General features: G+C 50.7%; 111 protein-coding genes, 1 tRNA gene and 4 pseudogenes (1 of these 116 running past the window's edge). 72 read left to right on the forward strand and 44 right to left on the reverse strand.

The window, feature by feature from the left end; translation table 11 throughout:
• Positions 1–557: 557 nt before the first annotated feature.
• Positions 558–1,683, forward strand: a pseudogene (gene torT / locus C7B16_RS08595) (TMAO reductase system periplasmic protein TorT).
• Here torT and torR read toward each other — a convergent pair.
• A complete protein-coding gene (torR, locus tag C7B16_RS08600) occupies positions 1,656–2,348 on the reverse strand; it encodes a two-component system response regulator TorR (RefSeq protein WP_001120100.1) in 693 nt (230 codons plus the stop codon). The pseudogene torT and the gene torR sit on opposite strands and share 28 nt — an antisense overlap.
• Before the next feature lie 129 nt (positions 2,349–2,477).
• On the opposite strand from torR, the gene torC reads away from it, so the two are divergent.
• Genes torC through torD form a run of 3 tightly spaced genes read left to right on the forward strand, consistent with a single transcriptional unit; the run spans position 2,478 to position 6,792 of the window.
• Positions 2,478–3,650 (forward strand): pentaheme c-type cytochrome TorC, encoded by a 1,173-nt coding sequence (torC, locus tag C7B16_RS08605; protein ID WP_107179577.1) that lies wholly within the window; start codon positions 2,478–2,480, stop codon positions 3,648–3,650.
• On the forward strand, positions 3,650–6,196 hold the full coding sequence (gene torA / locus C7B16_RS08610; RefSeq protein ID WP_016248572.1) for a trimethylamine-N-oxide reductase TorA: 2,547 nt from the start codon (positions 3,650–3,652) through the stop codon (positions 6,194–6,196). Before torC ends, torA begins: the two co-directional genes overlap by 1 nt.
• Complete coding sequence (torD, locus tag C7B16_RS08615; RefSeq protein WP_016248573.1) at positions 6,193–6,792, forward strand: molecular chaperone TorD; 600 nt, start codon at positions 6,193–6,195, stop codon at positions 6,790–6,792. Before torA ends, torD begins: the two co-directional genes overlap by 4 nt.
• Positions 6,793–7,244: 452 nt before the next feature.
• Here the strand turns inward: torD and cbpM are convergent, their stop codons facing one another.
• The 5 genes from cbpM to C7B16_RS08640 form a co-directional block, all read right to left on the reverse strand.
• Positions 7,245–7,550, reverse strand: coding sequence for a chaperone modulator CbpM (gene cbpM, locus C7B16_RS08620; RefSeq protein WP_000024563.1), 306 nt, complete (start codon positions 7,548–7,550; stop codon positions 7,245–7,247).
• On the reverse strand, positions 7,550–8,470 hold the full coding sequence (cbpA, locus tag C7B16_RS08625) for a curved DNA-binding protein (RefSeq protein ID WP_107179578.1): 921 nt from the start codon (positions 8,468–8,470) through the stop codon (positions 7,550–7,552). Before cbpA ends, cbpM begins: the two co-directional genes overlap by 1 nt.
• A gap of 214 nt (positions 8,471–8,684) precedes the next feature.
• On the reverse strand, positions 8,685–9,041 hold the full coding sequence (locus C7B16_RS08630) for a RidA family protein (RefSeq protein WP_024191856.1): 357 nt from the start codon (positions 9,039–9,041) through the stop codon (positions 8,685–8,687).
• Complete coding sequence (locus tag C7B16_RS08635) at positions 9,038–10,291, reverse strand: D-amino acid dehydrogenase (protein ID WP_001516153.1); 1,254 nt, start codon at positions 10,289–10,291, stop codon at positions 9,038–9,040. The genes C7B16_RS08630 and C7B16_RS08635 overlap by 4 nt, the downstream gene beginning before the upstream one ends.
• 50 nt (positions 10,292–10,341) lie before the next feature.
• Entirely contained in the window at positions 10,342–11,256 is a 915-nt protein-coding gene (locus tag C7B16_RS08640) for a LysR family transcriptional regulator (protein ID WP_000776564.1), read from the reverse strand.
• A 273-nt stretch (positions 11,257–11,529) separates the two neighbouring features.
• Here C7B16_RS08640 and C7B16_RS08645 point away from each other — a divergent pair.
• Both C7B16_RS08645 and agp read left to right on the forward strand, forming a co-directional pair.
• Positions 11,530–12,954 (forward strand): annotated as a pseudogene (locus C7B16_RS08645) (gluconate:proton symporter).
• A gap of 149 nt (positions 12,955–13,103) precedes the next feature.
• Positions 13,104–14,345, forward strand: a complete 1,242-nt coding sequence (gene agp, locus C7B16_RS08650) for a bifunctional glucose-1-phosphatase/inositol phosphatase (RefSeq protein ID WP_001516155.1) — start codon at positions 13,104–13,106, stop codon at positions 14,343–14,345.
• Positions 14,346–14,564: 219 nt separating this feature from the next.
• Here the strand turns inward: agp and C7B16_RS08655 are convergent, their stop codons facing one another.
• A complete protein-coding gene (locus C7B16_RS08655) occupies positions 14,565–14,792 on the reverse strand; it encodes a YccJ family protein (protein WP_107179579.1) in 228 nt (75 codons plus the stop codon).
• 20 nt (positions 14,793–14,812) lie between these two features.
• Positions 14,813–15,409 (reverse strand): NAD(P)H:quinone oxidoreductase, encoded by a 597-nt coding sequence (gene wrbA, locus C7B16_RS08660; protein WP_107179580.1) that lies wholly within the window; start codon positions 15,407–15,409, stop codon positions 14,813–14,815.
• A 361-nt stretch (positions 15,410–15,770) separates the two neighbouring features.
• On the opposite strand from wrbA, the gene C7B16_RS08670 reads away from it, so the two are divergent.
• Positions 15,771–15,944: a general stress protein gene (locus C7B16_RS08670; protein ID WP_001273657.1), complete on the forward strand. Its 174-nt coding sequence runs from the start codon at positions 15,771–15,773 to the stop codon at positions 15,942–15,944.
• Between the two features lie 212 nt (positions 15,945–16,156).
• Positions 16,157–16,795 (forward strand): HTH-type transcriptional regulator RutR, encoded by a 639-nt coding sequence (gene rutR, locus C7B16_RS08675; RefSeq protein ID WP_000191701.1) that lies wholly within the window; start codon positions 16,157–16,159, stop codon positions 16,793–16,795.
• A gap of 39 nt (positions 16,796–16,834) precedes the next feature.
• Here rutR and putA read toward each other — a convergent pair whose 3' ends face one another.
• On the reverse strand, positions 16,835–20,797 hold the full coding sequence (putA, locus tag C7B16_RS08680) for a trifunctional transcriptional regulator/proline dehydrogenase/L-glutamate gamma-semialdehyde dehydrogenase (protein ID WP_107179581.1): 3,963 nt from the start codon (positions 20,795–20,797) through the stop codon (positions 16,835–16,837).
• A gap of 421 nt (positions 20,798–21,218) precedes the next feature.
• On the opposite strand from putA, the gene putP reads away from it, so the two are divergent.
• The 5 genes and pseudogenes from putP (at position 21,219) to phoH (ending at position 27,580) form a co-directional block, all read left to right on the forward strand.
• Complete coding sequence (gene putP, locus C7B16_RS08690) at positions 21,219–22,727, forward strand: sodium/proline symporter PutP (RefSeq protein ID WP_001018482.1); 1,509 nt, start codon at positions 21,219–21,221, stop codon at positions 22,725–22,727.
• Between the two features lie 210 nt (positions 22,728–22,937).
• Positions 22,938–23,769 (forward strand): annotated as a pseudogene (gene efeU, locus C7B16_RS08695) (iron uptake transporter permease EfeU).
• Between the two features lie 57 nt (positions 23,770–23,826).
• A complete protein-coding gene (efeO, locus tag C7B16_RS08700) occupies positions 23,827–24,954 on the forward strand; it encodes an iron uptake system protein EfeO (RefSeq protein ID WP_016248579.1) in 1,128 nt (375 codons plus the stop codon).
• 5 nt (positions 24,955–24,959) lie between these two features.
• Positions 24,960–26,231, forward strand: coding sequence for an iron uptake transporter deferrochelatase/peroxidase subunit (gene efeB / locus C7B16_RS08705; RefSeq protein ID WP_061091118.1), 1,272 nt, complete (start codon positions 24,960–24,962; stop codon positions 26,229–26,231).
• 560 nt (positions 26,232–26,791) lie between these two features.
• Positions 26,792–27,580, forward strand: a complete 789-nt coding sequence (gene phoH, locus C7B16_RS08710; RefSeq protein WP_000533531.1) for a phosphate starvation-inducible protein PhoH — start codon at positions 26,792–26,794, stop codon at positions 27,578–27,580.
• Between the two features lie 279 nt (positions 27,581–27,859).
• On the opposite strand, the gene C7B16_RS08715 is transcribed toward phoH, so the two are convergent.
• Positions 27,860–27,947: transfer RNA gene (locus tag C7B16_RS08715), tRNA-Ser, on the reverse strand.
• A 232-nt stretch (positions 27,948–28,179) separates the two neighbouring features.
• Here C7B16_RS08715 and ghrA point away from each other — a divergent pair.
• The 4 genes from ghrA (at position 28,180) to C7B16_RS08735 (ending at position 31,081) form a co-directional block, all read left to right on the forward strand.
• Entirely contained in the window at positions 28,180–29,118 is a 939-nt protein-coding gene (gene ghrA / locus C7B16_RS08720; protein WP_000351274.1) for a glyoxylate/hydroxypyruvate reductase GhrA, read from the forward strand.
• Positions 29,119–29,172: 54 nt separating this feature from the next.
• Positions 29,173–29,910, forward strand: coding sequence for a zinc-binding phosphatase (ycdX, locus tag C7B16_RS08725; protein WP_000283676.1), 738 nt, complete (start codon positions 29,173–29,175; stop codon positions 29,908–29,910).
• Positions 29,911–29,933: 23 nt separating this feature from the next.
• A complete protein-coding gene (gene ycdY, locus C7B16_RS08730; RefSeq protein ID WP_001516162.1) occupies positions 29,934–30,488 on the forward strand; it encodes a molecular chaperone YcdY in 555 nt (184 codons plus the stop codon).
• A 101-nt stretch (positions 30,489–30,589) separates the two neighbouring features.
• Positions 30,590–31,081, forward strand: a complete 492-nt coding sequence (locus C7B16_RS08735; protein WP_010377210.1) for a DUF1097 domain-containing protein — start codon at positions 30,590–30,592, stop codon at positions 31,079–31,081.
• Positions 31,082–31,131: 50 nt separating this feature from the next.
• Here C7B16_RS08735 and csgG read toward each other — a convergent pair whose 3' ends face one another.
• From csgG to csgD, 4 genes are read right to left on the reverse strand one after another with little or no spacing between them, the layout of a single operon-like run.
• A complete protein-coding gene (csgG, locus tag C7B16_RS08740; protein ID WP_001189334.1) occupies positions 31,132–31,965 on the reverse strand; it encodes a curli production assembly/transport protein CsgG in 834 nt (277 codons plus the stop codon).
• Positions 31,966–31,991: 26 nt separating this feature from the next.
• On the reverse strand, positions 31,992–32,408 hold the full coding sequence (gene csgF, locus C7B16_RS08745) for a curli production assembly/transport protein CsgF (RefSeq protein ID WP_001264092.1): 417 nt from the start codon (positions 32,406–32,408) through the stop codon (positions 31,992–31,994).
• A gap of 25 nt (positions 32,409–32,433) precedes the next feature.
• Positions 32,434–32,823, reverse strand: a complete 390-nt coding sequence (gene csgE / locus C7B16_RS08750; RefSeq protein WP_000833232.1) for a curli production assembly/transport protein CsgE — start codon at positions 32,821–32,823, stop codon at positions 32,434–32,436.
• A 4-nt stretch (positions 32,824–32,827) separates the two neighbouring features.
• Positions 32,828–33,478: a biofilm master transcriptional regulator CsgD gene (gene csgD, locus C7B16_RS08755; RefSeq protein WP_000481523.1), complete on the reverse strand. Its 651-nt coding sequence runs from the start codon at positions 33,476–33,478 to the stop codon at positions 32,828–32,830.
• Positions 33,479–34,235: 757 nt separating this feature from the next.
• On the opposite strand from csgD, the gene csgB reads away from it, so the two are divergent.
• From csgB to clsC, 6 genes are all read left to right on the forward strand, one after another.
• Positions 34,236–34,691 carry a curli minor subunit CsgB gene (csgB, locus tag C7B16_RS08760; protein ID WP_001516164.1) on the forward strand — a complete coding sequence of 152 codons (456 nt, stop codon included), beginning with the start codon at positions 34,236–34,238 and terminating at the stop codon, positions 34,689–34,691.
• 40 nt (positions 34,692–34,731) lie between these two features.
• Positions 34,732–35,193: a curli major subunit CsgA gene (gene csgA / locus C7B16_RS08765; protein WP_000771420.1), complete on the forward strand. Its 462-nt coding sequence runs from the start codon at positions 34,732–34,734 to the stop codon at positions 35,191–35,193.
• Positions 35,194–35,251: 58 nt separating this feature from the next.
• The gene (csgC, locus tag C7B16_RS08770; RefSeq protein WP_000992824.1) at positions 35,252–35,584 is read left to right on the forward strand and encodes a curli assembly chaperone CsgC; all 333 of its coding nucleotides are present in this window, start codon (positions 35,252–35,254) and stop codon (positions 35,582–35,584) included.
• A gap of 121 nt (positions 35,585–35,705) precedes the next feature.
• The gene (locus tag C7B16_RS08775; RefSeq protein ID WP_107179583.1) at positions 35,706–36,017 is read left to right on the forward strand and encodes a type 1 fimbrial protein; all 312 of its coding nucleotides are present in this window, start codon (positions 35,706–35,708) and stop codon (positions 36,015–36,017) included.
• A gap of 94 nt (positions 36,018–36,111) precedes the next feature.
• Complete coding sequence (ymdB, locus tag C7B16_RS08780; protein WP_016261898.1) at positions 36,112–36,645, forward strand: O-acetyl-ADP-ribose deacetylase; 534 nt, start codon at positions 36,112–36,114, stop codon at positions 36,643–36,645.
• A complete protein-coding gene (gene clsC, locus C7B16_RS08785; RefSeq protein WP_001516165.1) occupies positions 36,587–38,068 on the forward strand; it encodes a cardiolipin synthase ClsC in 1,482 nt (493 codons plus the stop codon). The genes ymdB and clsC overlap by 59 nt, the downstream gene beginning before the upstream one ends.
• Before the next feature lie 7 nt (positions 38,069–38,075).
• Here clsC and mdoC read toward each other — a convergent pair whose 3' ends face one another.
• The gene (mdoC, locus tag C7B16_RS08790) at positions 38,076–39,233 is read right to left on the reverse strand and encodes a glucans biosynthesis protein MdoC (protein ID WP_001516166.1); all 1,158 of its coding nucleotides are present in this window, start codon (positions 39,231–39,233) and stop codon (positions 38,076–38,078) included.
• A gap of 393 nt (positions 39,234–39,626) precedes the next feature.
• Between mdoC and mdoG the strand changes: the two genes are divergently transcribed.
• From mdoG to C7B16_RS08810, 3 genes are all read left to right on the forward strand, one after another.
• On the forward strand, positions 39,627–41,162 hold the full coding sequence (gene mdoG / locus C7B16_RS08800) for a glucans biosynthesis protein MdoG (protein WP_010377222.1): 1,536 nt from the start codon (positions 39,627–39,629) through the stop codon (positions 41,160–41,162).
• A complete protein-coding gene (gene mdoH, locus C7B16_RS08805; protein ID WP_010377224.1) occupies positions 41,155–43,698 on the forward strand; it encodes a glucans biosynthesis glucosyltransferase MdoH in 2,544 nt (847 codons plus the stop codon). Before mdoG ends, mdoH begins: the two co-directional genes overlap by 8 nt.
• Positions 43,699–43,835: 137 nt before the next feature.
• Entirely contained in the window at positions 43,836–44,063 is a 228-nt protein-coding gene (locus C7B16_RS08810) for a YceK/YidQ family lipoprotein (protein WP_001211026.1), read from the forward strand.
• Here the strand turns inward: C7B16_RS08810 and C7B16_RS08815 are convergent, their stop codons facing one another.
• From C7B16_RS08815 to lpxL, 3 genes are all read right to left on the reverse strand, one after another.
• Positions 44,064–44,438, reverse strand: coding sequence for a MysB family protein (locus tag C7B16_RS08815; RefSeq protein ID WP_001516169.1), 375 nt, complete (start codon positions 44,436–44,438; stop codon positions 44,064–44,066).
• An 82-nt stretch (positions 44,439–44,520) separates the two neighbouring features.
• Complete coding sequence (gene mdtG / locus C7B16_RS08820) at positions 44,521–45,747, reverse strand: multidrug efflux MFS transporter MdtG (RefSeq protein ID WP_107179584.1); 1,227 nt, start codon at positions 45,745–45,747, stop codon at positions 44,521–44,523.
• Between the two features lie 177 nt (positions 45,748–45,924).
• Positions 45,925–46,845 (reverse strand): kdo(2)-lipid IV(A) lauroyltransferase, encoded by a 921-nt coding sequence (lpxL, locus tag C7B16_RS08825; protein WP_001516170.1) that lies wholly within the window; start codon positions 46,843–46,845, stop codon positions 45,925–45,927.
• 223 nt (positions 46,846–47,068) lie between these two features.
• Here lpxL and C7B16_RS08830 point away from each other — a divergent pair, with 223 nt between their 5' ends.
• The gene (locus C7B16_RS08830; protein WP_105267718.1) at positions 47,069–48,121 is read left to right on the forward strand and encodes a rhodanese-related sulfurtransferase; all 1,053 of its coding nucleotides are present in this window, start codon (positions 47,069–47,071) and stop codon (positions 48,119–48,121) included.
• 41 nt (positions 48,122–48,162) lie between these two features.
• Here the strand turns inward: C7B16_RS08830 and C7B16_RS08835 are convergent, their stop codons facing one another.
• The 9 genes from C7B16_RS08835 to mdtH form a co-directional block, all read right to left on the reverse strand.
• Positions 48,163–48,738, reverse strand: a complete 576-nt coding sequence (locus tag C7B16_RS08835; protein ID WP_000749251.1) for a YceI family protein — start codon at positions 48,736–48,738, stop codon at positions 48,163–48,165.
• Between the two features lie 3 nt (positions 48,739–48,741).
• A complete protein-coding gene (locus C7B16_RS08840) occupies positions 48,742–49,308 on the reverse strand; it encodes a cytochrome b (protein ID WP_010377234.1) in 567 nt (188 codons plus the stop codon).
• 261 nt (positions 49,309–49,569) lie between these two features.
• Positions 49,570–49,683 (reverse strand): YceO family protein, encoded by a 114-nt coding sequence (locus tag C7B16_RS08845; RefSeq protein ID WP_001253738.1) that lies wholly within the window; start codon positions 49,681–49,683, stop codon positions 49,570–49,572.
• 48 nt (positions 49,684–49,731) lie between these two features.
• The gene (solA, locus tag C7B16_RS08850) at positions 49,732–50,850 is read right to left on the reverse strand and encodes an N-methyl-L-tryptophan oxidase (protein ID WP_107179585.1); all 1,119 of its coding nucleotides are present in this window, start codon (positions 50,848–50,850) and stop codon (positions 49,732–49,734) included.
• A 114-nt stretch (positions 50,851–50,964) separates the two neighbouring features.
• A complete protein-coding gene (gene bssS, locus C7B16_RS08855; RefSeq protein WP_000414435.1) occupies positions 50,965–51,219 on the reverse strand; it encodes a biofilm formation regulator BssS in 255 nt (84 codons plus the stop codon).
• 275 nt (positions 51,220–51,494) lie between these two features.
• Positions 51,495–51,740, reverse strand: coding sequence for a DNA damage-inducible protein I (dinI, locus tag C7B16_RS08860; protein ID WP_001217758.1), 246 nt, complete (start codon positions 51,738–51,740; stop codon positions 51,495–51,497).
• A 74-nt stretch (positions 51,741–51,814) separates the two neighbouring features.
• A complete protein-coding gene (pyrC, locus tag C7B16_RS08865) occupies positions 51,815–52,861 on the reverse strand; it encodes a dihydroorotase (protein WP_000126569.1) in 1,047 nt (348 codons plus the stop codon).
• 106 nt (positions 52,862–52,967) lie between these two features.
• Positions 52,968–53,528 carry a lipoprotein gene (locus C7B16_RS08870; RefSeq protein WP_001516173.1) on the reverse strand — a complete coding sequence of 187 codons (561 nt, stop codon included), beginning with the start codon at positions 53,526–53,528 and terminating at the stop codon, positions 52,968–52,970.
• Between the two features lie 170 nt (positions 53,529–53,698).
• On the reverse strand, positions 53,699–54,907 hold the full coding sequence (gene mdtH, locus C7B16_RS08875; protein ID WP_000092221.1) for a multidrug efflux MFS transporter MdtH: 1,209 nt from the start codon (positions 54,905–54,907) through the stop codon (positions 53,699–53,701).
• A gap of 235 nt (positions 54,908–55,142) precedes the next feature.
• On the opposite strand from mdtH, the gene rimJ reads away from it, so the two are divergent.
• The 4 genes from rimJ (at position 55,143) to murJ (ending at position 58,955) form a co-directional block, all read left to right on the forward strand.
• Positions 55,143–55,727, forward strand: coding sequence for a ribosomal protein S5-alanine N-acetyltransferase (gene rimJ / locus C7B16_RS08880; RefSeq protein WP_000468210.1), 585 nt, complete (start codon positions 55,143–55,145; stop codon positions 55,725–55,727).
• A gap of 10 nt (positions 55,728–55,737) precedes the next feature.
• Positions 55,738–56,385: a YceH family protein gene (locus C7B16_RS08885; protein ID WP_000877132.1), complete on the forward strand. Its 648-nt coding sequence runs from the start codon at positions 55,738–55,740 to the stop codon at positions 56,383–56,385.
• Between the two features lies 1 nt (position 56,386).
• Positions 56,387–57,310 carry a Gfo/Idh/MocA family protein gene (locus tag C7B16_RS08890; protein WP_000736170.1) on the forward strand — a complete coding sequence of 308 codons (924 nt, stop codon included), beginning with the start codon at positions 56,387–56,389 and terminating at the stop codon, positions 57,308–57,310.
• Between the two features lie 109 nt (positions 57,311–57,419).
• Entirely contained in the window at positions 57,420–58,955 is a 1,536-nt protein-coding gene (murJ, locus tag C7B16_RS08895) for a murein biosynthesis integral membrane protein MurJ (protein ID WP_001050690.1), read from the forward strand.
• 39 nt (positions 58,956–58,994) lie between these two features.
• On the opposite strand, the gene flgN is transcribed toward murJ, so the two are convergent.
• The 3 genes from flgN to flgA all read right to left on the reverse strand — a co-directional run bounded on the left by flgN (position 58,995) and on the right by flgA (position 60,444).
• A complete protein-coding gene (gene flgN, locus C7B16_RS08900) occupies positions 58,995–59,411 on the reverse strand; it encodes a flagella biosynthesis chaperone FlgN (RefSeq protein WP_001516175.1) in 417 nt (138 codons plus the stop codon).
• 4 nt (positions 59,412–59,415) lie between these two features.
• Complete coding sequence (gene flgM / locus C7B16_RS08905) at positions 59,416–59,709, reverse strand: flagellar biosynthesis anti-sigma factor FlgM (RefSeq protein ID WP_000020864.1); 294 nt, start codon at positions 59,707–59,709, stop codon at positions 59,416–59,418.
• A 75-nt stretch (positions 59,710–59,784) separates the two neighbouring features.
• Positions 59,785–60,444, reverse strand: a complete 660-nt coding sequence (gene flgA / locus C7B16_RS08910) for a flagellar basal body P-ring formation chaperone FlgA (protein ID WP_001166613.1) — start codon at positions 60,442–60,444, stop codon at positions 59,785–59,787.
• Between the two features lie 153 nt (positions 60,445–60,597).
• Between flgA and flgB the strand changes: the two genes are divergently transcribed.
• From flgB to flgL, 11 genes are all read left to right on the forward strand, one after another.
• Complete coding sequence (gene flgB / locus C7B16_RS08915) at positions 60,598–61,014, forward strand: flagellar basal body rod protein FlgB (protein WP_107179586.1); 417 nt, start codon at positions 60,598–60,600, stop codon at positions 61,012–61,014.
• A gap of 3 nt (positions 61,015–61,017) precedes the next feature.
• Entirely contained in the window at positions 61,018–61,422 is a 405-nt protein-coding gene (gene flgC, locus C7B16_RS08920) for a flagellar basal body rod protein FlgC (protein WP_001196470.1), read from the forward strand.
• Positions 61,423–61,433: 11 nt separating this feature from the next.
• Entirely contained in the window at positions 61,434–62,129 is a 696-nt protein-coding gene (flgD, locus tag C7B16_RS08925) for a flagellar hook assembly protein FlgD (protein ID WP_000020468.1), read from the forward strand.
• Positions 62,130–62,153: 24 nt separating this feature from the next.
• Entirely contained in the window at positions 62,154–63,359 is a 1,206-nt protein-coding gene (flgE, locus tag C7B16_RS08930) for a flagellar hook protein FlgE (RefSeq protein WP_000885838.1), read from the forward strand.
• A 19-nt stretch (positions 63,360–63,378) separates the two neighbouring features.
• Complete coding sequence (gene flgF, locus C7B16_RS08935) at positions 63,379–64,134, forward strand: flagellar basal-body rod protein FlgF (RefSeq protein WP_000349270.1); 756 nt, start codon at positions 63,379–63,381, stop codon at positions 64,132–64,134.
• A gap of 171 nt (positions 64,135–64,305) precedes the next feature.
• Positions 64,306–65,088: a flagellar basal-body rod protein FlgG gene (gene flgG, locus C7B16_RS08940; protein ID WP_000625823.1), complete on the forward strand. Its 783-nt coding sequence runs from the start codon at positions 64,306–64,308 to the stop codon at positions 65,086–65,088.
• A 52-nt stretch (positions 65,089–65,140) separates the two neighbouring features.
• Positions 65,141–65,839 (forward strand): flagellar basal body L-ring protein FlgH, encoded by a 699-nt coding sequence (gene flgH, locus C7B16_RS08945; RefSeq protein ID WP_016248589.1) that lies wholly within the window; start codon positions 65,141–65,143, stop codon positions 65,837–65,839.
• Positions 65,840–65,850: 11 nt separating this feature from the next.
• Positions 65,851–66,948, forward strand: coding sequence for a flagellar basal body P-ring protein FlgI (gene flgI / locus C7B16_RS08950; RefSeq protein ID WP_001516179.1), 1,098 nt, complete (start codon positions 65,851–65,853; stop codon positions 66,946–66,948).
• Entirely contained in the window at positions 66,948–67,889 is a 942-nt protein-coding gene (gene flgJ / locus C7B16_RS08955) for a flagellar assembly peptidoglycan hydrolase FlgJ (RefSeq protein ID WP_001516180.1), read from the forward strand. Before flgI ends, flgJ begins: the two co-directional genes overlap by 1 nt.
• 65 nt (positions 67,890–67,954) lie before the next feature.
• Positions 67,955–69,598 (forward strand): flagellar hook-associated protein FlgK, encoded by a 1,644-nt coding sequence (gene flgK, locus C7B16_RS08960; protein WP_016261911.1) that lies wholly within the window; start codon positions 67,955–67,957, stop codon positions 69,596–69,598.
• Positions 69,599–69,610: 12 nt separating this feature from the next.
• Positions 69,611–70,564 carry a flagellar hook-associated protein FlgL gene (gene flgL / locus C7B16_RS08965; RefSeq protein ID WP_001212793.1) on the forward strand — a complete coding sequence of 318 codons (954 nt, stop codon included), beginning with the start codon at positions 69,611–69,613 and terminating at the stop codon, positions 70,562–70,564.
• A 195-nt stretch (positions 70,565–70,759) separates the two neighbouring features.
• Here flgL and rne read toward each other — a convergent pair whose 3' ends face one another.
• Positions 70,760–73,939: a ribonuclease E gene (gene rne / locus C7B16_RS08970; protein ID WP_107179587.1), complete on the reverse strand. Its 3,180-nt coding sequence runs from the start codon at positions 73,937–73,939 to the stop codon at positions 70,760–70,762.
• Positions 73,940–74,511: 572 nt separating this feature from the next.
• Here rne and rluC point away from each other — a divergent pair.
• Positions 74,512–75,471 (forward strand): 23S rRNA pseudouridine(955/2504/2580) synthase RluC, encoded by a 960-nt coding sequence (rluC, locus tag C7B16_RS08980; protein WP_024191859.1) that lies wholly within the window; start codon positions 74,512–74,514, stop codon positions 75,469–75,471.
• A 111-nt stretch (positions 75,472–75,582) separates the two neighbouring features.
• On the opposite strand, the gene yceF is transcribed toward rluC, so the two are convergent.
• Entirely contained in the window at positions 75,583–76,167 is a 585-nt protein-coding gene (gene yceF, locus C7B16_RS08985; RefSeq protein WP_001516185.1) for a 7-methyl-GTP pyrophosphatase, read from the reverse strand.
• Between the two features lie 198 nt (positions 76,168–76,365).
• On the opposite strand from yceF, the gene yceD reads away from it, so the two are divergent.
• The 14 genes from yceD (at position 76,366) to ptsG (ending at position 88,875) form a co-directional block, all read left to right on the forward strand.
• Entirely contained in the window at positions 76,366–76,887 is a 522-nt protein-coding gene (yceD, locus tag C7B16_RS08990; protein ID WP_001174477.1) for a 23S rRNA accumulation protein YceD, read from the forward strand.
• A gap of 51 nt (positions 76,888–76,938) precedes the next feature.
• Positions 76,939–77,112 (forward strand): 50S ribosomal protein L32, encoded by a 174-nt coding sequence (gene rpmF / locus C7B16_RS08995; RefSeq protein WP_000290727.1) that lies wholly within the window; start codon positions 76,939–76,941, stop codon positions 77,110–77,112.
• 80 nt (positions 77,113–77,192) lie between these two features.
• The gene (gene plsX / locus C7B16_RS09000) at positions 77,193–78,263 is read left to right on the forward strand and encodes a phosphate acyltransferase PlsX (RefSeq protein WP_000197582.1); all 1,071 of its coding nucleotides are present in this window, start codon (positions 77,193–77,195) and stop codon (positions 78,261–78,263) included.
• A gap of 67 nt (positions 78,264–78,330) precedes the next feature.
• A complete protein-coding gene (fabH, locus tag C7B16_RS09005) occupies positions 78,331–79,284 on the forward strand; it encodes a beta-ketoacyl-ACP synthase III (RefSeq protein ID WP_032225423.1) in 954 nt (317 codons plus the stop codon).
• Between the two features lie 15 nt (positions 79,285–79,299).
• Complete coding sequence (gene fabD, locus C7B16_RS09010; RefSeq protein WP_001516187.1) at positions 79,300–80,229, forward strand: ACP S-malonyltransferase; 930 nt, start codon at positions 79,300–79,302, stop codon at positions 80,227–80,229.
• A 12-nt stretch (positions 80,230–80,241) separates the two neighbouring features.
• The gene (fabG, locus tag C7B16_RS09015) at positions 80,242–80,976 is read left to right on the forward strand and encodes a 3-oxoacyl-ACP reductase FabG (RefSeq protein ID WP_001008542.1); all 735 of its coding nucleotides are present in this window, start codon (positions 80,242–80,244) and stop codon (positions 80,974–80,976) included.
• Between the two features lie 210 nt (positions 80,977–81,186).
• Positions 81,187–81,423 (forward strand): acyl carrier protein, encoded by a 237-nt coding sequence (gene acpP, locus C7B16_RS09020; protein WP_000103754.1) that lies wholly within the window; start codon positions 81,187–81,189, stop codon positions 81,421–81,423.
• Positions 81,424–81,511: 88 nt separating this feature from the next.
• On the forward strand, positions 81,512–82,753 hold the full coding sequence (fabF, locus tag C7B16_RS09025; RefSeq protein ID WP_000044679.1) for a beta-ketoacyl-ACP synthase II: 1,242 nt from the start codon (positions 81,512–81,514) through the stop codon (positions 82,751–82,753).
• Between the two features lie 119 nt (positions 82,754–82,872).
• A complete protein-coding gene (gene pabC, locus C7B16_RS09030) occupies positions 82,873–83,682 on the forward strand; it encodes an aminodeoxychorismate lyase (RefSeq protein WP_016248592.1) in 810 nt (269 codons plus the stop codon).
• A 2-nt stretch (positions 83,683–83,684) separates the two neighbouring features.
• Positions 83,685–84,707: a cell division protein YceG gene (gene yceG / locus C7B16_RS09035; protein WP_016248593.1), complete on the forward strand. Its 1,023-nt coding sequence runs from the start codon at positions 83,685–83,687 to the stop codon at positions 84,705–84,707.
• On the forward strand, positions 84,697–85,338 hold the full coding sequence (tmk, locus tag C7B16_RS09040; RefSeq protein ID WP_001257001.1) for a dTMP kinase: 642 nt from the start codon (positions 84,697–84,699) through the stop codon (positions 85,336–85,338). The genes yceG and tmk overlap by 11 nt, the downstream gene beginning before the upstream one ends.
• A complete protein-coding gene (gene holB / locus C7B16_RS09045) occupies positions 85,335–86,339 on the forward strand; it encodes a DNA polymerase III subunit delta' (RefSeq protein WP_001267909.1) in 1,005 nt (334 codons plus the stop codon). The genes tmk and holB overlap by 4 nt, the downstream gene beginning before the upstream one ends.
• Positions 86,340–86,349: 10 nt before the next feature.
• The gene (locus C7B16_RS09050; protein WP_000480281.1) at positions 86,350–87,147 is read left to right on the forward strand and encodes a metal-dependent hydrolase; all 798 of its coding nucleotides are present in this window, start codon (positions 86,350–86,352) and stop codon (positions 87,145–87,147) included.
• A gap of 294 nt (positions 87,148–87,441) precedes the next feature.
• Positions 87,442–88,875, forward strand: a complete 1,434-nt coding sequence (ptsG, locus tag C7B16_RS09055) for a PTS glucose transporter subunit IIBC (protein WP_034167088.1) — start codon at positions 87,442–87,444, stop codon at positions 88,873–88,875.
• A gap of 59 nt (positions 88,876–88,934) precedes the next feature.
• On the opposite strand, the pseudogene C7B16_RS09060 reads toward ptsG, so the two are convergent.
• Positions 88,935–89,090, reverse strand: a pseudogene (locus C7B16_RS09060) (TonB-dependent siderophore receptor); the annotation flags it as partial.
• Between the two features lie 286 nt (positions 89,091–89,376).
• Here C7B16_RS09060 and hinT point away from each other — a divergent pair.
• The 8 genes from hinT to C7B16_RS09100 all read left to right on the forward strand — a co-directional run bounded on the left by hinT (position 89,377) and on the right by C7B16_RS09100 (position 95,636).
• A complete protein-coding gene (hinT, locus tag C7B16_RS09065) occupies positions 89,377–89,736 on the forward strand; it encodes a purine nucleoside phosphoramidase (RefSeq protein WP_107179595.1) in 360 nt (119 codons plus the stop codon).
• Positions 89,737–89,738: 2 nt separating this feature from the next.
• Entirely contained in the window at positions 89,739–90,116 is a 378-nt protein-coding gene (locus C7B16_RS09070) for a YcfL family protein (protein WP_001225274.1), read from the forward strand.
• A gap of 13 nt (positions 90,117–90,129) precedes the next feature.
• Positions 90,130–90,771 carry a penicillin-binding protein activator LpoB gene (gene lpoB / locus C7B16_RS09075; protein WP_001516192.1) on the forward strand — a complete coding sequence of 214 codons (642 nt, stop codon included), beginning with the start codon at positions 90,130–90,132 and terminating at the stop codon, positions 90,769–90,771.
• A complete protein-coding gene (gene thiK, locus C7B16_RS09080) occupies positions 90,752–91,576 on the forward strand; it encodes a thiamine kinase (protein WP_001516193.1) in 825 nt (274 codons plus the stop codon). Before lpoB ends, thiK begins: the two co-directional genes overlap by 20 nt.
• A gap of 10 nt (positions 91,577–91,586) precedes the next feature.
• A complete protein-coding gene (gene nagZ, locus C7B16_RS09085) occupies positions 91,587–92,612 on the forward strand; it encodes a beta-N-acetylhexosaminidase (protein WP_107179588.1) in 1,026 nt (341 codons plus the stop codon).
• A 22-nt stretch (positions 92,613–92,634) separates the two neighbouring features.
• Entirely contained in the window at positions 92,635–93,177 is a 543-nt protein-coding gene (gene ycfP, locus C7B16_RS09090) for an alpha/beta hydrolase YcfP (RefSeq protein ID WP_000587920.1), read from the forward strand.
• A gap of 387 nt (positions 93,178–93,564) precedes the next feature.
• Positions 93,565–94,869 (forward strand): NADH-quinone dehydrogenase, encoded by a 1,305-nt coding sequence (gene ndh, locus C7B16_RS09095; protein WP_001516194.1) that lies wholly within the window; start codon positions 93,565–93,567, stop codon positions 94,867–94,869.
• Between the two features lie 227 nt (positions 94,870–95,096).
• The gene (locus C7B16_RS09100) at positions 95,097–95,636 is read left to right on the forward strand and encodes a glycine zipper 2TM domain-containing protein (RefSeq protein WP_001516195.1); all 540 of its coding nucleotides are present in this window, start codon (positions 95,097–95,099) and stop codon (positions 95,634–95,636) included.
• A gap of 61 nt (positions 95,637–95,697) precedes the next feature.
• On the opposite strand, the gene comR is transcribed toward C7B16_RS09100, so the two are convergent.
• Positions 95,698–96,330: a TetR family copper-responsive transcriptional repressor ComR gene (gene comR / locus C7B16_RS09105; protein ID WP_000179798.1), complete on the reverse strand. Its 633-nt coding sequence runs from the start codon at positions 96,328–96,330 to the stop codon at positions 95,698–95,700.
• Between the two features lie 240 nt (positions 96,331–96,570).
• Here comR and bhsA point away from each other — a divergent pair, with 240 nt between their 5' ends.
• Positions 96,571–96,828: a multiple stress resistance protein BhsA gene (gene bhsA, locus C7B16_RS09110; RefSeq protein WP_001516196.1), complete on the forward strand. Its 258-nt coding sequence runs from the start codon at positions 96,571–96,573 to the stop codon at positions 96,826–96,828.
• Between the two features lie 82 nt (positions 96,829–96,910).
• Here the strand turns inward: bhsA and ldtC are convergent, their stop codons facing one another.
• The 3 genes from ldtC to C7B16_RS09125 all read right to left on the reverse strand — a co-directional run bounded on the left by ldtC (position 96,911) and on the right by C7B16_RS09125 (position 102,767).
• Complete coding sequence (gene ldtC, locus C7B16_RS09115; protein ID WP_105267724.1) at positions 96,911–97,873, reverse strand: L,D-transpeptidase LdtC; 963 nt, start codon at positions 97,871–97,873, stop codon at positions 96,911–96,913.
• A 249-nt stretch (positions 97,874–98,122) separates the two neighbouring features.
• On the reverse strand, positions 98,123–101,569 hold the full coding sequence (gene mfd / locus C7B16_RS09120; RefSeq protein WP_107179589.1) for a transcription-repair coupling factor: 3,447 nt from the start codon (positions 101,567–101,569) through the stop codon (positions 98,123–98,125).
• A gap of 127 nt (positions 101,570–101,696) precedes the next feature.
• A complete protein-coding gene (locus C7B16_RS09125; RefSeq protein ID WP_000810305.1) occupies positions 101,697–102,767 on the reverse strand; it encodes an acyltransferase family protein in 1,071 nt (356 codons plus the stop codon).
• 261 nt (positions 102,768–103,028) lie between these two features.
• Between C7B16_RS09125 and lolC the strand changes: the two genes are divergently transcribed.
• Genes lolC through cobB form a run of 5 tightly spaced genes read left to right on the forward strand, consistent with a single transcriptional unit; the run spans position 103,029 to position 107,942 of the window.
• Positions 103,029–104,228, forward strand: a complete 1,200-nt coding sequence (lolC, locus tag C7B16_RS09130; RefSeq protein WP_000284703.1) for a lipoprotein-releasing ABC transporter permease subunit LolC — start codon at positions 103,029–103,031, stop codon at positions 104,226–104,228.
• Positions 104,221–104,922: a lipoprotein-releasing ABC transporter ATP-binding protein LolD gene (gene lolD, locus C7B16_RS09135; protein ID WP_001033706.1), complete on the forward strand. Its 702-nt coding sequence runs from the start codon at positions 104,221–104,223 to the stop codon at positions 104,920–104,922. The genes lolC and lolD overlap by 8 nt, the downstream gene beginning before the upstream one ends.
• A complete protein-coding gene (lolE, locus tag C7B16_RS09140; protein ID WP_107179590.1) occupies positions 104,922–106,166 on the forward strand; it encodes a lipoprotein-releasing ABC transporter permease subunit LolE in 1,245 nt (414 codons plus the stop codon). Before lolD ends, lolE begins: the two co-directional genes overlap by 1 nt.
• Positions 106,167–106,193: 27 nt before the next feature.
• Positions 106,194–107,105 carry an N-acetylglucosamine kinase gene (gene nagK / locus C7B16_RS09145; protein WP_107179591.1) on the forward strand — a complete coding sequence of 304 codons (912 nt, stop codon included), beginning with the start codon at positions 106,194–106,196 and terminating at the stop codon, positions 107,103–107,105.
• 15 nt (positions 107,106–107,120) lie between these two features.
• On the forward strand, positions 107,121–107,942 hold the full coding sequence (cobB, locus tag C7B16_RS09150; protein WP_016248601.1) for a Sir2 family NAD+-dependent deacetylase: 822 nt from the start codon (positions 107,121–107,123) through the stop codon (positions 107,940–107,942).
• Between the two features lie 138 nt (positions 107,943–108,080).
• On the opposite strand, the gene C7B16_RS09155 is transcribed toward cobB, so the two are convergent.
• Genes C7B16_RS09155 through potA form a run of 6 tightly spaced genes read right to left on the reverse strand, consistent with a single transcriptional unit; the run spans position 108,081 to position 113,188 of the window.
• On the reverse strand, positions 108,081–108,866 hold the full coding sequence (locus C7B16_RS09155; protein WP_105263269.1) for a TPM domain-containing protein: 786 nt from the start codon (positions 108,864–108,866) through the stop codon (positions 108,081–108,083).
• Positions 108,863–109,318 (reverse strand): DUF3592 domain-containing protein, encoded by a 456-nt coding sequence (locus tag C7B16_RS09160; protein ID WP_001516204.1) that lies wholly within the window; start codon positions 109,316–109,318, stop codon positions 108,863–108,865. The genes C7B16_RS09155 and C7B16_RS09160 overlap by 4 nt, the downstream gene beginning before the upstream one ends.
• 58 nt (positions 109,319–109,376) lie before the next feature.
• A complete protein-coding gene (potD, locus tag C7B16_RS09165) occupies positions 109,377–110,423 on the reverse strand; it encodes a spermidine/putrescine ABC transporter substrate-binding protein PotD (protein ID WP_000759322.1) in 1,047 nt (348 codons plus the stop codon).
• Positions 110,420–111,214: a spermidine/putrescine ABC transporter permease PotC gene (potC, locus tag C7B16_RS09170; protein ID WP_000580316.1), complete on the reverse strand. Its 795-nt coding sequence runs from the start codon at positions 111,212–111,214 to the stop codon at positions 110,420–110,422. Before potC ends, potD begins: the two co-directional genes overlap by 4 nt.
• Positions 111,211–112,068 (reverse strand): spermidine/putrescine ABC transporter permease PotB, encoded by an 858-nt coding sequence (gene potB, locus C7B16_RS09175; protein WP_000799418.1) that lies wholly within the window; start codon positions 112,066–112,068, stop codon positions 111,211–111,213. The genes potC and potB overlap by 4 nt, the downstream gene beginning before the upstream one ends.
• Complete coding sequence (potA, locus tag C7B16_RS09180; RefSeq protein ID WP_000531593.1) at positions 112,052–113,188, reverse strand: spermidine/putrescine ABC transporter ATP-binding protein PotA; 1,137 nt, start codon at positions 113,186–113,188, stop codon at positions 112,052–112,054. The genes potB and potA overlap by 17 nt, the downstream gene beginning before the upstream one ends.
• A 249-nt stretch (positions 113,189–113,437) precedes the next feature.
• Between potA and pepT the strand changes: the two genes are divergently transcribed.
• Positions 113,438–114,664: a peptidase T gene (gene pepT, locus C7B16_RS09190; RefSeq protein ID WP_016248603.1), complete on the forward strand. Its 1,227-nt coding sequence runs from the start codon at positions 113,438–113,440 to the stop codon at positions 114,662–114,664.
• 48 nt (positions 114,665–114,712) lie between these two features.
• Here pepT and roxA read toward each other — a convergent pair whose 3' ends face one another.
• On the reverse strand, positions 114,713–115,343 hold the 3' portion of the coding sequence (gene roxA / locus C7B16_RS09195) for a [50S ribosomal protein L16]-arginine 3-hydroxylase (protein WP_000456528.1). 491 nt of this gene lie beyond the right edge of the window; the window shows 631 of its 1,122 coding nt (coding positions 492–1,122); the start codon falls outside the window, past its right edge; the stop codon is at positions 114,713–114,715.

Below are 115,343 nucleotides of genomic sequence, written 5' to 3' on the forward strand. Positions count from 1 at the left end.
ACAGTCGGGCTTTTAGCTTTTGAGAATTGCAAGTTCTAATATGGAGGTCTTCCGTGCTCAATTTTAGCGGAGGAGACTGGATAGTGAAAGCCCTTAAACTACTGGCAAGAAGCAGAAGACTACGCCAAGTTTATTATTCAACGTTAGTTGCTGTACTGTATATGCCCTGATACGCTCCCCCGCTTTAGTTGAGTTGGTAAAACTATGCGGGAATTAGGCGGACTGTCGCGGACTGATGAGTGGGAAGCATCGCCCAACAGGGCGGGGAGTCTCCTTCTTGGTGTGGCGGTGTTCAACAAAAAATTAGCGCAAGAAGACGAAAAATCACCTTGCGCTAATACTCTGTCTCAGGTCACTAATCACATCTAACTCATTGATTAATAGTGACTCTAAATGTAGTGTTTTGTCGCGTTTTGTAGTCTATTATTTAACCATAGATACATGTAACCGTATGATTTTTAAATAATTTATATGATTTTATCATCCTTTAGGTGAAAAAGGTTGAGTCGCAAAGTGGAATGCATCTAGCATAAAGCCTTATTATTGATGAGGCTATCATGCGCATACTGCTTTTGTTACTTCTTCCCTTTTTCGTGTTACCCGTTTTTGCGGGCGATAACCTGTTGCGCTGGCATTATGCGCAACATTTTACGGAGCAGCCTGTTACATCACTTAAAGTCAAACGCTCGTGGAAATTGTGTGCGCTCTATCCCAGTCTGAAGGATTCATACTGGTTATCGTTGAACTATGGTATGCAGAAAGCAGCCCGCCGAAGTCAAACGCTCGTGGAAATTGTGTGCGCTCTATCCCAGTCTGAAGGATTCATACTGGTTATCGTTGAACTATGGTATGCAGAAAGCAGCCCGCCGCTATGGTGTGGATTTAAAAGTGCTGGAGGCCGGTGGCTACGGTCAGTTGGCTACTCAGCAGGCGCAAATTGAGCAGTGTAAACAATGGGGCGCAGAAGCGATTTTGCTCGGTAGCAGCACGACGTCATTTCCCGAATTGCAAAAGCAGGTAGAAAGTCTGCCAGTGATCGAGCTGGTGAATGCCATTGACGACTCACAGGTAACAAGCCGCGTTGGCGTGCCCTGGTTTCAGATGGGCTATCAGCCGGGGCGGTATCTGGTGCAATGGAGCAACGGAAAACCTCTCAATGTATTGTTGATGCCCGGCCCGGACAACGCCGGGGGTAGTAAGGAGATGGTAGCGGGGTTCCGCGCAGCCATTGCCGGAAGCCCGGTGCGTATTGTTGATATTGCGCTCGGAGATAACGATATTGAAATCCAGCGTAACCTGTTGCAGGAGATGCTGGAGCGTCATCCAGAAATCGACGTTGTTGCCGGAACGGCCATTGCCGCAGAGGCGGCGATGGGCGAAGGGCGCAACCTGAAAACGCCGCTCACCGTAGTGTCATTTTATCTTTCACACCAGGTTTATCGTGGCCTGAAGCGGGGAAGAGTGATTATGGCTGCCAGCGATCAAATGGTCTGGCAGGGGGAACTGGCTGTTGAGCAGGCTATCAGACAATTACAGGGACAATCGGTGTCTGATAATATCAGCCCACCGATTTTAATCCTGACGCCGAAAAATGCCGACCGTAAACATATTCGCCGCTCGCTGTCGCCAGGAGGATTTCGTCCGGTCTATTTTTATCAGCACACATCAGCGGCTAGGAAATAGCCCTCGCCATGTTGAGTCACCAGTAAATCCGCGCTGAGTTTATGGCGTAAACGACGAATTAACACATCGACGGTACGCAGGTCGGGGTTTTCCACCCGACGGGCAGAGAGCATACGCAGCAGACGTTCGCGACTGAGAATTTTGCCGGGATTGGTCACAAACGCCACCAACATTTCATACTCTGCGCGGGTCAGTTTAATCGGCTCGCCATCCAGCTCCAGCGTATGGCGCGACACATTTAGGCAATAACCAGCAAAGCAATAACAGTTGTCCTGAGTAAGTGGTTGCACCTGCCGCGCGAGGTCGATGCGCCAGAGCAGATTTTTCACCCGCACCACCAGTTCGCGCAATTCCAGCGGCTTGGTTACGTAATCGTCCGCGCCCATCTCCAGCCCGACAATGCGGTCAATCTGATCGCTGCGTCCGGTAACCAGAATAATGCCTACCGTCGAACGTTCCCGCAACGCGCGGGTTAACATCAGGCCATTTTCATCAGGTAAATTAATATCCAACAGAATTAAATCGACCGGCTGATTCTGCATAATTTCCCGCAGCCCGGCACCGCTCGCCGTAACGGAAACGGTATACCCCTCTTGGGTAAAGTAGGTTTGTAAGCGTGCCTGGGTAATCGGCTCATCTTCAACAATAACAATATGATGTGGCATCAGGGGGGATTACTCATTCTGTTCATATCTGTTCATATTTTGCCGTAAGCCGTTCATCCTGACCAGTGCCGCTGTTCATATTTGCTCATTAAGATCACTTCACTAAACCTTAATTTTACAGGGGCTATTATGCGGAAACTCTGGAATGCGCTACGCCGACCCAGTGCTCGTTGGTCGGTGCTGGCGCTGGTCGCTATTGGGATTGTGATTGGCGTCGCGCTGATTGTGTTGCCTCACGTTGGGATTAAAGTCACCAGCACAACCGAATTTTGTGTCAGTTGCCACAGTATGCAACCGGTGTATGAAGAATATAAACACTCGGTGCATTTCCAGAACGCCTCTGGCGTGCGTGCCGAATGCCATGACTGCCATATTCCGCCGGATATTCCGGGCATGGTGAAGCGTAAACTGGAAGCGAGCAACGACATTTACCAAACCTTTATTGCCCACTCCATTGATACACCTGAGAAATTCGAAGCCAAACGAGCGGAACTTGCCGAGCGTGAATGGGCGCGAATGAAAGAAAACAACTCGGCAACCTGCCGTTCCTGTCATAACTACGATGCGATGGATCATGCGAAGCAGCATCCGGAAGCGGCGCGTCAGATGAAGGTGGCAGCGAAAGATAACCAATCCTGCATCGACTGTCATAAAGGTATTGCCCACCAGTTGCCGGATATGAGTAGCGGTTTCCGTAAGCAGTTCGACGAGCTGCGCGCCAGTGCTGATGACAGTGGTGACACGCTGTACTCCATTGATATCAAGCCGATTTATGCGGCGAAAGGCGATAAAGAGGCGTCTGGTTCTCTGCTGCCTGCCTCAGAAGTGAAAGTCCTTAAACGTGACGGCGACTGGCTGCAAATTGAAATTACCGGCTGGACGGAAAGTGCCGGACGTCAGCGTGTACTCACCCAGTTCCCAGGCAAACGCATCTTTGTTGCCTCGATTCGTGGTGATGTTCAGCAGCAGGTGAAAACGCTGGAGAAAACCACCGTGACCGATACCAATACCGAGTGGAGCAAGTTGCAGGCCACTGCGTGGATGAAGAAAGGCGACATGGTGAACAACATCAAACCAATCTGGGCTTATGCGGATTCGCTGTACAACGGCACCTGTAATCAGTGCCACGGCGCACCGGAAATCTCCCACTTTGACGCTAACGGTTGGATTGGCACGCTCAACGGCATGATTGGCTTTACCAGCCTCGATAAACGTGAAGAACGCACCTTGCTGAAATATCTGCAAATGAATGCGTCCGACACTGCAGGCAAGGTTCACGGCGATAAGAAGGAAGAAAAATAATGAAGAATAACGATCTCTTTCAGGCATCACGTCGGCGTTTTCTGGCGCAACTCGGCGGCTTAACTATCGCCGGGATGCTGGGGCCGTCACTGTTAACGCCGCGCCGTGTGAATGCGGCGCAAGCGGCTACTGAGGCGGTCACCTCGAAAGAGGGCATTCTGACCGGGTCGCACTGGGGGGCTATCCGCGCGACGGTGAAGGATGGTCGCTTTGTGGCGGCAAAACCGTTCGAACTGGATAAATATCCGTCGAAAATGATCGCCGGATTGCCGGATCACGTACACAACGCGGCGCGTATTCGTTACCCGATGGTACGCGTGGACTGGCTACGTAAGCGCCATCTGAGCGACACATCCCAGCGTGGCGATAACCGCTTCGTGCGCGTGAGCTGGGATGAAGCCCTCGACATGTTCTATGAAGAGCTGGAACGTGTGCAGAAAACGCACGGTCCGAGCGCCCTGTTGACTGCCAGCGGTTGGCAATCGACGGGGATGTTCCACAATGCTTCCGGTATGTTGGCGAAAGCCATTGCACTGCATGGCAATAGTGTCGGTACAGGTGGTGACTATTCTACCGGTGCTGCGCAGGTGATCCTGCCGCGTGTGGTTGGTTCGATGGAAGTGTATGAACAGCAAACCTCCTGGCCGCTGGTATTGCAGAACAGCAAAACCATTGTGCTGTGGGGCTCCGATTTGCTGAAAAACCAGCAGGCGAACTGGTGGTGCCCGGATCATGACGTTTATGAATATTACGAGCAGCTAAAAGCGAAAGTTGCTGCTGGTGAAATTGAAGTCATCAGCATCGATCCGATCGTGACGTCAACTCACGAGTATTTGGGGCGTGAGCATGTGAAGCACATTGCGATTAACCCGCAAACTGATGTGCCGCTGCAATTGGCGCTGGCGTATACGCTGTACAGCGAAAATCTGTACGACAAAAACTTCCTCACCAACTACTGCGTGGGCTTTGAGCAGTTCCTGCCGTATCTGCTGGGCGAGAAAGACGGTCAGCCGAAAGATGCCGTATGGGCTGAAAAACTGACTGGTATTGATGCCGAAACAATTCGTGCGCTGGCACGGCAGATGGCGGCGAACAGAACACAGATCATTGCTGGCTGGTGTGTACAGCGTATGCAGCACGGTGAACAGTGGGCGTGGATGGTTGTGGTTCTGGCAGCGATGCTGGGACAAATTGGCCTGCCGGGCGGTGGCTTTGGTTTTGGCTGGCACTATAACGGCGCAGGTACGCCGGGGCGTAAAGGCGTTATTCTGAGCGGTTTCTCCGGTTCAACGTCGATTCCGCCTGTTCACGACAACAGCGACTACAAAGGTTATAGCAGCACCATTCCGATTGCCCGTTTTGTCGATGCGATCCTCGAACCAGGGAAAGTGATCAACTGGAACGGTAAATCGGTAAAACTGCCGCCGCTGAAAATGTGTATTTTTGCCGGAACTAATCCATTCCATCGTCATCAGCAGATCAACCGTATTATCGAAGGCTGGCGTAAGCTGGAAACGGTTATCGCCATAGATAATCAGTGGACCTCAACCTGCCGTTTTGCCGATATCGTGCTACCTGCGACCACGCAGTTTGAGCGTAACGATCTCGACCAGTACGGCAACCACTCCAACCGTGGAATTATCGCTATGAAACAGGTGGTGCCGCCACAGTTTGAGGCGCGCAACGACTTTGATATTTTCCGCGAGCTGTGCCGTCGCTTTAATCGTGAAGAAGCCTTTACTGAAGGGCTGGATGAAATGGGCTGGCTGAAACGCATCTGGCAGGAAGGTGTACAACAGGGCAAAGGACGCGGCGTTCATCTACCAGCGTTTGATGACTTCTGGAATAACAAAGAGTACGTCGAGTTTGACCACCCGCAGATGTTTGTTCGCCACCAGGCATTCCGTGAAGATCCGGATCTCGAACCGCTGGGGACGCCGAGCGGCCTGATTGAGATCTATTCGAAAACCATCGCTGACATGAACTATGACGATTGTCAGGGGCATCCGATGTGGTTTGAGAAAATCGAACGCTCCCACGGTGGGCCAGGCTCGCAGAAATATCCGTTGCATTTGCAATCTGTGCATCCGGATTTTCGACTTCACTCGCAGTTATGTGAGTCGGAAACTCTGCGTCAGCAGTATACGGTGGCGGGTAAAGAGCCTGTCTTTATTAGCCCGCAGGATGCCAGTGCGCGCGGCATTCGTCACGGTGATGTGGTACGCGTCTTTAACGATCGCGGTCAGGTGTTAGCAGGGGCAGTCGTTTCTGACCGTTATGCACCCGGTGTGACGCGAATTCACGAAGGGGCATGGTACGATCCGGATAAAGACGGCGAGCCAGGGGCGCTGTGCAAATACGGTAACCCCAATGTGTTGACCATTGACATCGGCACCTCGCAGTTGGCGCAGGCGACCAGTGCGCATACCACACTGGTGGAAATCGAAAAATACACAAGCACAGTGGATCAGGTGACGGCGTTTAGCGGCCCCATCGAAATGGTGGCGCAGTGCGAATATGTTCCGGCGTCGCAGGTGAAATCATGACTTCCTTGACGGCACAACAGACTGCCTGCGTCTACGCCTGGCTGGCACAGTTGTTTTCCCGTGAACTGGACGATGAACAACTGACGCAAATCGCCAGTGCGGAGATGGCTGAATGGTTTTCTTTGCTGAAAAGCGAACCGCCGCTGGCTGCGGCGGTGGACGAGCTGGAGAAAAGCATTGCTGCCCTGGTGGTACGTAACGACGCCCGTCTGGAACTGGCCGCTGATTTTTGCGGCCTGTTTCTGATGACCGACAAGCAAGCGGCGCTGCCGTATGCATCGGCCTACAAACAGGACGAGCAAGAGATTAAACACTTGTTGGTTGAGGCGGGCATGGAAACCAGTAGCAACTTCAACGAACCGGCAGATCATCTGGCGATTTATCTTGAGTTGTTGAGCTATCTGCATTTTTCACTGGGGGAAGGGAAAGTTACCACACAAAAAATCAACAGCTTACGGCAAAAAACGCTGGCGGCGCTGCGATCATGGCTACCGGAATTTGTAACGCGTTGCCGTCAGTATGACAGCTTTGGTTTTTACGCGACACTAAGCCAGTTATTGCTGGTGCTGGTGGAGTGCGACAACCAAAACAGATAATGCCGTTTGTAGGCCTGGTAAGACGCGTTAAGCGTCGCATCAGGCATTATGGCACAGCCGCCGGATGCGGCGTGAACGCCTTATCCGACCTACGGAACAGTGATCTTTGTAGGCCTGATATGACGCGTTAAGCGTCGCATCAGGCATTATGGCACAGCCGCCGGATGCGGCGTGAACGCCTTATCCGGCCTACGGGACAGTGATCTTTGTAGGCCTGATAAGACGCGTTAAGCGTCGCATCAAGCATTATGGCACAGCCGCCGGATGCGGCGTGAACGCCTTATCCGGCCTACGGAACAGTGATCTTTGTAGGTCTGGTAAGACGCGTTAAGCGTCGCATCAGGCATTATGGCACAGCCGCCGGATGCGGCGTGAACGCCTTATCCGGCCTACGGGACAGTGATCTTTGTAGGCCTGATAAGACGCGTTAAGCGTCGCATCAGGCAACAAACTCACGGATGAGCCACAAACCGGGAAAGCCGTTGGCGCAGCAGGCGGTTTTCCTGTTTCAGATGTGCGATATCATCCATTAACGTTAGCGCCACCGCGATCCCCGGCCAGTCAAGCGCCAGTTCCTGACGCAGACGTACCGCGCGTTGCACCACAATGGCGGCATGGTCGTCAAACACCCAGGTCGTTTCCTGAATCTCACGCGGTTCAACTACGCCTAAACCGACAATTTCATTCAACTCCTCTTCAGAAATGCCGGTATGCAGGCAAAATTCAGTAATGGTAAAAGTCACCGTAACGTTAGCCATTATGCTTTCCCCCAATCTTTACGTGGATCAAAAGACGACTGGGCGTCTGCCAGTTGTTGCCACAGCGCAGCAGTGTTTTCATCAGGTTTCGGCGGCATGACGATTTTCAGCACCGCATACAGGTCGCCGGTCTGTTTTTTACCGACCAGACCTTTACCTTTAACGCGCAATCGTTGTCCGGCCTGACTGCCTGGTGGGATGGTCAGCAAAATGCTTTCTTTCAGTGTTGGAACGGTGACTTTAGCTCCCAGTGCCGCTTCCCACGGACTAACCGGCACCACAATTTCCAGATCCTGACCGACAATATCAAACAACGGATGTGGCGCAATATGAATCACCAGCCACAGATCGCCATTCGGACCGCCGTTTTCGCCCGGCGTCCCCTGGCCTTTCAGGCGGATACGTTGACCATTGCCGACACCCGCCGGGATCTTCACATTCAGCGTTTTCGGGATTTCCTGTTCGATCATGCCAAAGGCGTTATAAACCGGCAGGTTATAGCTGATGGTACGTTTATGCTCAGTAAGCGTTTCTTCAAGGAATACCGCCACTTCGATTTCAATGTCGTGGCCACGTGTGGCCGGGCGCTGGCGCCTCTGACGGGCATGCTGACCGAAAATTGATGAGAAGATATCGTCAAAATCTTCGGCGTTGAAACTCTGGCCGTCACCATGCTGGAACTGACGGTTAAATTGCGGATCGTTGCGATGTTGCCACATCTGATCATATTCAGCGCGACGTTGTTCATCACTCAATACTTCCCAGGCTTCAGCGACCTCTTTGAAGCGGGCTTCGGCATCGGGTTCTTTGCTGACATCAGGATGGTATTTGCGGGCCAGTCGACGATAGGCGGTCTTGATTGTCTTGAGATCGTCCGTCGGTTTCACGCCCATGATGGCGTAATAATCCTTTAATTCCATAGCGTTATCTCGCGTAAATCAATACAGACAAAGGGAAACCCCTGACAAGGTATCAGTGTTAAGTGTAGGGGAAATCAGAAAAAATCGTAGGTCTGTGACGAAACATAACTAAAAATGATATTTTCAGCCTGAATGTTGGCAGGTAAAAGAGGGGGGCGTTTACCCTTCATGGATGCCCCATGACTACGTTGCCAGGGGGCTGAAAACGGGGAACTTATCTTGCTTTTACTGCCGTGACCATCACTTCAACCAGAATCTCCGGGCGAGCCATCTCAGCTTGTACGGCAGCACGGGCTGGGCTATATCCTTCTGGTATCCAACTAACCCATACGTCGTTGAAATCGGCAAAATCGCGGGTGATATCTTTTATCCATACCTGCGCGGATAAGATATGAAATTTATCACTGCCAGCCGCTGCAAGTAATTCGTCGATTTTTTCCAGCACTTCGCGCGTTTGTTGCGCGATGTCTGGGGTATTGCTTTTCGGTGTCTGGCCGGAGAGAAAAACAAGGTTGCTATATTCCACGCTGGCGGCCAGACGCGGCTGTGGGTTATTACGTTTGATATTCAAGCTGATTGGCTCCATGTCAGTCCATCAAGTGAAATTGCAGGATCTTCGCCCGACAGCAGAGCGCCTAACACCACAGCACTACCTGCCGCCAGCGTGAAGCCCAGACTGCCCTGACCAAGATTCATCCAGAGATTTTGATACTTCGCCCGTCCTAATAGTGGCGGACCCGCAGGAGTGGATGGACGCATACCTGTCCATAATTCGGCATCATCGATACCTTGCAGTTGCGGAAAACTGGAGGCTACGATCTGTTTTAAGGCATCAATGCGTTCAGGGCGCAGTTCATTACCGTCATAGCCAATATCGACCATGGCGGCGATACGCAACCGGTCACCGAGTCGGGCATAGACAATTTTATGACCATAGTCGGTGACACTGATTTGCGGTGCGATCCCCATTTTTTGTGGGAAAGGGAGTGTCAGACTGTAACCTTTCAGACCGCAAAGCGGTACGTGAATCCCGGTTTCGGTAAGTAAATGTGTGCTGCCATTTCCGGCGGCAACGACATAATCATCAGCAATCAGCGTTCCTGTACTGGTGGTAATGGAGACTATGCGCTCACCTTTTTTATTCAACTGCAAAACTTCACAATCGGTCTGTAGCGAAAAATTCGCGCTGGCATTAAGTTTGGCAAGTAATGCCTGGCAGAACTTATAGCAGTCCGCCGTTTCATCGCCGGGAGAATAAATACCACCGCACAGGGAATTACCAATATGTTTTAGTGCGGGTTCAAGATGAACGCACTCTTCGCGTAATAGAGTCTGTTGAAAATGCGGATTAATGCCTTTTGCCGCTTTGGCTAAATCTTGCTGGCGGCGATGAATAATCAGTTTGCCAGAACGGCGCCAGTGGAAATCATCAAGATTATCCTCCAGCAACCATGCTTCCATTACCTGACGACTTAATAGTGATAAGCGTAAAATATGATCGCCATTGAGTTTATTTGTCCGGTTATTGCAGGCCAGTAAAAACGCCAGCAACCAGCGCCACTGACTTAATGACATGCGCAAACGCATATTCAGTGGAGAGTCACTTTTCCCCATCCATTTAAGCCCCTGCATCGGTACGCCTTTATCCGCCAGAGGGGCAACGTAACGATAACTGAGTTGCCCACCGTTAGCGAAACTGGTGGCGACGCCTGCCTGGCTGTTGCGTTCTAACAATTGTACCTGATGGCCCTGTTTTACCAGGACCCATGCTGTCGCCAGACCAATGACCCCGCCGCCAATAACTACAATGCGTTTTTTCATCACCTGAGATATCCACCGCTAATAAATGCGTTGGGGTTATGTCAAAACATTTAGGCCTGAGGAGCAATTGACTTTTTATTTTCAGGGTATAACTCAAGGTTAATGGCTCGCAGTTGCTGACGTAATTGCTGGCAGAGGAAATCAACAAATTTTTGTGTAATGGGGCTAAGTGACACGTCGGCACGACGTAGCAAACAAAGATCAATTTTCATTGGTGGTTCGATGGGGTGAATTGTTTCTGCCGGGAGGTTATGACGGGCAGAGAAAATATCGGTAATACTGCATCCCATTCCTCGTTTTACAAATTCAGTCGCCATGTAATAGGTCTGGACATTCAGGCGCGTTGTCAAAAAATCACGCCGTTTGGCTATGGCATTGGAAAGGGAATGTGGGCCAGGAGAAATCCAGCGTTGTTGGTCAATCTTGTCTATTTCTACCGCGCCCTGGCGATAGTCCCGGTCGATATAAACCAGCGGAACTTCGGCTATCAGTGTCGTCATAATCTCCCCCTGTTGAATCGGCTGTAGCGTCAGGGCCAGATCAATCTCACGCAGATCAAGTTTTTTAACCAACGTTTCAGTGTGCTCTGTCGTCAGTGTCATTACCAGATTTGCATTCTGCTGGTAAAACGCAGTGACTATTTCGGGCACCAGGCTTAATCCCAGGCTTGGCAGGCATCCCAGGGCTATTCTGGCTCGGGGATCTCGCGTCAGGTTATCGGCCAGCAGTCGCAGGTTATCGAGTTCGTGATAAATCGACTGCGCTTTTTCAAAAAGTGTGATCGCTTCGCTGGTTGGAAGAAGCTTGCCACGAACTCGCTGAAAGAGCTGAAAACCGAGTTTTTGTTCAGCGTTTTTTAACGCTTTACTGGCGGCCGGTTGGGAAATATTCAGCGATTCCGCTGCACGTGAAAGTGTTCCGCATGTCATCACGGCATAGAAGATTTCCAGGTGGCGCAGTTTCATTAAGAGTTAACCCAGAGTTATAGACGATAGATAAAAAGTCATTTCATGGTAACACCAAGTTAACATAAATTTAATCTGTAACGCCTGTTCTGGTAACAATGCGTTATTTGCCCACCTAAAAGGGGTTAATTACGAACTCAGAATAATACCTGTAGTACCCGGACAAACCCTCAGTGCATTTTGCCAACAATAATAACGAGGGGGGATATTTTCTGAGCTGTCCAAATACATCGGCTGATATTGACGGTCGATTCGATGGGGTTAAGGAGTTATATGAGTGACTCAATGCTCGCTGGTGGTTTGCTAACCAGACAAAATATCACCAAAAAGAATGTCATTATTGGCTTACTGTTGGTTATTTTTTTATTGACAGCGTTCTGGTGTCAGGGGCGTCCAGGTAATGAACTCGGACTGCTGGGTTTCACACCGTTGGTGGCGTTAGCGGTGCTCTCGTTGATAGGCGTCGATATTGTTCTGGCGGTTATTTCATCCATTATTATTGCGATGATAATGACTTCCACCGGTTTACCAGAAATGGGCACCATGCTGGCAAAATCGACAGGATAGTTTATCGCCACTGTTGGACTGATCATTATGCTTGGCGCAGGCGTCGGTGAAGTGGCAACACGTACCGGAGCGGCCGTTGAACTGGTCAAATTTGTGGTACATCGGATCGGGCTTTCCAGCCAGACACGGGTCAAATTTGGCATCGTCATCTCTTCCATTCTCATCTGTGGCGCGCTGGGCACTATGGCGGGTGGCAATGTTGCGGTGATTATTCCTGTGGCAGCAGCAGTACGGCTTACACCTCCCACGGTGGCGGCACTGATGATGACGGCGGGGTCAGTGGGATTATTTACCGGGCCTTTTACCCCCAGCACAGTGACGATTTTACAACTCGGCGGCCTGACTTATCCGCAATATCTGATGTACGTCGGGTTACCAATGAGCGCCGTGACGTTATTCGCAGGCTGGATCATGGCCGGGCGAATTCAGAAGATGACGGAAGGAAAATTGCATTACGACGTCGATCTTTCAGAGAAAACGCAGGAAGAAGAAGATCCCGCACGCGATCGCCGTCGCAAGCTCAGCGCCCTGGCATTTGCAGCAACCATTATTGTTATGGCGGTTATTGGCGTAGTGATAAAAGCAGGTTTTAGTTTTGCCATTATCGTTATGTTGTTGGTGGCTCTGGTCACCGGGCTGGTGGGAGGGTTAAGTCCAACCGGGATCTTGCAGGCGCTGTATAAAGGGTGTGGCAGGCTGGTGTGGATGTTTCTGCTCTACTGGCTGTATAACCCGATTCTGGAACTTATGGATAGCCTACAGGCGTATCAGGGGTTGCTCGAATATACCCAACCCCTGTTAACCGGGATATCTCCGGCATGGCTTTGCTTCTGTATTTTTGCCTTTAACATTATCGGTCATGTGCCTGGTGCCGCAGTGGCTCAGATGACTTTTACGCACAAAATATTTGGCCCGATGTTGATGGCTGCAGGTGTACCGCCACAGGGTACAACGGCGGTATTGTTAGCTTCATCGCAAGTGGACTGGTTTGGGCCTTTCCCTTCATCGGATATGTTTGGCCAAATGGGGCTGGCACAATCTACTCACCTGAAATATATGCTTTATAACGGTTGGGCCATTGTCATTGCCAATATCATTCTTTTTGCCGTGCTGTTTCAGATATTAGTTTAACGATACAAACCAGGCGATAGTGCAGCTACTGTCCGTTATCGCCTGACGGTTTCCCGCCTCGTCATCTGCTAAATTGCGAACCGGTTCCCGGAAAAATGCCATATTTCTGTCACACTCTTAATTGATTGATAACTAAAGAGGTGATGGGAATGAAAAAAACGCTAATAGCTGCGGCCGTGGCTGGAATGGTTTTACTCTCTTCGAATGCTCAGGCACAGACAGTGCCGGAAGGCTATCAGCTACAGCAAGTGCTACTCATGAGCCGTCATAACTTACGTGCGCCGCTGGCAAATAATGGCAGCGTGCTTGAGCAGTCCACGCCGAATAAATGGCCGCAATGGGATGTCCCCGGAGGGCAACTCACCACCAAAGGCGGCGTGCTGGAAGTGTATATGGGCCATTACATGCGTGAATGGCTGGCAGAGCAGGGGATGGTGAAATCGGGCGAATGTCCGCCACCGGACACCGTTTACGCCTACGCGAACAGCCTGCAACGTACCGTCGCCACTGCGCAGTTCTTTATTACTGGCGCATTCCCGGGGTGTGATATTCCTGTTCATCATCAGGAAAAAATGGGCACGATGGACCCAACCTTTAACCCGGTAATCACCGATGATTCCGCTGCATTCAGCGAGCAGGCAGTGGCAGCAATGGAAAAAGAGTTGAGTAAACTCCAGCTTACCGACAGCTACCAGCTACTGGAAAAAATCGTTAACTATAAAGATTCTCCGGCTTGTAAAGAAAAACAGCAGTGTTCACTGGTGGATGGCAAAAATACTTTTAGCGCGAAATATCAACAAGAGCCGGGCGTTTCCGGGCCGTTGAAGGTGGGCAACTCGCTGGTGGATGCGTTTACTTTGCAATACTACGAAGGTTTCCCGATGGATCAGGTGGCCTGGGGAGAGATCAAATCAGATCAACAGTGGAAGGTGTTGTCGAAACTGAAAAACGGTTACCAGGATAGCCTGTTTACTTCACCGGAAGTGGCGCGCAATGTCGCGAAACCGCTGGTGAGCTACATTGACAAAGCCCTGGTCACCGATCGCGCCAGTGCGCCGAAGATTACGGTGTTGGTAGGACACGACTCTAACATTGCCTCGCTACTCACTGCGCTGGATTTCAAACCGTATCAACTGCATGACCAGAATGAACGTACGCCCATTGGTGGCAAGATTGTCTTCCAGCGTTGGCATGACAGCAAAGCCAATCGTGATTTGATGAAAATCGAGTATGTGTACCAGAGTTCGCAGCAGTTGCGTAATGCCGACGCCTTAACCCTGCAAGCACCTGCTCAGCGCGTGACGCTGGAACTTACCGGCTGCCCGATAGATGCCAACGGATTTTGCCCGATGGATAAGTTTGATAGCGTGTTGAATGAGGCAGTGAAATAACAGAAAGCTCCCCCGCGAGAAGCGGGGGAGTATGGGACAGATGACAAATGTTAGATTGCCTGATGCGCTACGCTTATCAGGCCTACCTGAGAATTGCACTATATCGAATTTGCACGATCATGTAGGTTGGATAAGGCGTTCACGCCGCATCCGACATGAACAAAGCGCACTTTGTCAACAATTTGAAAACTCCCCCGCCAGAAGCGGGGGAATTGTGGATTAAACGTTTTTACGTTCGATGGTCTGTTCGCCCCAAAAAAGCGAATCTTTATCGGTTTTGGCAAAGGCTTTGACTAACACTTCATCGCTACCTTCTTCCCAAATTTTTTCCGCCATTTTTTCGTCATACCTGGCGACTTCAAAAATGGCCTCGGCTATTTCCGGCGACGTATTGCGCAGAGATGCCCATTCACCCACGTGATGGGCTTTCGCTTCTTGAGTTGGCATGCGTATCCTCCTGTTGAAGATTAGCCATTAAGTTTGACTGCCAGACCAGCAACATATTCCCCCTGGTAACGTGCGATAGACAACTCTTCCTGGCTGGGCTGGCGCGAACCGTCACCGCCTGCAATGGTGGTAGCGCCGTAAGGCGTTCCGCCGCGAACCTGCGAGACGTCAAATAATTCCTGCGCTGCGTAGCCAATGGGGACAATCACCATGCCGTGATGCGCAAGGGTCGTCCAGGTGGAAGTAATAGTTTGTTCCTGACCGCTGCCAGTTCCGGTAGAGCTAAAGACGCTCGCCAGTTTGCCGTACAGCGCACCGGAAGCCCACAGGCCGCCAGTCTGATCCAGGAAGGTACGCATCTGCCCTGACATATTGCCAAAGCGGGTCGGCGTACCAAAAATGATGGCGTCGTAATCGGCCAGTTCTTGCGGGGTTGCAACGGGCGCAGTTTGCGGTTTACCGCCTGCTTTTTCGAATAATTGCGGCTGCATGGTTTCCGGTACACGCTTAACGACAACTTCTGCGCCATCGACTTTGCTTGCGCCTTCTGCGACTGCACGCGCCATCGTTTCAATATGTCCGTACATGGAATAATAAAGCACCAGAACTTTAGCCATTTCTAACCACTCCTCGTGTTATCTCTATTCCGTAGCGATTCGCTACCACTCATTTAAAGATAAGACGTCCTTTTCAGAGTGCAAATTTCACAACCACTTATTTGATTTATAACAACTTTCACAAGCCTGTAATTTTGTCGCAAAATGATACATTTTTATCTCATAGCGTTTTTTTAATCATAAGAGCGGCTTATGGCTGATTATCAGAAATGATATCTATTCTCGCTAAGAAGCTGTTGCAGGATATTACCAAACGCAGGCTTACCCGCGTCAGTTCACTAAGCTTAGTCCCACGTAGCGAAAATATGGCATCCGCCATACGCCGCGTTAATCCTGGGCACTATGATGACGGAGGTCAGTAATGGCAAACCATCGAGGCGGTTCCGGCAATTTTGCAGAAGACCGCGAAAGAGCATCAGAAGCAGGTAAAAAAGGTGGACAGCACAGCGGGGGGAATTTCAAAAATGACCCGCAGCGCGCATCTGAAGCAGGAAAAAAAGGTGGTAAAAGCAGTCACGGCAAAAGCGACAAATAGCCGGGCTTAATCAATGACGAATGCGTTTTTGTCTGACGCGCGTCATTAGCCGCCACCGCCGGAAACCCCGGCGGTTTTTTCGTTCTGGTGTTCTCCTTTATATCCTCACGTTAATACCTTCTCGCTTATTCCATTCATATTGCGAATGTTGATGGTCGAGGCATTGTGCTGATTTTGCTATCCTGTTGCCCATCGACAAGAGGGGAGAGCGCATGACGCAAGGTGCAGTGAAAACAACGGGTAAACGTTCGCGCGCAGTGAGCGCGAAGAAAAAAGCGATTCTTAGCGCGGCATTGGACACTTTTTCACAATTCGGTTTTCACGGCACAAGACTGGAGCAAATTGCAGAGTTGGCGGGCGTTTCAAAAACCAATCTGCTGTATTACTTCCCGTCGAAAGAGGCACTGTATATTGCCGTGCTGCGGCAAATTCTGGATATCTGGCTGGCACCGTTAAAGGCGTTTCGTGAAGACTTCGCTCCGCTGGCGGCGATCAAAGAGTACATCCGGCTGAAGCTGGAAGTTTCCCGTGATTATCCGCAGGCTTCGCGCCTGTTCTGTATGGAGATGCTGGCTGGCGCGCCGCTGTTGATGGATGAACTGACCGGCGACCTGAAGGCGTTAATTGATGAGAAATCGGCGCTGATTGCCGGTTGGGTCAAAAGCGGCAAACTCGCGCCGATTGACCCGCAGCATCTGATTTTTATGATTTGGGCTTCCACCCAACATTACGCTGATTTCGCTCCCCAGGTGGAGGCGGTAACGGGCGCGACATTGCGCGATGAGGTGTTTTTCAATCAAACGGTTGAAAACGTGCAGCGGATCATTATTGAAGGGATCCGACCACGTTAATGATGCCGGAGGAGGTTGCGACATCCTCCGGCTACCTGTTTAACCGATCGTCATCAAACTGGCGTTACCTCCGGCGGCAGCGGTATTCACACTTAGCGAGCGTTCAATATACAGCCGTTCCAGCAGGATATTGCTTTCGCCACGGGCAAACCCCTGCACCGAAACAATCGCACCGTCCCGTGCGGCAACCGCTTCACACAACGCCCGAAGCTGATCCGAATCACCGTGGAAGATCACCGCATCAAACGGTTGAGCGGTAATATTTTCCGCTTTCGCCAGTTGAATACGTTCGCTGACTGCCGATGGCAATGCCTTCACTAACTGACGATGCAGCGCGTCATCCGGCCACAGCACCTGGCTGCCCACAGCCAGCACGGCGGCAAGCTGGGTTAATGCATCCTGTTCATCATCCGCAATACACAGCACGCGCTCACGCGGCAGCAGCGTCCAGGTATTACGTTCACCCGTCGGTCCTGGCAGTAATCGCTGTGTTCCTGCCTGTGCCAGCTCGCCATATTGCGTACATAACGCCTGCAATTCTGTTCGGTTTGATGCCCATTCCCGCAGCGCATTCAGTGGCTGAATTAATGCTGCTTTCAGTTGGGCATCAACCGGATACTCTGCATCCTGACGTGCGAGCGTCACCGCCAGTGCACTTTCCGGGCGATTCGCCAGCAGACGGTAGAGATAGAGCGGACCACCCGCTTTCGGGCCTGTACCGGACAACCCTTCGCCGCCGAACGGCTGCACACCAACTACTGCGCCAACCATATTACGGTTAACATAAAGATTGCCGACATGTGCCGAGCCAGTGACCTGGGCGATAGTTTCATCAATACGCGTATGGACACCGAGCGTCAGGCCATAGCCGGAAGCGTTAATCTGCTCGATCAGCTCCGGTAATTGATTACGGTTGTAGCGCACTACATGTAGCACCGGGCCAAAGACCTCTTTTTGCAATTCAGCAAAGCTATCCAGTTCGATCAGCGTCGGCGCGACAAAAGTGCCGCTTTGCCATTCACGGGCATCTTCACTGTTTTCCCGCACTGTCTGAAACACCGGACGGCCTTTGCTGCGCATGGTCTGAATATGACGCTCAATATTCGCTTTCGCTTCGCTATCGATCACCGGCCCGATATCGGTGGTCAGGCGACCCGGATTGCCCATTCGGCACTCGGCCACTGCGCCGCGCAGCATTTTCAAGGTGTGATCGGCAATCTCATCTTGCAAACACAGCACGCGTAGCGCCGAACAACGCTGGCCTGCGCTGTCGAACGCCGAGGCCAGTACATCTATTACTACTTGTTCAGTCAGTGCTGAAGAATCGACAATCATCGCGTTCATCCCACCGGTTTCAGCGATAAGCGGAATAGGGCGACCCTGAGCGTCCAGATGGCTGGCGATATTGCGTTGTAGCAAGGTAGCGACTTCGGTTGAACCGGTGAACATCACCCCGCGCACACGATCATCACCCGTCAGTTGTGCGCCCACGGTTTCACCCTGACCTGGCAGCAATTGTACTACGCCTGGCGGCACACCCGCTTCCAGCAAAATGGCGATCCCTTGCGCTGCAATCAGCGGCGTTTGCTCCGCCGGTTTTGCCAGTACGCTGTTACCTGCCGCCAGCGCGGCAGCAATTTGCCCGGTGAAAATGGCCAGCGGGAAGTTCCACGGGCTGATACATACCACGGGGCCTAAAGGACGATGCGTTTCGTTAGCGAAATCATCACGTACCTGTCCGGCGTAGTAGTGGAGAAAATCAACGGCTTCACGCACTTCGGCAATGGCGTTACTGAACGTTTTTCCGGCTTCACGCACCAGAATACCAATCAGTTGCTGCATCTGACTTTCCATTAGCACGGCAGCGCGATGCAAAATCGCTGCGCGTTCAGCCGGAGGGGTGGCAAACCAGATAGGCGCATTGTTGACGGCATTTTCCAGTGCCTGGTCCACTTCACGTGGCGTGGCTTCACGCACATAGCCCACAATATCTTTCGGTTCCGCCGGGTTGATAACGGGCGACATTTCGCCTGCCGCAACCGGTTGTTCCAGCATTGGCAAGGCCTGCCACTTTTGCAGCGCACTGTTGAGCAGAGCAGAGGAGAGTGACGCCAGACGGTGTTCGTTGGCGAGATCTAACCCTGCCGAGTTGTCGCGCCCGTGACCGTAGAGATCGCGCGGCAGGGGAATTTTCGGATGCGGTAATCCGGTTTGCCCTTCCTGCTGCGCTATTTTTTCTACGGCAGCGACCGGATCGGCAACCAGTTCATCCAGTGGCAGAGAGGTGTCGGCAATGCGGTTAACGAACGAGGTGTTAGCACCGTTTTCCAGCAGACGACGCACCAGATACGCCAGCAGCGTCTCATGTGTGCCAACCGGCGCATAAATACGACACGGACGGTTAAGTTTGCCGTCGGCAACTTTCCCGGTGACCTGCTCATACAGCGGCTCGCCCATACCATGCAGGCACTGGAACTCATACTGACCCGGATAGTAGTTCTGTCCCGCCAGTTGATAAATCGCCGCCAGCGTGTGGGCGTTGTGTGTCGCGAACTGCGGGTAGATTAAATTCGGCACCGCCAGCAGCTTTTTCGCACAGGCGAGATAAGAAACATCGGTGTACACCTTGCGGGTATAAACCGGATAGCCTTCAAGGCCGTCCATCTGTGCTCGCTTGATTTCACTGTCCCAGTACGCGCCTTTCACCAGACGAATCATCAGGCGGCGACGGCTACGGGTCGCCAGATCAATCAGGTAATCAATTACCATCGGGCAGCGTTTCTGATAAGCCTGAATAACAAAACCGATGCCGTTCCAGCCTGCCAGTTCTGGCTCGAAACAGAGTTTTTCCAGCAGATCGAGGGAGATCTCCAGACGATCGGCCTCTTCGGCATCGATGTTAATACCAATATCGTACTGGCGTGCCAGCAGCGTCAGGGATTTCAGGCGCGGGTAAAGTTCGTCCATCACGCGGTCATACTGCGCGCGGCTGTAACGCGGGTGTAGGGCGGAGAGCTTAATTGAGATCCCCGGGCCTTCGTAGATACCGCGTCCGTTAGAGGCTTTACCAATCGCGTGGATAGCCTGCTGATAAGAGACCATATACGCCTGCGCGTCCGCTGCGGTTAGCGCGGCTTCGCCCAGCATATCGTATGAGTAACGGAAACCTTTCTCTTCCAGCTTACGGGCATTGGCTAACGCCTCCGCGATGGTTTCGCCGGTGACGAACTGTTCACCCATCAGACGCATCGCCATATCCACACCTTTGCGGATCAGTGGTTCACCGCTCTTACCGATAATGCGGTTCAGCGAACGGGAGAGGCTGGCTTCGTTATGGGTAGAAACCAGTTTACCGGTAAAAAGTAGCCCCCAGGTGGCGGCATTAACAAACAGCGACGGGCTACGACCAATATGTGACTGCCAGTTACCATTGCTGATTTTGTCGCGAATTAAGGCGTCACGGGTGGCTTTATCGGGGATACGCAGTAACGCTTCTGCCAGACACATCAGCGCTACACCTTCCTGTGATGACAGCGAAAACTCCTGCAATAGTCCCTGAACCATGCCTGCGCGACCACTGGCGTTTTTTTGGTTACGCAGTTTATCCGCCAGTTGATATGCCAGTTTATGCGCCTGTTCAGCAACCGGCTGTGGCAGACGAGCTTGTTCCAGTAACATGGAAACAGCTTCTGTTTCCGGGCGGCGATACGCGGCGGTGATGGCGGCGCGGGAAACCGACTGCGGCAAAATTTGCTCGGCAAAATCGAGGAAAGGCTGGTGTGGTTCATCTGCCGGATTCGGTGCTTCATCGCTCTCATTGGCCGCGCCAGAAAGCAGCGCAGGTAGCTCCGGCAAGGTATCGCTGTTTTCAAGTTGTTCGAGATAAGAAAAAATCGCCTGCTTAATTAACCAGTGTGGTGTGCGATCGATACGTGTCGCGGCAGACTTAATACGCTCACGCGTCGCGTCGTCCAGCTTAACCCCCATAGTGGTGGTTCCCATGCCATTACTCCTGTTGTTCTGAAAGGTGCAACTTAACGTTATCGTGAAATATCCATTATGTTGCAACTTTGTGCAACTGTGTTAAATGTGACCTGCGTAGCAAGCTTAAAAATGAATGAAATGTTAATAAAAGTAATCGTTATGACAGGAATTAAAAAAGTAACGCAGACTTTTTCTCTGCGGCAGTTAACATTTTTGAAAGGTGCAACCGCAAAAAATGTGAGGGAGTGCAACCTGATGGAAAATAGTATCGCTGGGTAATAAAAATTGATGTAAATGATGTGTTAAATCGATTGTGAATAACCAGCGCTTACGGCAGGATACGGTCGCCCTGGTAAACATAAACTCTGTTACCCCGTTCCGGTGGCAGATATAACGGCAAGTTTCGACATTGCCGATAATATTTTTTTGGAGACTTTAGATGGCTATTAGCACACCGATGTTGGTGACGTTTTGTGTCTATATCTTTGGCATGATATTGATTGGGTTTATCGCCTGGCGATCAACCAAAAACTTTGACGATTATATTTTGGGTGGCCGCAGTCTTGGCCCATTTGTAACGGCATTATCGGCGGGTGCGTCGGATATGAGCGGCTGGTTATTAATGGGGTTGCCGGGCGCGGTATTTCTTTCCGGGATTTCAGAAAGCTGGATCGCCATTGGCCTGACATTAGGCGCGTGGATCAACTGGAAACTGGTGGCCGGGCGGTTGCGTGTTCATACCGAATACAACAATAACGCCTTAACTCTGCCGGACTATTTCACCGGGCGCTTTGAAGATAAAAGCCGTATTTTGCGTATTATCTCCGCGCTGGTTATTTTACTGTTTTTCACTATTTATTGTGCTTCGGGCATTGTGGCTGGCGCACGTCTGTTTGAAAGCACCTTCGGCATGAGTTACGAAACGGCTCTGTGGGCAGGTGCGGCGGCGACCATCCTTTATACCTTTATTGGCGGTTTCCTCGCGGTGAGCTGGACCGATACCGTGCAGGCCAGCCTGATGATTTTTGCGCTGATCCTCACTCCGGTGATCGTGATTATCAGCGTCGGTGGTTTTGGTGACTCGCTGGAAGTGATCAAACAAAAGAGCATTGAAAACGTTGATATGCTCAAAGGCCTGAACTTTGTCGCCATTATCTCGCTGATGGGGTGGGGGCTGGGCTACTTCGGGCAGCCGCATATTCTGGCGCGTTTTATGGCAGCGGATTCCCACCATAGCATCGTCCATGCGCGTCGTATCAGCATGACCTGGATGATCCTCTGCCTGGCCGGAGCGGTGGCTGTCGGCTTCTTTGGTATTGCTTACTTTAATGATCATCCGGCGGTAGCGGGTGCGGTAAACCAGAATGCTGAACGCGTATTTATCGAACTGGCGCAAATTCTGTTTAATCCGTGGATTGCCGGAATTCTGTTGTCAGCGATTCTGGCAGCGGTGATGTCAACATTAAGCTGTCAGTTGCTGGTATGTTCCAGTGCGATTACCGAAGATCTGTACAAAGCGTTTCTGCGTAAACATGCCAGCCAGAAAGAACTGGTGTGGGTTGGGCGCGTGATGGTGCTGGTGGTGGCGCTGGTGGCCATTGCGTTGGCGGCAAACCCGGAAAACCGCGTGCTGGGTCTGGTGAGCTACGCGTGGGCAGGTTTTGGTGCGGCGTTTGGTCCGGTCGTGCTGTTCTCGGTAATGTGGTCACGCATGACGCGCAACGGTGCGCTGGCGGGGATGATTATTGGCGCGCTTACGGTTATCGTCTGGAAACAGTTCGGCTGGCTGGGGCTGTACGAAATTATTCCGGGCTTTATCTTCGGCAGCATTGGGATTGTGGTGTTCAGTTTGCTGGGTAAAGCACCGTCAGCGGCGATGCAAAAACGTTTTGCTGAAGCGGATGCGCATTATCATTCGGCGCCACCGTCACGGTTGCAGGAAAGCTAAGGGAAGGCGTTTTACCGAAACATAACAGGCAGCAGGCAGAGGGCAATCAGTGATTGCCCTCTGTGTTTTCTTTCAAAGTATTTTTACATTTCATCATCATTATCACTACATTTCGCTTGTGTTTTCCTTCGCCGTAATGATAATCGCTATCACTGCGATTTACTTTTCTTTGCATAGATTGACTCAGAAAAACGTTTAAGGGTGGGTGGCATGTTTGTTCCGTTTCTCATTATGTTGCGCGAAGGACTTGAAGCCGCGCTGATTGTTAGTTTGATTGCCAGCTATCTTAAGCGTACCCAGCGGGGCCGATGGATTGGTGTGATGTGGATTGGCGTGTTGCTTGCCGCCGCGTTGTGCCTGGGACTGGGCATCTTCATTAATGAAACCACCGGCGAATTCCCACAAAAAGAACAAGAACTGTTTGAAGGTATCGTGGCGGTGATTGCCGTGGTGATCCTCACCTGGATGGTTTTCTGGATGCGCAAAGTGTCGCGCAACGTCAAAGTGCAACTGGAACAGGCGGTCGATAGCGCATTGCAGCGCGGAAACCATCACGGCTGGGCGCTGGTGATGATGGTCTTTTTTGCCGTTGCAAGGGAAGGGCTGGAGTCGGTCTTTTTCTTGCTGGCGGCATTTCAACAGGATGTCGGGATTTGGCCGCCGCTGGGCGCAATGCTTGGTCTCGCTACTGCCGTAGTGCTCGGTTTCTTGCTCTACTGGGGGGGGGATTCGCCTGAACCTTGGCGCATTTTTCAAATGGACGAGCCTGTTTATCCTCTTCGTCGCCGCAGGGCTGGCCGCTGGTGCCATTCGCGCATTTCATGAAGCCGGACTGTGGAACCACTTCCAGGAAATCGCCTTCGATATGAGCGCGGTGCTTTCAACTCACTCTCTGTTCGGTACGCTGATGGAAGGTATTTTTGGTTATCAGGAAGCGCCCAGCGTCAGCGAAGTGGCCGTCTGGTTTATTTATCTCATCCCGGCGCTGGTGGCGTTTGCTCTGCCGCCACGTACCGGTACGACAGCGTCTCGCTCCGTGTAACGAATACGACGCAAACTCTTACTTAGTTACAACATACTTTAAAGGGATAGTCTCGTCATGACCATTAACTTCCGCCGTAGCGCACTGTACCTGAGCGTGGCTGCGCTTTTCTCCACCGCTTTTATGGCTAACGCTGCTGATGTTCCGCAGGTCAAAGTGACTGTGACGGATAAACAGTGCGAACCGATGACCATTACGGTCAACGCCGGTAAAACGCAGTTCATTATTCAGAATCACAGCCAGAAGGCACTGGAGTGGGAGATCCTCAAAGGTGTGATGGTGGTGGAAGAGCGGGAAAATATCGCCCCTGGTTTTAGCCAGAAAATGACGGCGAATTTACAGCCAGGTGAATACGATATGACCTGCGGTCTGCTGACTAACCCGAAAGGGAAGTTGATCGTCAAAGGCGAGGCGACGGCGGATGCGGCGCAAAGCGATGCGCTGTTAAGTCTTGGCGGTGCAATTACCGAATATAAAGCGTATGTCATGGCGGAAACCGCGCAACTGGTTACCGATACCAAAGCCTTTACCGACGCCATCAAAGCAGGCGATATCGAAAAAGCCAAAGCACTGTATGCCCCGACGCGCCAGCACTATGAGCGCATTGAACCAATCGCTGAACTGTTCTCTGATCTGGATGGCAGCATTGACGCGCGTGAGGATGATTACGAACAAAAAGCGGCTGACCCGAAATTCACCGGTTTCCACCGTCTGGAAAAAGCGCTGTTTGGCGACAACACCACCAAAGGGATGGATAAGTACGCTGACCAGCTTTATACCGATGTGGTCGATTTGCAAAAACGTATCAGTGAACTGGCTTTCCCGCCATCAAAAGTCGTTGGTGGCGCAGCCGGGCTGATCGAAGAAGTGGCAGCCAGCAAAATCAGTGGTGAAGAAGATCGCTACAGCCATACCGATCTGTGGGACTTCCAGGCAAACATTGAGGGCTCTCAGAAAATTGTCGATCTGCTGCGTCCACAATTACAAAAAGCTAATCCAGAACTGCTGGCGAAAGTTGACGCCAACTTCAAAAAAGTCGATACCATTCTGGCGAAATATCGAACTAAAGACGGTTTTGAAACCTACGATAAGCTGACCGATGCCGACCGTAACGCGCTGAAAGGGCCGATTACTGCGCTGGCAGAAGATCTGGCGCAACTTCGCGGTGTGCTGGGACTGGATTAAGCGTTATGCAGTACAAAAATGAAAACGGCGTGAATGAACCGTCACGCCGACGTTTACTGAAAGGGATTGGCGCGCTGGCGCTGGCAGGGAGTTGCCCGGTCGCTCATGCGCAAAAAGTGCAAAGTGCGCCGGGTACGCTTTCGCCAGAAGCGCGCAATGAGAAACAACCTTTTTATGGTGAGCATCAGGCGGGCATTCTGACACCACAGCAAGCTGCAATGATGCTGGTGGCGTTTGATGTGCTGGCCAGCGATAAAGCCGATCTTGAGCGGCTGTTTCGTTTGCTGACTCAGCGGTTTGCTTTTCTGACTCAGGGCGGAGTGGCACCAGAAACGCCCAATCCTCGCTTGCCGCCACTCGATTCCGGCATTCTCGGCGGATACATTGCGCCTGATAATCTCACTATTACACTGTCTGTGGGGCATTCGTTGTTTGATGAGCGGTTTGGCCTTGCGTCGCAGATGCCGAAAAAGTTGCAGAAGATGACGCGTTTCCCTAACGACTCGCTGGATGCAGCATTGTGTCATGGTGATGTGCTGTTGCAGATTTGCGCTAACACCCAGGACACGGTGATCCATGCGCTGCGCGATATCATTAAACACACGCCAGATTTACTCAGCGTTCGCTGGAAACGGGAAGGGTTTATTTCCGATCATGCGGCGCGTAGCAAAGGCAAAGAGACGCCGATTAATTTGCTGGGCTTCAAAGATGGCACCGCCAATCCCGACAGCCAGAATACGAAACTGATGCAAAAAGTGGTGTGGGTAACGGCAGATCAGCAGGAGCCAGCCTGGACTATTGGTGGCAGCTACCAGGCCGTGCGTTTAATTCAGTTTCGGGTGGAGTTTTGGGACAGAACACCACTGAAAGAGCAGCAGACGATTTTTGGTCGAGATAAACAAACCGGTGCACCGCTGGGTATGCAGCATGAGCATGATGTACCGGATTACGCCAGTGACCCTGAAGGGAAGGTGATTGCGCTGGACAGCCATATCCGGCTGGCGAATCCCCGCACGCCAGAGAGTGAGTCCAGCCTGATGCTGCGTCGCGGCTACAGTTATTCGTTGGGTGTCACCAACTCCGGGCAACTTGATATGGGGCTTTTGTTTGTCTGCTACCAACACGATCTGGAAAAAGGCTTCCTGACAGTTCAAAAAAGGCTGAATGGTGAGGCTCTGGAGGAATATGTCAAACCCATCGGCGGGGGGTATTTTTTTGCGCTGCCGGGGGTGAAGAATGCGAACGATTACCTGGGAAGCGCGTTATTGCGGGTTTAATGTTTGTTTACGCCGTATCTGGCGTTCGTGCTCTGATGCCTGATGCGACGCTTGCGCGTCTTATCATGCCTACGGTTAGGGTACAGAGCACACTAATATCGACCCAAATTGCTCGTTTTTGTCATCACACTGTCATCTTTGCGATACAAGCTAATGTCATCAAAATGGTGGTTTATAGTTAAATATAAGTAAATATATTGTTGCAATGAATAAGAGATCTGTTGTACTTATTATGTAACAGCGGTAGTTCCCGGCAGTGATAGTCAGTCACTATGGAGATCGCGGATGGTAACGTCCTGTACTGGACATGTTTTTGACAATCAACGCTCGACCAAACGCGGAGACTTCTCCTCCGGTAGCAACTGCGTCACTCTACATTCTCATCCACTTCCTTTCTTTATTCGTGTTACCGACGCCTTTAACGGTGCGCGTAGCCGTTTTCGGTGTTATTTCCAAAAGCAAACTATGGCTTACAAGGAAGCCAACCCTCTGATGTTCGTGCGCATAATCGCGCTGCCAACGGCGCGTGTGATGAATACAAACAACTCAAGGTGCTCTCCATGGGAAGACAAAAAGCAGTGATCAAAGCTCGTCGCGAGGCAAAACGTGTGCTGAGACGGGATTCGCGTAGCCATAAACAGCGTGAAGAAGAATCGGTCACCTCGCTTGTGCAGATGAGCGGCGTAGAAGCCATTGGCATGGCTCGCGACAGTCGTGATACTTCGCCAATCGCCGCGCGAAATGAAGCGCAATTGCACTATCTGAAGGCTATTGAGAGTAAGCAGCTTATATTTGCCACTGGCGAAGCCGGGTGCGGCAAAACCTGGATCAGTGCTGCAAAAGCGGCAGAGGCTCTGATTCATAAGGATGTCGACAGGATTATCGTCACCCGTCCAGTATTGCAGGCCGATGAAGATCTTGGCTTCTTACCTGGAGATATTGCAGAAAAGTTTGCTCCTTATTTTCGCCCGGTCTATGACGTGCTTGTCCGGCGCCTGGGGGCTTCCTTTATGCAGTATTGCCTGCGACCGGAAATAGGGAAGGTGGAAATCGCGCCGTTCGCCTACATGCGTGGACGTACCTTTGAAAATGCAGTTGTCATTCTTGACGAGGCGCAGAATGTGACTGCCGCGCAAATGAAAATGTTTTTAACCCGCCTCGGGGAAAACGTGACGGTTATCGTCAACGGTGATATCACGCAATGCGATTTACCTCGCGGCGTGCGATCCGGATTAAGTGACGCTCTGGAACGTTTTGAAGAAGATGAGATGATCGGGATTGTCCGATTCGGCAAAGATGATTGCGTACGTTCGGCACTTTGCCAACGAACGCTACATGCTTACAGCTAAGTGTATTATTGGTTCAAAGCCCGGGCGAGCCGGGCTTTGAGATTGATGACAAACGTAAGATGCCTGATGCGCTACGCTTATCAGACCTACAAGATAATCACAATGTATTGAATTTGCGAGATTTTGTGGGGCGGATAAGACGTTCATGCCACATCCGGCATGAACAAAGCGCACAGTGTCAACAATCTGAGAACCCCGGCCGGGGCTTCTCATCCCCCCCCGGTGTATGCAATATGCGAAAAAAAAGCCCGTACTTTCGTACGAGCTCTTCTTAAAATATGGCGGTGAGGGGGGGATTCGAACCCCCGATACGTTGCCGTATACACACTTTCCAGGCGTGCTCCTTCAGCCACTCGGACACCTCACCAAATTGTTGTTCCTGTCTTGCTGGAACGGGCGCTAATTTAGGGAAATCATGGCCTGAGGTCAACAAACTTTTTAAAAAAATCGCGCGTTTATTCAAACTTCAATCAATATGCAGTTTTAATAAGCGAAATCTGCTTTTTTTGCCACCGACCGCTGATTTGTTATGCTGGTGGTCTTTGTAGATCATAACGATAAGTGCGAATAAATTTCGCTCAGATTTTTCGGGAGTCAGTATGGATATCATCTTTTATCACCCAACGTTTGATACCCAATGGTGGATTGATGCGCTGGGGAAATCGCTTCCACATGCAAGAGTCAGAGCATGGGAAACCGGCGATAATCATCCTGCGGATTATGCTTTGGTCTGGCATCCTCCGGTCGGGATGCTGGCAGGGCGTGACCTTAAGGCGGTGTTCGCGTTGGGTGCTGGTGTTGATTCGATTTTGAGTAAATTACAGACACACCCTGAAATGCTGAAACCGTCTATTCCGCTTTTTCGCCTGGAAGATACCGGTATGGGCGAGCAAATGCAGGAGTACGCAGTGAGCCAGGTGTTGCACTGGTTTCGGCGCTTTGACGATTATCGCGAGCAACAAAATGCTTCGCTTTGGCAACCACTGCCTGAATATCACCGGGAAGATTTTACTATCGGCATTCTGGGGGCTGGTGTATTGGGTAGTAAAGTCGCACAGAGTTTGCGAACCTGGCGCTTTCCATTGCGTTGTTGGAGTCGCACTCGTAAATCCTGGCCTGGTGTTCAAAGCTTTGCCGGAAGCGAAGAGTTGCACGCATTTCTGAGCCAATGCCGCGTATTGATTAATCTTCTACCGAATACCCCCGAAACGGCCGGCATTATTAATCAACAATTATTAGAAAAATTACCGGATGGCGCGTATCTCCTGAATCTGGCGCGTGGCGTTCATGTAGTAGAAGATGACCTGCTCGCGGCGCTGGATAGCGGTAAGGTTAAAGCGGCGATGCTGGATGTTTTTAATCGTGAACCCTTACCGTCGGAAAGTCGGCTCTGGCAACATCCACGTGTGACAATAACACCACATGTTGCAGCCATTACCCGACCTGCTGAAGCGGTGGAGTATATTGCACGCACCATTACGCAACTTGAACGAGGGGAGACTGCTAGCGGGCAGGTCGATCGCGCTCGAGGCTACTAATAAAGCTTCCGGATTCCTGCTATCCTTGGCGGTAATTGAATACAGGAGAGAGTTATGTATCCCGTCGACCTTCATATGCATACCGTTGCCAGTACGCATGCATATAGCACATTAAGTGATTACATTGCCCAGGCCAAGCAGAAGGGCATTAAACTTTTTGCGATCACCGATCATGGCCCGGATATGGAAGATGCACCGCACCATTGGCACTTCATTAATATGCGTATCTGGCCGCGAGTGGTCGATGGGGTAGGGATCCTGCGTGGAATCGAAGCCAACATCAAAAACGTTGATGGTGAAATTGACTGCAGCGGCAAAATGTTTGAGTCGCTGGATTTGATCATTGCTGGTTTTCATGAACCAGTTTTTGCACCACATGATAAAGCCACTAACACGCAAGCGATGATCGCGACTATTGCCAGTGGTAATGTGCATATTATAAGCCATCCGGGGAACCCCAAATATTCCATAGATTTTAACGCTGTTGCCGAAGCAGCGGCTAAATATCAGGTGGCGCTGGAAATTAATAATTCCTCATTCTTACATTCGCGTAAGGGCAGTGAAGAAAACTGCCGTGCAGTGGCTGCGGCGGTGCGCGATGCCGGTGGCTGGGTCGCGTTAGGATCGGATTCTCACACCGCGTTTACCATGGGGGACTTTGCAGAGTGTCGTAAAATCCTCGACGCGGTTGATTTTCCGCAAGAGCGTATTCTGAATGTTTCACCGCGCCGCTTACTGAACTTCCTTGAATCTCGCGGTATGGCACCAATTGCAGAATTTGCTGATCTTTAATTGTTATTAACGGAAATAAATTAATGAACGAGTTTTCTATCCTGTGTCGTGTACTGGGTTCGCTCTATTACCGCCAACCGCAGGACCCTTTACTGGTTCCGCTGTTTACCTTGATTCGTGAAGGAAAACTGGCGGCGAACTGGCCGCTGGAACAGGATGAATTACTGGCGCGCTTGCAGAAAAGCTGTGATATGGCGCAAGTATCTGCCGATTACAATGCACTATTTGTCGGAGATGAATGCGCAGTTTCGCCTTATCGCAGCGCCTGGGTTGAGGGTGCCACTGAAGCAGAAGTGCGTGCTTTTCTTTCCGAACGCGGGATGCCGTTAGCGGATACGCCAGCGGATCATATCGGTACTTTATTGCTGGCAGCTTCCTGGTTGGAAGATCAGTCAACAGAAGATGAAAGCGAAGCGCTGGAAACACTGTTCAGCGAGTATCTGTTGCCCTGGTGCGGCGCATTTCTCGGTAAAGTTGAGGCCCATGCGACCACGCCGTTCTGGCGTACCATGGCACCGCTGACCCGCGATGCCATTAGCGCAATGTGGGATGAACTTGAGGAACAGTCAGAAGAATAAATGTGACTCACGTCACTTATAACTGCAATCTATAATTTGCCGTTGCATAAAATGTGTGCTCGATCTCATTCAATTTCGCGTTTTCTGCTATTATGCGCGGCATGAACATACTTCTCTCTATTGCAATCACAACAGGCATTCTCTCCGGTATCTGGGGATGGGTGGCTGTTTCTCTTGGCTTACTTAGCTGGGCGGGTTTCCTGGGCTGCACGGCCTACTTTGCCTGTCCACAGGGTGGTTTGAAAGGACTGGCAATCTCCGCTGCAACGTTGCTGAGTGGCATGGTGTGGGCGATGGTTATTATTCACGGTAGTGCGCTGGCACCACATCTGGAAATTCTCGGTTATGTCATAACGGGGATTGTGGCTTTTCTGATGTGTATTCAGGCTAAACATCTGTTGTTGTCGTTTGTCCCTGGTACATTTATCGGCGCATGTGCGACGTTTGCCGGGCAGGGGAACTGGAAGCTGGTTTTACCCTCTCTGGCGCTTGGGTTGGTGTTTGGCTACGCGATGAAAAACAGCGGTCTTTGGCTGGCAGCGCGCGGTGCTAAGTCCGCTCAGCGAGAGCAACAAGTCAAAAATAAAGCGTGAGGAGCACTCACGCTTTAGATTGAATAGTAAAGAGCCAGCTTTTTTATGTATCAGGATTCCGGCGGTACTGATAAGTGGCGGTATTTCACCAGAATGTCATTCTGCCGTTCTGCTTTATTCTGCAAATCCCACAGGCCACGGTCGATACCGTCGTTAATCAGGAAGATAACGCCTGTTTCGATGGCTGACATCAGGCACAGCATAACCGGCTCGTTAGAGGTATAACCCACTTCCCCTTCCAGTAACCGTTGGTAGTCAATAAAGCGGAAGACACCCGCCTGGACTTCATAGGAAAGGATTGTCTTACTGGTGTTCACCGAAGAAAGGATCTCGCCGGTACTCACATTGACGACGCGCAGGTTCACGGCGATTTGATCAAGTTGGTATTGCGTGTCTGCACCAATACCAAAGTATCTCGCCCCAACACCGCCCGATTTGACGTTGCTTTCATAACCAATAATTGAGCCTTCAACCATGATATTGGCTGCGGTCAGCGATTGAAGCGGGATTCGGTTGTTTACCGCTACAGTACCGTTTTCCTGTGCTGCACGAATAATCTTGCGTTCGTTGAGCAGGTTTTGTAGGCCCTGACGCTCCAGCGGTATAAACCAGCGAGAATCTTTCAATGCCGTGACCAGCATCGCGGTGGCGCTTTGCGGAACAGCAGTGGAGAAGTTACTCGCCGGGTAGGCTTTAAATTGCCCGGTTTCGTCCTGAATGTTGTATACCGAAACAAAGATCTTACCCGTTGGTGCAGGTAAATGGGTCAAATCTTTATAGCTCTGGGCTCGAGGCATTAATGTTGGCTTGGCGGCTTCTTTTGGTGGGGCGGTTAAGCATCCGCTCAGCAACATGACGGCAACCAAAACAAATAAGCGCTGCATGATTAATTTCCTTATGAAGCTGGGGCTTAAAAATCGGTTGAGTTATTTTGTAAACCCGACACTTCAATAGTCGAAGTTTGTCCGGTTTTACGATCTGTCACGTTCAACTGCAATTGACCATCGCGGTTGGCAATATCGATAATATATTCGTTAGTCACCATTCGGCCCGGTTTGCCAGTGTTAATATTCGACAGCAGGCCACCTAAAATTTGTGACTGAATAGCCTGGGTGAAGTTATCCAGCGCCGATGGTGTTTCAATACCAAAGTCATCGTTATAGCTGGGATCTTTATATGAGTTCTGTGCCTGGGCGCTATTTAATAAAAAAGCGCCGTTATTCGGGTTGCCACCAAAGTTTGGGTTGCGGAACTGAAAGGTCATAGTTCCAGCCCAACTTAATGGAGAAATAAGCATGAGTAGAACTACTGCATGTTTGACACGCATTGCAGCCTCCTGACAAATTTTTTATTTAGAATTCATCATGCGCCAAATCGCCCGTACCCAATAACGCCTGATTTATCTGGCGACGATTTAGTGCTTCTTCAGTTTGTATCAGTGCAAAGACGACAGTTTTCTCGAAGTCTCTTTTCAACGGGAATAAAAATGTCTGGAAAATAACGTCCTGATTCACCGTTATTGTGATCCAGCTTCCCCATCGTGCACTGGGTCTTTCATTAATCGTTAAATTACCGGTGTAGTCACTTTCCCATTTATCACTAAAGGCACGGTAAAAATCGTGCCCAATAGATGAAACAGTATGGTCAGTTAACAATCCCGGTACTTCTACCTCAACGGCGTGAACATTGCCCGCAGCGAAGAGAAGTTCTGCTGCTACAATCCAGCATAAATAACGTTTCATGGCTTTATCGCCTGAGGTTATCGTTTGCCCATGAGACCGCTTGTGTTCGGTTTTTTACAGCTATCTTCTTGAAAAGATTATAAAGATGCGTTTTAACCGTATTTTCGCTGATGAACAGCGAACGAGCAATCTCGTTATTGGAGGCGCCGATACGCAGCTTATTAAGGATCTCTTTTTCCCTATGAGTAAGGAGGGCAGATTCCGTGCTGTTATAACGATAGTTACCGGAATGTGTAATCAGGTAACTGGCAAGCTTTTGCGTAAAGTAGCATTCACCACGTAAGACGCCTTGCAACCCATTGACTACGCGTTCTTGATCCTCCATGGCGTAAAAAACACCATTGATATGTGGCCAGTTTTCAATGTCGCGGTACGGATAATCATCTGGGGTATTTAACAACATTGTTTTAATGTTGTTGTGTTTTCTGCTTAATGTATCCTGCCAGTAATGAATGAGCTTTTTATCTGCTTCCATCATATCCAACAGAATAATGCAGCCAGAAGATATATCGTCCAGAGAACGTTGAATATTATGCAGTTTTCCTGTGATTGCCAGCGATTGTTTTAAATGCTGCAATAACGCTGTCGCCTGCAAGGAAGGTTTAGTGATCAACAGTAAAGTATGACCATGAACACTATGGACTTCATTAAACATGATGAAACCCCGCTTTTTTTTATTAATCGCACACCTGACAGCTACCTCTAAAAATAGAGGCACCAGAAGTACTGACAGATGTTGCACTGCTGTGTGTAGTAATAAATCAACCCTAAATGGGTAAAATATAAAACTAATGGATTACATCTGATTTCAATCTAGCTATTACAAATCTTAAAGCAAGTGTTAAACGTGTAATAGAATGTAATCTGGCATTTAAAAATGTTAACGCTGCGGGGTGATTAAGTTTAGAAATGATAGAAAAGTTGTACATATAGCTTTTATTGCACAATTTTAAAAAGTCATACAAATAACGCTAAGTCCATAATTATGCATATAAAATTTATTCCCACATAGTCCTTTTGTTGCGCGGAAATTTCTTAATTTTTCGGAGGTTCTCCCTGGACAAATTTTTGCTGCAAAAAGACGATGTTTGTCACGGCTTGTTGAACAGACATATCGACGTAATCTTCTCGACTTGTGCAGAGAGGCCGTCCGTTGAATTTTTGCGGTCAAAAAATAGCAATTTAAAAGTAAACAAAATATTTTTTACGTAAATAACAGCGTATTTACGCGAGTTTTAATACTTTGGTATGAACAAAAAAAGAAAAATACAACGCGTGGGTGAGTTATTAAAAATATTTCTACAGACATACTTTCCATCGTAACGCAGCGTTAACAAAAAGCGGTTTGCGTTAACAACCAAGTTGAAGTGATTTAAATTTCTTTAATGTACGACCAGGTCCAGGGTGACAACATGAAAAACAGATTGTTATTTATGATGTTAACAGTACTGGGTGCGCCTGGGATTGCAGCCGCGGCAGGTTATGATTTGGCTAATTCAGAATATAACTTTGCGGTAAATGAATTGAGTAAGTCTTCATTTAATCAGGCAGCCATAATTGGTCAAACTGGCGCTAATAATAGCGCGCAGTTACGGCAGGGAGGCTCTAAACTTTTGTCGGTTATTTCGCAAGAAGGTAATAGTAACCGAGCCAGGATTGACCAGAAAGGAGATTATAACCTTGCGTATATTGACCAGACGGGTAATGCTAACGATGCCAGTATATCGCAAGGCGCATATGGTAATACTGCAATGATTATCCAGAAAGGTTCTGGTAATAAAGCAAATATTACTCAGTATGGTACTCAAAAAACGGCAATTGTAGTGCAGAGACAGTCGCAAATGGCTATTCGCGTGACACAACGTTAATTTCCATACGACTTTTAAATCAATCCGATGGGGGTTTTACATGAAACTTTTAAAAGTAGCAGCAATTGCAGCAATCGTATTCTCTGGTAGTGCTCTGGCAGGTGCTATTCCTCAGTACGGCGGCGGTGGCGGCGGCAACCACGGTGGTGGCGGCAATAACAGCGGCCCGAATTCAGAGCTGAATATTTACCAGTACGGCGGCGGTAACTCTGCTGTTGCATTGCAGGCTGATGCCCGCAACTCCGATCTGACTATTACCCAGCATGGCGGCGGTAACGGCGCTGATGTTGGACAAGGTTCTGATGACAGCTCAATCGATCTGACTCAGCGTGGTTTCGGTAACAGCGCTACTCTCGATCAGTGGAATGGTAAAGATTCTACTATGACCGTTAAACAGTTCGGTGGTGGTAACGGTGCTGCTGTTGACCAGACTGCATCTAACTCCAGCGTCAACGTAACTCAGGTTGGCTTTGGTAACAACGCGACCGCTCATCAGTACTAATACAGAATTTGTATGACAGAAACAGGGCGTAAGCCCTGTTTTTTTTCGGGAGAATAGTATGAACGCGTTATTACTTCTCGCGGCGCTTTCCAGCCAGATAACCTTTAATACGACCCAGCAAGGCGACATGTACACCATTATCCCTGAAGTCACCCTGACACAATCTTGCCTGTGTCGGGTACAAATATTGTCTCTGCGCGAAGGCAGTTCTGGGCAAAGCCAGACGAAGCAAGAAAAGACCCTCTCAGTGCCCGCTAATCAACCCATTGCTTTGACAAAATTGAGCTTAAATATTTCCCCGGACGATCGAGTGAAAATAGTTGTTACTGTTTCTGATGGACAGTCACTGCATTTATCACAACAATGGCCGCCATCTTCAGGAAAGTCTTAATGCGTTGATATATTGAGCATAAAATGAATCGGGAGAGAATGGTCTGATGCGAATCGGCCAACCTGACAGTATGGATAACAGCAACCCTCAAGGATGATTAATCATTGAGGAAATAGAATAAATGTTCAGACCATTTTTAAACTCTCTTATGCTCGGCAGTCTGGTTTACCCTTTTATTACCATCGCAGGCAGTAATGCACAAGGTGGCGTGATCTATTTTCGTGGTCAAATTGTAGAACCGACATGTGATGTCAGTACTCTTCAGGCACCACCAGAAATGACCTGTATGCAGAATGGTTCGGTTCCGGACAAAACCTATTCCAGCAAAGAGTTGATGAGCGGTAACGTCAAAAATCCGCAAATTGCCTCAGTAAAAGTGCAGTACCTTGATGAGCAGAAAAAGCTGGCTGTGATGAACATCGAATATAACTAAGTTTCTGAGCAACTCACGTTGCTGACAACAAAAATGCGATTTCCCTAAAAGCCCTGCTGTACACTTAAGGAACAAGATGGTGTAAGGAGGCGTTATGAAATCGCGTATTCATGTTGTGCAGGGTGATATTACCAAACTGGCCGTTGATGTTATTGTTAATGCGGCAAATCCATCATTAATGGGGGGCGGCGGTGTTGATGGCGCTATTCATCGCGCTGCTGGTCCGGCCTTGCTGGATGCTTGTTTAAAAGTTCGTCAGCAACAGGGCGATTGCCCTACGGGACATGCAGTCATTACTCTTGCAGGCGATCTTCCTGCCAAAGCAGTTGTGCATACCGTTGGGCCAGTCTGGCGCGGGGGCGAACAAAATGAAGACCAGTTATTGCAGGATGCCTATCTCAATAGTCTGCGACTGGTGGCTGCGAACGGTTATTCGTCAGTGGCTTTTCCTGCCATTAGCACTGGTGTATATGGTTACCCGCGTGCTGCTGCGGCTGAAATAGCTGTAAAAACCGTTTCGGAATTTATTACCCGTCACGCTTTACCTGAGCAAGTATACTTTGTCTGTTATGATGCAGAAAACACCCACCTCTACGAAAGACTCCTTACCCAACAAGGAGATGAATGATTTGCCCCGGCTGGCGAGCGCGGTGCTGCCGTTGTGCTCGCAACATCCTGGAAAATGCGGCATTTTCCCTCTTGATAAAAGCCTGGATGCGTTTGCCGCAAGATATTATCTGGCGGAAATGGCGGAACATACGCTGGATGTTCAGTACTACATTTGGCAGGACGATATGTCGGGGCGGTTGCTGTTTTCCGCCCTGTTAGCCGCAGCGAAGCGTGGCGTTCGCGTCCGGTTGTTGCTCGATGACAACAATACCCCCGGGCTTGATGACATTTTACGCTTGCTCGATAGTCACCCGCGTATTGAAGTCCGGCTTTTCAATCCTTTCTCGTTTCGTTTGTTGCGCCCGCTTGGCTATATCACCGATTTTTCCCGCCTCAATCGCCGTATGCATAATAAAAGTTTTACCGTTGATGGTGTGGTAACGCTGGTGGGCGGGCGAAACATTGGCGACGCTTATTTTGGTGCGGGGGAAGAGCCGCTTTTTTCTGATTTAGATGTCATGGCAATCGGGCCAGTTGTTGAGGACGTTGCCGATGATTTCGCCCGCTACTGGTATTGCAAATCGGTTTCACCGTTGCAGCAGGTGCTGGATGTTCCCGATGGCGAAATGGCTGACCGCATTGAGCTACCTGCGTCCTGGTACAACGACAGCGGGACACATCGCTATTTGCGCCAAATGGAGTTAAGTCCTTTTATAAATCAACTGGTTGACGGGACATTGCCGCTAATCTGGGCAAGAACGCGTTTATTAAGTGATGATCCCGCGAAAGGGGAGGGCAAGGCAAAACGCCATTCACTGCTGCCGCAACGTCTGTTCGATATCATGGGCTCACCCAGCGAACGTATTGATATTATCTCTTCCTATTTTGTGCCAACGCGCGCGGGAGTGGCGCAGCTTTTACGAATGGTGAGAAAAGGGGTCAAGATAGCTATCTTAACCAATTCACTTGCCGCTAACGATGTCGCTGTCGTTCATGCCGGGTATGCCCGCTGGCGCAAAAAATTGCTCCGCTATGGCGTTGAATTATATGAACTGAAGCCGACGCGGGAACAGAGCGGAACGCTGCACGATCGCGGTATAACCGGGAATTCTGGCGCAAGTCTGCATGCCAAAACGTTTAGTGTCGATGGCAAAATAGTGTTTATTGGCTCATTCAATTTCGATCCGCGTTCAACGCTGCTCAATACTGAAATGGGCCTGGTGATAGAGAGTGAAACGCTGGCGCAATTAATCGATAAACGCTTTATGCAGAGTCAGTATGATGCGGCCTGGCAGCTCCGTTTGGATCGTTGGGGAAGGATCAACTGGGTCGATCGTCATGGGAAGGAAGATATTATCCTCAAAAAAGAACCCGCAACCAGTTTCTGGAAGCGGGTTATGGTCAGACTGGCGTCAATATTGCCCGTTGAATGGTTATTATAAACGTGGCTTAACGGGCTGGCGCTTTATCATTCTCACGCTTCACGTTCGGTTTGCCAGAGAATAAAAACTTCAGCAACGGAATGCGTAAATGAATTTCGTACAGAATTATCGCAATCCCTATCACAAATATCAGACCGCAGAGAAAACCAAGCCAATTTGAGGTGATATGCGGGGTGATGTATGCGCCGAAAAAGAGCGTTAACGGGTGGTGAACCAGGTAGATAAACAGCGACGCGTTGACAAAATAAGTTACCCGTGCCGACTGAAAATTAAGCAGGCGGTGGCCGAAGGAGAAGACCACATTAACCATCCACAGTCCGAGCACCATCGTGATCACCGACTCAGTTTCATACATCCATGCATCGCCACTGCCGTAACGTTGATTGAGCAAATAAGCCATAAATGCCAGTGCTGCCGCGAGGGTACAGCCGCGAGATGGGGTGGTAAACAAAGCTTTAAGGTTAGGAAAAATGAAAGCCAGTGCACCGAGAATAAAGAACGGCATATAAAACAGCGTCTGCATGAAAATAAAATTGAACATGCCATCGCTTAAAATGGGCGGATAAATGATAAATAGTGTTCTTCTTATTGCTGCATAGCCAACACCCAGACAGAAAAATAATATCGATAGCTTAACCATCGAGAAAGATTTATTCGCCTTATCTGAATTTTCTAAATTATTTCTGATGCGCTTAAATATCCACACGCACAGTGTCGTCATAACGACCAGCACCAGTAAAAACCACAGATGCGAGACTAATTCCCAGGCCAGAGTATTATATTTGTCATACAATGATAGCCCAGGCCAGCTTTCCGCTTTGCCTTTGACATATTGCAGCATAATGAATTGTGGCAAGGTGAGCAGGGGAATTGCCGTTAACATCGGGATACCTACGCGCTCAACGCGCACTTTCCACCATTTTTTCAATGGGTAGCGCAAAAACAGCATGTAGGAAAAATACCCGGAAATAACGAAAAATACCTGCATACGGAAGGCGTGGATAAAATCGTTAAAAAGCGTCAGCCACCATGATGGTTCTGCGCTATTCACATGCCAGGTGTGGCTTGAATAAATTAAAGAAATATGAAAAGGGATCCCTAACAACATCAACCATGCGCGGATGGAGTCGAGGAAATATTCACGCTGCGCGGGTACTGGATTCATATATGGTTAACTAATCTCGGATTTTTCGTCTTATCCCGACCGGGTAATGCCTTTAGGCTTTTGCCGTAGCGACACCGACCTGGCCACATGTGGCGCAGATTTCAAGTGTGTTTTTATGCGGCATAACCGCTACCACGAACCAAAATGGAAGCGCCTGTAAGACGGTTGATAAATAAAATTGCTGGCAAACCCTACACGAACTCGCTCCTTCTGTCTTTAGGAGAAGCACGGAAAGTGAAAACGGTTGCAATCAGGTGCTTAATCCATGAGCCGGTACGCCGAATAATACCGGGATTCTGTTGTCGGAATGGCTGGTTATCCATTAAAATAGATCGGATCGATATAAGCACACAAAGGGGGAAGTGCTTACTTATTATGAAACATAAACTACAAATGATGAAAATGCGTTGGTTGAGCGCTGCAGTAATGTTAACTCTGTATACATCGCCAGGCTGGGCCTTCAGCATTGACGATGTCGCAAAGCAAGCTCAATCCTTAGCCGGGAAAGGCTATGAGGCACCTAAAAGTAACTTGCCCTCCGTTTTCCGCGACATGAAATACGCGGACTATCAGCAGATCCAGTTTAATCATGACAAAGCCTACTGGAACAATCTGAAGACCCCATTCAAGCTCGAGTTCTACCATCAAGGTATGTACTTCGACACGCCGGTCAAAATCAACGAAGTCACCGCAACGGCAGTAAAAAGAATCAAATACAGTCCGGATTATTTCACTTTCGGTGATGTTCAGCATGACAAAGACACGGTAAAAGACCTTGGCTTCGCCGGTTTTAAAGTGCTTTACCCGATCAACAGCAAAGATAAAAACGATGAAATCGTCAGCATGCTCGGGGCCAGCTATTTTCGCGTGATTGGCGCAGGTCAGGTTTACGGTCTTTCTGCCCGTGGCCTGGCAATTGATACCGCTTTGCCATCCGGTGAAGAATTTCCGCGATTTAAAGAATTCTGGATCGAGCGTCCAAAACCGACTGACAAACGTTTAACGATTTATGCGCTGCTTGATTCGCCGCGTGCGACAGGCGCTTACAAGTTCGTTGTTATGCCGGGACGTGACACGGTTGTTGATGTGCAATCGAAAATTTACCTGCGCGATAAAGTCGGCAAACTGGGCGTTGCACCGTTAACCAGTATGTTCCTGTTCGGGCCGAATCAGCCATCTCCGGCGAATAACTATCGTCCGGAATTGCACGATTCTAACGGCCTTTCTATCCATGCTGGTAACGGTGAGTGGATCTGGCGTCCGCTGAACAACCCGAAACATCTGGCGATCAGCAGTTTCTCGATGGAGAACCCTCAAGGTTTCGGTCTACTGCAACGCGGCCGCGATTTCTCCCGTTTTGAAGATCTCGACGATCGTTATGATTTGCGTCCTAGCGCCTGGGTAACGCCGAAAGGGGAGTGGGGTAAAGGCAGCGTTGAGCTGGTAGAAATTCCAACCAACGATGAAACCAACGATAACATCGTCGCTTACTGGACACCGGATCAGTTGCCGGAGCCGGGCAAAGAGATGAACTTTAAATACACCATCACCTTCAGTCGTGACGAAGACAAACTTCACGCGCCTGATAACGCCTGGGTGCAGCAGACGCGTCGTTCAACGGGCGATGTAAAGCAGTCGAACCTGATTCGCCAGCCTGATGGCACTATTGCCTTTGTGGTCGATTTCACCGGCGCAGAAATGAAAAAACTGCCAGAGGATACGCCGGTCACCGCGCAAACCAGCATTGGCGATAATGGTGAGATTGTCGAAAGCACGGTGCGTTATAACCCGGTTACTAAAGGCTGGCGTCTGGTGATGCGTGTGAAAGTGAAAGATGCCAAGAAAACCACTGAAATGCGTGCTGCGCTGGTGAATGCCGATCAGACGTTGAGTGAAACCTGGAGCTACCAGTTACCTGCCAATGAATAAGACAACCGAGTACATTGACGCAATGCCCATCTCTGCAAGCGAGAAAGCGGCATTGCCGAAGACCGATATCCGCGCTGTTCATCAGGCGCTGGATGCTGAACACCGGATCTATGCGCGGGAGGATGACTCCCCACAAGGCTCGGTAAAGGCACGTCTGGAACAAGCCTGGCCTGATTCGCTTGCTGATGGACAGTTAATTAAAGACGACGAAGGACGCGACCAGCTTCAGGCAATGCCGAAAGCAAAACGCTCCTCTATGTTTCCCGATCCGTGGCGAACTAATCCGGTAGGGCGATTCTGGGATCGTCTGCGTGGGCGCGATGTGACGCCGCGCTATCTGGCCCGGTTGACCAAAGAAGAGCAGGAAAGTGAGCAAAAGTGGCGTACCGTCGGGACAATCCGTCGTTACATCCTGCTTATCCTGACGTTGGCGCAAACTGTTGTCGCCACCTGGTACATGAAGACGATTCTGCCGTATCAGGGATGGGCGTTGATTAATCCGGTTGATATGGTTGGTCAGGATCTGTGGGTTTCCTTTATGCAGCTCCTGCCTTATATGCTGCAAACCGGCATTCTGATCCTCTTCGCTGTTCTTTTCTGTTGGGTGTCTGCCGGGTTCTGGACGGCGCTGATGGGCTTCCTGCAGTTACTTATTGGTCGCGATAAATACAGTATATCTGCGTCAACCGTTGGTGATGAGCCGTTAAATCCGGAGCATCGCACGGCATTGATCATGCCTATTTGTAATGAGGATGTGAACCGCGTCTTTGCAGGCTTGCGCGCAACGTGGGAATCGGTAAAAGCCACCGGCAATGCTCAACACTTTGATGTCTATATTCTGAGTGACAGCTACAACCCAGACATCTGTGTGGCAGAACAAAAAGCGTGGATGGAGCTGATCGCTGAAGTCGGTGGCGAAGGTCAGATTTTCTATCGCCGTCGCCGTCGTCGCGTGAAGCGTAAGAGCGGTAATATCGATGACTTCTGCCGTCGCTGGGGCAGTCAGTACAGCTACATGGTGGTGCTGGATGCCGACTCAGTGATGACCGGTGATTGCTTGTGTGGTCTGGTGCGCCTGATGGAAGCCAATCCGAATGCCGGGATTATCCAGTCTTCACCGAAAGCGTCCGGTATGGATACGCTGTATGCGCGCTGCCAGCAGTTTGCTACCCGTGTCTATGGGCCATTGTTCACTGCCGGTTTGCACTTCTGGCAACTCGGTGAGTCGCACTACTGGGGGCATAACGCGATAATCCGCGTGAAACCGTTTATCGAGCATTGTGCGCTGGCACCGCTGCCTGGTGAAGGATCATTTGCTGGTTCAATTCTTTCGCATGACTTTGTGGAAGCCGCACTGATGCGCCGTGCAGGCTGGGGGGTATGGATTGCTTACGATCTTCCTGGCTCTTATGAAGAGTTGCCGCCTAATCTGCTTGATGAGCTAAAACGTGACCGCCGCTGGTGCCACGGTAACTTGATGAACTTCCGTCTGTTCCTGGTGAAAGGGATGCACCCGGTACACCGCGCGGTGTTCCTGACAGGTGTGATGTCTTATCTTTCCGCACCGCTGTGGTTTATGTTCCTCGCGCTTTCTACCGCATTGCAGGTAGTGCACGCGCTGACCGAGCCGCAATACTTTCTGCAACCACGGCAGTTGTTCCCGGTGTGGCCACAGTGGCGTCCTGAACTGGCTATTGCGCTGTTTGCCTCGACCATGGTGCTGCTGTTCCTGCCGAAGTTGTTGAGTATTTTGCTCATCTGGTGCAAAGGGACGAAAGAGTATGGCGGCTTCTGGCGCGTGACGTTATCGTTGTTGTTAGAAGTGCTGTTCTCCGTGTTGTTGGCACCGGTACGCATGCTGTTTCATACGGTATTCGTGGTCAGCGCCTTCCTCGGTTGGGAAGTGGTGTGGAATTCACCGCAGCGTGATGATGACTCCACTTCCTGGGGCGAAGCGTTTAAACGCCACGGCTCTCAGTTATTGCTGGGGTTAGTGTGGGCGGTCGGTATGGCGTGGCTGGATCTGCGTTTTCTGTTCTGGCTGGCACCGATTGTCTTCTCGTTGATCCTGTCACCGTTTGTTTCGGTGATCTCCAGCCGTACAACCGTTGGTTTGCGCACGAAACGCTGGAAACTGTTCCTGATCCCGGAAGAGTATTCACCGCCGCAGGTACTGGTCGATACCGATCGTTTCCTTGAGATGAACCGTCAACGTTCTCTCGACGATGGCTTTATGCACGCGGTGTTTAATCCGTCGTTTAATGCCCTGGCAATGGCAATGGCCACCGCGCGTCACCGCGCCAGTAAGGTGCTGGAAATCGCCCGCGATCGCCACGTTGAACAGGCGCTGAACGAGACGCCAGAGAAGCTGAATCGCGATCGCCGCCTGGTGCTGTTGAGCGATCCGGTGACCATGGCACGCCTGCATTTCCGTGTGTGGAATTCCCCGGAGAAATATTCTTCATGGGTGAGTTACTACGAAGGGATAAAGCTGAATCCACTGGCATTACGTAAACCGGATGTGGCTTCGCAATAAAGCGTAGTTACCTGCAATATATTGAATTTGCAAGGTTTCGTAGATCGGATAAGGCGTTCACGCCACATCCGGCAAAAACAACGAGCCAATAAAAATACCGGCGTAATGCCGGTATTTTTTTACAGAAGAGGGTACGAATGCGTTTCATTTTGGTAGGCATCATGGTTGCTTTGCTGAGTGGTTGTGGCAGCATCATCAGCCGCACCATACCGGGGCAGGGGCATGGCAATCAATATTATCCAGGTGTGCAATGGGATGTGCGTGACTCCGCATGGCGCTATGTCACGATCCTTGATCTTCCATTCTCTTTAGTCTTTGATACCTTACTGCTGCCGATCGACATTCACCACGGAGCATATGAGTAATTAACGTTCATCCCACTCATCGGCTGCTGTGCGCCCTTCTTCGGTATCCAGCGGAGGCTCAAGCTGGAATTCGCCTTCGTCCCATTCATGCAGAGTATTTTCTTCCTGCCATTCCTGGCGGATTTCAATCTCATCATAATCGCCATCAAATATGCTCTGTGCGGCTTCTCCACTGAACATTGGCAGGCATTCACCTTCTTCGCCTTCATCGGCGTAAAACTCAACCTGCCACATAATGTCGCCATCTTGCAGAATGTATTTTTGGACATTGAACTGTTGCACATTCGCTTCTTCGGCGTCGATGCCGGGATTGTCAGCAAGAAATTCTTCGCGTGCGGCATCAATGGCTTCTTCAAGCGTTGCGTACATAGTCATCACGATTCTCCCTTTGATTTGATGAGGTATTCAGGGAAAGAATAGCTGATTCTCCGCTTTTGCAAGTATGAAAGGCGAAAAATCAGTTCGATACCCGGGGGAATCGGCGGCGACGCAGGCTGTTCCAGGAATAGACAGCGTTAAACAGAACGACTCCGGCAGTAACCAGAAATACTGCCCGGAAGCCATAGTTTGCTGAGATAGCGGCCCCCATCAATGGCCCCGTAACGTTGCCAATATCACGAAACGACTGGTTATAACTGAAAATGCGACCGGCGATTTGGTTGGTCGAATTGTAAACCAGCAGCGTCTGTACGGCGGGGAGCAAAGCACCATCTGCAGCACCGAGTAAAAACCGTAAAATCCCCAGTTGCAATGGCGTCTGGACATAAGACATTGGGATCAACAGCAGTACAGAAAAGATCAGCGCAGTTATCAGAATCTTTTCTGGTCCGATTCGATCGCCAAGTTTGCCGAGTCGTGGTGCGCTAAGTAGAGCTGCCACGCCGGGGACTGAGGCGATCATCCCGCTGATAAACGCGATATTACTGACGTTGCCGGCCAGTTCGCGGACATACAGCGTCAGGATTGGGGCGATTGAACCGGTGGCAATCTGGATAATTAACGTCGTGACAAACAGGCTGAGTACCAGTTTTGGGTTTTTAAGTGACGTTACGACTTCCCGCATGTGCAGCATCTCTTTTTTGCTGACCGGTTGGAATTTTTCTTTGATACAAAATAGGGTGACAAAAAAACAGAGTAGCAGCACGCTAGCGGTGATAAAGAACACCGGACGTAAGCCGTAGCTATCCGCGAGCAGACCGCCAGCCATTGGGCCGAGCAACGCGCCACTAACCCCACCGGTAGAGAGTGTCCCCAGCGCCCAGCCGCTTTTGTTGCGTGGGACCTGGGTGGCGATTAAGGCGTTGGCGTTGGGAACAAATCCACCGAGCAGCCCCAGTAGCGCCCGCAGGATCAGGAACTGCCAGATATTTTGCGCCAACCCCATCAACACCATCACGATGCCCATCCCGAGAGCCGAGCGCAATAGCATAATTTTTCGGCCTTTGCGATCGGCAAGCCCGCCCCAAAACGGGGAGGCGATAGCAGAAAATAAAAAGGTAATACTGAAGACAATTCCGGACCACATATTCAGCTCACTGTGACCGGTGACGCCAAGTTGCTCAACGTAGAGGGGTAAGAACGGCATCACCAGACTGAAGGCGGCGCCGGTGAGAAAACAACCTAGCCAGGCAACGATCAGGTTTCGTTTCCAGTTTATGGAGGTGTCATTATCAGAGGGTGACATAGCAATCCGCTGTTGGTGCGCCAGGCGCGGTGAACATAAGAAGAAAAAATAAGCACACTAATTATGCGCCTGACTTATAGGTGGTGCAACGCAGAGAGCTTTTATCGCTAAATCAGGGGATTTGATGCTGACAGGCCGGATGTGATGCAGGCATCTTATCCGGCCTGTGAATATGTATTAATAGCGAGAAGGTACGCCTTGCGGGCGCGTTTTAAAGCGACGATGCAGCCACATGTACTGTTCCGGCGCCATCATGATGCATTTTTCTACCACTTTATTCATCCACGCAGCGGTGGTTTCAGCGTTATCCAGCGGAGGTGAACACTCTGGCGGCAGCATGATCAATTGATACCCTTTGCCATCTGGCTTACGACGCGGAACAAACGGCACCAGACACGCACCAGACATTCTGGCCAGCATCCAGGTGCCGCTGGTGGTCGCCGCCTGTTCAACGGCAAACAGCGGCACAAAAACGCTTGAGCGTGGACCGTAATCGTGATCTGGTGCATACCAGACCACTTCGCCTTTCTTCAGTGCTTTAATCATTCCTTTTAAATCTTTGCGATCGAGCATCGATTTATTCGAACGCAGACGCCCCCAGGTTTGCAGCCAGTCGATCAATGGATTATCGTTCGGGCGATAGACACCGATACCCGGTTCCTGCATACCAAATTGCCTTGCGCCCAGTTCCAGAGTCAGAAAATGGATGCCAACTAACAGGATGCCGCGCTTTTGTGCCTGCACGTCACGGATATGTTCCATGCCGATCACTTCTGTCCAACGGGCAACCCGACGGTCCGGCCAGAACCATGCCATGCCAGTCTCCATCAGCCCCATGCCAACGGATTCGAAATTCTTCACCACCATTTCACGGCGTTCCTGTTCACTCATCTCCGGGAAGCACAGTTCCAGGTTGCGGTGCACAATTTTGGCGCGTCGTTTCATAAAACGTAACGCCAGTCGTCCCGCCGCGATGCCGAGGCGGTAGATAATTGGGTAGGGTAACTGAACGACCAACCAAAGTACGCCAATACCCAACCAGGTTAACCAATAACGCGGATGAAGCAGTGCGGTGGAGAACTTGGGTAGATTCGTCATATCAATCCTGTCTTTCAACCTATACGGGCAATTGTATGTATTGTCGCATTTTTTCGTCCGCAACCAAAATTTGTGACCGGGGATTGGGTGAAATTGCCGCGCATGTAAACCATTATTAATTTTTAATGTGCAAATGTAGCGTAAAATGTGTGGATGTTAATTATCGATAATTGCTATATGATGCCGCGGATTTTTACTTACCCACCCGCAGGAACCGTACACCATGCCAGTGTTACACAACCGCATTTCTAATGACGCGCTGAAAGCCAAAATGCTGGCCGAGAGCGAACCACGCACCACCATGTCGTTCTATAAATATTTCCAAATTGCCGATCCCTGGGCGACCCGCGATGCTTTATATCAGCTATTTACTGCGTTGAATGTCTTTGGGCGGGTCTATCTGGCACGTGAAGGGATCAACGCACAAATCAGCGTACCGGCGAGCAACGTAGAGACATTTCGCGCACAGCTTTATGCTTTTGACCCTGCTTTAAACGGATTACGTCTGAATATTGCGCTGGATGATGACGGGAAATCCTTCTGGGTGCTGCGCATGAAAGTCCGCGAACGAATTGTTGCCGATGGTATTGACGATCCTCAATTTGACGCCAGTAACGTCGGGGAATATCTACAAGCGGCGGAAGTGAACGCCATGCTTGACGATCCAGATACGCTGTTTATCGACATGCGCAACCACTATGAATACGAAGTGGGGCATTTTGAAAACGCGCTCGAAATTCCGGCTGATACCTTCCGTGAGCAACTGCCGAAAGCGGTTGAGATGATGCAGGCGCATAAAGATAAAAAAATCGTGATGTACTGCACCGGTGGTATTCGTTGCGAAAAGGCCAGTGCCTGGATGAAACATAGCGGATTCAATAAAGTCTGGCATATCGAAGGCGGTATTATTGAATACGCCCGCAAAGCGCGGGAACAAGGTCTGCCGGTCCGCTTTATTGGTAAAAATTTCGTTTTTGATGAGCGGATGGGAGAGCGCATCTCTGATGAAATTATCGCGCATTGTCATCAATGTGGCACACCGTGCGACAGCCATACCAACTGCAAAAATGATGGTTGCCACCTGCTGTTCATTCAGTGTCCGGCGTGTGCCGAGAAATTCAAAGGCTGTTGTAGTGAGATTTGCTGTGAAGAAAGCGCGTTACCGCCAGAAGAACAGCGACGTCTCCGTGCCGGGCGGGAAAATGGCAATAAGATCTTTAATAAATCACGTGGACGCCTGAACACGACACTGGTTATTCCTGATCCAACAGAATAAACATTCGTGCCGGATGCGTGTCATCCGGCAACATCTCAGCACTACTTCTGTTGTATGCCTTCAACCGAAATAATCAGATCAACTTCCTGCGAAGCCGCACCTAAATCTGTCTTGATATTGAAGTCTTTTAGCTTAATTTTCCCTTCAGCCTCAAAACCCGCACGTTTACCGCCCCATGGATCGTCGCCCTGGCCAATCAATTTCGCTTCCAGCGTTACTGGTTTGGTCACGCCATTCAGCGTCAGATCACCAGTAATATCCAGCTCGTCACCGTTTTTCTTCACGCTGGTGGAGGAGAAGGTTGCCTGCGGATATTTTGCTGTATTAAGGAAATCCGCGCTGCGGAGATGTTTATCGCGCTCGGCGTGATTGGTATCAACACTGGTGGTGTTAATAGTCACATTCACTTTATCGGCTGCAGGATCCTTTTCATCAAACGTAAATGTACCGTCGAAATCTTTAAATGTGCCGTACAACCAACTGTAACCCAGATGCTGGATGCGGAAATTGACAAAGGCGTGCTGGCCTTCTTTGTCAATTTTATAATCGGCGGCGATAGCTGAACCGGCAGAGAACATCAGTGAAGCGAAGGTTAAACCAAGCAGGCTTTTTTTCATTTTTTAAACTCCATAGTCAGATGACGATTTTCCCAGCATGCGCTTCAGGGTGTCGTCTTTATCGATGAAATGATGCTTCAGAGCCATAAATCCGTGCATAACGGACAGAACGACCACGCTCCACGCCAGCCAAAAATGCAGGGCACCGGCTAAGTCAGCCTGCGCGCCAGTATCGGCAAGGGTTGCGGGAACGTCAAACCAGCCAAAAACGCTGATCGGTTTGCCATCGGCGGTAGAGATCAGATAGCCACTGATGCCAATGGCGAAGAGCAAGAGGTACAGCGCAAGATGTCCAGTCTTTGCACCAAGACGAGTCATAAGCGAATAATTTTGCAACGGACCTGGCGGTGGGGATATGACACGCCACAGAATACGAACAACCAGCCCCATCATTAACAGAATACCGATGCTTTTATGCAGTTCTGGTGCTTTGTGATACCAGCCATCGTAATAACTGAGCGTTACCATCCACAGACCCAAAGCAAACATGCCATAGACAATGATTGCACTTAGCCAATGAAAGGCTGTTGATATAACGCCATAGCGTTCAGGGGTATTTGTAAGTGGCATAAGGGCATCCGAAACATATTTGCGAGAGAATGAAAATGGCGTGTCGGAGAATGAATTGCAACTTAAAAATAACAATTCGAATGATATTTATTTTTATTTCAATAATTTTGATTTAATAATGAAGAGACCTTCATAAGTTTAGTTGTTTCAGGATGAGTGAAATCTGGTGAATGCGGTTATTGCAGGAATAAGTTTATTCAAATTTTCACACCAAATGAAAGAGATATTAAATATTTGTCAATTTATGTCAGTGATTACGGGTTAGAAATAAAATACATAGATGAGATCCATAATCGCCAGCAGTGACCAAAGAACAAGATAAAGCATGAAGTGTTCGCGAATATTATTGATGAGATAGTTCACCAAACGACGCATTAAAAAACTCCTGTAAAAACGGCCTCATTTTGGAGGCTGTAATGATGATTATTGGAAGCGGGAAAGTCTGAATGGCGTCAAATCAAAATTGCTTTTTTTGTCTTGTGCAAAGTCAGCGGCTATTTCCCCTAAAACCGACGCAAATTTAAAGCCGTGCCCACTCAGGCCGGTAATCAGCAGCGTATTATCGTGATCGGGCAGGGTATCGATAATAAAATCTTCGTCAGGCGAATTATCATAGGTGCAGGAAGCGCCGTACAGGCAGCAGCCAATACCTGGCAACACCTGGCGCAAGAATGGGAAGGCTTCAGAACCATCGCTGGTAATTTCCGCAAATGGAACTCGTTCATCCGCGGAATGAATCACCTGACCACCGTTATGTTTACCAATCTTCAGAGCGTCATTTTCGGCAGGAAAACCGTAATATTGATCGCCATTGGGCAGTTCGCCAGTAAACGCCGGAAATTTATTTTTAACGCTATAACGGCCATCTGCCTGATACCAGGCAAATACTTTGCGTACTGGCTGAATCGGGAGTTCTGGTAGCAGGTCTTTTACCCAGGTTCCCGCGCAGACGATCGCTTTCTTTGCCTGATACTCGCCATCAGCCGTTGTAATGGTTACGCCGTTGTCATCATGGTGAATAGCGGTGACCGGGCAATTAAACAGTTGCGCGCAGCCAGCTTCATTCGCCAGTTTGATCCAGGTTTTAATCGCCAGTTCACTGCACAAAAAGCCGGAATCAGCTTCAAATAAGCCGATGTAGTTGTCCGGGACGCGTATTTCCGGCCAGCGGGCCATAATCGCTTGTGCATCCAGTTTTTCGACGTTGAGTTGCCACTGTTCCGCACTGTGGGCAACGTTGGTGAGGAATTTGGAGTCAGAAGGACCAAGGTTGATGACGCCAGAGCGCACAAAAATAGGGTCTTCTTCGTTGTAATGGGAGAGTTCATCCCACAACGTTTGCGCGCGAAGCACTAACGGAACATATTTTTCGCCTTCACCATAAGCATGGCGAATTAATCGCGTATCACCGTGGTGACTGCCGTGTTGATGTGGTGGCATATGGGCGTCGGTCATCAGCACTTTCAAACCGGCCTGGGTGGCATAATACCCGGCTGCAGCACCTACGGAACCGCTGCCAATAATGATGAGATCGTATTTCATTTTTTTCTCTCTGCTCTCATGGTACAAGCAGAGTAATTAAGTGAATGCAGATATACAACCCAGAAATGGTAAAGGCACCGGTCAGGTGCCTTTTGGGTGGATGGTCATGTCATGTTAATGACGCCGATACTCATTTACATGGAAATCACCAGATTCAATTTTGGCGATTCCTGCTTCTAATATCGAAATAAATTGTCTGGCAACATCAGTAGTTAACCAGAGTGTCTGACCAACTTCAGTCCCTTCCTGCTCGGACTTATTTGGGGTCTGGTAGTGCAAACGCAACATCAGCGCATCATAGCTATCAACGGTGCTGATGTCCCACCCTACGAGCGGATGAGTCTGAATGACTTCATTGTTTTTTTCCATCATGGCCCCCTAATTCGTGTTACTAGACAACGTTATTCGAGGTTCAATGCGTTTTTATCTGAAGCAACTTCAGTATACCAATAAGTAAGGGTGTTCACCGAATTTTTAAAGGGGGAAAGAGATATTTTTTTGGTTTTAAGATTTATATGAACAATAAAACAGCATGTCATTCATATTTTTTTAGCATATTGTGCAATTATTTTGAGGAAGTGTAGAAGATTTGTACGCAAAATAAAAAAGCCGGGGCGACCCGGCAAAACAAACATTACTGCATATTATTCGCTAACGAACCAGTCATCTGCGCTTTCCCATGTTTCTTGCAGAATTTCGCTAATACGTTGTTTATCTTCTTTTGTCGCGCCAATAACCGATAAATTATTGGCTGAAGCATAACGAACAGACACATGGCTTTCGTTATCAGGAAACGCATACTGAATACGGCGGGAAAGTTCACCTGCCAGAGCGTCAATAGCCCCGGCAGGTAATGGAGAAGTTTTCGCGATGGTGACTTCAATTCTCATAATAGCCCCCTGTTAAATATACTGGTTATTTATACAGGTAAAATAACCTAATGACAACAGGGTGCTACGTTTTTTTATTGTTTAACTGTCCAGCGAACCGTTTCTCCGGCCAGGAATGGCACCAGCGTGTCGTCGGTCAGAGCGATGCTTTCAGCAACTTGTTGCTCTTCGCGTACCAGTTCAATAAACGATTCGTTGACCGGTAAACCATAGAACTGCGGGCCGTTTAAAGAACAGAACGCTTCAAAGTGCTGCAACGCATCCATTTCTTCAAATACAGTGGCGTAACTGCCCAGCGCCGTTGGTGCATTAAAACAGCCTGCACAACCGCAGCTACTCTCTTTGCGATGACGTGCATGTGGTGCGGAGTCAGTCCCGAGAAAAACGCGATTAAAGCCACTGGCGACCAGCTCACGCAGTGCCTGTTGATGCACATTACGTTTGAGAATGGGCAGGCAGTACAGGTGCGGACGTACACCGCCAACCAGCATATGGTTACGATTAAACATCAGATGCTGGGGGGTAATAGTAGCGGCCAGCAATTCATTACCGTCACGAACATATTCGGCAGCATCTTTAGTGGTGATGTGCTCAAAAACCACTTTCAGCGCAGTCAGGCGCTGGCGCAGTGGCTCCATAACCGTTTCAATAAAGCGGGCTTCACGGTCAAAAATGTCGATATCGGCGTGTGTAACTTCTCCGTGCACCAGCAGCGGCATGCCAATTTTTTCCATTCGCTCAAGTACCGGCATGATAGTGTCAACCGACGTCACACCGTGGCTGGAGTTGGTGGTAGCGTTTGCCGGGTAAAGTTTTGCCGCGGTGAACACGCCTTCGTTAAATCCACGCTCCAATTCATTGGGGGCCAGCGAATCTGTTAAATAACAGGTCATCAGCGGGGTGAAATCGTGTCCGGCAGGTACGGCGTCAAGAATACGCTGGCGATACGCTACGGCAGCTTCGACGGTCGTTATGGGCGGAGCCAGATTGGGCATAACGATGGCCCGGCCATAAGTTTTGCTGGTATACGGCACGACAGTTTTTAACATGTCGCCATCGCGGAGGTGAAGGTGCCAGTCGTCTGGGCGGCGGATCTTTAATACCTGGGATGGTGCAGTCATTAATCTCTATGCTCCGGCTGAAGGGATGTTTTTGCCGGACACAAAGGATAAGCGGAAACGTTTTCCTTTGCACGAAAAATAAAGGGCGCGAATGCGCCCTTCGTGTTTAATCAGTAAACGGAATGACAATTTCGCCAGGTTTCACCTCAATACCTTTCGCCAGTTTTTTCGCCATTGCTTCACCCTGACTACCATCTTCGCGCAGAATGTAAGCCGGTTGCTGGTTGAAGTAATTGCGTAGTGCCTGGTTCAAATAGGGAAGCAATGTTTGCATTACCGTTTGCATTTTTTCTGGCTGCACCGTTGCGTCGACCACTTCCATCTCTTTCAGGAAGATCGCGCCTTTTTCTTTATCAAACACCGGCAGCGCCTTCAGCTTCAGTTTCATGGTTGCTTTCTGGCTGCCGAAAAGAGAGTTCATATCCAGATTGGCATCACCGGTTAAGGTGATCTTATTTGGCTCTTCGCGGCCAATTTGACTGGCCAGATTTGTCAGAACGATATGGGCATCAGCCACACCGGGCAAACCGATATCTTTTGAGAAATTATTATGTTTCGCAAGCGACTGGTTAATTTCTTGTTCGCTAATCGTGTACTGGGTGAGTTGATTACAGCCAACGAGCAGGCCGCTGATGATCAATGCAGCGGCAAATAAAAACTTGTTCATGGTAGTCCTCGACATGAAATCTGCGTCAATATCCTGACACAACGCAGCATGTGTCACCAGCGTTAAACCCGCCAGCAGAAAAAACTGAAAACAGCGGCGACAGGTAATAACAGGTTGCTGCGGCGAGTAGATTGACTGGGCGAACAATGGTAACAGAAAGCATGGCATTTTCAGGCGTCGCGTTCCAGCAACCGACGCGTAGCGCGTTTCTGGCTAAATTGCCACCCCATCGCAACGAAGGTGATAATGCCAATAATGCCCAACATTATCCACGGTAGTTCTGGTTGCTGCGCCGATTTACCCAGGTCAAACAGCCAGCCGCCACCGACATAACCGATAGCACCGCCAATCGCCAGGCCCAGACGACTAAACCCCATATAGCTGCCGCGCGCTCGTGCATCTGCCAGCGAGGCGCTTAGGGTTTCACGCGCAGGTTCGGCAATGATTGAACCGATATAAAATAGACAAATCAGGGTGAAGAGTTGTTGCAGATTGCTGACCATTCCAACCGGTATCATGCTTAACGACATGACCAATAGCCCAGCCATCAATCGGTGTTCCAGACGAAAACGTCTTTCGCTCCAGCGGGCGATAGGGTAAAGCAACGTTAAGGAGAGACACGCTTCAATGGCATACATCCATTTAACGGCAGAGGGCGCTCCGGCGATATCGTTGACCATAATCGGCAGCATCAGCATTACCTGAACGGCCAGCATGTAGTAGCCTGCCAGCGTCAGAACATAGGTGACAAAACGTTTATCGCGCATCACGCGGGCCATGCCTTCGCGGACTGGCGTACGCACGGTAGAAAGTTTCCATGCCGGTAACAACCAGGCATTAAATGCCGCACACAGCACAAACAAAATTGCACCCGTCGCGCAGACCAGGCGGAAATCGTATTGCAACAGCCAGCTACCTAATAATGCGCCAATGACCGCACCAGCACTGTCCTGCATCATCAACAGGGAGAAAAAACGTCCACGCTGTTGCGGACGGATCAATTTGACCACCAGTGCCGAACGCGGCGGATCGAACAGAGTACCGCCAAGACCTGAGAGAAGGCAGGAAAACCACAGCATCCATGGCTCGTGGGCGATCCCCATAGTGGCAAATCCCGCGGCGCGCATCAGCATTCCGGTGACGATCATCGGTTTTGCGCCAAAGCGGTCGGCAATTGCGCCGCCAAAAATGCCTAAACCTTGCTGAATGAACTGACGCAGACCGAGAGCAATACCGACCATCACGGCTGCCCAGCCCATTTGATCAACGAAGCGGATAGAGATCAGGGGGAAGACAACAAAGAACCCCAGCACGACCAGCATATTATCGATGAGCAGGAAATATTTACCCAGGTTCCTGGCCTGTGAAACGCGCGACATTTCCCCTCCCGGGAAATAAAAGATGAGCACTTTCTATTCTGCATGGTCGCTAATGCTTTTCCCATATTTCCCGGGACAATATTTTTTTATCGAAAGTCCTCTTTGATAGAGAGTTTTTATCAAATATGTGAATAATGCAGGAAATGGCATTTTGGACTTTTCACAGGTTCTGGTTGCGCAGGTATAGTAATACTTACAGCGTATTAAAGACGTTACGGGAAGGAGTAGGTATAGAATGTTTGGCTATCGTAGTAACGTGCCAAAAGTGCGCTTAACCACAGACCGACTGGTCGTGCGTCTGGTGCATGAGCGTGATGCCTGGCGGCTGGCGGACTATTACGCAGAAAATCGCCATTTCCTCAAGCCCTGGGAACCAGTGCGCGACGAAAGTCACTGCTACCCTTCAGGCTGGCAGGCCAGGTTAAGCATGATTAATGAATTTCATAAACAAGGTTCTGCATTCTATTTTGGGTTGTTCGACCCGGATGAGAAAGAGATTATTGGCGTTGCCAATTTTTCTAATGTGGTGCGAGGATCTTTCCATGCCTGCTATCTCGGTTATTCAATCGGACAAAAATGGCAGGGCAAGGGGCTAATGTTTGAAGCCCTGACCGCCGCCATTCGTTATATGCAGCGTACCCAACACATTCATCGCATTATGGCCAACTATATGCCGCACAATAAACGTAGCGGTGATTTGCTGGCGCGACTGGGTTTTGAAAAAGAAGGTTATGCGAAAGATTATCTGTTGATTGATGGACAATGGCGCGATCACGTGCTGACGGCATTAACCACCCCGGACTGGACGCCCGGCCGCTAAGGAGAATGTTATGAAGTATCAACTTACCGCACTGGAAGCCCGCGTGATTGGCTGTTTACTGGAAAAACAGGTGACGACGCCGGAGCAATACCCGCTCTCCGTGAATAGCGTAGTCACGGCCTGTAATCAGAAAACGAACCGTGAACCGGTAATGAACTTAAGCGAATCTGAAGTGCAGGAGCAGTTGGATAATCTGGTAAAACGTCATTATTTACGCACGGTGAGCGGTTTTGGTAATCGGGTCACCAAATATGAGCAACGCTTTTGTAATTCAGAATTTGGCGATCTGAAACTGAGCGCCGCAGAAGTGGCGTTAATCACCACGTTGTTATTGCGTGGTGCCCAGACGCCGGGTGAACTGCGCAGCCGCGCGGCGCGAATGTATGAATTTAGCGATATGGCGGAAGTGGAGTCGACGCTGGAACAACTGGCGAATCGCGAAGATGGCCCTTTTGTGGTGCGTCTGGCTCGCGAACCGGGTAAACGCGAAAGTCGCTATATGCATCTTTTCAGTGGTGAGATAGATGAGCAACCTGTGGTAACGGAACCGTCGAAGGCGGTTGAAGGTGATTTACAGGCCCGTGTCGAAGCACTGGAAATCGAAGTGGCAGAACTGAAACAGCGTCTTGATTCGTTGCTGGCCCATCTGGGAGATTAAAGTGAAAAAATTACGTATCGGCGTAGTGGGGTTAGGAGGGATCGCGCAAAAAGCGTGGTTACCGGTGCTGGCGGCAGCGTCTGACTGGACGTTACAGGGGGCATGGTCGCCAACGCGCGAGAAAGCTCTACCCATTTGTGAAAGCTGGCGCATTCCTTATGCCGATTCGTTATCTAACCTTGCTGCCAGTTGCGATGCAGTTTTTGTCCACTCCAGCACCGCCAGTCATTTTGAAGTGGTCAGTGCGTTATTAAACGCTGGCGTTCATGTCTGTGTCGATAAACCCCTGGCAGAAAATCTGCGCGATGCCGAGCGGCTGGTGGAACTGGCGGCGCGGAAAAAACTGACGTTGATGGTTGGTTTTAACCGTCGCTTTGCACCGCTCTACAGTGAGCTAAAAACGCAACTTGCCACCGCAGCGTCGCTGAGAATGGATAAACATCGTACTCATAGCGTCGGGCCACACGATCTTTATTTCACGTTGCTGGATGATTATCTGCATGTGGTTGACACTGCACTGTGGCTGTCTGGCGGCAAAGCCTCCCTTGACGGTGGTTCGCTGTTGACTAACGAGTCTGGCGAAATGTTGTTTGCCGAGCACCATTTTTCGGTGGGGCCTTTGCAAATCACCACCTGCATGCATCGCCGTGCTGGTAGCCAGCGTGAAACGGTGCAGGCCGTGACCGACGGCGCGCTCATCGACATTACGGATATGCGTGAATGGCGCGAAGAGCGCGGGCAGGGCGTGGTGCACAAACCGATTCCCGGCTGGCAAAGTACCCTCGAGCAGCGTGGATTTGTTGGCTGCGCGCATCATTTCATCGAATGCGTGCAAAATCAGACAGTTCCACAAACTGCTGGTGAGCAGGCAGTACTGGCGCAGCGCATCGTTGACAAACTCTGGCGAGACGCGATGAGTGAATAAACCCTGTAACATCTGGCGGTAGCAATTCACCATAATCCAGGTAGACTATTCGCCTCTTTCAGCGCCTGCGTTGCAGGCGTTTTGTTCGTGGGTCTGGATTAGAACACCAATGAATTTATTAAAATCGCTGGCCGCCGTCAGCTCGATGACCATGTTTTCGCGTGTGCTTGGCTTTGCACGTGACGCTATTGTCGCCAGAATTTTTGGCGCAGGGATGGCAACCGACGCTTTTTTCGTCGCTTTCAAACTTCCTAACTTGTTGCGCCGTATCTTTGCCGAAGGGGCATTCTCCCAGGCATTCGTGCCGATTCTGGCGGAATATAAAAGCAAGCAAGGTGAAGATGCAACTCGGGTCTTTGTCTCTTATGTCTCGGGCCTGCTGACGCTGGCACTGGCGGTTGTGACCGTTGCCGGGATGCTCGCCGCACCGTGGGTGATAATGGTGACTGCGCCGGGCTTTGCTGACACCGCCGACAAATTCGCGCTGACCACTCAGCTATTGCAGATCACTTTTCCCTATATTTTGCTGATCTCCCTGGCATCGCTGGTGGGGGCTATTTTGAATACCTGGAACCGTTTCTCGATTCCGGCATTTGCCCCGACGTTACTTAACATCAGCATGATTGGTTTTGCGCTGTTTGCTGCACCGTACTTTAATCCGCCGGTGCTGGCGCTGGCGTGGGCTGTTACGGTGGGCGGTATACTGCAACTGGTGTATCAGCTACCGCACCTGAAGAAGATCGGCATGTTGGTTCTGCCGCGCATTAACTTTCACGATGCAGGAGCAATGCGCGTGGTGAAACAGATGGGGCCGGCGATCCTTGGTGTTTCTGTTAGTCAGATCTCCTTGATCATCAACACCATTTTTGCTTCGTTTCTTGCCTCAGGTTCCGTGTCGTGGATGTACTACGCCGACCGTTTAATGGAGTTTCCGTCTGGCGTACTGGGCGTGGCGCTGGGGACTATTTTGCTGCCGTCGCTGTCGAAAAGTTTTGCCAGCGGTAATCATGATGAATACAACCGCTTGATGGACTGGGGCCTGCGTCTTTGTTTCCTGCTGGCGCTGCCGAGCGCGGTAGCGTTGGGTATTCTCTCTGGTCCATTAACTGTTTCGCTGTTCCAGTACGGTAAATTTACCGCCTTTGATGCGCTGATGACTCAGCGGGCATTGATTGCCTATTCAGTGGGGTTGATCGGCCTGATTGTGGTGAAAGTGCTGGCTCCGGGTTTTTATTCCCGCCAGGATATTAAAACACCGGTGAAAATTGCCATCGTCACGCTGATTTTGACGCAGTTGATGAACCTGGCGTTTATCGGCCCGTTGAAACATGCCGGACTGTCGCTTTCCATTGGTCTGGCAGCTTGCCTGAATGCCTCGCTGCTTTACTGGCAGTTGCGTAAGCAGAAAATCTTTACCCCGCAACCCGGTTGGACTGCGTTTCTGCTGCGTCTGGTGGTAGCAGTGCTGGTGATGTCTGGCGTACTTTTAGGTATGTTGCACATCATGCCGGACTGGTCATTGGGTACTATGCCCTGGCGCTTACTGCGTTTGATGGCGGTAGTTGTCGCGGGAATTGCGGCGTACTTTGCCGCGCTGGCGGTGCTGGGCTTCAAAGTCAAAGAGTTTGCCCGTCGGACGGCTTAATAACCAATCCCGGCCTGCATTGCAGGCCGGAGAAAATCTTCAGATAGATATCTTTTTACCGCCGCGATGGGGCGTTGAGGTTTGACCGTTGGCCCCGTACAGCGTCGGCTCCTGATGTGGTTTCAGCATTTCCAGCGCCTGTTGATTGCGCTCAATCTGTCCTTCCAGTAGCCAGCCGTTATGTTGATTTAACTGACGCAGTTGCTGCGTTTTTACGGTAATTTCCTGCCAGCATTGTGCGATATCGTTGCTGTTTGCGGCATCCGGTATTTGCCGACGTAACTGCTCGAGGTAATCCAGCGTCGCCAGCAGTGAGCTTTTTTGTTCTGTAATCCGTTGTAACTGACTGCCGTTGATCTGCCCCATAGAGAGATGTTGCAGCTCTTGCTCCATCACCGTTTTAAGATCGTTAAGCACTGCGGACATCTGGTCGAGGATCTCTGCAAGACGCGTCATACGTTTATTTACTCAGTAAGTCTTGTTGCACTTCGCTGATCAGTGCATCGGCAATTTTGCCGACATCTATCTTTAGTTCACCGTTACGAATCGCCAGTTTCAACGCTTCTACGCGCTCAAGATTGATATCACTGCTGCCTGGTTGCATCAGCTTTGCTTGTGCATCGCTTAATGTCACACTGGTACTGGCGGCGGCGGTCGTTTTTGTCGAGCGGGTATTGGCTACCGGAGTGTCACTGGTTTCGCGTGGCTGAACGGTGCTTATGGGCTTCAGGGGAGCGGTGCGGTCAATACTCATGGTTTATTCCTCATTGAGGGCGCTTTTATCATTTGTTGCTTATTTATCGGCAATAGTCGGTCAATCTTTAACAGATTACAGGTTTATAAGAATATTCCCATCCGCATCCACCACACCACTGACCACCTGACCCGACACCATGCGGACACGAGCATTTTGCGCAACCGCCGCGTTGTTCAGCGCCTGACCTTCAGCATTAGCGCTGAAACCATCGCCACTGGCGATCACGTTGACACGCTGTCCGGCTTTTACTCGCCAGGCCTGGCGTAGCATGGTTAGTTGTATTGGCTGCCCGGGCGTCAGATCGCGCAGACTGACTGCATCAACCAGTTGATTAACATCCAGTACAGTACGTGGCGGTAAGGTATCCAGCCGTCCGCGTTTCAGTTTGACGCTGGCAGATTCCAGTTTTCCTCCCCGCACAATGGGCATCGCGGCAACGACATAATTCCCGGTGGCCTGCACATTGACTTGCACATATCGTTTGTCGTTGCCGCAGCGTGCCAGCACATTCACATTGCCCCACAGGCGGGAATTACTGGTGATGGAAAACAATGGCTGTTCACACGCAGGCAGTAAATGGGGGGGCGTGCGAATAGAGATACGAACCTCATCACTCAACCCCGCCAGTTGTACCACAAAAAAGGTTTTCAATTGTGATGTGAAATCGCCAGCCGTACTCAGCGGGCTGAACAGTATCGCGATGAGTACCACGCCATGTTTCATTATTTGCATTTCCGCCCCCAGCCATTTCTACAGGCTAAATTGTACCCGCGCGGCGTGACCATCAACGGCATAAATAGCGACCCATTTTGCGTTTATTCCGCCGATAACGCGCGCCTAAAGCCTTTAAGCTGACGGCAGAATTTTGATATCTGCGGAGGAGATATGCTCGATAAGCTCGACGCCGCCTTACGTTTTCAACAAGAGGCGCTCAATCTGCGCGCCCATCGTCAGGAAGTGCTGGCGGCAAACATCGCCAACGCCGATACCCCTGGTTATCAGGCGCGCGATATAGATTTTGCCAGTGAACTTAAAAAAGTAATGCTGCGTGGACGGGATGAAACCAGTGTGGTGGCCCTGACCATGACCTCAACGCAACACATTCCGGCGCAGGCGCTGACGCCTCCTTCCGCAGAACTGCAATACCGTATTCCGGATCAGCCTTCGCTGGACGGCAATACCGTCGATATGGATCGCGAACGCACCCAGTTTGCCGATAACAGCCTGCAATATCAGATGAGCCTTAGCGCGTTGAGTGGGCAAATCAAAGGCATGATAAACGTTTTACAGAGCGGAAATTAACGGATGGCACTGCTGAATATTTTTGAGATCGCCGGGTCGGCGTTAACTGCCCAGTCCCAGCGTCTGAACGTAGCGGCCAGTAATCTGGCGAATGCCGATAGCGTGACAGGGCCAGACGGACAACCTTATCGGGCGAAACAGGTGGTGTTTCAGGTGAACGCCGCGCCGGGAACCGCGACAGGTGGGGTGAAAGTGGCTGACGTGATTGAAAGCCAGGCGCCAGACAAACTGGTATATGAGCCGGGAAATCCACTGGCGGACGCGAAGGGTTACGTGAAAATGCCAAACGTGGATGTGGTTGGGGAGATGGTTAACACCATGTCGGCATCACGCAGTTATCAGGCCAACGTTGAAGTCCTCAACACGGTGAAAAGCATGATGCTGAAGACCCTCACGCTCGGTCAATAAAGGAGAAAACCATGTCCATTGCGGTAACCACTACCGATCCGACAAACACTGGTGTCAGTACTACCAGCAGTAGTTCGCTCACTGGCAGTAACGCTGCAGATTTACAAAGCAGTTTTCTGACGTTGCTGGTGGCGCAACTGAAAAATCAGGATCCGACCAATCCGATGGAGAACAACGAGTTGACATCGCAACTGGCGCAAATCAGCACGGTTAGCGGGATTGAAAAACTCAATACTACACTCGGTTCGATTTCCGGACAGATAGACAACAGTCAGTCGCTACAGGCCAGTAACCTGATTGGTCATGGTGTGATGATCCCCGGCACCACCATTCTTGCCGGTACTGGCAGTGAAGAAGGGGCGGTAACCACGACCACGCCGTTTGGTGTTGAACTGCAACAGGCGGCAGACAAAGTCACCGCCACGATCACTGATAAAAATGGCGCGGTTGTACGCACGATTGATATCGGTGAACTGACCGCCGGAGTCCACAGTTTCACCTGGGACGGCACATTAACTGACGGCACAACCGCACCGAATGGTTCTTATAACGTGGCGATTAGCGCCAGTAACGGTGGTACGCAGTTAGTTGCGCAACCGCTGCAGTTTGCTCTGGTGCAGGGCGTGATCCGCGGTAACAACGGTAATACGCTGGATCTCGGCACTTACGGCACCACCACTCTCGACGAAGTACGGCAGATAATTTAAGCCTTCACATTTCAGGAGTCAGTCATGGCCTTTTCTCAAGCGGTTAGCGGATTAAACGCAGCCGCCACCAACCTCGATGTTATTGGCAACAATATCGCCAACTCCGCCACCTATGGTTTTAAATCCGGTACGGCTTCTTTTGCTGATATGTTCGCGGGTTCTAAAGTGGGGCTGGGGGTAAAAGTTGCCGGCATTACCCAGGATTTTACCGATGGAACGACCACGAATACAGGACGTGGCCTTGACGTTGCCATCAGCCAGAACGGTTTCTTCCGCCTCGTAGACAGTAACGGCTCAGTGTTTTACAGCCGTAACGGGCAATTTAAACTCGATGAAAACCGTAATCTGGTGAATATGCAAGGTTTACAGTTAACGGGTTATCCGGCAACCGGCACACCACCGACTATTCAGCAGGGGGCGAATCCAGGCAATATTTCGATTCCGAATACCCTGATGGCGGCGAAAACGACGACAACGGCGTCAATGCAGATCAACCTTAACTCCAGTGATCCTCTTCCGACAGTCAAAACTTTCGATGCCAGTGATGCGGATAGCTATAACAAAAAAGGTTCGGTAACGGTATTTGACAGCCAGGGGAATGCTCATGACATGAGCGTCTACTTTGTGAAGACCGGGGATAATAACTGGGATGTTTACACCCAGGATAGTAGTGATGCAGCCAGTATCGCTAAGCAAGTAACAACACTGGCGTTTGATGCGAATGGAACTCTGACATCTGGTGCTTCTGCGTTAGTTGCCACCGGTGCAATTAACGGTGCAGATCCCGCCTCATTCTCGTTAAGTTTCCTCAACTCCATGCAACAAAACACCGGTGCGAACAACATCGTGGCAACCACCCAGAACGGCTACAAACCGGGCGATCTGGTGAGTTACCAAATCAACGATGACGGTACGGTAGTCGGCAACTATTCCAACGAACAAACCCAACTGTTGGGGCAGATTGTGCTGGCTAACTTCGCTAACAACGAAGGACTGGCGTCCGAAGGCGATAATGTCTGGTCTGCGACGCAATCTTCTGGCGTGGCGCTGTTGGGGACTGCCGGAACAGGCAATTTTGGCACGCTGACCAATGGTGCGCTGGAAGCGTCCAATGTCGATCTCAGCAAAGAACTGGTCAATATGATTGTCGCCCAGCGTAACTATCAGTCCAACGCCCAGACTATCAAAACCCAGGACCAGATCCTCAACACGCTGGTTAACTTACGCTAATCGCTGACGGGATAGCTCAATGGATCACGCAATCTATACCGCGATGGGGGCCGCCAGCCAGACGCTGAATCAGCAAGCGGTAACTGCCAGTAATCTGGCGAATGCATCTACACCTGGTTTTCGCGCGCAGATAAACGCCTTACGTGCGGTGCCGGTAGAGGGACTTTCGCTGCCTACACGCACGCTGGTGACGGCATCTACGCCAGGGGCAGACATGACGCCCGGCAAGATGGATTACACCTCACGTCCGCTGGATGTTGCGTTACAGCAAGACGGCTGGCTGGCCGTGCAGACCGCTGACGGTAGCGAAGGATATACGCGTAATGGCAGCATTCAGGTTGATCCCACCGGGCAACTGACGATTCAGGGGCATCCGGTGATTGGTGAGGCGGGGCCGATTGCTGTGCCGGAAGGGGCGGAAATCACTATTGCTGCCGATGGTACTATCTCGGCGCTGAATTCTGGCGATCCGGCAAATACCGTCGCTCCAGTCGGGCGGCTGAAACTGGTGAAAGCTACGGGCAGTGAAGTGCAGCGCGGCGATGACGGCATTTTTCGTTTGACTGCTGAAAGTCAGGCCACACGTGGAGCGGAACTTCAGGCAGACCCGACGTTACGGGTGATGTCGGGCGTGCTGGAAGGCAGTAATGTCAATGCTGTTGCGGCGATGAGCGACATGATTGCCAGCGCGCGGCGTTTTGAAATGCAGATGAAGGTTATCAGCAGCGTTGATGATAACGCAGGCCGTGCCAATCAACTGCTTTCGATGAGTTAATTGAAAGGATAAGTGACAAGCATAAGTTACCTGATGCGCAATTTTATCGGGCTTACGAGTTGCATCGCAATGTATTGAATTTGCGAGATCTTGTAGGCCGGATAAGGCGTTTACGCCGCATCCGGTAAAAAGACATATGCACGTGGTCAGCACTCCACTACAGGACATTTTATGATCAGTTCATTATGGATCGCCAAAACCGGCCTCGACGCCCAGCAAACCAATATGGACGTCATTGCCAACAACCTGGCAAACGTCAGTACCAACGGTTTCAAGCGTCAGCGGGCGGTGTTTGAAGATCTGCTTTATCAAACCATTCGCCAGCCTGGAGCGCAGTCTTCCGAACAAACCACCTTGCCGTCCGGGTTACAAATCGGTACTGGTGTGCGTCCGGTTGCCACTGAACGCCTACACAGTCAGGGCAACCTGTCGCAAACCAATAACAGCAAAGATGTGGCGATTAAAGGGCAGGGCTTTTTCCAGATCATGCTGCCGGATGGCTCATCGGCCTACACCCGCGACGGCTCTTTCCAGGTGGATCAGAACGGGCAGTTGGTGACGGCGGGTGGTTTTCAGGTACAGCCTGCGATCACCATTCCAGCGAATGCGTTAAGCATCACCATCGGTCGTGATGGCGTGGTCAGCGTAACCCAGCAAGGCCAGGCGGCTCCGGTTCAGGTTGGGCAGCTTAATCTCACTACCTTTATGAACGACACTGGGCTGGAGAGCATTGGCGAAAACCTCTACACCGAAACGCAATCCTCCGGCGCACCGAACGAAAGTACACCGGGTCTGAACGGCGCGGGGCTGCTGTATCAAGGGTATGTTGAAACATCTAACGTCAACGTGGCGGAAGAACTGGTCAACATGATTCAGGTACAACGTGCCTACGAAATCAACAGTAAAGCGGTATCTACCACCGATCAGATGCTGCAAAAACTGACGCAACTCTAAGGCATAACCGGTGGCTGGTTCACCGGTTTACTGATTTTTGAAGATGATAGCCATGCAAAAAAACGCTGCGCGCATTTACGCCATTTCCAGCTTGTTGGTGTTTTCACTGACCGGCTGTGCCTGGATACCCTCCACGCCGTTGGTACAGGGGGCGACTACTGCACAGCCGGTTCCTGGTCCGACACCCGTCGCCAACGGTTCCATATTCCAGTCTGCTCAGCCGATTAACTATGGCTATCAACCGCTGTTTGAAGATCGCCGCCCACGTAATATTGGCGATACGCTGACCATTGTGTTGCAGGAAAACGTCAGTGCCAGCAAGAGTTCTTCCGCTAATGCCAGCCGCGACGGTAAAACCAATTTTGGCTTTGATACTGTGCCGCGCTATTTGCAGGGGCTGTTTGGTAATGCCCGCGCTGATGTCGATGCCTCTGGCGGCAATAGCTTCAACGGGAAAGGTGGAGCCAATGCCAGCAATACCTTCAGCGGCACGTTGACGGTGACGGTCGATCAAGTGCTGGTAAACGGTAACCTGCATGTGGTGGGTGAAAAACAGATCGCCATTAATCAGGGCACCGAATTTATTCGCTTCTCCGGCGTGGTCAATCCACGCACTATCAGTGGTAGCAACACCGTACCGTCTACCCAGGTGGCGGATGCGCGCATTGAGTACGTTGGCAATGGCTACATTAACGAAGCACAAAATATGGGCTGGTTACAGCGTTTCTTCCTTAACCTGTCGCCAATGTAAGTGAGGCTGTGGTGATTAAATTTCTCTCTGCATTCATTCTTCTGCTGGTTGCAGTCGTGGCGCAGGCCGACCGTATTCGCGATCTCACCAGCGTTCAGGGCGTACGGCAAAACTCGCTGATTGGTTATGGGTTGGTAGTTGGCCTGGATGGTACGGGTGACCAGACGACCCAGACGCCGTTTACCACGCAAACGCTAAATAACATGCTCTCGCAGTTGGGAATTACCGTTCCGACAGGCACCAATATGCAGTTAAAAAACGTCGCTGCGGTAATGGTGACGGCGTCACTTCCGCCTTTTGGACGCCAGGGGCAAACCATTGATGTCGTGGTGTCGTCGATGGGTAACGCCAAAAGTCTGCGTGGCGGTACGCTGCTGATGACACCGCTTAAGGGTGTCGATAGCCAGGTGTATGCGCTGGCGCAGGGCAATATTCTGGTCGGCGGCGCAGGCGCATCGGCGGGGGGCAGCAGTGTTCAGGTTAACCAATTGAATGGCGGACGGATCACCAATGGTGCAATTATTGAGCGCGAATTGCCCAGCCAGTTTGGTGCTGGCAATACCTTCAATTTGCAGCTAAATGAGGAGGATTTCACCCTGGCGCAGGAAATTGCCGATACCATCAACCGCACACGCGGATACGGCAACGCGACGGCGTTAGATGCGCGAACTATTCAGGTACGCGTGCCGAGTGGCAACAGTTCCCAGGTGCGTTTCCTTGCCGATATCCAGAACATGCAGGTCAATGTCACTCCGCAGGACGCCAAAGTGATTATTAACTCGCGTACCGGTTCAGTGGTGATGAATCGTGAAGTGACCCTCGATAGCTGCGCGGTGGCACAGGGCAACCTCTCGGTTACGGTGAATCGGCAGGTGAATGTCAGCCAGCCAGATACGCCGTTTGGTGGTGGAGAAACCGTGGTAACCCCACAAACGCAGATCGACTTACGTCAGAGCGGTGGTTCGCTGCAAAGCGTGCGTTCAAGCGCCAGCCTCAATAACGTAGTGCGCGCGCTCAATGCATTGGGGGCTACGCCGATGGATCTGATGTCCATACTGCAATCGATGCAAAGCGCGGGATGTCTGCGGGCAAAACTGGAAATCATCTGATGATTAGCGACAGCAAACTGCTGGCCAGTGCCGCCTGGGATGCACAATCGCTTAATGACCTGAAAGCGAAAGTGGGTGAAGATCCGGCGGCAAATATTCGCCCGGTGGCTCGTCAGGTAGAAGGGATGTTCGTGCAGATGATGCTGAAAAGTATGCGTGAAGCCTTACCGAAAGATGGCCTGTTCAGCAGCGAGCATACCCGACTCTACACCAGTATGTATGACCAGCAGATTGCCCAACAGATGACAGCAGGCAAAGGTCTGGGGCTGGCGGAGATGATGGTTAAACAGATGACACCAGAGCAGCCGTTGCCAGATGAAGCAACGCCAGCGGCACCGATGAAATTCCCGCTTGAAACTGTGATGCGTTACCAAAACCAGGCGCTCTCGCAACTGGTGCAAAAAGCCGTACCACGTAACTACGATGATTCGCTACCTGGTGACAGCAAAGCGTTCCTCGCGCAACTCTCGCTTCCCGCCCAACGGGCAAGCCAGCAAAGTGGTGTGCCGCATCATCTGATCCTTGCCCAGGCGGCGCTGGAATCAGGCTGGGGACAACGGCAAATCCGTCGTGAAAATGGTGAGCCAAGCTATAACCTGTTTGGCGTCAAAGCCTCCGGCAATTGGAAAGGGCCGATCACTGAAATTACCACCACCGAATATGAAAATGGCGAAGCGAAGAAAGTAAAGGCGAAGTTCCGGGTTTACAGCTCATATCTTGAAGCGCTTTCAGATTATGTCGGTCTATTAACACGTAACCCGCGTTACGCCGCCGTGACGAATGCCAAAAGCGCTGAGCAGGGGGCGCAGGCATTACAGGACGCGGGATATGCGACCGATCCTCATTATGCCCGCAAACTAACCCATATGATTCAGCAGATGAAATCGGTAAGCGACAAAGTGAGCAAAACTTACAACATGAGTATCGATAATCTGTTCTGAAGAACTCAAGTCCGGCGGGTGTCTGCCGATAATGCTCTGTAATTGAAGGCTTATAAGGAACCTCCATGTCCAGCTTGATCAATAACGCCATGAGCGGACTTAACGCGGCGCAGGCAGCGTTAAATACGGCGAGTAATAATATTTCCAGCTATAACGTTGCCGGATATACCCGCCAAACCACCATTATGGCGCAGGCCAACAGCACTCTGGGTGCAGGTGGTTGGGTTGGCAATGGTGTCTACGTATCCGGTGTGCAACGTGAGTATGATGCGTTTATTACCAACCAGTTACGTGCGGCGCAAACCCAAAGTAGCGGTCTGACTTCCCGCTATGAACAGATGTCGAAAATCGACAATATGCTTTCTGGCAGCACGACCTCGCTGGCAACACAGATGCAGGATTTCTTCACCAGTCTGCAAACACTGGTCAGTAACGCGGAAGATCCGGCGGCACGTCAGGCGCTGATCGGTAAAGCAGAAGGGCTGGTAAACCAGTTTAAAACCACCGATCAGTATCTGCGCGACCAGGATAAACAGGTCAATATCGCGATAGGTGCCAGCGTTGACCAGATCAACAATTATGCTAAACAAATCGCCAGTCTGAACGATCAAATCTCACGCCTGACAGGTGTGGGGGCAGGGGCGTCACCTAACGAGCTGCTGGATCAACGTGATCAACTGGTGAGCGAATTAAACCAGATCGTTGGTGTAGAAGTCAGCGTTCAGGATGGCGGCACTTACAACATCACGATGGCCAATGGTTACTCACTGGTACAGGGCAGCACGGCGCGTCAGTTGGCGGCAGTACCGTCCAGCGCCGATCCTTCCCGCACGACAGTCGCTTATGTTGATAGTACTGTGGGCAATATTGAGATCCCGGAGAAATTACTGAATACCGGGTCGCTGGGCGGCCTTCTGACATTCCGTTCTCAGGATCTCGACCAGACGCGCAATACGCTCGGACAACTGGCGCTGGCATTTGCCGGGGCTTTCAATACTCAACACAAAGACGGGTTTGATGCCAATGGCGATACAGGGAAAGATTTTTTTGCCATCGGGAAACCGGCTGTGCTGGAGAATACTAAAAACCAGGGTAGTAGCGCGATCAGCGCCACGGTGACCGACGGCTCCGCGGTGCTGGCAACAGATTACAAAATCTCTTTCAACAATAATCAGTGGCAGGTCACCCGCCTTGCCAGCAATACTACTTTTACGGTGACGCCAGATACCGACGGTAAAGTTTCGTTTGACGGTCTGGAGTTGACGTTTACCGGCACACCAGATGCTAATGACAGCTTCACGTTGAAACCGGTAAGCGATGCCATCGTCAACATGGACGTTTTAATCACCGACGAAGCGAAAATCGCCATGGCGAGCGATAAAACCGCTGGTGAGAGCGATAACCGTAATGGTCAGGCGCTACTGGATTTGCAAAGCAACAGTAAAACGGTGGGCGGGGCGAAATCCTTCAACGACGCCTATGCCTCGTTAGTGAGTGATATCGGCAATAAAACTGCTACGTTGAAAACCAGCAGTACGACGCAAGGTAATGTGGTGACGCAACTCTCTAATCAGCAGCAATCTATTTCCGGCGTCAACCTTGATGAAGAGTACGGCAACTTGCAACGTTTTCAGCAGTACTACCTGGCGAATGCGCAGGTTCTGCAGACGGCGAACGCCATTTTCGATGCGCTTATTAACATTCGCTAAGGGAGAGAAAAAATGCGTTTCAGTACCCAGATGATGTACCAGCAAAATATGCGCGGTATCACCAGTTCCCAGGCGGAATGGATGAAGTATGGCGAACAGATGTCGACGGGTAAGCGAGTTGTTAACCCTTCTGACGATCCCATTGCTGCATCACAAGCTGTCGTGCTCTCACAAGCGCAGGCGCAAAACAGTCAGTACACGCTGGCGCGTACTTTCGCGACGCAAAAAGTGTCGCTGGAAGAGAGTGTGCTTAGCCAGGTTACTACGGCAATCCAGAACGCCCAGGAAAAAATTGTCTACGCCAGCAACGGCACGTTAAGTGACGATGATCGGGCATCGTTAGCCACGGATATTCAGGGACTCCGCGACCAGTTGTTGAATCTGGCGAATACCACTGACGGTAACGGGCGCTACATTTTTGCTGGTTATAAAACCGAATCCGCACCGTTTAGCGAAGCGAAAGGTGAATATGTCGGCGGAACTGAAAGTATTAAGCAACAGGTTGATGCTTCGCGTTCGATGGTGATAGGGCATACCGGCGACAAAATTTTTAATAGCATTACCAGTAATGCGGTAGCGGAACCAGATGGTAGCGATTCTGAAACCAGCCTTTTTGCTATGCTGGATAGCGCCATCGCTGCGCTGAAAACACCGGTTGCAGATAGTGAAGCGGATAAAGAAACCGCTGCTGCGGCATTAGATAAAACTAACCGTGGCCTGAAAAACTCGCTGAATAATGTGCTCACCGTACGTGCGGAATTAGGCACACAGTTGAACGAACTGGAGTCGCTGGATTCATTAGGTAGCGATCGCGCTTTAGGTCAGACGCAGCAGATGAGTGATTTGGTTGATGTGGACTGGAACGCGACGATTTCATCTTACATCATGCAGCAAACAGCGTTACAGGCGTCGTACAAAGCGTTTACTGATATGCAAGGATTATCGCTTTTTCAGCTCAATAAATAAGCACTTTTCAAACATATCATGAAACTGGGTATGTTTTGTCTGCCCGCTCTGGGATCGCCTGAGCGGGCATTTTTTTGCCTTATTTTTGAGTGTGGCTGGCAAGAATACCATTGGGTGAAGTTGAATATATTGATTCATAACTGAAATAAAAAAAGCCCCGGCGGTTGCCAGGGCTTGATCGCTTTGAGTTAATGATTACTCAACAGGTTGCGGACGCGCAGGGGCGGCAGAGGCATGATGCGTCGCCGTATGACCACCTGCGGCACCTTTACCTTCGAAGGCAAAGGCTGGACGCTGCCAATCACTGTGGCGCGGCGCTTCCGGAACATATTCCGGTGCCGGAGCACGTGTCATCGGCGCGGTAGCGTGGTTATGCTCTACGACTACCTCGGCTTCAACAGGGGCTACTGTTTCAACCTCTGCTGCAACTTCAGCGACCACAGGCGCGGCAGGTTGAGCAACGACTTCAGGTTCGGCAATCACAACCTCGGCAGTTTCGGCAACTTCTTCAATATCAGCCGTCTCTTCCTGCGGTTCAACCACTGGTTCTGCGTGCTCTGCAACTTCCTGCGCTACGGCAACATCAGCTTCGGCAATCACCTGCGGCTGTTCAGTTACTGCAGCGGCAATCACTTCAGGATGCGTCGTTTCAACCACTTGCGGTTCGGCAACCTGAACAGGTGCTTCTACGACTTCAGTTACTTTTTCAACAACCGGCGCGGCAATGACTGGCTCCACAGCGGCGGCGACAGGGACTTCAGTCACCATCGGCTGAACCTGTACTTCTTCCTGCTCGCGTTGTTCTTCAACCTGTACATCTTGCGGACGTACAACCGGGTAGCGGATCCAGACTTTGCCAGAGGCCAGTTCCGGAGATGCGCACGCTACAGTTAACGGCATTGGTGACTGAACCGGATAACGCTCGTCACGATAGCGGCGACGACGCTGGCCACTTACGCGCAGGTGACGAGGCGAACGACGAGAACGACGTGGCATGCCACCGTTGTCACGGTTATCGGCATTGTTCTCTTCTTGCTGTTCCGGCGCAGTTTGCGCAACCACAGGCAGCGGAACTTTTACCAGTTCAGTTCGCTGGGCAGGCGTTTCCTGCATAACAGGCTCGGCAGCGACGGTTTCTTCAACCACCGGTGCGACTACAACTTCTTCAGCAACGCTTTGCTCGTAACGCACTTTTTGGTTCAGTTGACGCTGTTTACGACGTGGTTGAACCGGACGTACACGTTCTTCCTGGTCGGTTTCCTGAACAGATGGCTCTTCAACATTCAGCGCTTTAGCTTCTTGTTGCACCTGACGTTTATCGTCGTTACGGCGACGGCTACGTTCACGACGCGGTGCTTGCTGCTCGTCAGTGGTGCGTGCTTTTTCAGTTACATCGGTCTGCTGACGGTTCTCACGAGCCTCGGCAGTCTGCTGCTGTGCCTGGCGACGATTACGACGGTTTTCTTCGCGATTATCGCTGCCCTCTGTACGCTCACTACGTGTATCGCGGCGTTCATTACGGTCACGGCGGTTGTTCTGGCGAGGCTTACGGCGATCCTGTTGGCGCTCCGGTTTTGCTTCTGCTTTCGACGCGGGTTGCTCGGCCGGTTTGGTTTCTTCGCCGCCGCTGAACAACGATTTCAGTGCGTTGAAAAGACGGCTCAACAGGCCTGGTTGTGCTGGAGCAGCAGGCGTTGTCGGCGCAGCTTTCGGTGCTGGGGCTGCTGCCGGTGCTACAGTTTCAGCCGGGGTTGGCGCTGGTGGAACATCCGGCATGGCGAAGGTTGCCAGTGCAGGTTGTTCCGGGCGTTTACGTTCAGGGAATTCTTCCTCAGAAGGTAATGCCATCGCTTCTTCATGCAGTTTTGGCAGCATGTAGCTTAAGGTCGGCGTCTCTTCTCCTTTACGCACGCGCAGCACGTGGTAGTGCGGAGTTTCCATCTGATCGTTTGGTACAATCACGCAGCGCACGCCGTCCTGACGGGTTTCAATTGCATTCACCGCAGAACGTTTTTCGTTCAGCAGGTAAGAAGCAATGGGGACAGGAACAATAGCGTGGACTTCCTGAGTGTTCTCTTTCAGGGCTTCTTCTTCAATCAGACGCAGAATAGAGAGCGACAGGGATTCGTTGTCACGCACGGTGCCAGTACCGGAGCAACGCGGGCAGACGTGATGGCTGGATTCACCCAGCGATGGGCTAAGGCGCTGACGGGACATCTCAAGCAGGCCGAAGCGAGAAATATGGCTGATTTGAATACGCGCACGATCCTGACGCACCGCTTCACGCAGACGGTTTTCTACCGCACGCTGGTGGCGTACTGGCGTCATGTCAATAAAGTCGATAACAATCAGGCCGCCGAGGTCACGCAGACGCAACTGACGAGCAATCTCATCAGCAGCTTCCAGGTTAGTGTTAAACGCGGTTTCTTCGATATCACCGCCGCGGGTTGCGCGTGCGGAGTTGATGTCGATGGCGGTTAACGCTTCGGTGCTGTCGATAACAATAGAACCACCGGACGGCAGACGAACTTCACGCTGGAAAGCGGACTCGATCTGCGATTCAATCTGGTAGTGGCTGAACAGTGGAATTTCACCCGTGTACAGTTTGATTTTGCTGCTGAAATCCGGGCGGCCCAACGCGGCGATATGCTGACGCGCCAGTTCGAGCACTTTCGGGTTATCAATAAGGATTTCACCTATGTCCTGACGCAGGTAGTCGCGGAAAGCGCGAACGATAACGTTGCTTTCCTGGTGAATCAGGAACGGAGCAGGGCGGCTTTCAGCGGCTTTTTTGATCGCTTCCCAGTGTTTCAGACGGAAGCTCAGATCCCACTGGAGCGCCTCGGCAGATTTGCCGACGCCAGCAGTACGCACGATAAGCCCCATGCCTTCAGGCAGTTCAAGGCTTGCCAGTGCTTCTTTTAATTCGGTACGGTCGTCGCCTTCGATACGGCGAGAAATGCCACCCGCGCGCGGGTTGTTCGGCATCAGAACCAGATAGCTACCCGCCAGGCTGATAAAGGTGGTCAGTGCTGCGCCTTTGTTACCGCGCTCTTCTTTATCGATCTGAACAATGACCTCCTGACCTTCACGCAACACATCTTTAATGTTGGGGCGGCCATGAGCACTGTAGTTAGCAGGGAAATATTCGCGGGCAATTTCTTTTAGTGGGAGGAAACCGTGACGTTCAGCGCCGTAATCAACAAAAGCAGCTTCCAGACTCGGTTCAATGCGGGTGATTTTACCTTTGTAGATGTTCGCCTTTTTCTGTTCATGCCCTGGACTTTCGATATCCAGATCATACAGACGCTGCCCATCTACAAGGGCAACGCGCAACTCTTCCTGCTGAGTTGCGTTGATTAACATTCTTTTCATCGTAACTTACTCATTATTCTTACATTGACGACTAAGCTGCGGGCAAAGTAACGCCTTTCCGGGTGTGAACCGATGGCCTCGTGTCTAGTCGCGTCGCCAACCTCACGGTTATCGTCAGCTCAAAGAGGCGCAGAGTGTCGGTTGCCCGTTTTTCATGCGGAAAAACAGCGCAATTATCAGAGAAACAGACTGGGTATTACTCTCCAGAAATATTTCCATCTACCGGTAAGGACTGCAACCCGCAGCCCGCTAACTGCCTGAAAGATCAATACGTCTTACGCCATTGCTGCGTTGATGATCGGTCGGGCAAAATGGGTTATTCCGTAAAATTTCTTGTTTTAACAAGGTTGGACACGGAAACGTTCTCATTATTCCACTGCAAGCCTTGTTATAGCAAGATGACTTTTACCATTTATCACCCACTTACTCACAGTTTTTTCACTTCTTGCTGGTGATTGGTTTAATAACCAGCAATTAAGTGATTGCGCTGGGAAGTAATAAGGTGCAGAACTAAATATAAGCATAGAAAAATGAGTGGCGCGAATCCTGCTGGCTATTTAGAATCGCCCACCATGAAAACAGAGACTCCATCCGTAAAAATTGTTGCTATTACCGCTGATGAAGCGGGGCAACGTATCGACAACTTTTTGCGTACCCAATTGAAAGGCGTACCAAAAAGTATGATCTACCGTATTTTGCGTAAAGGCGAAGTACGGGTGAACAAAAAACGTATTAAGCCTGAATATAAACTCGAAGCTGGCGATGAAGTGCGTATTCCGCCAGTTCGCGTTGCTGAACGGGAAGAAGACGCGGTTTCGCCGCATCTGCAAAAAGTCGCTGCGCTGGCGGATGTCATCTTATATGAAGATGATCATATCCTAGTGTTGAATAAACCGTCTGGCACAGCAGTACATGGCGGCAGTGGTTTAAGTTTCGGCGTTATTGAAGGACTGAGGGCGTTGCGCCCGGAAGCGCGGTTCCTTGAACTGGTGCATCGACTCGACCGGGACACCTCTGGTGTACTGCTGGTAGCGAAAAAACGCTCGGCGTTACGTTCTCTACATGAGCAATTACGTGAAAAAGGTATGCAAAAAGATTACCTGGCGCTGGTGCGCGGTCAGTGGCAGTCACACGTGAAAAGCGTGCAAGCGCCGTTGCTGAAAAACATTCTGCAAAGCGGCGAGCGTATTGTGCGTGTGAGCCAGGAGGGTAAGCCGTCAGAAACGCGCTTCAAAGTGGAAGAACGCTATGCGTTTGCCACGCTGGTGCGTTGTAGCCCGGTGACCGGTCGTACACACCAGATCCGTGTGCATACGCAATACGCTGGTCATCCGATTGCCTTTGATGATCGTTACGGCGACCGCGAATTTGATAAACAACTCACTGAAGCGGGAACGGGATTAAATCGTTTATTCCTGCACGCCGCGGCGTTGAAGTTTACCCATCCGGGAACGGGTGAGGTGATGCGTATCGAAGCGCCGATGGATGATGGTTTGAAGCGTTGTTTGCAGAAACTGCGTAATACGCGTTAATGCGAGCATATAAATCAGATAGTAGGCGGTAGGCCTGATAAGGCGTTTACGCCGCATCAGGCAGTCAGCACCAATTGCCGGATGCGGCGTAAACGCGTCCGGCCCATAAAATTATCCCATCAGCGGGTTTTTCCCTTCCCGACGTAACATCTGACAGAGCGCAATAAGCGGCAAACCAACCAGCGTGTTAGGGTCACGCCCTTCTAAACGCTCGAATAGCGTAATGCCAAAGCCTTCACTCTTAAAGCTACCTGCACAGTGCAGGGGATGCTCCTTACGCACGTAATTATCAATCTCCGCCTCGCTCAGATGACGGAAATGGACGTCAAATGGTTCCACTTCTGTTTGCAGATGTCCGTTGGCGGAATTATACAATGCCAGCCCGGTATAAAAGGTGACAATATTGCCGCTGGCTTTGCGTAATTGCAGGCGCGCATTTTCTTCCGTTAACGGTTTACCGGTGATTTCACCGTCAAGAACACACACCTGGTCAGAACCAATAATTAAATGGTCTGGATAACGTGATGCTAAGGATTGCGCTTTTTCTTGCGCCAGTCGAAGCACCAGTTGGCGAGGTGATTCATCGCTATGCGGGGTTTCGTCGACCTCCGGCGCGGCACATTCGAAAGAGATTTGCAGTTTTTCAAGTAGAGCGCGGCGCCAGGGCGAGGTGGAGGCTAAAATAAGTTTAGACATATTTTTTTCCATCAGATATAGCGTATTGATGATAGCCATTTTAAACTATGCGCTTCGTTTTGCAGGTTGATGTTCGTTGTCAGCACTGAACGAAAATAAAGCAGTAACCCGCAATGTGTGCGAATTATTGGCAAAAGGCAACCACAGGCTGCCTTTTTCTTTGACTCTATGACGTTACAAAGTTAATATGCGCGCCCTATGCAAAAGGTAAAATTACCCCTGACTCTCGATCCGGTTCGTACGGCTCAAAAACGCCTTGATTACCAGGGTATTTATACTCCTGATCAGGTTGAGCGCGTCGCTGAATCTGTAGTCAGTGTGGACAGTGATGTGGAATGCTCCATGTCGTTCGCTATCGATAACCAACGTCTCGCAGTGTTAAACGGCGATGCGAAGGTGACGGTAACGCTCGAGTGTCAGCGTTGCGGGAAGCCGTTTTCTCATCAGGTCTACACAACGTATTGTTTTAGTCCTGTGCGTTCAGACGAACAGGCTGAAGCACTGCCGGAAACGTATGAACCGATTGAGGTTAACGAATTCGGTGAAATCGATCTGCTTGCAATGGTTGAAGATGAAATCATCCTCGCCTTGCCGGTAGTTCCGGTGCATGATTCTGAACACTGTGAAGTGTCCGAAGCGGACATGGTCTTTGGTGAATTGCCTGATGAAGCGCAAAAACCAAACCCATTTGCCGTATTAGCCAGCTTAAAGCGTAAGTAATTGGTGCTCCCCGTTGGATCGGGGATAAACCGTAATTGAGGAGTAAGGTCCATGGCCGTACAACAGAATAAACCAACCCGTTCCAAACGTGGCATGCGTCGTTCCCATGACGCGCTGACCGCAGTCACCAGCCTGTCTGTAGACAAAACTTCTGGTGAAAAACACCTGCGTCACCACATCACTGCCGACGGTTACTACCGCGGCCGCAAGGTCATCGCTAAGTAATCACGCGTCTGCGTGATGAAGCTTAGTGAGGATTTTCCCCAGGTAACTGGGGAAAGACCAAACCGGGCGGCGACGATACCTTGACACGTCTAACCCTGGCGTTAGATGTCATGGGGGGCGATTTTGGCCCTTCTGTGACAGTGCCTGCAGCTTTGCAGGCACTGAACTCTAATTCGCAACTCACTCTTCTTTTAGTCGGTAATCCCGACGCCATCACGCCATTACTTGCTAAAGCTGACTTCGAACAACGTTCGCGTTTGCAGATTATCCCTGCGCAGTCAGTTATCGCCAGTGATGCCCGGCCTTCGCAAGCTATCCGCGGCAGTCGTGGTAGCTCAATGCGCGTGGCTTTGGAACTGGTGAAAGAGGGGCGAGCGCAGGCCTGTGTCAGTGCCGGTAATACCGGGGCGCTGATGGGACTGGCAAAATTATTGCTCAAACCCCTGGAGGGGATTGAGCGTCCGGCGTTGGTGACGGTGTTACCGCATCAGCAAAAGGGCAAAACGGTGGTTCTCGATTTAGGGGCCAACGTCGATTGTGATAGCACAATGTTGGTGCAATTCGCCATTATGGGCTCTGTTTTGGCAGAAGAGGTGGTGGAAATCCCTAACCCTCGCGTGGCGTTGCTCAATATTGGTGAAGAAGAAGTAAAGGGTCTCGACAGTATTCGGGACGCCTCAGCTGTGCTTAAAACAATCCCTTCTGTCAATTATATCGGCTATCTTGAAGCCAATGAGTTATTAACTGGCAAGACAGATGTGTTGGTCTGTGACGGTTTTACAGGAAATGTCACATTAAAGACGATGGAAGGTGTTGTCAGGATGTTCCTTTCTCTGCTGAAATCCCAGGGAGAAGGGAAAAAACGGTCGTGGTGGCTACTGTTATTAAAGCGTTGGCTACAAAAGAGCCTGACGAGGCGATTCAGTCACCTCAACCCCGACCAGTATAACGGAGCCTGTCTGTTAGGATTGCGCGGCACGGTGATAAAAAGTCATGGTGCGGCCAATCAGCGAGCTTTTGCGGTCGCGATTGAACAGGCAGTGCAGGCGGTGCAGCGACAAGTTCCTCAGCGAATTGCCGCTCGCCTGAAATCTGTATACCCAGCTGGTTTTGAGCTGCTGGACGGTGGCAAAAGCGGAACTCTGCGGTAGCAGGACGCTGCCAGCGAACTCGCAGTTTGCAAGTGACGGTATATAACCGAAAAGTGACTGAGCGTACATGTATACGAAGATTATTGGTACTGGCAGCTATCTGCCCGAACAAGTGCGGACAAACGCCGATCTGGAAAAAATGGTGGATACCTCTGACGAGTGGATTGTTACTCGTACTGGCATCCGTGAACGTCATATTGCTGCACCAAACGAAACCGTTTCTACCATGGGCTTCGAAGCGGCGACACGTGCAATTGAAATGGCGGGGATCGACAAAGACCAGATTGGCCTGATTGTTGTGGCAACGACTTCTGCCACGCACGCCTTCCCGAGCGCAGCATGTCAGATTCAAAGCATGTTGGGCATTAAAGGTTGCCCGGCGTTTGACGTTGCCGCAGCCTGTGCAGGTTTCACCTACGCCCTGAGCGTAGCTGATCAATATGTGAAATCTGGTGCGGTGAAGTATGCTCTGGTCGTCGGTTCCGATGTACTGGCGCGCACCTGCGATCCAACAGATCGCGGGACCATTATCATTTTTGGTGATGGTGCGGGCGCTGCGGTGCTGGCCGCCTCTGAAGAGCCAGGAATTATCTCCACCCATCTGCATGCCGACGGCAGCTATGGTGAATTGCTGACGCTGCCTAACGCTGACCGTGTGAATCCAGAGAATTCAATTCATCTGACTATGGCAGGCAACGAAGTCTTCAAGGTCGCGGTAACTGAGCTTGCGCACATCGTTGATGAGACGCTGGCGGCGAATAATCTTGACCGTTCTCAACTGGACTGGCTGGTTCCGCATCAGGCGAACCTGCGTATTATCAGCGCAACGGCGAAAAAACTCGGCATGTCGATGGACAATGTCGTCGTGACTCTGGATCGCCACGGTAATACCTCTGCTGCTTCTGTGCCTTGTGCACTTGATGAAGCGGTACGCGATGGGCGTATTAAGCTTGGTCAGTTGGTCCTGCTTGAAGCCTTTGGCGGTGGGTTTACCTGGGGCTCCGCGCTGGTTCGTTTCTAGGATAAGGATTTAAAGATGACGCAATTTGCATTTGTGTTCCCTGGACAGGGTTCTCAAACCGTTGGAATGCTGGCTGATATGGCGGCGAGCTATCCCATTGTTGAAGAAACGTTTGCTGAAGCTTCTGCAGCGCTGGGCTACGACCTGTGGGCGCTGACCCAGCAGGGGCCAGCCGAAGAACTGAATAAAACCTGGCAAACCCAGCCAGCACTGTTAGCTGCATCTGTTGCGCTGTATCGCGTATGGCAGCAGCAAGGCGGCAAAGCTCCAGCAATGATGGCTGGTCACAGCCTGGGCGAATACTCCGCGCTGGTTTGTGCTGGTGTGATTGATTTTGCTGATGCGGTGCGTCTGGTTGAGATGCGCGGCAAGTTCATGCAGGAAGCTGTACCGGAAGGGACTGGCGCAATGGCGGCAATCATCGGTCTGGATGATGCGTCTATTGCTAAGGCTTGTGAAGAAGCAGCGGAAGGCCAGGTGGTTTCTCCGGTAAACTTCAACTCTCCGGGCCAGGTGGTTATTGCCGGTCATAAAGAAGCGGTTGAGCGTGCAGGTGCTGCCTGTAAAGCTGCTGGCGCAAAACGTGCGTTGCCGTTGCCAGTGAGCGTTCCGTCTCATTGTGCGTTGATGAAACCGGCTGCCGACAAGCTGGCTGTTGAATTAGCAAAAATCACTTTTAACGCCCCAACCGTTCCGGTTGTGAACAACGTTGATGTGAAATGCGAAACCAATGGTGATGCCATCCGTGATGCCCTGGTGCGCCAGCTTTATAACCCAGTTCAGTGGACGAAGTCCGTTGAATATATGGCAACGCAAGGCGTAGAACATCTTTATGAAGTCGGCCCGGGCAAAGTGCTTACTGGCCTGACAAAACGCATTGTCGACACCCTGACCGCCTCGGCGCTGAATGAACCTTCAGCGATGGCAGCGGCGCTCGAGCTTTAAAAGAGGAAAATCATGAATTTTGAAGGAAAAATCGCACTGGTAACCGGTGCAAGCCGTGGGATTGGCCGCGCAATTGCTGAAACGCTCGCAGCCCGTGGTGCGAAAGTTATCGGCACTGCGACCAGTGAAAGCGGCGCTCAGGCGATCAGTGATTATTTAGGTGCTAACGGTAAAGGTCTGATGTTGAATGTGACCGACCCGGCATCTATCGAATCTGTTCTGGAAAAAATTCGCGCAGAATTTGGTGAAGTCGATATCCTGGTCAATAATGCCGGTATCACTCGTGATAACCTGTTAATGCGAATGAAAGATGATGAGTGGAACGATATTATCGAAACCAACCTTTCATCTGTTTTCCGTCTGTCAAAAGCGGTAATGCGCGCTATGATGAAAAAGCGTCATGGTCGTATTATCACTATCGGTTCTGTGGTTGGTACCATGGGAAATGGCGGTCAGGCCAACTACGCTGCGGCGAAAGCGGGCTTGATCGGCTTCAGTAAATCACTGGCGCGCGAAGTTGCGTCACGCGGTATTACTGTAAACGTTGTTGCTCCGGGCTTTATTGAAACGGACATGACACGTGCGCTGAGCGATGACCAGCGTGCGGGTATCCTGGCGCAGGTTCCTGCGGGTCGCCTTGGCGGCGCACAGGAAATCGCCAACGCGGTTGCATTCCTGGCATCCGACGAAGCAGCTTACATCACGGGTGAAACTTTGCATGTGAACGGCGGGATGTACATGGTCTGACCGCGAATTGCACAAAATGCTCATGTTGCGCGCAGTCTGCGTGGTTATGAGTAATAATTAGTGCAAAATGATTTGCGTTGTTGGGGGGTATGGCCTCAAAATAGCGTAAAATCGTGGTAAGACCTGCCGGGATTTAGTTGCAAATTTTTCAACATTTTATACACTACGAAAACCATCGCGAAAGCGAGTTTTGATAGGAAATTTAAGAGTATGAGCACTATCGAAGAACGCGTTAAGAAAATTATCGGCGAACAGCTGGGCGTTAAGCAGGAAGAAGTTACCAACAATGCTTCTTTCGTTGAAGACCTGGGCGCGGATTCTCTTGACACCGTTGAGCTGGTAATGGCTCTGGAAGAAGAGTTTGATACTGAGATTCCGGACGAAGAAGCTGAGAAAATCACCACCGTTCAGGCTGCCATTGATTACATCAACGGCCACCAGGCGTAAGTGAACATCTCCAGGCGGTCGTTCGACCGCCTGAGTTTTATCTTTTTGTCCCACTAGAATCATTTTTTTCCCTCCCTGGAGGACAAACGTGTCTAAGCGTCGTGTAGTTGTGACCGGACTGGGCATGTTGTCTCCTGTCGGCAATACCGTAGAGTCTACCTGGAAAGCTCTGCTTGCCGGTCAGAGTGGCATCAGCCTAATCGACCATTTCGATACTAGCGCCTATGCAACGAAATTTGCTGGCTTAGTAAAGGATTTTAACTGTGAGGACATTATCTCGCGCAAAGAACAGCGCAAGATGGATGCCTTCATTCAATATGGAATTGTCGCTGGCGTTCAGGCCATGCAGGATTCTGGCCTTGAAATAACGGAAGAGAACGCAACCCGCATTGGTGCCGCAATTGGCTCCGGGATTGGCGGCCTCGGACTGATCGAAGAAAACCACACATCTCTGATGAACGGTGGTCCACGTAAGATCAGCCCATTCTTCGTTCCGTCAACGATTGTGAACATGGTGGCAGGTCACCTGACTATCATGTATGGCCTGCGTGGCCCAAGCATCTCTATCGCGACCGCCTGTACGTCTGGCGTGCATAACATTGGCCATGCTGCGCGTATTATCGCGTATGGCGATGCTGACGTGATGGTTGCAGGTGGCGCAGAGAAAGCCAGTACGCCGCTGGGCGTTGGTGGTTTCGGCGCGGCACGTGCATTATCTACCCGCAATGATAACCCGCAAGCGGCCAGCCGCCCGTGGGATAAAGAGCGTGATGGTTTCGTACTGGGCGATGGCGCCGGTATGCTGGTGCTCGAAGAGTACGAACACGCAAAAAAACGCGGTGCGAAAATTTACGCTGAACTTGTCGGCTTTGGTATGAGCAGCGATGCCTACCATATGACGTCGCCGCCGGAAAATGGCGCAGGCGCAGCACTGGCAATGGCGAATGCTTTGCGTGATGCAGGCATTGAAGCGAGCCAGATTGGCTACGTTAACGCGCACGGTACTTCAACGCCAGCAGGCGATAAGGCCGAAGCGCAGGCAGTGAAAACCATCTTCGGTGAAGCTGCAAGCCGTGTGCTGGTAAGTTCCACGAAATCCATGACTGGTCACCTGTTAGGTGCAGCGGGTGCAGTAGAGTCTATCTACTCCATCCTGGCCCTGCGCGATCAGGCTGTTCCGCCGACCATCAACCTGGATAACCCGGATGAAGGCTGCGACCTGGATTTTGTGCCGCATGAAGCGCGCCAGGTAAGCGGAATGGAGTACACACTGTGTAACTCCTTCGGCTTCGGTGGCACCAATGGCTCTTTGATCTTTAAAAAGATCTAATCTGCCATTTTTCACCATTATAAAAGGTCCGCTTGCGGGCCTTTTTTCTTAGGTTTTATTCAGACTTGTTCCGTAGAGAACATGCTGCCACACTAACAATCCTCTGATAAGGAGCCGGTATGTTCTTAATTAACGGTCATAAACAGGATTCGCTGGCAGCGAGCGATCGGGCTACGCAATTTGGCGATGGCTGTTTCACCACAGCCAGAATTATCGACGGAAAAGTCAGCTTATTATCCGCTCACATCACGAGGCTACAGGAAGCCTGTCAGCGCTTAATGATCACCTGTGACTTCTGGTGCCAGCTTGAGCAAGAGATGAAAATTCTGGCGGCAGAGCAGCAGAATGGTGTGCTGAAAGTGGTGATCAGTCGCGGCAGTGGCGGGCGAGGGTACAGCGCATTGAACAGTGGCCCGGCAACGCGGATGCTTTCAGTCACGGCTTATCCAGCACATTACGACCGTTTGCGTAACGAGGGGATGACGCTGGCGCTAAGCCCGGTGCGGCTGGGGCGCAATCCTCATCTTGCAGGTATTAAACATCTGAATCGCCTTGAGCAAGTACTGATCCGCTCTCATCTTGAGCAGACAAACGCTGATGAGGCGCTGGTTCTTGACAGCGAAGGGTGGGTTACGGAATGCTGTGCGGCTAATTTGTTCTGGCGCAAGAACAACGTAGTTTATACGCCGCGTCTGGATCAGGCTGGTGTCAACGGCGTTATGCGACAATTCTGTATTCGTTTACTGGCACAATCCTCTTATCAGGTTGTCGAAGTGCAAGCCACACTGGAAGAAGTGATGCAGGCGGATGAGATGATAGTTTGTAATGCGCTAATGCCGATTATCCCTGTACGCGCTTGTGACGATGTCTCCTTTTCGTCAACAACGCTATATGAATATTTAGCCCCACTTTGTGAGCACCCGAATTAGTCATGAAAAAAGTGTTATTGATTGTCTTGTTATTGCTGGTGGTACTGGGTATCGCCGCTGGTGTGGGCGTCTGGAAAGTTCGCCACCTTGCTGACAGCAAATTACTTATTAAAGAAGAGACTATATTTACCTTGAAACCGGGGACCGGGCGACGGGGGCTCGGTGAACAACTTTATGCCGATAAGATCATCAATCGCCCACGTGTATTTCAATGGTTGCTGCGTATCGAGCCGGATCTTTCTCATTTCAAAGCCGGTACTTACCGTTTTACACCACAGATGACCGTGCGCGAGATGCTGAAATTGCTGGAAAGCGGTAAAGAAGCGCAGTTCCCGCTACGCCTGGTGGAAGGGATGCGTCTGAGCGATTACCTCAAACAATTGCGTGAGGCACCGTATGTTAAGCACACGTTGAGCGACGATAAATACGCCACCGTGGCACAGGCGCTGGAGCTGGAAAACCCGGAGTGGATTGAAGGCTGGTTCTGGCCAGATACCTGGATGTATACCGCCAATACCACTGATGTCGCGTTACTCAAACGAGCGCACAAGAAAATGGTGAAAGCGGTCGATAGCGCCTGGGAAGGTCGTGCAGATGGGCTGCCCTATAAAGATAAAAACCAACTGGTGACCATGGCGTCGATTATCGAAAAAGAAACGGCCGTTGCCAGTGAACGCGATCAGGTTGCCTCGGTATTTATCAACCGTTTACGTATTGGCATGCGTCTGCAGACCGACCCGACGGTGATTTACGGGATGGGAGAGCGTTATAATGGCAAGCTTTCCCGTGCAGATCTGGAAGCACCAACAGCGTATAACACTTATACCATTACCGGTCTGCCGCCAGGCGCAATTGCAACGCCGGGGGCGGATTCGCTGAAGGCTGCTGCGCATCCGGCAAAAACGTCGTATCTCTATTTTGTGGCCGATGGTAAAGGCGGTCACACGTTTAATACCAATCTTGCCAGTCATAACAAGTCTGTGCAGGATTATCTGAAAGTGCTTAAGGAAAAAAATGCGCAGTAAGTATATCGTCATTGAAGGGCTGGAAGGTGCAGGCAAAACTACCGCGCGTAACGTGGTGGTCGAGACGCTTGAGCAACTGGGTATCCGTGACATGGTTTTCACTCGGGAACCTGGCGGCACGCAACTTGCCGAAAAGTTAAGAAGCCTGGTGCTGGATATCAAATCGGTAGGCGATGAAGTCATTACCGATAAAGCCGAAGTGCTGATGTTTTATGCCGCGCGCGTTCAGTTGGTCGAGACTGTCATCAAACCCGCGCTGGCTAATGGAACCTGGGTGATTGGCGATCGCCACGATCTCTCCACTCAGGCGTATCAGGGCGGTGGCCGTGGTATTGACCAGCATATGCTGGCAACGTTACGTGATGCCGTTCTTGGGGATTTTCGCCCTGACTTAACGCTCTATCTCGATGTTACCCCAGAAGTCGGCCTTAAGCGCGCACGTGCGCGTGGCGAGCTGGATCGCATTGAGCAAGAGTCTTTTGATTTCTTTAATCGTACCCGCGCCCGCTACCTGGAACTGGCCGCACAAGATAAAAGCATTCATACCATTGATGCTACCCAGCCGCTGGAAGCCGTTATGGACGCGATTCGCACCACCGTGACTCACTGGGTTAAGGAGCAGGACGCATGAGATGGTATCCATGGTTACGACCTGATTTCGAAAAACTGGTAGCCAGCTATCAGGCCGGAAGGGGTCACCATGCGCTACTGATTCAGGCGTTACCCGGTATGGGCGATGATGCCTTAATCTATGCTCTGAGCCGTTATTTACTTTGCCAACAACCGCAGGGCCACAAAAGCTGTGGTCACTGTCGTGGATGCCAGTTGATGCAGGCGGGGACACATCCCGATTATTACACTCTTGCACCTGAAAAAGGAAAGAACGCGCTGGGCATTGATGCTGTGCGTGAAGTCACTGAAAAATTGAATGAGCACGCACGCTTAGGCGGTGCAAAAGTTGTCTGGGTCACCGATGCCGCCTTGCTGACTGATGCTGCTGCTAATGCCTTGCTGAAAACTCTGGAAGAGCCGCCAGCGGAAACCTGGTTTTTCCTCGCTACACGAGAAATTGAACGCTTACTGGCCACACTGCGCAGCCGTTGTCGCTTGCATTACCTTGCACCACCGCCAGAACAGTACGCGGTGAGCTGGCTTGCGCGTGAAGTGACAATGTCACCAGAGGCCATACTCACCGCATTGCGCCTGAGCGCCGGTTCGCCTGGTGCGGCGTTGGTGTTGTTTCAGGGAGATACCTGGCAGGCACGTGAGACTCTTTGTCAGGCGTTGGCACATAGCGTGCAATCTGGCGACTGGTATTCGATGTTGTCGGCACTTAATCACGAACAAGCTCCGGCGCGTTTACATTGGCTGGCAACTTTGTTGATGGATGCGCTCAAACGCCATTATGACGCCTCACATGTCACCAATGTTGATGTTCCTGGCGTTGTCGCCGCGCTGGCAAACCAGCTTTCTCCCTCTCGCCTGCAGGCTATACTGGGGGATGTTTGCCAAAGTCGTGAACAGTTAATTTCTGTCACAGGCGTAAACCGCGAGCTTCTCATCACCGATCTTTTACTGCGTATTGAGCATTACCTGCAACCGGGCGTTGTGTTACCGGTTCCTCATCTTTAAGAGAGACATTATGTTTTTAGTCGACTCACACTGCCATCTTGATGGTCTGAATTATGAATCTTTGCATAAGGACGTGGATGACGTTCTGGCGAAAGCCGCCGCGCGCGATGTGAAATTTTGTCTGGCGGTTGCCACGACATTACCGGGTTACTTGCATATGCGAGATCTGGTAGGCGAACGTGACAACGTTGCATTTTCTTGCGGTGTACATCCGCTCAACCAGAACGATCCCTACGATGTGGAAGATTTACGCCGCCTGGCGGCAGAAGAGGGGGTTGTTGCGCTGGGTGAAACCGGGCTGGATTATTATTACACGCCGGAAACTAAAGTGCGTCAGCAAGAGTCCTTTATTCACCATATCCAGATTGGCCGCGAACTGAACAAACCGGTTATCGTTCATACGCGCGATGCCCGTGCCGATACGCTGGCAATTCTGCGCGAAGAAAGAGTGACGGATTGCGGTGGCGTACTACACTGTTTTACAGAGGACAGAGAAACAGCGGGCAAGTTACTGGATCTCGGATTTTACATCTCCTTCTCCGGCATTGTGACCTTCCGAAATGCGGAACAGCTACGCGATGCCGCGCGCTATGTGCCTCTGGATCGGTTGTTGGTCGAAACTGACTCACCTTATCTGGCACCCGTACCGCATCGAGGAAAAGAGAATCAACCTGCGATGGTTCGTGACGTTGCAGAATACATGGCTGTGTTGAAAGGTGTTGCCGTTGAAGAACTGGCGCAGGTAACCACCGATAACTTCGCCCGTCTGTTTCACATCGACGCTTCCCGCCTTCAATCCATCTGTTGAATGAATTTTTTTTAAGCTCGTAATTAATGGGTAAAACGAGTAAAGTTCACCGCCGCAAATTGGGCGGTGGATAACCACGTTTGAAATATCTTGACATATGTTTTGTCAAAATGTGCAACTTCTCTCATGACCAGAAGTTGAAACGTGATAACCGTCAAACAAATCAACATTGAATTATTTTACTCTGTGTAATAAATAAGGGGCGCTTAGATGCCCTGTATACGGTAAGGCTCTCCCCCCTTGCCACGCGTGAGAACGTTAAAAAAGCACCCATACTCAGGAGCACTCTCAATTATGTTTAAGAATGCATTTGCTAACCTGCAAAAGGTCGGTAAATCGCTGATGCTGCCGGTATCCGTACTGCCTATCGCAGGTATTCTGCTGGGCGTCGGTTCCGCGAATTTCAGCTGGCTACCCGCCGTTGTATCGCATGTTATGGCAGAAGCAGGCGGTTCCGTCTTTGCAAACATGCCACTGATTTTTGCGATTGGTGTTGCCCTCGGCTTTACCAATAACGATGGCGTATCTGCGCTGGCCGCAGTTGTTGCCTATGGCATCATGGTAAAAACCATGGCCGTGGTTGCGCCGCTGGTACTGCATTTACCTGCTGAAGAAATTGCCGCTAAACATCTGGCGGATACAGGCGTACTCGGGGGGATCATCTCCGGTGCGATTGCAGCGTACATGTTTAACCGTTTCTACCGTATTAAGCTGCCTGAGTATCTTGGCTTCTTTGCCGGTAAACGCTTTGTGCCGATCATTTCTGGCCTGGCTGCCATCTTTACTGGCGTTGTGCTGTCCTTCATTTGGCCGCCAATTGGTTCCGCAATTCAGACCTTCTCCCAGTGGGCTGCTTACCAGAACCCGGTAGTTGCGTTTGGTATCTACGGCTTCATCGAACGCTGCCTGGTACCGTTTGGTCTGCACCACATCTGGAACGTACCTTTCCAGATGCAGATTGGTGAATACACCAATGCCGCAGGTCAGGTGTTCCACGGCGATATTCCGCGTTATATGGCGGGTGACCCGACTGCGGGTAAACTGTCTGGCGGCTTCCTGTTCAAAATGTACGGTCTGCCGGCTGCCGCGATTGCTATCTGGCACTCTGCTAAACCAGAAAACCGCGCTAAAGTGGGCGGTATCATGATCTCCGCGGCACTGACCTCGTTCCTGACCGGTATCACCGAACCGATCGAGTTCTCCTTCATGTTCGTTGCGCCGATCCTGTACATCATCCACGCGATTTTGGCAGGTCTGGCATTCCCAATCTGTATTCTGCTGGGGATGCGTGACGGTACTTCGTTCTCGCACGGTCTGATTGACTTTATCGTACTGTCTGGTAACAGCAGCAAGCTGTGGCTGTTCCCGATTGTCGGTATCGGTTATGCGATTGTTTACTACACTATCTTCCGCGTGCTGATTAAAGCTCTGGATCTGAAAACGCCGGGCCGTGAAGACGCAACTGAAGATGCGAAAGCAACCGGTACTAGCGAAATGGCACCGGCTCTGGTTGCCGCATTTGGCGGTAAAGAAAACATCACTAACCTCGACGCATGTATTACCCGTTTGCGCGTCAGCGTTGCTGATGTGTCCAAAGTGGATCAGGCTGGCCTGAAAAAACTGGGCGCAGCGGGCGTAGTGGTTGCTGGTTCTGGTGTTCAGGCGATTTTCGGTACTAAATCCGATAACCTGAAAACTGAAATGGATGAGTACATCCGTAACCACTAATCCGTAAGATGTTGGGGAGACTAAGGCAGCCGAATGGCTGCCTTTTTTACTGGCGTCAATCAGAACGGGTACGTTCCGGTAATGCTGAAATTACGCGGTGCGCTGTAGACGATAGAACCTTCTACGTTGGGATCATAGGTTTTATCGAACAGGTTATTGACGTTCCCCTGTAACGAGAAGTTTTTTGTCACCTGATAACGGGTGAACAGATCAACTGTCGTTTTCGGCGCGAAAGAATAATGCCAACGCAATACAGGCGGGTAACAATGGCGGCTGTGTATCCCTGTTTAATATATAAACTAAAGAGAAATCATGTTTTCGGTTCATTAGCAGGCGGAAATGGGAATAATAGCGATGTATGCGGCAGTAAAGCGATTTTTTGCTTAATAAATCGTGAGTTAAGGTTGAAAGAGCGGGTTTAACTCGACCATACTCTATACTCGCAGTGTGGCGCGGCGTAGCATGGCGCAACGCATGGCTATTATGAAAAAGGAAAATGTCGTGGCAGAAGAAACTATTTTCAGCAAAATTATTCGTCGTGAGATCCCCTCCGATATCGTTTACCAGGATGATCTGGTAACGGCGTTTCGCGATATTTCGCCGCAAGCGCCAACACATATTCTGATCATTCCTAATATCCTCATTCCTACCGTGAATGACGTGTCAACCGAGCATGAGCAGGTGCTGGGGCGCATGATCACCGTGGCGGCAAAAATCGCTGAGCAGGAAGGGATTGCCGAAGATGGTTACCGTTTGATCATGAATACCAACCGTCATGGTGGACAAGAGGTGTACCACATCCATATGCACCTGCTGGGTGGCCGTCCGTTGGGGCCAATGCTGGCGCATAAAGGTCTGTAACGATGAGAAAAGGATGCTTTGGGCTGGTGTCTCTGGCGCTGTTATTGCTGGTGGGTTGTCGCTCACATCCGGAAATTCCGGTGAATGATGAACAATCTCTGGTGATGGAGTCATCACTTCTGGCTGCTGGTATCAGCGCAGAAAAGCCTGTTTTTTCAATGTCTGACATTCAGTCTTCAGCATCCTCGACGCTCTATAACGAAAGGCAAGAACCCGTTACCGTTCATTATCGTTTTTATTGGTATGACGCCAGAGGGCTGGAGATGCATCCTCTGGAAACGCCACGCAGTGTCACGATTCCCGCGCGTTCAGCGGTGACTCTGTACGGCAGCGCCAATTATCTTGGGGCGCACAAAGTCAGACTTTATATTTATTTGTAAGGGGTGAATCTTGATGACAAAAATGAGTCGCTACGCCTTAATCACCGCGCTGGCGATGTTTCTCGCCGGGTGTGTGGGGCCACGTGAACCCGCACCGGTAGAAGAGGTGAAACCTGCGCCGGAGCAACCTGCCGAGCCGCAACAGCCAGTACCCACGGTGCCATCGGTGCCGACGATCCCGCAGCAGCCAGGGCCAATTGAGCACGAAGATCAAACCGCGCCTCCTGCACCGCATATTCGTCATTATGACTGGAATGGCGCAATGCAACCAATGGTCAGTAAGATGCTTGGGGCTGATGGCGTGACTGCGGGGAGCGTTCTGCTGGTTGATAGCGTTAACAACCGTACTAACGGTTCGCTGAATACCGGAGAAGCGACTGAAACGCTGCGTAATGCGCTGGCCAATAACGGTAAATTTACCCTTGTTTCCGCCCAGCAGCTTTCTATGGCTAAGCAGCAGCTAGGTTTGTCGCCGCAGGACAGCTTAGGCACGCGTAGTAAAGCCATAGGCATTGCTCGCAATGTCGGAGCTCATTACGTGCTTTACTCCAGTGCCTCTGGCAACGTCAATGCACCGACCCTACAAATGCAACTGATGTTGGTGCAGACGGGCGAAATTATTTGGTCAGGTAAAGGTGCCGTTCAGCAGCAATAATCCCATCACGCGCGACGAATTACTGTCGCGCTATTTTCCGCAGTATCATCCCGTCGCGACGTTTAATCATGGGCTTAGCGGCGGGAGTTTTCTCATTGAATATAAGGATCAGCGTTTTGTTGTGCGTCAGCCGCACGATCCTGATGCGTCGCAGTCCGCGTTTTTACGTCAGTATCGGGTGTTATCACAATTACCTGCATACCTTGCGCCAAAGCCGCATTTATATCTTCGTGGCTGGATGGTGGTTGACTATTTACCCGGCGAGGTAAAAACGCAATTGCCAGATACCGACGAACTGGCTGGCTTGCTGTATTATTTGCATCAACAACCGCGTTTTGGCTGGCGAGTAACGTTGTTGCCGCTACTGGAACTGTACTGGCAGCAAAGCGATCCTGCGCGGCGAACAACGGGGTGGCTGCGAATGTTGAAACGTCTGCGCAAAGCGCGGGAACCACAGCCACTACGCCTGAGTCCGTTGCATATGGATGTTCATGCCGGAAACCTGGTGCATAGCGCGTCAGGGTTAAAACTCATCGACTGGGAGTATGCCGGTGATGGCGATATCGCGCTGGAACTGGCGGCGGTGTGGGTGGAAAATACTGACCAGCACCGACGGTTGGTTAATGATTATGCCGTGCGGGCGAAGATTAATCCGGCGCAATTGTGGCGTCAGGTCAGGCGCTGGTTTCCCTGGTTGCTGATGCTGAAAGCAGGGTGGTTTGAGTACCGCTGGCAACAAACCGGCGATCAACAATTTATCAGGCTGGCCAATGACACCTGGCGGCAGCTATCAATAAAACAATAAGGAGAGCAGTGTGGGTCCAGTAATGTTGGATGTTGAAGGTTACGAACTGGACGCGGAAGAGCGTGAGATTCTCGCGCATCCGCTGGTCGGAGGGCTGATTCTCTTTACGCGTAACTATCACGATCCAGAGCAGTTACGCGAACTGGTGCGTCAGATCCGAGCAGCTTCGCGCAATCACCTGGTGGTGGCGGTGGATCAGGAAGGTGGGCGTGTGCAGCGTTTTCGTGAGGGTTTTACCTGCTTACCGGCGGCGCAATCATTCGCTGCACTGCTGGGAATGGAAGAGGGTGGCAAACTGGCGCAAGAGGCGGGTTGGTTAATGGCCAGCGAAATGATCGCTATGGATATTGATATCAGCTTTGCGCCAGTGCTGGACGTAGGGCATATCAGCGCGGCGATTGGTGAGCGTTCTTATCATGCTGATCCAGAAAAAGCCCTCGCAATCGCCAGCCGATTTATTGATGGTATGCATGAAGCCGGAATGAAAACCACCGGTAAACACTTTCCTGGTCACGGCGCAGTAACTGCTGACTCACATAAAGAGACGCCGTGTGATCCGCGTCCGCAAGCGGAAATTCGTGCCAAAGATATGTCAGTCTTCAGCACGTTAATTCGCGAAAATAAACTCGACGCCGTTATGCCTGCGCATGTGATCTACAGTGATGTTGATCCGCGTCCGGCGAGCGGATCTCCCCACTGGCTTAAGACCGTTTTACGTCAGGAACTGGGTTTTGACGGTGTGATTTTCTCTGACGATTTATCGATGGAAGGCGCAGCGATTATGGGCAGTTATGCTGAACGTGGGCAGGCATCACTGGATGCGGGTTGCGATATGATCCTGGTCTGCAATAATCGTAAAGGGGCCGTCAGCGTGTTAGATAATCTGTCACCGATCAAGGCAGAACGTGTTACACGTTTGTATCATAAAGGTTCATTTTCGCGACAGGAACTGATGGACTTGGCTCGCTGGAAAGAGATCAGCGCCCGTCTGAATCAGTTACATGAACGCTGGCAGGAAGAGAAAGCAAGTCACTAACCCTGGCTTATGTGAGGAAGCGATGATTATCTATTTACACGGTTTTGACTCTAACAGTCCGGGTAACCACGAAAAAGTCTTACAATTGCAGTTTATTGATCCCGATGTACGGCTGATAAGCTACAGCACTCTGCACCCGAAACACGATATGCAGCATCTGCTCAAAGAAGTGGACAAAATGCTGCAACTGAATGTTGACGAGCGCCCGTTAATTTGCGGTGTTGGGCTGGGTGGTTACTGGGCGGAGCGGATTGGTTTTCTCTGTGATATCCGCCAGGTGATCTTCAACCCTAATCTGTTCCCTTATGAAAACATGGAAGGGAAGATTGATCGCCCGGAAGAGTACGCTGATATTGCTACTAAGTGTGTGACCAACTTCCGCGAGAAGAATCGCGATCGTTGCCTGGTGATCTTGTCGCGTCACGATGAAGCGCTTAATAGCCAGCGGACATCTGAAGAGTTGCATCATTATTACGAGATTGTCTGGGACGAAGAGCAGACGCACAAGTTCAAAAACATCTCCCCGCATTTGCAGCGTATTAAAGCGTTCAAAACCCTCGGTTAAAAGCTATCATCGGTCGCATCAGGTAACCTTGCCGCTATCTGATGCGCCCCGGATTCTGTAGGTCGGATAAGGCGTCCACGCCGCATCCGACAGCCGTGCACCAATGTCTGATGTGCATCTTATCAGGCCTAACACCTCACCCTGTTTCACTCTCCCGAAGCTGCTTGAACAATAAACAAAGCACTGTGTTTTTTGATCTCATCCGGTAAACCCGATTATCTTTTCAGCAACAAAACTTGATTCACATCAATTTTGGTATGACCAATGCACCATTCATGTTATTCTCAATAGCGAAGAACATTTTCATCACTGTAACCTGCTGTTAATTAAGGGCTATGATCATAACCATTAATTAACAATTGGTTAATAAATTTAAGGGGGGTCACGTTGACTACGCCATTGAAAAAGATTGTGATTGTCGGCGGCGGTGCTGGTGGGCTGGAAATGGCGACACAGCTTGGACATAAGTTGGGGCGCAAGAAAAAAGCCAAAATTACGCTGGTAGATCGTAACCACAGCCATCTGTGGAAACCGCTGCTGCACGAAGTGGCGACTGGATCGCTCGATGAAGGCGTTGATGCGCTGAGCTATCTGGCCCATGCACGTAATCATGGTTTCCAGTTCCAGTTGGGTTCTGTGGTTGATATCGATCGTGAAGCGAAAACAATCACCATTGCTGAACTGCGCGACGAAAAAGGCGAACTGCTGGTGCCTGAACGCAAAATTGCCTATGACACGCTGGTAATGGCATTGGGCAGCACCTCCAACGATTTCAATACGCCGGGTGTAAAAGAGAACTGCATTTTCCTCGATAACCCGCACCAGGCGCGTCGTTTCCACCAGGAGATGCTGAATCTGTTCCTGAAGTACTCTGCTAATTTGGGCGCCAATGGCAAAGTGAACATTGCGATTGTCGGCGGCGGCGCTACTGGCGTGGAACTCTCTGCCGAACTGCACAATGCGGTGAAACAACTACATAGTTACGGTTACAAAGGGCTGACCAACGAAGCCCTGAATGTAACGCTGGTGGAAGCGGGCGAGCGAATTTTGCCAGCATTGCCGCCACGTATCTCTGCTGCGGCTCACAGTGAGTTAACGAAACTGGGCGTTCGTGTACTGACGCAAACGATGGTGACCAGTGCCGATGAAGGCGGTTTGCACACTAAAGATGGCGAATATATTCAGGCCGATCTGATGGTGTGGGCTGCCGGAATTAAAGCGCCGGATTTTCTGAAAGATATTGGTGGGCTGGAAACCAACCGTATCAACCAACTGGTGGTGGAACCGACGCTGCAAACCACGCGCGATCCAGACATTTATGCCATTGGCGACTGTGCGTCGTGTCCGCGTCCGGAAGGGGGCTTTGTACCGCCGCGCGCCCAGGCCGCACATCAGATGGCTACCTGCGCAATGAACAATATTCTGGCGCAGATGAACGGTAAACCACTAAAAAATTATCAGTATAAGGATCATGGTTCGCTGGTATCACTGTCGAACTTCTCTACCGTTGGTAGCCTGATGGGTAACCTGACCCGAGGTTCGATGATGATTGAAGGACGTATTGCGCGTTTTGTGTACGTTTCTCTGTACCGCATGCATCAGATTGCGCTGCATGGCTACTTTAAAACGGGGCTGATGATGCTGGTAGGTAGCATTAACCGCGTGATCCGTCCGCGTCTGAAACTGCATTAATTGGCTTGTACTGGCGGATGTGGTGTGAACGCCTCATCCGCCCTTACAGGAAGAGGACGATTTGTGAGCCTGATAAGACGCGTTAAGTGTCGCATCAGGCATCCCTTCAGACTCATCTGAATCATTCAGTATTTCCTGCTATTCCCGCGTTTTTCATCTTCTGTCTGATAGCGGCTTTTCCTCTTCGCTTGCATGATTGGCATAACTGCAAAGAAGGAGGTGTTCCCGTGAATAAATCAATGTTGGCGGGTATCGGGATTGGTGTCGCGGCTGCGCTCGGCGTAGCGGCAGTAGCCAGTCTGAACGTGTTTGAACGTGGCCCGCAATACGCTCAGGTTGTTTCTGCAATCCCAATCAAGGAAACAGTTAAAACACCGCGCCAGGAGTGCCGCAACGTCACGGTGACTCACCGCCGACCGGTGCAGGATGAAAATCGCATCGCCGGTTCGGTTCTGGGCGCTGTGGCGGGCGGGGTTATAGGGCATCAGTTTGGCGGTGGGCGCGGTAAAGATGTTGCCACCGTTGTGGGGGCGCTTGGTGGTGGGTATGCCGGTAATCAGATTCAGGGCTCTCTCCAGGAAAGCGATACTTACACGACCACCCAACAGCGTTGTAAAACGGTATATGACAAGTCAGAAAAAATGCTGGGATATGACGTGACCTATAAGATTGGCGATCAGCAGGGCAAAATCCGCATGGGTAGCGATCCGGGCACACAAATCCCATTGGATAACAACGGACAACTGGTTCTGAATAACAAAGTATAAAAAAGCTGTACTCTGCAATTTAGCCCCTCATTCGCTCAGGCTGAGGGGCTTTTTTTGCGTCTTATTTCACCAGCGCTGGCCATAAGCGCAATGTTGTCCGCGAAATCTGCATTAGTTTTTCCAGCGATGCGCCTTCCCGGGCACTGATCGACATCCCCTGAATTATACAATTAAGAAATTCCGCAAGATGCGTTACGTCACAGTGGGCAGGAATTTCCCCGCGAGCCTGGCGTTGACATAAAAACTGTTGCAAGGTGCGTTCCTGCATCGCGTGGCGTGACTTTACGGTATGGGCGATATCTCCAGAGTCCGGGGAGAGCGTGGCGCAGTTGTTAATCATAAAGCAACCTGCAGGGGTGTCTTTACTGGTAAAACAGCTCGCGATGGCGGCGAAATAGTCTGCCAGTGCAGACTCCACGCTTTTCTCTTCACAAAACAATTGCGCTTCGTGCTTTGCGGCAAAACGGTCGATATAGCGGTCAAGTACGGCGCGGAATAATCCCTCTTTGTTGGTGAATTCCGCATACAGCGTCGGCGCTTTGGCTCCGGTCGCTTCGACGAGATCGGCAAGGGAAGTTGCTTCATAACCGTGCAGCCAGAACAGTTTCATAGCCTTATCAAGCGCGGCTTCCCTGTCGAACATTTTGGGGCGGCCACGGCTTTTTTTTACACAATGTGCTGAGTCAGTTGCCATGATGCCGTTATACCTTGTAGCTGTGAATGAATGATTATTATAAAAATAATCACCACCGTTCACCAGTCCAGAGAGTAGAAAAATAATTGCTCTCTATTTAACTGAAATTTAAAGAATTTTAATTTAATTAATGAATGTTATAAAAAATATCTTGTATGTGATCCAGATCACATCTATCATTTAGTTATCGATCGTTAAGTAATTGCTTGCGACGCCATTCATCTGCATAAGGTCACTATTATGAAAAACGTAAAAACCCTCATCACTGCGGCGATTTTAAGCTCCATGTCATTTGCCAGCTTTGCGGCTGTCGAAGTTCAGGCAACACCAGAAGGTCAACAAAAAGTGGGTACTATCAGTGCTAACGCGGGGACAAATCTGGGATCGCTGGAAGAACAACTGGCACAAAAAGCGGATGAGATGGGCGCAAAATCTTTCCGTATTACTTCAGTAACCGGCCCGAATACCCTTCATGGAACGGCAGTAATTTATAAATAAGCATTAACCCTCATTAATGCCCGCTACTGCTGCTTTTTTTCCCCGCGACATGCCGTGCCGCGGGGATTTTTTTATCCGGTATTTACAACGCTTGTTGGTTCACTTGATGACGGCGTACATCCACCGGCATTCCTGAACGTACATCCATCACATGCTGCATTACTTCGGCGTCAGTTTGCGCTGCATTTTTAAATGCCTGCATCGCACTATTGAGCGTAATCGGCAACAATTGCGGATCGTCATCAATCTTCTCTGACAGAGGCTGATGCACTTCTACCAGGCGTGCGCCATTTGGCTCGGCAGAGACTTTAATCGGTGTGTTGATAATGTTCACTTTGGTGCCAGGGGTGACCAGGCTGAAAAGTGTTTTGATATCGTCATCGCGCAGACGAATACAGCCGGAACTTACCCGCATACCAATGCCGAAATCGGCGTTTGTACCGTGAAGTAAATAAACGCCGCCATAGGCCGCCAGACGGATCGCATGATGACCCATCGGATTATCCGGTCCTGCCGGAACAACAGCCGGAAGTTCGATGCCCTGGGCTTTATAACGGGCGCGGATGTTTGCGGTAGGTGTCCATGTTGGGTTAGCTCGCTTGTCCGAAACGGTAGTTACCATTGTTGGCGTCAATGTGTCTCCGCCTAACTGGCCAATGCCGATCGGATATACGGTCACCGAATTTTTACCCGGTGGATAATAATAGAGACGTAACTCTGCAATATTGATCACAATGCCTTCACGTGGCGCATCCGGCAGCAGCGTTTGCAACGGAATCGTTAACACGCTTCCGGCTCGTGGTACATACGGATCAACGCCAGGGTTGGCCTGTAACAGCGCTAGGAAACCGACGTTATATTTTTTGGCGATGGCTTCCAGCGAACCACCGTCATTCTCCACCACATGAAATTTGTTTTCACCAACCAGACGACTACCCGCAGGCGGCAGCGGCCAGGTATTGGCTTTTGCCGGTAGCGCCAGTGCTACGGCTGCGGCGAACGTAAAATACGTCAGCCAGCGAGAAAAACGCGTTTTGATCATCACCAAAAATCCATAAAAAATATAAGGTTATTGTAATAAAAAGATAAGTATGAATTATGAATGGTGGCAGTGTCGGGTAGTGCAGGGAAGTGCAAAGAATTTGTAAATATTAGGAGAGATGCTGGTTCATGCCCGATGCGGTGTGAACGCCTTATCCGCCTGCAAATGCAATACACGGTAGGCCTGATAAGCGTAGCAAATTTTGTTTATGCTTTGTGTCTAAAGGGGGCATAACCGCCCCCCGATTTACTACTACGCGATGGCGTTCTCTTCCAGCTCACGCATAAACTGGCGCACCCAGTCGATACGTTGTTTCCGCTCGCTCAAATCCTGAATAAACTTCAGGCGCGTCGGGCCATCGAGACGATAGTGCTGCGGCTGTTTTTGCAGCAAACCAATCAACCAGGCTGGATTCACGTGATTCTTCTCGGCAAATTCGATCACGCCGCCTTTCTCATTCCCCTCCAGCTTCCGGATCCCCAGCTTCTGCGCTTGCTGGCGCAGGCGGGCAATCTCCAGCAGAGTACGTGCCGGATCCGGCAGCAGGCCGAAGCGATCGATAAGCTCTACTTTGATCTCTTCCAGTTCATTTTCCGTTTTGGCGCTGGCAATGCGTTTATAGAACGACAGACGTGTATTCACGTCAGGGATGAAATCGTCCGGCAGTAGCGACGGCATTCGCAGTTCGACTTCCGTTTGCTGGCTGGTGAGATCTTCCAGCGACGGCTCGCGTCCGGCTTTCAGCGCATCAACGGCGTTTTCCAGCAACTCCATATACAGCGAGAAACCGATGGTTTCCATCGAACCACTTTGTTCTTCACCGAGCAGTTCACCCGCACCGCGAATCTCCAGATCGTGAGTTGCCAGCGCAAAGCCCGCGCCAAGGTCTTCCAGAGACGCAATCGCCTCGAGACGTTTTTGCGCATCGGGAGTCATCGCTTTCGGATGTGGCGTCAGCAGCCACGCATACGCCTGATGGTGTGAGCGTCCGACGCGACCGCGCAACTGGTGCAACTGCGCCAGACCGAAATGATCCGCGCGTTCAATGATAATGGTGTTGGCGGTAGGAATGTCGATCCCGGTTTCGATAATTGTGGTACAAACCAGCACGTTGAAACGCTGGTGATGGAAATCATTCATCACCCGTTCCAGTTCGCGCTCACGCATCTGCCCGTGACCGATGGCAATTCGTGCTTCTGGCACCAGTTCCGCCAGCCGTTCGGCGGCTTTCTGGATGTTTTCCACGTCATTGTAGAGATAATAAACCTGTCCCCCACGCAAAATTTCACGCAGGACGGCCTCCCGGACGACCAGGCTGTCGTACTCGCGGACAAACGTTTTGACCGCCAGACGACGGGCGGGCGGTGTGGCGATAATTGACAGATCGCGCATTCCACTCATTGCCATGTTCAGCGTGCGCGGAATTGGTGTCGCGGTGAGCGTCAGTATGTCGACGTTCGCGCGCATCGCTTTAATGCGTTCTTTATGACGGACACCAAAGCGGTGTTCTTCATCGACAATCAGCAAGCCCAAATCTTTAAACTTGACGTCGTTTTGCAGCAGTTTGTGCGTGCCGATCAAAATATCGATTTTCCCTTCCGCCACTTCCGTAAGGATTTGCGCCTGTTCTTTGGCGCTGCGGAAACGGGAGATCATTTCGATGCGCACCGGCCAGTTAGCAAAACGGTCGCGGAAGTTGTCGTAGTGTTGTTGGGCGAGGAGGGTGGTTGGCACCAGCACTGCCACCTGCTTGTGGTTTTCCACCGCCAGGAAAGCGGCACGCATCGCCACTTCCGTTTTACCAAAGCCAACGTCACCGCACACCAGACGATCCATTGCCAGTGGCCGACACATGTCGCTAAGAACTGCGTTGATGGCCTGCGCCTGATCCGGCGTGGTTTCGAACGGGAAGCTGTCGCAGAACAATTGATATTGTTCGCGATCGTGTTTAAACGCGAAGCCTTCTTTGGCAGCGCGTTGGGCGTAGATATCCAGCAGTTCTGCTGCCACATCACGCACTTTTTCCGCCGCTTTCTGCCGCGCCCGTGACCACACATCTCCGCCAAGTTTATGCAGCGGAGCGTTTTCTTCTGCGCCACCGGCGTAACGGCTAATCAGGTGCAGCGATGACACCGGAACATACAGTTTGGCGTCGTTGGCGTAGGTGAGCATCAGATACTCGCCCGTAATGCCGCCAGCCTCCAGCGTGGTCATTCCGGCATAGCGCCCGACGCCATGTTCCAGGTGAACAACTGGCTGGCCGATATGCAGCTCCGCGAGGTTGCGGATCAGCGTGTCTGGGTTGATGGCGCGACGAGAGTCCTGACGACGACGGGCAACACGTTCACCGAGCAGATCGCTTTCACAAATCAGCGCCAGATGACGTACTGTATCGATAAAACCATGTTCGGCAGCACCGATCATCAGATAACGTCCACGCTCGCTGGCCTCATCGAGACGCATAATGCGTTGCGGGGTAATTTTGATTCGGGCGAGCAGTTCCCCGAGTGCTTCGCGGCGGCCTTCACTTTCTACCGAGAACACCACCGGACCATCGAAGGATTCGAGAAATTTACGCAGCGCATCCAGCGGCGCTTTTTGTTGCGCCTGAATGGCCAGGTCTGGCAGTTTCTGAAAACCTAAATTGGCATTCGCTGCTTTCGTCGGTAAATGCTCGGTTTTAAGCTGCACGCGAGGCCAGTTTTTTAACGCCGAGAAAAGTTCATCCACTCGCAGCCAGAGCGATTGTGGCGGCAATAGCGGTCGCATCGGATCGACGCCGCGACTTTCAAAACGCGCCAGCGTATCAGCCTGGAAACGTTCGGCACTGTTTTCCAGATCGCCGGTATTCACCAGCAACGTATTGGCCGGGAAATAACTGAACAGTGGCGGCAGCGGTTCGCTGAAGAACAGCGGCTGCCAGTATTCGATCCCGGCAGGCAGCGTGCCTTTACTCACTTGCTGGTAAATATGTTCCGGATCGCGTTTCACCTCAAAAGTATCGCGCCACTGACTGCGGAACAGCTCAATCGCCGCTTTATCGGTCGGAAATTCATGTGCGGGCAGCAGGTTGATGGCTTCCACTTCTTCCAGCGTGCGCTGGCTGTCGACGTCAAATACCCGCAGGCTGTCGATTTCATCATCAAAAAAATCAAGACGATAAGGCAGTTCGCTGCCCATTGGGAAAAGATCCAGCAACGCACCACGCGTGGCGTATTCGCCGTGCTCCATCACCTGATCAACATGGCGATAACCGGCGCTGTCCAGTTGGGTACGCAATGCATCACGCGATAACCGCTGACCTTTTTTCATTACCAGCGCATGGCCGTGGAGAAAACTGTGCGGGCAAACGCGCTGCATAAGCGTATTCACCGGAACAATCAGTACGCCACGCTGCATTGATGGTAACTGGTAGAGGGTGGAAAGACGCGAGGAGATAATGTCCTGATGAGGCGAAAAACTGTCGTAGGGGAGGGTTTCCCAGTCCGCCAGGTTCATCACCATCTGGTCGGTGAACTGGCTGATTTCATCGTGCAAACGCAGGGCATTTTGCATATCTGGTGCAATAAGCACCACCGGTCCGGCGTGACGTTCGGCAATTTCGGCTACCAGCGTCGCGCAGGCAGCTCCGGTTAACTCGCCCAGCAGACGCTGCTCACCCGCTTTGACGGGCAGCGTATAACGATATTGTTCAGGCATAACAGTTGTCAGAGTCTCGTTAGGATATGCCTCAACATATGGGGGCATATCTCTGATAAGCAATGCTGTTCATTATCCGGAATCGACATGGTTTAGCAAATTGAATCGCCCCGGCTGGGGCGATGGCTTAGCGAGAGTAACTGGTTGCAGGCAGAGAAGGCGGGGAGAACAACAGATCGTTGAATGCGCGTTGTGAAAATTTTCGCACCAGCAAGCCAGCCAGTGTGCAAATCAACAAACTGACAAAGGGATAAACCAGCAGGAGCGCCAGTTCGATTGGCGGCGACCAGCGCGCCGCGTTTATTTGCGGAATCAGACTTAAGCTGAATATCTCTACCAGAATGCGATGGGTGGTGTAGATGGCGATGGTGTTGGAACCAATCACATTCAACAGGCTGAGGGAACGCAGACCGAAGCGCTGCTCGAACTGATAAAACAGCTTCATAATCACCACAATCGACACCAGCGACAGTAGTAGCGACACGTTCAACAACCAGGCTCCGATCGCCAGAACAGCCAGCAGCACTGCTATCAACAGATGGCGACGTAGCGGCACCTCTTTAACGTAGGTCATCAACGTTGAGCCAAACCATGCGCCAAGACTGTAATAAGGCAAATTGCGGATCACACTGTTCATCCCCCACCACGGTGTGGGAACGAAATTAACAGCCACGCTCATCAGTACAAACAGGGCGAATAACGGCAGTGCCTGGCGGTTAAAAGCTTTACACACCACGAAATAGACGATTAAGGCATACAGATACCACAAGCTGGTGCTGGCGGTGGCCATCCCATGCAGGAACTCGCCGGTGGAATCGGCATAAGCAGCATTGGCGGTATTGTTTAAATCGCGCTCTGGTGCCAGCCATTGGTTGAGCGCGCTCAACGCCAGCCACTGGACAATGCCCCAAAGCGCCAGCACCCAAAAGATGCTCCAGATGCGTTTATCGACACAATTACCCCACGGCACGCTGTCGATGTAGCGGCGAATCAAATAGCCGGATATAAAGAAAAAGACCGGCATCCGAAAGGGTGCAAGGTAAAGATTGAAATAGATCCAGCATTTGCTCAAGACTTCCGATAACGGATGCTGGAAAGTGGTCAAATGCGGATAAAAGGTAACAACCGAGTGATAAACCACTACCAGGCAAATACATAACCCTTTGATCTGATTAATCCATAGCTCTTTTTGTTTCATCAGGACAACACGCTCATAAAATTTAACATGCCGTTGATCCTGCGGGGTGAGCGGCGTGGTGTAATGCGTATCTGTCTGTATTTGGTTATTTTTCAGATAAAGATCAGGTTACAAGGCAGATGAGAAAACGAGACACTTTAGCCGATTGATTTACTGATACTTTTCAGATTAGCCCTGACGATCACTTACAGTTCAGGCGTTTACCCATCCTGCTTTCGCTTATATACTCGTGTCTTTGCTAACAGCAACCAGACGGATTTCATGTACCAACCTGTCGCTCTATTTATTGGCCTGCGTTACATGCGTGGGCGTGCAGCGGATCGCTTCGGTCGTTTCGTCTCCTGGCTTTCTACCATCGGCATTACCCTCGGGGTGATGGCGCTGGTCACGGTATTGTCAGTGATGAACGGTTTTGAGCGCGAACTGCAAAACAACATCCTTGGCCTGATGCCACAGGCAATTCTCTCTTCGGAGCATGGCTCCCTTAACCCGCAACAACTCCCGGAGACTGCGGTCAAACTTGACGGCGTAAATCGTATTGCGCCTCTCACTACAGGTGATGTGGTGCTGCAAAGCGCGCGCAGCGTGGCGGTCGGGGTGATGCTGGGTATCGACCCGGCGCAAAAAGATCCGCTAACCCCGTATCTGGTCAATGTGAAGCAAGCCGACCTCGAACCGGGGAAATATAATGTCATCCTCGGTGAACAACTTGCCTCACAGTTAGGTGTCAATCGCGGCGATCAAATCCGTGTGATGGTGCCGTCTGCCAGCCAGTTTACGCCGATGGGGCGTATTCCAAGTCAGCGTCTGTTCAATGTGATTGGCACTTTTGCTGCCAACAGTGAAGTCGACGGCTATGAAATGCTGGTGAATATTGAGGATGCCTCGCGTCTGATGCGTTACCCGGCGGGTAATATCACCGGCTGGCGTCTGTGGCTGGATGAGCCGCTGAAAGTCGACTCTTTAAGCCAGCAAAAACTGCCAGAAGGCAGCAAGTGGCAGGACTGGCGCGATCGTAAAGGCGAGTTGTTCCAGGCCGTGCGCATGGAAAAAAATATGATGGGCCTGCTGCTGAGTCTGATTGTCGCCGTTGCAGCGTTTAACATTATTACATCGCTGGGGCTGATGGTAATGGAGAAGCAGGGCGAAGTGGCGATCCTACAGACACAAGGCTTAACTCCACGACAAATCATGATGGTCTTTATGGTACAAGGAGCCAGCGCTGGCGTTATCGGTGCGATCCTGGGCGCTGCGCTTGGTGCACTGCTTGCCAGCCAGTTAAATAATCTGATGCCGATAATCGGCGTCCTGCTTGATGGCGCGGCGTTACCGGTCGCTATCGAACCTTTACAGGTCATTGTTATTGCGCTGGTGGCGATGGCTATCGCGCTGCTTTCTACGCTTTACCCTTCCTGGCGCGCTGCCGCCACTCAACCCGCTGAGGCTTTACGTTATGAATAAGATCCTGTTGCAATGTGACAACCTGTGCAAACGCTATCAGGAAGGCAGTGTGCAAACCGACGTGCTGCACAATGTCAGTTTCAGCGTGGGCGAAGGCGAAATGATGGCCATTGTCGGTAGCTCCGGTTCTGGCAAAAGTACCTTGCTGCATTTACTGGGCGGGCTGGATACGCCAACCTCCGGTGATGTGATTTTTAGCGGTCAGCCGATGAGCAAACTGTCGTCGGCGGCGAAAGCGGAACTGCGCAACCAGAAGTTGGGCTTTATTTATCAGTTCCACCACCTGCTGCCGGACTTTACCGCGCTGGAAAACGTCGCTATGCCGCTGCTGATTGGCAAGAAAAAGCCTGCTGAAATTAACAGTCGGGCGCTGGAAATGCTAAAAGCTGTGGGGCTGGAGCACCGGGCGAATCACCGCCCGTCAGAACTTTCTGGCGGTGAGCGTCAGCGTGTGGCGATTGCCCGGGCGCTGGTTAATAACCCGCGTCTGGTGCTGGCGGATGAACCTACTGGTAACCTCGATGCGCGTAACGCTGACAGCATCTTCCAGTTGCTCGGAGAATTGAATCGCTTGCAGGGCACTGCCTTTCTGGTGGTTACTCACGATCTGCAACTGGCGAAACGTATGAGCCGTCAACTGGAAATGCGTGATGGTCGTCTGACGGCGGAACTGAGCCTGATGGGGGCGGAGTAATGGCGATGCCTTTATCGTTATTAATTGGCTTGCGTTTTAGTCGCGGACGGCGACGCGGCGGCATGGTGTCGCTGATCTCCGTTATTTCTACCATTGGCATTGCCCTGGGCGTGGCAGTATTGATTGTCGGTTTAAGTGCGATGAACGGCTTCGAACGTGAACTGAACAACCGCATTCTGGCAGTGGTGCCGCATGGTGAAATTGAAGCGGTGAATCAGCCGTGGACGAACTGGCAAGAAGCACTGGATAAAGTGCAGAAAGTGCCGGGTATTGCCGCCGCTGCGCCATATATCAATTTCACGGGGCTGGTGGAGAGCGGTGCAAATTTGCGCGCTCTGCAGGTAAAAGGTGTTGACCCACAGCAGGAACAGCGACTGAGCGCGCTGCCATCGTTTGTCCAGGGAGATGCCTGGAACAATTTTAAAGCCGGTGAACAGCAGATTATTATCGGCAAAGGCGTGGCGGATGCGTTGAAAGTGAAGCAGGGCGATTGGGTGTCGATCATGATCCCGAACTCAAACCCTGAGCATAAGCTGATGCAGCCGAAACGTGTGCGCTTGCAAATTACCGGAATTTTGCAGCTAAGCGGTCAACTTGATCACAGTTTTGCCATGATCCCGCTGACGGACGCTCAACAATATCTTGATATGGGTTCCAGTGTGTCAGGTATTGCCCTTAAAATGACGGATGTTTTTAACGCCAACAAGTTGGTACGCGATGCGGGTGAAGTGACCAACAGCTATGTCTATATCAAGAGCTGGATCGGTACTTACGGCTATATGTATCGGGATATCCAGATGATCCGCGCCATTATGTATCTGGCAATGGTACTGGTGATTGGCGTAGCCTGTTTCAACATCGTCTCCACCTTAGTGATGGCGGTGAAAGACAAGAGCGGCGATATCGCAGTATTGAGAACGCTGGGTGCTAAAGACGGTTTAATTCGCGCTATTTTCGTCTGGTATGGACTACTGGCGGGGCTGTTTGGCAGCCTGTGTGGCGTGGTTATCGGCGTGGTGGTTTCGCTGCAACTTACTCCGATTATTGAGTGGATTGAAGGTATGATCGGTCATCAGTTCCTCTCCAGTGACATCTATTTTATTGACTTTCTGCCATCGGAATTACACTGGCTGGACGTCTTCTACGTACTGGTCACAGCATTGTTGCTGAGTCTTTTGGCAAGTTGGTATCCGGCGCGGCGCGCCAGTAATATTGACCCTGCGCGAGTCCTTAGCGGCCAGTAAGGCAGTACATTAAAACAAGGAGTGGCAATGTATTACGGGTTTGATATTGGTGGGACGAAAATTGCGCTTGGCGTGTTTGATAACAATCGGCAACTGCAATGGGAAAAGCGGGTGTCGACGCCGCGTGACAGCTATGACGCATTTTTAGATGCGGTGTGCGAGTTGGTGACCGAAGCTGACCTGCGTTTTGGCTGTAAAGGTTCTGTTGGCATTGGCATTCCTGGAATGCCGGAAACGGAAGATGGCACTTTGTATGCCGTCAATGTTCCTGCTGCCAGCGGTAAACCGCTGCGTGCCGACCTGAGCGCACGTCTTGATCGCGAGGTGCGCCTTAATAACGATGCCAACTGTTTTGTCCTTTCTGAAGCCTGGGATGAGGAATTTACCCAATATCCGTTGGTGATGGGGTTAATTCTTGGTACTGGCGTTGGTGGCGGGCTGGTATTCAACGGTAAACCGGTGACGGGAAAACGCTATATTACCGGCGAGTTTGGGCATATGCGTCTGCCGGTCGATGCGTTAACCATGATGGGACTGGATTTCCCGTTACGCCGTTGCGGTTGTGGCCAGCATGGCTGTATCGAGAATTATCTTTCTGGTCGCGGTTTTGCGTGGCTGTATCAACATTATTATCATCAACCGTTGCAGGCTCCAGAGATTATTGCGCTTTACGATCAAGGCGATGAGCAGGCAAGGGCGCACGTTGAGCGTTATCTGGATTTATTAGCGGTTTGTCTGGGAAATATCCTGACTATCATTGACCCTGATTTGCTGGTCATTGGTGGCGGGTTATCCAATTTCCCGGCAATCACAACGCAACTAACGGACAGGTTGCCTCGTCATCTCTTACCTGTAGCTCGTGTCCCACGCATTGAGCGTGCGCGTCACGGGGATGCAGGAGGAATGCGTGGAGCTGCCTTCTTACATCTTACCGATTAATCAATAGAGGTTGCTATGCTGTCGCGTCGGGGTCATCGGTTAAGTCGTTTTCGTAAAAACAAACGCCGCCTGCACGAGCGTTTGCGTCAGCGTATTTTTTTCAGAGATAAAGTGGTGCCGGAAGCAATGGAAAAACCAAGAGTACTCGTACTGACAGGGGCAGGCATTTCTGCGGAATCAGGTATTCGTACCTTTCGCGCTGCAGACGGCCTGTGGGAAGAACATCGTGTTGAAGATGTCGCGACGCCAGAAGGCTTTAACCGCGATCCTGAACTGGTACAGGCATTTTATAACGCCCGTCGCCGTCAACTACAGCAGCCAGAAATTCAACCTAACGCTGCGCATCTTGCATTGGCAAAACTGCAAGACGCCCTGGGCGATCACTTTTTGCTGGTGACGCAGAATATCGATAACCTGCATGAACGCGCGGGCAATACCAATGTGATTCATATGCATGGGGAATTGCTGAAAGTACGCTGTACGCAAAGCGGGCAGGTGCTCGACTGGACGGGCGATGTCACGCCAGAAGATAAATGCCATTGCTGCCAGTTTCCGGCACCGCTGCGCCCACACGTGGTGTGGTTTGGTGAAATGCCGTTCGGTATGGATGAAATCTATATGGCGTTATCGATGGCGGATATTTTCATTGCTATTGGCACGTCCGGGCATGTTTATCCGGCAGCAGGATTTGTCCACGAAGCGAAGCTGCATGGCGCGCATACGGTTGAACTGAACCTTGAACCGAGCCAGGTTGGCAATGAGTTTGCCGAGAAATATTACGGCCCGGCAAGTCAGGTCGTGCCAGAGTTTGTTGAGAAGTTGCTGAAGGGCTTATAAAGCAGAAGTCATTGCCTGATGCGCTACGCTTATCAGGCCTATAAAAGGGCACAATTAATTGAATTTGTGGGTTTTGTAGGCCGGATAAGGCGTTCACGCCGCATCCGGCATAATACACGCGCATTTTACCGACCCCTTTTAACTTTTACTCGGCCATAACAGCGCGGCAAAAAACGTACAGACACCAATCAGCACCGCCCAGAGCGGCGATATTCTGGCAATCGTAAAGCTATTATCGATACACAGGCATAAAGCCTGATAGCCCATATTGGCAACAGTCATAGCTACTGCAAATTTTAGCGCATAAATAAAACGTGTCGTGTAGTAAAAGATCCTGGAAAATAAGACAAACGCTGCAGCCCAGGAGATAAAACCTAATGTCGAGGTGCTGCCTGGCGGATCACTCTCATGCTTTTGTTCGGGATGCGGATAATATGTCAGTGGCGGCGTCGGTTGTTTTAATATCTGTGCTTGTAAAATATCCAGTGCATTATTCATACCCTGATACCAGAGATCAGCATTTAAATAAGCCAGTGTGTAATTTTCTATCAGCCGTCCCAGATGTTTATCGTCCATACTGCTTTCAACCTGGCCGTTGGTTATCACAATTAACCGTGGCTCCCGGGTAGTAAAGATTAACAGAACACTCCCTTTTACATCAGTCAATGAAGATGACGCATGCGCCAGCATCGCTTTGCCATTTTTCCTGAGACTGGTTTCATTGATGTCAGGAACAACCACGATAAATGGCGCAATCCCGGTTTGTTGACGAAAGATCTCCGCTTTACGCGCGATATCCTCGCCATCGGGAACGGTGCCAGTGGTATCCGTAAAGAATGTTTTCATTACGGGTATTACAGGCTGGCTTATTCCCGCCAGTGGCAGAAAAATCAGTAAGTAAAGCAATATAAATAACTTTTTCATTGGCGGGATTTCCTTTTCCTGCGCGTCTTTTTAGAGGAGGGCATACTGATTAATAAACCGACGGCGATAAAAATAACGCCCATCATGCCGATAAATCCCCATTTGAAAAAATTAACCCACGGGTTATTTATTTCAGCCTTTTCAGGATGTCCTGGAGGATAATAAACATTAACTTTATCGCCTTCGCTGTCTTCATAAAAAGTACTACCGATACTCGAATTGAAAATGAGCGTGTAGTCTGGAGTAGGACGAAATGCGACAACAGGATGCCATGAACCATCATTACCGATCTGGCGTGAATTGTGCCAGACGGTATCAACAATGATCCCTTCGGTATGTACAGTATTTTTGCTGTAGGTGAACTGGTTATAAAAGATAACAATAGAAATAAGGAGGAGTATCAGACCGACTCCAGGGAAAACGCGGGATAAAATTTGATTGTCCTGACTCATAAGCAACATCCTTGCTTAATAAAAAAGCGGGCGGTAATAACTCCGCCCGCTTGCTGAATTAACGTCCTGCTTTCAGCTTCTGATAATACTCTTCATAAATGCTGCTGGCTGAGCCAACGTCACTCTGCCATTCGCCATTTTTGATGGTTTCGGCATCCGGGTAGAGGGTCTTGTCGTTCGCCACTTCCGGGCTTAACAGTTTACGTGCGGCGAGGTTTGGTGTTGGATAACCAATAGTTTCCGCAACCTGTTTTGCCACATCCGGACGTAGCAGGAAGTTGATCAGTTTCAGCGCGCCTTCTTTGTTTTTGGCATTTGCCGGAATAGCCAGACTGTCCATCCAGAAAATGCCGCCTTCTTTCGGCCAGACCACGTCAATTGGCGTGCCTGCCTGACGGGCAACGAAAGCAGAACCGTTCCAGATCATGCCGAGGTTAACTTCGCCTTCCATGTACGGGTTAGCCGGGTTATCGGAGTTAAACGCCGCTACGTTTGGCATCAGCTTTTTCAGCTCGTTATACGCGGCTTCAATCTCTTTCGGATCGGTGGTGTTGCCAGAGTAACCCAGCTTACGCAGTGCCATCTGGAACACTTCACGGGCGTCGTCGGTCAGCAGCAGGCTGCCTTTGTATTCAGGCTTCCACAAATCGGCCCAGCTCGTCACGGATTTCGGATCAACCGCATCACCGTTAACGCCAATCGCCGTCGCGCCCCAGATATACGGAATGGAGTAATCGTTATTCGGGTCAAATGGCTTGTTGAGCATTTCTGGATCGAGGTTGCTGAAGTTCGTTAACTTCGACTTGTCGATCTTCTGGATCATCCCTTCTTTACGCATTTTATCGACGTAATAGGTTGAAGGAACCACCAGGTCATAAGCACCGTCTTTGTACGTTTTCAGCTTGGCGTACATGGTTTCATTCGACTCATAAGTCGAATAGATAACTTTAATGCCGGTTTCTTTAGTGAACTGTTCCAGCAGTCCTGGCGGTACGTACTCGGTCCAGTTGTAGAAATACAGCGTGTTGTTGTCATCGGCGTGAGCGGCGCTCATGCCCAGTGCCAGAGCACCCGCCGCGAGCAGGTGGCGTGACCATTTTTTCATTTAACGTCCCCTGTGTTACCTTTCGTTTTATCACGAGCAATAAGCTGGCTGGCAATCACCATCACCAGCGACAGCACCAGTAAAATGGTTGCCAGCGCGTTAACTTCCGGCGATACGCCGACTTTGACCATCGAATAAATTTTTAACGGCAGAATTTCATAGCTCGGCCCGGTGACAAACGACGAAACTACTACATCGTCCATGGACAGGGTAAAGCTTAACACCCAACCCGCCGCCACCGCTGGCATTGCCAGTGGCAGAATGATTTTCCGCAGAATGGTGAACTCGCTGGCACCGAGATCTTTCGCTGCTTCCAGCATCCGCACATCAAAGCCTTTCAGACGCGAATACACCGTCACCACCACAAATGGCAGGCAGAAGGTAATGTGTGAGAACAGCAGCGACCAGAAGCCAAGCTGAATACCCAGCAGCATAAACAGCACCAGCAGGGAAATCGCCATCACGATATCTGGCGACATCATTACCACAAACAGCATCCCGCTAACGAATGGCTTACCGCGGAAGCGATAGCGGTACAGCGCAACAGCCGTCAGTGAGCCAATAAGCGTAGCGAATGTCGCTGAAAACACCGCCATCGTCAGTGAATGTTGTGCTGCTTGTAACAGACTATCGTTGTTCATCAGCAGGCTATACCATTTGGTGGTAAAACCCTGCCAGTTGATGCCAAAGCGCGAGCTGTTAAAGGAGTTCACAATCAAAATGATGATTGGAATATACAGGTACGCATAGATAGCGGTCATAAAACCGCCGCGGAGCAGTCGACCGATCATTCGAGTTCCACCTTCTTGTTCAGCAAACGAGAAGCGCGCCAGTAAACCAGCAGCATCAGACCCATTACGATAGTCAGGGTAATACTGGTCGCGGCACCAAACGGCCAGTCGCGAATGTTGAGGAACTGCACTTTGATGACGTTACCGATCAGCAGGTTTTTCGCACCGCCCATCAGGTCAGAAACATAGAACAGGCCCATTGCTGGCAGCATCACCAACAGACATCCGGCAATAATCCCCGGCATGGTCAGTGGGATGATGATGCGGATAAAAGTCTGCAACTTGCTGGCACCGAGATCGCGAGCCGCTTCCAGCAATGGTTTATCCAGCTTTTCAATACTGGAATAAAGTGGCATCACCATAAACGGCAACAGGATATATACCAGACCGATAATCACCGCGCTGGGGGTGAACATGATGCGAATTGGGGTATCAATAACGCCCAGCCACAGCAAGAACTCGTTGAGATAGCCTTTGGTGCTGAGGAAAATTTTCAGGCCATAGATACGAATCAGTGAGTTGGTCCAGAACGGCACAATCAACAGAAACAGTAACAGCGGACGCACCTTGTGTGGCAGTTTAGCCAGAAACCAGGCAAACGGGTAGCCCAGCACCAGGCAGGCTATAGTCGCGATCAGCGCCATATTCAGTGAGTGCAGCAGCACTTCAAAATAGAGCGGATCGAGCAGACGGGCGTAGTTCTCCAGCGTAAAAACCATTTTGACGAAACTGGCGTCGTCGCGGGTCAAAAAGCTGGTGCCAATGATCATCAGGTTGGGCAGAAAGACAAACAACACAAGCCAACCGACAATAGTGACAATCACTACATTCTGGAACTTACTTGTGTTCTTCATCAGCCAGTACAACCTCCCAGCTTTCTACCCAATTAATGGCCATTTTCTGGTCGAGAGAGTGGTCAAAGTCAGGATCGTCTTCATTAAAGAATTCGCTGACCATCACCATCTTGCCATTTTCCAGTTCGACAACTGATTCCAGCGTCATACCTTTGTAGTTGCGTTCGCGAACGTAGCCAATCAGCCCTTCGACGTGGTTGTCATCGTTGATTTCGTCAACGCGTAAGTCTTCCGGGCGCAGCAAAACATGCAACTTTTGCCCTGGTTCAACAGCGAAGTTAACGTAGATATTACATTCGCGGCCTTCAACGTTGGCTCGTACGCGTTGTTCGTCGAGACGCTCGATCACCGTGGCGTTGAACATATTGATTTCGCCAATGAATCCGGCAACAAACAAGTTTTTCGGCTCTTCGTAAATTTCACGCGGCGTGCCGTCTTGTTCAATGCGACCATCGCGCATCACCACAATTCTGTCCGACATGGTGAGCGCTTCTTCCTGATCGTGGGTGACGAAAACGAAAGTAATGCCAAGCTTACGCTGTAAAGCTTTCAGCTCGTTCTGCATCTGTTTACGCAGTTTGTAATCCAGCGCGGAGAGCGATTCATCCAGCAGCAACAGGCGAGGCTTGTTAACCACCGCGCGGGCAATGGCTACGCGTTGCTGTTGACCGCCAGAGAGCTGATGAGGTTTGCGTTGAGCGAAGGTCTCCAGTTGCACCATCCGCAGAGCCTCCATCACGCGAGGCGTAATTTCAGCAGCGGGGGTTTTTTGCATACGCAAGCCAAAGGCCACATTTTCGAACACGGTCATGTGGGGGAATAGCGCGTAGCTTTGGAAAACGGTGTTCACATAGCGGTTTTCCGCCGGAACGTGGGTGATGTCCTCGTTATCCAGCATGATGCGTCCAGAATCAACAGTTTCCAGACCTGCAATCAGGCGAAGAACGGTTGTTTTACCGCAGCCAGAAGGGCCAAGCAGCGTAAGGAACTCGCCATTGTTGATAGTCAGATCCAACTGGGGAATGACTTCTTTACCATCAAAGCATTTGCGAATTCCCGCCAATTGCACCAGCGGTGAAAGCGAACTCGGTTGTTTATTCAATTTTTTACTCTGTCCCATGTAAACGCAACGGATGGCTTACCGATGCGGGGTTTGTGGTTAACCACCTTGGTGACTCTTAATGAGGGCGGTAATTCTACGGCAAACCATCGTAATCGCCAATCCTTGTTGTGAATTACTGGCTTAGCTTTATATTGATTAAGGTAATGTTGATAAATATTCCCGCTTGCAGGGGTAAAAGTGACCTGACGCAATATTTGTCTTTTCTTGCTTCTTAATAATGTTGTCACGAAAAGTGAGGGTGACTACATGGATAAACTACTTGAGCGTTTTTTGAACTACGTGTCTCTGGATACCCAATCAAAAGCGGGGGTGAGACAGGTTCCCAGCACGGAAGGCCAGTGGAAGTTATTGCATCTGTTGAAAGATCAGCTTGAAGAGATGGGGCTTATCAATGTGACCTTAAGTGAGAAGGGCACATTGATGGCGACGTTACCGGCTAACGTTCCAGGCGATATTCCGGCGATTGGCTTTATTTCTCATGTGGATACCTCTCCGGATTGCAGCGGTAAAAATGTAAATCCGCAAATTGTTGAAAACTATCGCGGTGGTGACATCGCGCTGGGTATCGGTGATGAAGTCTTATCACCGGTGATGTTCCCGGTTCTGCATCAACTATTGGGGCAGACGTTGATCACCACCGATGGTAAAACCTTGTTAGGTGCAGATGATAAAGCGGGTATCGCAGAAATCATGACCGCGCTGGCAGTATTGCAGCAGAAAAACATTCCACACGGCGATATTCGCATCGCCTTTACGCCAGATGAAGAGGTGGGCAAAGGGGCAAAACACTTTGATGTTGAAGCCTTTGATGCTCGTTGGGCTTATACCGTTGATGGCGGTGGCGTAGGTGAACTGGAGTTTGAAAACTTTAATGCCGCATCGGTGAATATCAAAATAGTCGGCAACAACGTTCACCCTGGCTCGGCAAAAGGCGTGATGGTTAATGCGCTGTCACTGGCAGCACGCATTCATGCGGAAGTTCCGGCGGATGAAAGCCCGGAAACTACCGAAGGTTATGAAGGTTTTTATCACCTGACGAGCATGAAAGGCACCGTTGAGCGTGCCGATATGCACTACATCATTCGTGATTTCGACCGTAAACAGTTTGAAGCGCGTAAACGTAAGATGATGGAAATTGCCAAGAAAGTGGGCAAAGGGCTACACCCTGACTGCTACATTGAACTGGTGATTGAAGACAGCTACTACAATATGCGCGAGAAAATCGTTGAGCATCCGCATATTCTTGATATCGCCCAGCAGGCGATGCGCGATTGCGATATTGAACCGGATCTGAAACCGATCCGTGGCGGCACCGACGGTGCACAGTTGTCATTTATGGGATTGCCGTGCCCGAACCTGTTTACCGGCGGTTATAACTATCATGGTAAACATGAGTTTGTGACCCTGGAAGGAATGGAAAAAGCGGTACAGGTGATCGTGCGTATTGCCGAGTTAACGGCACAACGGAAGTAAGCGAAAAGGGATGCGGCATGTGATGCCGCATCCGGCTTAGATTCAAACTTATCCTTCGAAGAACCAATACCCGCTATTGACCAGCGCCGCGAGCATCGCGAGGAACGATGGATCTTCCAGCGCATCGCCAAAATTCTCGGCGGTCAGAGCAATATTGCTGGCGAGTGCCTCCAGCGCCGGACGGTGTGGAGAATCGATCTTTTCACCATTAGCATATACTTCATCACCAATACGCAACACGCGCAGACCACCCAGACGTACCAGTACATCACCTTGTTTCAGCGCGTCGTATATTTCATCCGGTTGATAAGGCGGTTCTGGCGGAGCGATATCCAGTTCATGCCGTGACTGGGAGATAAACTCGCCAAACCACTGTTTAAAGTGTTCTGGCTGGTTGATCAATTCAAGCATCATCTCACGCAGTTTATCCATCTCCTGCGGCAGAACGTCCGCCGGATGGGCGCGAGGAGGGATATCCGGATCACTGTAATAATTACCGCCCAGCTCACGTTGCAGAACATAATCGGCAAAACCGCTGATCAGCTCCCGCGTATTCGGTGCACGAAAACCGACAGAATAGTTCATCGCATTTTCCAGCGCGTAGCCTTCGTGCGGGAATCCTGGCGGAATATAAAGAATATCGCCTGGCTCCAGTTCTTCGTCGATAATTGCTTCAAAC

It is taken from the genome of Escherichia sp. 20412-1 (genome assembly GCF_003027595.1).
GTDB classification, from domain to species: domain Bacteria; phylum Pseudomonadota; class Gammaproteobacteria; order Enterobacterales; family Enterobacteriaceae; genus Escherichia; species Escherichia marmotae.

Bases quoted from the DNA above. Each gene is read 5' to 3' on its own strand.
- acpP (WP_000103754.1), top strand. From the start codon at position 81,187: ATGAGCACTATCGAAGAACGCGTTAAGAAAATTATCGGCGAACAGCTG.
- rpmF (WP_000290727.1), top strand. From the start codon at position 76,939: ATGGCCGTACAACAGAATAAACCAACCCGTTCCAAACGTGGCATGCGT.
- mdoG (WP_010377222.1), top strand. From the start codon at position 39,627: ATGATGAAAATGCGTTGGTTGAGCGCTGCAGTAATGTTAACTCTGTAT.
- csgC (WP_000992824.1), top strand. From the start codon at position 35,252: ATGAACGCGTTATTACTTCTCGCGGCGCTTTCCAGCCAGATAACCTTT.
- rutR (WP_000191701.1), top strand. From the start codon at position 16,157: ATGACGCAAGGTGCAGTGAAAACAACGGGTAAACGTTCGCGCGCAGTG.
- bssS (WP_000414435.1), bottom strand. From the start codon at position 51,219: ATGGAAAAAAACAATGAAGTCATTCAGACTCATCCGCTCGTAGGGTGG.
- C7B16_RS08815 (WP_001516169.1), bottom strand. From the start codon at position 44,438: ATGACTATGTACGCAACGCTTGAAGAAGCCATTGATGCCGCACGCGAA.
- C7B16_RS09155 (WP_105263269.1), bottom strand. From the start codon at position 108,866: ATGAAAAAGTTATTTATATTGCTTTACTTACTGATTTTTCTGCCACTG.
- flgC (WP_001196470.1), top strand. From the start codon at position 61,018: ATGGCACTGCTGAATATTTTTGAGATCGCCGGGTCGGCGTTAACTGCC.
- flgM (WP_000020864.1), bottom strand. From the start codon at position 59,709: ATGAGTATTGACCGCACCGCTCCCCTGAAGCCCATAAGCACCGTTCAG.
- torC (WP_107179577.1), top strand. From the start codon at position 2,478: ATGCGGAAACTCTGGAATGCGCTACGCCGACCCAGTGCTCGTTGGTCG.
- clsC (WP_001516165.1), top strand. From the start codon at position 36,587: ATGATGCAGAAAACACCCACCTCTACGAAAGACTCCTTACCCAACAAG.
- putP (WP_001018482.1), top strand. From the start codon at position 21,219: ATGGCTATTAGCACACCGATGTTGGTGACGTTTTGTGTCTATATCTTT.
- dinI (WP_001217758.1), bottom strand. From the start codon at position 51,740: ATGAGAATTGAAGTCACCATCGCGAAAACTTCTCCATTACCTGCCGGG.
- flgL (WP_001212793.1), top strand. From the start codon at position 69,611: ATGCGTTTCAGTACCCAGATGATGTACCAGCAAAATATGCGCGGTATC.
- torA (WP_016248572.1), top strand. From the start codon at position 3,650: ATGAAGAATAACGATCTCTTTCAGGCATCACGTCGGCGTTTTCTGGCG.
- efeB (WP_061091118.1), top strand. From the start codon at position 24,960: ATGCAGTACAAAAATGAAAACGGCGTGAATGAACCGTCACGCCGACGT.
- mdoC (WP_001516166.1), bottom strand. From the start codon at position 39,233: ATGAATCCAGTACCCGCGCAGCGTGAATATTTCCTCGACTCCATCCGC.
- ycfP (WP_000587920.1), top strand. From the start codon at position 92,635: ATGATTATCTATTTACACGGTTTTGACTCTAACAGTCCGGGTAACCAC.
- flgA (WP_001166613.1), bottom strand. From the start codon at position 60,444: ATGCAAATAATGAAACATGGCGTGGTACTCATCGCGATACTGTTCAGC.
- rluC (WP_024191859.1), top strand. From the start codon at position 74,512: ATGAAAACAGAGACTCCATCCGTAAAAATTGTTGCTATTACCGCTGAT.
- flgB (WP_107179586.1), top strand. From the start codon at position 60,598: ATGCTCGATAAGCTCGACGCCGCCTTACGTTTTCAACAAGAGGCGCTC.
- torD (WP_016248573.1), top strand. From the start codon at position 6,193: ATGACTTCCTTGACGGCACAACAGACTGCCTGCGTCTACGCCTGGCTG.
- cbpM (WP_000024563.1), bottom strand. From the start codon at position 7,550: ATGGCTAACGTTACGGTGACTTTTACCATTACTGAATTTTGCCTGCAT.
- C7B16_RS09050 (WP_000480281.1), top strand. From the start codon at position 86,350: ATGTTTTTAGTCGACTCACACTGCCATCTTGATGGTCTGAATTATGAA.
- C7B16_RS08775 (WP_107179583.1), top strand. From the start codon at position 35,706: ATGTTCAGACCATTTTTAAACTCTCTTATGCTCGGCAGTCTGGTTTAC.
- efeO (WP_016248579.1), top strand. From the start codon at position 23,827: ATGACCATTAACTTCCGCCGTAGCGCACTGTACCTGAGCGTGGCTGCG.
- lpoB (WP_001516192.1), top strand. From the start codon at position 90,130: ATGACAAAAATGAGTCGCTACGCCTTAATCACCGCGCTGGCGATGTTT.
- phoH (WP_000533531.1), top strand. From the start codon at position 26,792: ATGGGAAGACAAAAAGCAGTGATCAAAGCTCGTCGCGAGGCAAAACGT.
- C7B16_RS09160 (WP_001516204.1), bottom strand. From the start codon at position 109,318: ATGAGTCAGGACAATCAAATTTTATCCCGCGTTTTCCCTGGAGTCGGT.
- C7B16_RS08810 (WP_001211026.1), top strand. From the start codon at position 43,836: ATGCGTTTCATTTTGGTAGGCATCATGGTTGCTTTGCTGAGTGGTTGT.
- C7B16_RS08635 (WP_001516153.1), bottom strand. From the start codon at position 10,291: ATGAAAAAACGCATTGTAGTTATTGGCGGCGGGGTCATTGGTCTGGCG.
- C7B16_RS08655 (WP_107179579.1), bottom strand. From the start codon at position 14,792: ATGCCAACTCAAGAAGCGAAAGCCCATCACGTGGGTGAATGGGCATCT.
- potB (WP_000799418.1), bottom strand. From the start codon at position 112,068: ATGAAGAACACAAGTAAGTTCCAGAATGTAGTGATTGTCACTATTGTC.
- pabC (WP_016248592.1), top strand. From the start codon at position 82,873: ATGTTCTTAATTAACGGTCATAAACAGGATTCGCTGGCAGCGAGCGAT.
- mdoH (WP_010377224.1), top strand. From the start codon at position 41,155: ATGAATAAGACAACCGAGTACATTGACGCAATGCCCATCTCTGCAAGC.
- bhsA (WP_001516196.1), top strand. From the start codon at position 96,571: ATGAAAAACGTAAAAACCCTCATCACTGCGGCGATTTTAAGCTCCATG.
- pyrC (WP_000126569.1), bottom strand. From the start codon at position 52,861: ATGACTGCACCATCCCAGGTATTAAAGATCCGCCGCCCAGACGACTGG.
- yceG (WP_016248593.1), top strand. From the start codon at position 83,685: ATGAAAAAAGTGTTATTGATTGTCTTGTTATTGCTGGTGGTACTGGGT.
- rne (WP_107179587.1), bottom strand. From the start codon at position 73,939: ATGAAAAGAATGTTAATCAACGCAACTCAGCAGGAAGAGTTGCGCGTT.
- C7B16_RS08870 (WP_001516173.1), bottom strand. From the start codon at position 53,528: ATGAACAAGTTTTTATTTGCCGCTGCATTGATCATCAGCGGCCTGCTC.
- fabG (WP_001008542.1), top strand. From the start codon at position 80,242: ATGAATTTTGAAGGAAAAATCGCACTGGTAACCGGTGCAAGCCGTGGG.
- pepT (WP_016248603.1), top strand. From the start codon at position 113,438: ATGGATAAACTACTTGAGCGTTTTTTGAACTACGTGTCTCTGGATACC.
- torR (WP_001120100.1), bottom strand. From the start codon at position 2,348: ATGCCACATCATATTGTTATTGTTGAAGATGAGCCGATTACCCAGGCA.
- C7B16_RS08845 (WP_001253738.1), bottom strand. From the start codon at position 49,683: ATGCGTCGTTTGGTGAACTATCTCATCAATAATATTCGCGAACACTTC.
- potC (WP_000580316.1), bottom strand. From the start codon at position 111,214: ATGATCGGTCGACTGCTCCGCGGCGGTTTTATGACCGCTATCTATGCG.
- murJ (WP_001050690.1), top strand. From the start codon at position 57,420: ATGAATTTATTAAAATCGCTGGCCGCCGTCAGCTCGATGACCATGTTT.
- C7B16_RS08835 (WP_000749251.1), bottom strand. From the start codon at position 48,738: ATGAAAAAAAGCCTGCTTGGTTTAACCTTCGCTTCACTGATGTTCTCT.
- lolC (WP_000284703.1), top strand. From the start codon at position 103,029: ATGTACCAACCTGTCGCTCTATTTATTGGCCTGCGTTACATGCGTGGG.
- rimJ (WP_000468210.1), top strand. From the start codon at position 55,143: ATGTTTGGCTATCGTAGTAACGTGCCAAAAGTGCGCTTAACCACAGAC.
- cobB (WP_016248601.1), top strand. From the start codon at position 107,121: ATGCTGTCGCGTCGGGGTCATCGGTTAAGTCGTTTTCGTAAAAACAAA.
- ymdB (WP_016261898.1), top strand. From the start codon at position 36,112: ATGAAATCGCGTATTCATGTTGTGCAGGGTGATATTACCAAACTGGCC.
- ycdY (WP_001516162.1), top strand. From the start codon at position 29,934: ATGAACGAGTTTTCTATCCTGTGTCGTGTACTGGGTTCGCTCTATTAC.
- C7B16_RS08640 (WP_000776564.1), bottom strand. From the start codon at position 11,256: ATGAAACTGCGCCACCTGGAAATCTTCTATGCCGTGATGACATGCGGA.
- ghrA (WP_000351274.1), top strand. From the start codon at position 28,180: ATGGATATCATCTTTTATCACCCAACGTTTGATACCCAATGGTGGATT.
- fabD (WP_001516187.1), top strand. From the start codon at position 79,300: ATGACGCAATTTGCATTTGTGTTCCCTGGACAGGGTTCTCAAACCGTT.
- lpxL (WP_001516170.1), bottom strand. From the start codon at position 46,845: ATGACGAATCTACCCAAGTTCTCCACCGCACTGCTTCATCCGCGTTAT.
- csgG (WP_001189334.1), bottom strand. From the start codon at position 31,965: ATGCAGCGCTTATTTGTTTTGGTTGCCGTCATGTTGCTGAGCGGATGC.
- potA (WP_000531593.1), bottom strand. From the start codon at position 113,188: ATGGGACAGAGTAAAAAATTGAATAAACAACCGAGTTCGCTTTCACCG.
- tmk (WP_001257001.1), top strand. From the start codon at position 84,697: ATGCGCAGTAAGTATATCGTCATTGAAGGGCTGGAAGGTGCAGGCAAA.
- flgN (WP_001516175.1), bottom strand. From the start codon at position 59,411: ATGACGCGTCTTGCAGAGATCCTCGACCAGATGTCCGCAGTGCTTAAC.
- potD (WP_000759322.1), bottom strand. From the start codon at position 110,423: ATGAAAAAATGGTCACGCCACCTGCTCGCGGCGGGTGCTCTGGCACTG.
- yceD (WP_001174477.1), top strand. From the start codon at position 76,366: ATGCAAAAGGTAAAATTACCCCTGACTCTCGATCCGGTTCGTACGGCT.
- mfd (WP_107179589.1), bottom strand. From the start codon at position 101,569: ATGCCTGAACAATATCGTTATACGCTGCCCGTCAAAGCGGGTGAGCAG.
- solA (WP_107179585.1), bottom strand. From the start codon at position 50,850: ATGAAATACGATCTCATCATTATTGGCAGCGGTTCCGTAGGTGCTGCA.
- csgA (WP_000771420.1), top strand. From the start codon at position 34,732: ATGAAACTTTTAAAAGTAGCAGCAATTGCAGCAATCGTATTCTCTGGT.
- C7B16_RS08830 (WP_105267718.1), top strand. From the start codon at position 47,069: ATGCCAGTGTTACACAACCGCATTTCTAATGACGCGCTGAAAGCCAAA.
- comR (WP_000179798.1), bottom strand. From the start codon at position 96,330: ATGGCAACTGACTCAGCACATTGTGTAAAAAAAAGCCGTGGCCGCCCC.
- C7B16_RS08840 (WP_010377234.1), bottom strand. From the start codon at position 49,308: ATGCCACTTACAAATACCCCTGAACGCTATGGCGTTATATCAACAGCC.
- flgH (WP_016248589.1), top strand. From the start codon at position 65,141: ATGCAAAAAAACGCTGCGCGCATTTACGCCATTTCCAGCTTGTTGGTG.
- flgF (WP_000349270.1), top strand. From the start codon at position 63,379: ATGGATCACGCAATCTATACCGCGATGGGGGCCGCCAGCCAGACGCTG.
- putA (WP_107179581.1), bottom strand. From the start codon at position 20,797: ATGGGAACCACCACTATGGGGGTTAAGCTGGACGACGCGACGCGTGAG.
- lolD (WP_001033706.1), top strand. From the start codon at position 104,221: ATGAATAAGATCCTGTTGCAATGTGACAACCTGTGCAAACGCTATCAG.
- fabH (WP_032225423.1), top strand. From the start codon at position 78,331: ATGTATACGAAGATTATTGGTACTGGCAGCTATCTGCCCGAACAAGTG.
- csgF (WP_001264092.1), bottom strand. From the start codon at position 32,408: ATGCGTGTCAAACATGCAGTAGTTCTACTCATGCTTATTTCTCCATTA.
- flgJ (WP_001516180.1), top strand. From the start codon at position 66,948: ATGATTAGCGACAGCAAACTGCTGGCCAGTGCCGCCTGGGATGCACAA.
- flgD (WP_000020468.1), top strand. From the start codon at position 61,434: ATGTCCATTGCGGTAACCACTACCGATCCGACAAACACTGGTGTCAGT.
- mdtH (WP_000092221.1), bottom strand. From the start codon at position 54,907: ATGTCGCGCGTTTCACAGGCCAGGAACCTGGGTAAATATTTCCTGCTC.
- cbpA (WP_107179578.1), bottom strand. From the start codon at position 8,470: ATGGAATTAAAGGATTATTACGCCATCATGGGCGTGAAACCGACGGAC.
- C7B16_RS08885 (WP_000877132.1), top strand. From the start codon at position 55,738: ATGAAGTATCAACTTACCGCACTGGAAGCCCGCGTGATTGGCTGTTTA.
- agp (WP_001516155.1), top strand. From the start codon at position 13,104: ATGAAAAAAACGCTAATAGCTGCGGCCGTGGCTGGAATGGTTTTACTC.
- yceF (WP_001516185.1), bottom strand. From the start codon at position 76,167: ATGTCTAAACTTATTTTAGCCTCCACCTCGCCCTGGCGCCGCGCTCTA.
- C7B16_RS08670 (WP_001273657.1), top strand. From the start codon at position 15,771: ATGGCAAACCATCGAGGCGGTTCCGGCAATTTTGCAGAAGACCGCGAA.
- csgE (WP_000833232.1), bottom strand. From the start codon at position 32,823: ATGAAACGTTATTTATGCTGGATTGTAGCAGCAGAACTTCTCTTCGCT.
- flgE (WP_000885838.1), top strand. From the start codon at position 62,154: ATGGCCTTTTCTCAAGCGGTTAGCGGATTAAACGCAGCCGCCACCAAC.
- mdtG (WP_107179584.1), bottom strand. From the start codon at position 45,747: ATGTCACCCTCTGATAATGACACCTCCATAAACTGGAAACGAAACCTG.
- flgG (WP_000625823.1), top strand. From the start codon at position 64,306: ATGATCAGTTCATTATGGATCGCCAAAACCGGCCTCGACGCCCAGCAA.
- wrbA (WP_107179580.1), bottom strand. From the start codon at position 15,409: ATGGCTAAAGTTCTGGTGCTTTATTATTCCATGTACGGACATATTGAA.
- ycdX (WP_000283676.1), top strand. From the start codon at position 29,173: ATGTATCCCGTCGACCTTCATATGCATACCGTTGCCAGTACGCATGCA.
- C7B16_RS08735 (WP_010377210.1), top strand. From the start codon at position 30,590: ATGAACATACTTCTCTCTATTGCAATCACAACAGGCATTCTCTCCGGT.
- csgB (WP_001516164.1), top strand. From the start codon at position 34,236: ATGAAAAACAGATTGTTATTTATGATGTTAACAGTACTGGGTGCGCCT.
- holB (WP_001267909.1), top strand. From the start codon at position 85,335: ATGAGATGGTATCCATGGTTACGACCTGATTTCGAAAAACTGGTAGCC.
- lolE (WP_107179590.1), top strand. From the start codon at position 104,922: ATGGCGATGCCTTTATCGTTATTAATTGGCTTGCGTTTTAGTCGCGGA.
- nagK (WP_107179591.1), top strand. From the start codon at position 106,194: ATGTATTACGGGTTTGATATTGGTGGGACGAAAATTGCGCTTGGCGTG.
- ptsG (WP_034167088.1), top strand. From the start codon at position 87,442: ATGTTTAAGAATGCATTTGCTAACCTGCAAAAGGTCGGTAAATCGCTG.
- C7B16_RS09125 (WP_000810305.1), bottom strand. From the start codon at position 102,767: ATGAAACAAAAAGAGCTATGGATTAATCAGATCAAAGGGTTATGTATT.
- C7B16_RS09070 (WP_001225274.1), top strand. From the start codon at position 89,739: ATGAGAAAAGGATGCTTTGGGCTGGTGTCTCTGGCGCTGTTATTGCTG.
- flgK (WP_016261911.1), top strand. From the start codon at position 67,955: ATGTCCAGCTTGATCAATAACGCCATGAGCGGACTTAACGCGGCGCAG.
- csgD (WP_000481523.1), bottom strand. From the start codon at position 33,478: ATGTTTAATGAAGTCCATAGTGTTCATGGTCATACTTTACTGTTGATC.